105 protein-coding genes, 4 pseudogenes and 1 riboswitch (1 of these 110 cut by a window edge) are annotated in these 113,350 nt (G+C 71.4%); of the genes and pseudogenes, 36 read left to right on the top strand and 73 right to left on the bottom strand.

Annotation, left to right across the window (positions count from 1 at the left end):
- The 6 genes from trpC to hisI form a co-directional block, all read right to left on the bottom strand.
- Nucleotides 1–495, bottom strand: the 5' portion of a protein-coding gene (gene trpC, locus AB0J04_RS03730) for an indole-3-glycerol phosphate synthase TrpC (RefSeq protein ID WP_363166741.1). 315 nt of this gene lie to the left of the window's left edge; 495 of the gene's 810 nt are visible here — the first part of the coding sequence; the start codon lies at nt 493–495; the stop codon falls past the left edge of the window.
- A 145-nt stretch (nt 496–640) separates the two neighbouring features.
- A complete protein-coding gene (locus AB0J04_RS03725; RefSeq protein ID WP_363166740.1) occupies nt 641–1,075 on the bottom strand; it encodes a DUF2752 domain-containing protein in 435 nt (144 codons plus the stop codon).
- 80 nt (nt 1,076–1,155) lie between these two features.
- Nucleotides 1,156–1,425: an HGxxPAAW family protein gene (locus AB0J04_RS03720; protein ID WP_363166739.1), complete on the bottom strand. Its 270-nt coding sequence runs from the start codon at nt 1,423–1,425 to the stop codon at nt 1,156–1,158.
- A 205-nt stretch (nt 1,426–1,630) separates the two neighbouring features.
- On the bottom strand, nt 1,631–2,269 hold the full coding sequence (locus tag AB0J04_RS03715) for a TIGR02234 family membrane protein (RefSeq protein WP_363166738.1): 639 nt from the start codon (nt 2,267–2,269) through the stop codon (nt 1,631–1,633).
- 78 nt (nt 2,270–2,347) lie between these two features.
- Nucleotides 2,348–3,826, bottom strand: a complete 1,479-nt coding sequence (locus AB0J04_RS03710) for an anthranilate synthase component I (protein ID WP_363166737.1) — start codon at nt 3,824–3,826, stop codon at nt 2,348–2,350.
- 11 nt (nt 3,827–3,837) lie between these two features.
- On the bottom strand, nt 3,838–4,233 hold the full coding sequence (hisI, locus tag AB0J04_RS03705; RefSeq protein ID WP_363166736.1) for a phosphoribosyl-AMP cyclohydrolase: 396 nt from the start codon (nt 4,231–4,233) through the stop codon (nt 3,838–3,840).
- A gap of 83 nt (nt 4,234–4,316) precedes the next feature.
- Here hisI and AB0J04_RS03700 point away from each other — a divergent pair, with 83 nt between their 5' ends.
- Nucleotides 4,317–4,952 carry a TIGR03085 family metal-binding protein gene (locus tag AB0J04_RS03700; protein WP_363166735.1) on the top strand — a complete coding sequence of 212 codons (636 nt, stop codon included), beginning with the start codon at nt 4,317–4,319 and terminating at the stop codon, nt 4,950–4,952.
- Between the two features lie 29 nt (nt 4,953–4,981).
- Here the strand turns inward: AB0J04_RS03700 and AB0J04_RS03695 are convergent, their stop codons facing one another.
- The 10 genes from AB0J04_RS03695 to hisD form a co-directional block, all read right to left on the bottom strand.
- Nucleotides 4,982–5,350, bottom strand: coding sequence for a hypothetical protein (locus AB0J04_RS03695; RefSeq protein WP_363166734.1), 369 nt, complete (start codon nt 5,348–5,350; stop codon nt 4,982–4,984).
- 2 nt (nt 5,351–5,352) lie between these two features.
- Nucleotides 5,353–5,571, bottom strand: a complete 219-nt coding sequence (locus AB0J04_RS03690; protein ID WP_030186025.1) for a hypothetical protein — start codon at nt 5,569–5,571, stop codon at nt 5,353–5,355.
- A gap of 67 nt (nt 5,572–5,638) precedes the next feature.
- Nucleotides 5,639–6,394, bottom strand: a complete 756-nt coding sequence (hisF, locus tag AB0J04_RS03685) for an imidazole glycerol phosphate synthase subunit HisF (RefSeq protein ID WP_363166733.1) — start codon at nt 6,392–6,394, stop codon at nt 5,639–5,641.
- Nucleotides 6,391–6,789 carry a RidA family protein gene (locus AB0J04_RS03680; RefSeq protein WP_363166732.1) on the bottom strand — a complete coding sequence of 133 codons (399 nt, stop codon included), beginning with the start codon at nt 6,787–6,789 and terminating at the stop codon, nt 6,391–6,393. Before AB0J04_RS03680 ends, hisF begins: the two co-directional genes overlap by 4 nt.
- Nucleotides 6,786–7,511, bottom strand: a complete 726-nt coding sequence (priA, locus tag AB0J04_RS03675) for a bifunctional 1-(5-phosphoribosyl)-5-((5-phosphoribosylamino)methylideneamino)imidazole-4-carboxamide isomerase/phosphoribosylanthranilate isomerase PriA (protein WP_363166731.1) — start codon at nt 7,509–7,511, stop codon at nt 6,786–6,788. Before priA ends, AB0J04_RS03680 begins: the two co-directional genes overlap by 4 nt.
- Nucleotides 7,508–8,167, bottom strand: a complete 660-nt coding sequence (gene hisH / locus AB0J04_RS03670; protein ID WP_363166730.1) for an imidazole glycerol phosphate synthase subunit HisH — start codon at nt 8,165–8,167, stop codon at nt 7,508–7,510. The genes priA and hisH overlap by 4 nt, the downstream gene beginning before the upstream one ends.
- Nucleotides 8,158–8,322, bottom strand: coding sequence for a hypothetical protein (locus AB0J04_RS03665; protein ID WP_329216336.1), 165 nt, complete (start codon nt 8,320–8,322; stop codon nt 8,158–8,160). Before AB0J04_RS03665 ends, hisH begins: the two co-directional genes overlap by 10 nt.
- Before the next feature lie 3 nt (nt 8,323–8,325).
- A complete protein-coding gene (gene hisB, locus AB0J04_RS03660) occupies nt 8,326–8,919 on the bottom strand; it encodes an imidazoleglycerol-phosphate dehydratase HisB (protein WP_363166729.1) in 594 nt (197 codons plus the stop codon).
- Nucleotides 8,916–10,025, bottom strand: a complete 1,110-nt coding sequence (locus AB0J04_RS03655) for a histidinol-phosphate transaminase (protein ID WP_363166728.1) — start codon at nt 10,023–10,025, stop codon at nt 8,916–8,918. The genes hisB and AB0J04_RS03655 overlap by 4 nt, the downstream gene beginning before the upstream one ends.
- Nucleotides 10,022–11,347, bottom strand: coding sequence for a histidinol dehydrogenase (gene hisD / locus AB0J04_RS03650; RefSeq protein ID WP_363166727.1), 1,326 nt, complete (start codon nt 11,345–11,347; stop codon nt 10,022–10,024). Before hisD ends, AB0J04_RS03655 begins: the two co-directional genes overlap by 4 nt.
- Before the next feature lie 167 nt (nt 11,348–11,514).
- Between hisD and AB0J04_RS03645 the strand changes: the two genes are divergently transcribed.
- The 4 genes from AB0J04_RS03645 to ybaK all read left to right on the top strand — a co-directional run bounded on the left by AB0J04_RS03645 (nt 11,515) and on the right by ybaK (nt 15,582).
- Nucleotides 11,515–13,110, top strand: a complete 1,596-nt coding sequence (locus AB0J04_RS03645; RefSeq protein ID WP_363166726.1) for an oxidoreductase — start codon at nt 11,515–11,517, stop codon at nt 13,108–13,110.
- 171 nt (nt 13,111–13,281) lie between these two features.
- Nucleotides 13,282–14,316 carry a hypothetical protein gene (locus AB0J04_RS03640; protein WP_363166725.1) on the top strand — a complete coding sequence of 345 codons (1,035 nt, stop codon included), beginning with the start codon at nt 13,282–13,284 and terminating at the stop codon, nt 14,314–14,316.
- 11 nt (nt 14,317–14,327) lie between these two features.
- On the top strand, nt 14,328–15,068 hold the full coding sequence (locus AB0J04_RS03635; RefSeq protein WP_363166724.1) for an LON peptidase substrate-binding domain-containing protein: 741 nt from the start codon (nt 14,328–14,330) through the stop codon (nt 15,066–15,068).
- A gap of 16 nt (nt 15,069–15,084) precedes the next feature.
- On the top strand, nt 15,085–15,582 hold the full coding sequence (gene ybaK / locus AB0J04_RS03630; RefSeq protein WP_363166723.1) for a Cys-tRNA(Pro) deacylase: 498 nt from the start codon (nt 15,085–15,087) through the stop codon (nt 15,580–15,582).
- 25 nt (nt 15,583–15,607) lie between these two features.
- Here the strand turns inward: ybaK and AB0J04_RS03625 are convergent, their stop codons facing one another.
- The 4 genes from AB0J04_RS03625 to AB0J04_RS03610 form a co-directional block, all read right to left on the bottom strand.
- Nucleotides 15,608–16,309 carry a DUF2567 domain-containing protein gene (locus AB0J04_RS03625; RefSeq protein WP_363166722.1) on the bottom strand — a complete coding sequence of 234 codons (702 nt, stop codon included), beginning with the start codon at nt 16,307–16,309 and terminating at the stop codon, nt 15,608–15,610.
- 34 nt (nt 16,310–16,343) lie between these two features.
- Entirely contained in the window at nt 16,344–17,168 is an 825-nt protein-coding gene (locus AB0J04_RS03620; protein ID WP_363166721.1) for an ABC transporter permease, read from the bottom strand.
- A 115-nt stretch (nt 17,169–17,283) separates the two neighbouring features.
- The gene (locus AB0J04_RS03615; RefSeq protein ID WP_363166720.1) at nt 17,284–18,258 is read right to left on the bottom strand and encodes an ABC transporter ATP-binding protein; all 975 of its coding nucleotides are present in this window, start codon (nt 18,256–18,258) and stop codon (nt 17,284–17,286) included.
- Between the two features lie 107 nt (nt 18,259–18,365).
- Nucleotides 18,366–19,583: an NYN domain-containing protein gene (locus AB0J04_RS03610; protein WP_363166719.1), complete on the bottom strand. Its 1,218-nt coding sequence runs from the start codon at nt 19,581–19,583 to the stop codon at nt 18,366–18,368.
- A gap of 224 nt (nt 19,584–19,807) precedes the next feature.
- On the opposite strand from AB0J04_RS03610, the gene AB0J04_RS03605 reads away from it, so the two are divergent.
- Entirely contained in the window at nt 19,808–19,972 is a 165-nt protein-coding gene (locus AB0J04_RS03605) for a hypothetical protein (RefSeq protein ID WP_363166718.1), read from the top strand.
- 91 nt (nt 19,973–20,063) lie between these two features.
- Here AB0J04_RS03605 and dnaE read toward each other — a convergent pair whose 3' ends face one another.
- Complete coding sequence (dnaE, locus tag AB0J04_RS03600; protein ID WP_363166717.1) at nt 20,064–23,600, bottom strand: DNA polymerase III subunit alpha; 3,537 nt, start codon at nt 23,598–23,600, stop codon at nt 20,064–20,066.
- Between the two features lie 257 nt (nt 23,601–23,857).
- Here dnaE and AB0J04_RS03595 point away from each other — a divergent pair, with 257 nt between their 5' ends.
- From AB0J04_RS03595 to AB0J04_RS03580, 4 genes are all read left to right on the top strand, one after another.
- Nucleotides 23,858–25,183 (top strand): DUF2252 domain-containing protein, encoded by a 1,326-nt coding sequence (locus AB0J04_RS03595; protein WP_363166716.1) that lies wholly within the window; start codon nt 23,858–23,860, stop codon nt 25,181–25,183.
- Nucleotides 25,184–25,320: 137 nt separating this feature from the next.
- Nucleotides 25,321–26,013, top strand: coding sequence for a hypothetical protein (locus AB0J04_RS03590; protein ID WP_363166715.1), 693 nt, complete (start codon nt 25,321–25,323; stop codon nt 26,011–26,013).
- 79 nt (nt 26,014–26,092) lie between these two features.
- Nucleotides 26,093–26,905, top strand: a complete 813-nt coding sequence (locus AB0J04_RS03585; protein WP_363166714.1) for a DsbA family protein — start codon at nt 26,093–26,095, stop codon at nt 26,903–26,905.
- A gap of 101 nt (nt 26,906–27,006) precedes the next feature.
- Nucleotides 27,007–28,686, top strand: a complete 1,680-nt coding sequence (locus tag AB0J04_RS03580; protein WP_363166713.1) for an alkaline phosphatase D family protein — start codon at nt 27,007–27,009, stop codon at nt 28,684–28,686.
- A 7-nt stretch (nt 28,687–28,693) separates the two neighbouring features.
- On the opposite strand, the gene AB0J04_RS03575 is transcribed toward AB0J04_RS03580, so the two are convergent.
- The gene (locus AB0J04_RS03575) at nt 28,694–29,263 is read right to left on the bottom strand and encodes a dienelactone hydrolase family protein (RefSeq protein ID WP_363166712.1); all 570 of its coding nucleotides are present in this window, start codon (nt 29,261–29,263) and stop codon (nt 28,694–28,696) included.
- 98 nt (nt 29,264–29,361) lie between these two features.
- Between AB0J04_RS03575 and AB0J04_RS03570 the strand changes: the two genes are divergently transcribed.
- Nucleotides 29,362–30,495 carry a mechanosensitive ion channel domain-containing protein gene (locus AB0J04_RS03570; RefSeq protein WP_363166711.1) on the top strand — a complete coding sequence of 378 codons (1,134 nt, stop codon included), beginning with the start codon at nt 29,362–29,364 and terminating at the stop codon, nt 30,493–30,495.
- Nucleotides 30,496–30,498: 3 nt separating this feature from the next.
- Here the strand turns inward: AB0J04_RS03570 and AB0J04_RS03565 are convergent.
- The 6 genes and pseudogenes from AB0J04_RS03565 to AB0J04_RS03540 form a co-directional block, all read right to left on the bottom strand.
- Nucleotides 30,499–31,240, bottom strand: a pseudogene (locus AB0J04_RS03565) (SDR family oxidoreductase).
- A 71-nt stretch (nt 31,241–31,311) separates the two neighbouring features.
- Nucleotides 31,312–32,898, bottom strand: coding sequence for a Na+/H+ antiporter (locus tag AB0J04_RS03560; protein ID WP_363166710.1), 1,587 nt, complete (start codon nt 32,896–32,898; stop codon nt 31,312–31,314).
- 231 nt (nt 32,899–33,129) lie between these two features.
- Nucleotides 33,130–33,612, bottom strand: a complete 483-nt coding sequence (locus tag AB0J04_RS03555; protein WP_363166709.1) for a GNAT family N-acetyltransferase — start codon at nt 33,610–33,612, stop codon at nt 33,130–33,132.
- The gene (locus AB0J04_RS03550; protein WP_363166708.1) at nt 33,609–34,553 is read right to left on the bottom strand and encodes an RluA family pseudouridine synthase; all 945 of its coding nucleotides are present in this window, start codon (nt 34,551–34,553) and stop codon (nt 33,609–33,611) included. Before AB0J04_RS03550 ends, AB0J04_RS03555 begins: the two co-directional genes overlap by 4 nt.
- A 61-nt stretch (nt 34,554–34,614) precedes the next feature.
- Entirely contained in the window at nt 34,615–35,211 is a 597-nt protein-coding gene (gene lspA / locus AB0J04_RS03545) for a signal peptidase II (protein ID WP_363166707.1), read from the bottom strand.
- Between the two features lie 67 nt (nt 35,212–35,278).
- Complete coding sequence (locus tag AB0J04_RS03540) at nt 35,279–36,037, bottom strand: TraR/DksA family transcriptional regulator (RefSeq protein ID WP_363166706.1); 759 nt, start codon at nt 36,035–36,037, stop codon at nt 35,279–35,281.
- Nucleotides 36,038–36,641: 604 nt separating this feature from the next.
- On the opposite strand from AB0J04_RS03540, the gene ileS reads away from it, so the two are divergent.
- Nucleotides 36,642–39,779 carry an isoleucine--tRNA ligase gene (gene ileS / locus AB0J04_RS03535; RefSeq protein ID WP_363166705.1) on the top strand — a complete coding sequence of 1,046 codons (3,138 nt, stop codon included), beginning with the start codon at nt 36,642–36,644 and terminating at the stop codon, nt 39,777–39,779.
- Nucleotides 39,780–39,966: 187 nt separating this feature from the next.
- Here ileS and AB0J04_RS03530 read toward each other — a convergent pair whose 3' ends face one another.
- From AB0J04_RS03530 to rsmH, 16 genes are all read right to left on the bottom strand, one after another.
- A complete protein-coding gene (locus tag AB0J04_RS03530; RefSeq protein WP_363166704.1) occupies nt 39,967–41,271 on the bottom strand; it encodes a DivIVA domain-containing protein in 1,305 nt (434 codons plus the stop codon).
- A gap of 52 nt (nt 41,272–41,323) precedes the next feature.
- Nucleotides 41,324–41,608 carry a YggT family protein gene (locus tag AB0J04_RS03525; protein ID WP_037668845.1) on the bottom strand — a complete coding sequence of 95 codons (285 nt, stop codon included), beginning with the start codon at nt 41,606–41,608 and terminating at the stop codon, nt 41,324–41,326.
- A 61-nt stretch (nt 41,609–41,669) separates the two neighbouring features.
- Nucleotides 41,670–42,311 (bottom strand): cell division protein SepF, encoded by a 642-nt coding sequence (sepF, locus tag AB0J04_RS03520; protein ID WP_363166703.1) that lies wholly within the window; start codon nt 42,309–42,311, stop codon nt 41,670–41,672.
- 127 nt (nt 42,312–42,438) lie between these two features.
- Nucleotides 42,439–43,158, bottom strand: coding sequence for a YggS family pyridoxal phosphate-dependent enzyme (locus AB0J04_RS03515; protein WP_363166702.1), 720 nt, complete (start codon nt 43,156–43,158; stop codon nt 42,439–42,441).
- Nucleotides 43,159–43,164: 6 nt separating this feature from the next.
- Nucleotides 43,165–43,893 (bottom strand): peptidoglycan editing factor PgeF, encoded by a 729-nt coding sequence (pgeF, locus tag AB0J04_RS03510; RefSeq protein ID WP_363166701.1) that lies wholly within the window; start codon nt 43,891–43,893, stop codon nt 43,165–43,167.
- On the bottom strand, nt 43,890–45,086 hold the full coding sequence (gene ftsZ, locus AB0J04_RS03505; RefSeq protein WP_363166700.1) for a cell division protein FtsZ: 1,197 nt from the start codon (nt 45,084–45,086) through the stop codon (nt 43,890–43,892). Before ftsZ ends, pgeF begins: the two co-directional genes overlap by 4 nt.
- Nucleotides 45,087–45,364: 278 nt before the next feature.
- Nucleotides 45,365–46,168 carry an FtsQ-type POTRA domain-containing protein gene (locus tag AB0J04_RS03500; RefSeq protein ID WP_363166699.1) on the bottom strand — a complete coding sequence of 268 codons (804 nt, stop codon included), beginning with the start codon at nt 46,166–46,168 and terminating at the stop codon, nt 45,365–45,367.
- A gap of 27 nt (nt 46,169–46,195) precedes the next feature.
- Nucleotides 46,196–47,293 (bottom strand): undecaprenyldiphospho-muramoylpentapeptide beta-N-acetylglucosaminyltransferase, encoded by a 1,098-nt coding sequence (gene murG, locus AB0J04_RS03495; RefSeq protein WP_363166698.1) that lies wholly within the window; start codon nt 47,291–47,293, stop codon nt 46,196–46,198.
- 6 nt (nt 47,294–47,299) lie between these two features.
- Complete coding sequence (ftsW, locus tag AB0J04_RS03490; protein ID WP_363166697.1) at nt 47,300–48,664, bottom strand: putative lipid II flippase FtsW; 1,365 nt, start codon at nt 48,662–48,664, stop codon at nt 47,300–47,302.
- A gap of 93 nt (nt 48,665–48,757) precedes the next feature.
- Complete coding sequence (gene murD / locus AB0J04_RS03485; RefSeq protein WP_363166696.1) at nt 48,758–50,176, bottom strand: UDP-N-acetylmuramoyl-L-alanine--D-glutamate ligase; 1,419 nt, start codon at nt 50,174–50,176, stop codon at nt 48,758–48,760.
- On the bottom strand, nt 50,158–51,231 hold the full coding sequence (gene mraY, locus AB0J04_RS03480) for a phospho-N-acetylmuramoyl-pentapeptide-transferase (RefSeq protein ID WP_363166695.1): 1,074 nt from the start codon (nt 51,229–51,231) through the stop codon (nt 50,158–50,160). The genes murD and mraY overlap by 19 nt, the downstream gene beginning before the upstream one ends.
- Nucleotides 51,228–52,643 (bottom strand): UDP-N-acetylmuramoyl-tripeptide--D-alanyl-D-alanine ligase, encoded by a 1,416-nt coding sequence (gene murF / locus AB0J04_RS03475; protein ID WP_363166694.1) that lies wholly within the window; start codon nt 52,641–52,643, stop codon nt 51,228–51,230. The genes mraY and murF overlap by 4 nt, the downstream gene beginning before the upstream one ends.
- Before the next feature lie 4 nt (nt 52,644–52,647).
- Nucleotides 52,648–54,171: a UDP-N-acetylmuramoyl-L-alanyl-D-glutamate--2,6-diaminopimelate ligase gene (locus AB0J04_RS03470; protein ID WP_363166693.1), complete on the bottom strand. Its 1,524-nt coding sequence runs from the start codon at nt 54,169–54,171 to the stop codon at nt 52,648–52,650.
- 266 nt (nt 54,172–54,437) lie between these two features.
- Complete coding sequence (locus AB0J04_RS03465; RefSeq protein WP_363166692.1) at nt 54,438–56,405, bottom strand: penicillin-binding protein 2; 1,968 nt, start codon at nt 56,403–56,405, stop codon at nt 54,438–54,440.
- A 5-nt stretch (nt 56,406–56,410) separates the two neighbouring features.
- Nucleotides 56,411–57,010, bottom strand: coding sequence for a septum formation initiator family protein (locus AB0J04_RS03460; RefSeq protein ID WP_363166691.1), 600 nt, complete (start codon nt 57,008–57,010; stop codon nt 56,411–56,413).
- 44 nt (nt 57,011–57,054) lie between these two features.
- On the bottom strand, nt 57,055–58,011 hold the full coding sequence (gene rsmH / locus AB0J04_RS03455; RefSeq protein ID WP_363166690.1) for a 16S rRNA (cytosine(1402)-N(4))-methyltransferase RsmH: 957 nt from the start codon (nt 58,009–58,011) through the stop codon (nt 57,055–57,057).
- A gap of 324 nt (nt 58,012–58,335) precedes the next feature.
- Here rsmH and AB0J04_RS03450 point away from each other — a divergent pair, with 324 nt between their 5' ends.
- The 4 genes from AB0J04_RS03450 to AB0J04_RS03435 all read left to right on the top strand — a co-directional run bounded on the left by AB0J04_RS03450 (nt 58,336) and on the right by AB0J04_RS03435 (nt 64,052).
- Nucleotides 58,336–58,881: a carbonic anhydrase gene (locus AB0J04_RS03450; protein ID WP_363166689.1), complete on the top strand. Its 546-nt coding sequence runs from the start codon at nt 58,336–58,338 to the stop codon at nt 58,879–58,881.
- Nucleotides 58,882–59,164: 283 nt separating this feature from the next.
- On the top strand, nt 59,165–60,199 hold the full coding sequence (locus tag AB0J04_RS03445; RefSeq protein WP_363166688.1) for a MoxR family ATPase: 1,035 nt from the start codon (nt 59,165–59,167) through the stop codon (nt 60,197–60,199).
- A complete protein-coding gene (locus AB0J04_RS03440) occupies nt 60,199–61,581 on the top strand; it encodes a DUF58 domain-containing protein (protein WP_363166687.1) in 1,383 nt (460 codons plus the stop codon). The genes AB0J04_RS03445 and AB0J04_RS03440 overlap by 1 nt, the downstream gene beginning before the upstream one ends.
- Entirely contained in the window at nt 61,578–64,052 is a 2,475-nt protein-coding gene (locus tag AB0J04_RS03435; RefSeq protein ID WP_363166686.1) for a DUF3488 and transglutaminase-like domain-containing protein, read from the top strand. The genes AB0J04_RS03440 and AB0J04_RS03435 overlap by 4 nt, the downstream gene beginning before the upstream one ends.
- A 211-nt stretch (nt 64,053–64,263) precedes the next feature.
- Here the strand turns inward: AB0J04_RS03435 and AB0J04_RS03430 are convergent, their stop codons facing one another.
- The 3 genes from AB0J04_RS03430 to AB0J04_RS03420 all read right to left on the bottom strand — a co-directional run bounded on the left by AB0J04_RS03430 (nt 64,264) and on the right by AB0J04_RS03420 (nt 66,508).
- Nucleotides 64,264–64,674, bottom strand: coding sequence for a DUF3040 domain-containing protein (locus AB0J04_RS03430; RefSeq protein ID WP_363166685.1), 411 nt, complete (start codon nt 64,672–64,674; stop codon nt 64,264–64,266).
- Nucleotides 64,675–64,949: 275 nt separating this feature from the next.
- Nucleotides 64,950–65,720, bottom strand: a complete 771-nt coding sequence (locus AB0J04_RS03425) for a methyltransferase (protein WP_363166684.1) — start codon at nt 65,718–65,720, stop codon at nt 64,950–64,952.
- 224 nt (nt 65,721–65,944) lie between these two features.
- Entirely contained in the window at nt 65,945–66,508 is a 564-nt protein-coding gene (locus AB0J04_RS03420; protein WP_363166683.1) for an SAV_6107 family HEPN domain-containing protein, read from the bottom strand.
- A gap of 175 nt (nt 66,509–66,683) precedes the next feature.
- Here AB0J04_RS03420 and AB0J04_RS03415 point away from each other — a divergent pair, with 175 nt between their 5' ends.
- The 5 genes and pseudogenes from AB0J04_RS03415 to AB0J04_RS03395 all read left to right on the top strand — a co-directional run bounded on the left by AB0J04_RS03415 (nt 66,684) and on the right by AB0J04_RS03395 (nt 72,754).
- Nucleotides 66,684–67,457, top strand: a complete 774-nt coding sequence (locus AB0J04_RS03415) for an ATP-binding cassette domain-containing protein (RefSeq protein ID WP_363166682.1) — start codon at nt 66,684–66,686, stop codon at nt 67,455–67,457.
- Nucleotides 67,429–69,513 carry a YhgE/Pip domain-containing protein gene (locus AB0J04_RS03410; RefSeq protein WP_363166681.1) on the top strand — a complete coding sequence of 695 codons (2,085 nt, stop codon included), beginning with the start codon at nt 67,429–67,431 and terminating at the stop codon, nt 69,511–69,513. Before AB0J04_RS03415 ends, AB0J04_RS03410 begins: the two co-directional genes overlap by 29 nt.
- 44 nt (nt 69,514–69,557) lie before the next feature.
- A complete protein-coding gene (locus AB0J04_RS03405; protein WP_363166680.1) occupies nt 69,558–70,184 on the top strand; it encodes a TetR/AcrR family transcriptional regulator in 627 nt (208 codons plus the stop codon).
- Between the two features lie 468 nt (nt 70,185–70,652).
- A pseudogene (locus AB0J04_RS03400) lies at nt 70,653–71,201 on the top strand (DUF4126 domain-containing protein).
- A gap of 38 nt (nt 71,202–71,239) precedes the next feature.
- The gene (locus tag AB0J04_RS03395; protein WP_363166679.1) at nt 71,240–72,754 is read left to right on the top strand and encodes an NAD(P)/FAD-dependent oxidoreductase; all 1,515 of its coding nucleotides are present in this window, start codon (nt 71,240–71,242) and stop codon (nt 72,752–72,754) included.
- 47 nt (nt 72,755–72,801) lie between these two features.
- Here the strand turns inward: AB0J04_RS03395 and AB0J04_RS03390 are convergent, their stop codons facing one another.
- From AB0J04_RS03390 to AB0J04_RS03365, 6 genes are all read right to left on the bottom strand, one after another.
- The gene (locus tag AB0J04_RS03390) at nt 72,802–73,857 is read right to left on the bottom strand and encodes a hypothetical protein (protein ID WP_363166678.1); all 1,056 of its coding nucleotides are present in this window, start codon (nt 73,855–73,857) and stop codon (nt 72,802–72,804) included.
- 56 nt (nt 73,858–73,913) lie between these two features.
- Nucleotides 73,914–74,837, bottom strand: a complete 924-nt coding sequence (gene metF / locus AB0J04_RS03385) for a methylenetetrahydrofolate reductase [NAD(P)H] (protein WP_363166677.1) — start codon at nt 74,835–74,837, stop codon at nt 73,914–73,916.
- 147 nt (nt 74,838–74,984) lie between these two features.
- A complete protein-coding gene (gene thiE, locus AB0J04_RS03380) occupies nt 74,985–75,632 on the bottom strand; it encodes a thiamine phosphate synthase (RefSeq protein ID WP_363166676.1) in 648 nt (215 codons plus the stop codon).
- A gap of 99 nt (nt 75,633–75,731) precedes the next feature.
- A complete protein-coding gene (locus AB0J04_RS03375) occupies nt 75,732–76,097 on the bottom strand; it encodes an Rv2175c family DNA-binding protein (protein WP_363166675.1) in 366 nt (121 codons plus the stop codon).
- Between the two features lie 84 nt (nt 76,098–76,181).
- Nucleotides 76,182–77,384 (bottom strand): FAD-dependent oxidoreductase, encoded by a 1,203-nt coding sequence (locus tag AB0J04_RS03370; protein ID WP_363166778.1) that lies wholly within the window; start codon nt 77,382–77,384, stop codon nt 76,182–76,184.
- 115 nt (nt 77,385–77,499) lie between these two features.
- Entirely contained in the window at nt 77,500–77,850 is a 351-nt protein-coding gene (locus AB0J04_RS03365) for a hypothetical protein (protein WP_363166674.1), read from the bottom strand.
- A 52-nt stretch (nt 77,851–77,902) separates the two neighbouring features.
- Nucleotides 77,903–78,014, top strand: a riboswitch (TPP riboswitch).
- Between AB0J04_RS03365 and thiO the strand changes: the two genes are divergently transcribed.
- From thiO to AB0J04_RS03340, 5 genes are all read left to right on the top strand, one after another.
- Entirely contained in the window at nt 78,012–79,187 is a 1,176-nt protein-coding gene (gene thiO, locus AB0J04_RS03360) for a glycine oxidase ThiO (RefSeq protein ID WP_363166673.1), read from the top strand. It overlaps the preceding riboswitch by 3 nt.
- Nucleotides 79,184–79,384, top strand: a complete 201-nt coding sequence (thiS, locus tag AB0J04_RS03355; protein ID WP_363166672.1) for a sulfur carrier protein ThiS — start codon at nt 79,184–79,186, stop codon at nt 79,382–79,384. The genes thiO and thiS overlap by 4 nt, the downstream gene beginning before the upstream one ends.
- Nucleotides 79,385–79,387: 3 nt before the next feature.
- Nucleotides 79,388–80,182, top strand: a complete 795-nt coding sequence (locus tag AB0J04_RS03350; protein ID WP_363166671.1) for a thiazole synthase — start codon at nt 79,388–79,390, stop codon at nt 80,180–80,182.
- 229 nt (nt 80,183–80,411) lie between these two features.
- Nucleotides 80,412–82,364 (top strand): Stk1 family PASTA domain-containing Ser/Thr kinase, encoded by a 1,953-nt coding sequence (gene pknB / locus AB0J04_RS03345; RefSeq protein ID WP_363166670.1) that lies wholly within the window; start codon nt 80,412–80,414, stop codon nt 82,362–82,364.
- Nucleotides 82,365–82,398: 34 nt separating this feature from the next.
- Nucleotides 82,399–83,277, top strand: coding sequence for a deoxyribonuclease IV (locus AB0J04_RS03340; RefSeq protein WP_363166669.1), 879 nt, complete (start codon nt 82,399–82,401; stop codon nt 83,275–83,277).
- Between the two features lie 56 nt (nt 83,278–83,333).
- Here AB0J04_RS03340 and AB0J04_RS03335 read toward each other — a convergent pair whose 3' ends face one another.
- Entirely contained in the window at nt 83,334–83,966 is a 633-nt protein-coding gene (locus AB0J04_RS03335; RefSeq protein WP_363166668.1) for a sulfite oxidase-like oxidoreductase, read from the bottom strand.
- Between the two features lie 200 nt (nt 83,967–84,166).
- Here AB0J04_RS03335 and bfr point away from each other — a divergent pair, with 200 nt between their 5' ends.
- Nucleotides 84,167–84,646, top strand: coding sequence for a bacterioferritin (bfr, locus tag AB0J04_RS03330; protein ID WP_363166667.1), 480 nt, complete (start codon nt 84,167–84,169; stop codon nt 84,644–84,646).
- Between the two features lie 44 nt (nt 84,647–84,690).
- Here bfr and AB0J04_RS03325 read toward each other — a convergent pair whose 3' ends face one another.
- Together AB0J04_RS03325 and AB0J04_RS03320 are read right to left on the bottom strand one after the other, a co-directional pair.
- Nucleotides 84,691–84,915 carry a (2Fe-2S)-binding protein gene (locus AB0J04_RS03325; protein WP_363166666.1) on the bottom strand — a complete coding sequence of 75 codons (225 nt, stop codon included), beginning with the start codon at nt 84,913–84,915 and terminating at the stop codon, nt 84,691–84,693.
- A gap of 133 nt (nt 84,916–85,048) precedes the next feature.
- Nucleotides 85,049–86,401 carry a class II 3-deoxy-7-phosphoheptulonate synthase gene (locus tag AB0J04_RS03320; RefSeq protein ID WP_363166665.1) on the bottom strand — a complete coding sequence of 451 codons (1,353 nt, stop codon included), beginning with the start codon at nt 86,399–86,401 and terminating at the stop codon, nt 85,049–85,051.
- Between the two features lie 119 nt (nt 86,402–86,520).
- On the opposite strand from AB0J04_RS03320, the gene AB0J04_RS03315 reads away from it, so the two are divergent.
- On the top strand, nt 86,521–86,577 hold the full coding sequence (locus AB0J04_RS03315; RefSeq protein WP_078912442.1) for a trp operon leader peptide: 57 nt from the start codon (nt 86,521–86,523) through the stop codon (nt 86,575–86,577).
- Nucleotides 86,578–86,680: 103 nt separating this feature from the next.
- Nucleotides 86,681–88,555 carry an anthranilate synthase family protein gene (locus AB0J04_RS03310; RefSeq protein ID WP_363166664.1) on the top strand — a complete coding sequence of 625 codons (1,875 nt, stop codon included), beginning with the start codon at nt 86,681–86,683 and terminating at the stop codon, nt 88,553–88,555.
- 3 nt (nt 88,556–88,558) lie between these two features.
- Here the strand turns inward: AB0J04_RS03310 and AB0J04_RS03305 are convergent.
- From AB0J04_RS03305 to AB0J04_RS03290, 4 genes and pseudogenes are all read right to left on the bottom strand, one after another.
- Nucleotides 88,559–89,619, bottom strand: a pseudogene (locus tag AB0J04_RS03305) (6-phosphofructokinase).
- Between the two features lie 53 nt (nt 89,620–89,672).
- Nucleotides 89,673–90,386: a response regulator transcription factor gene (locus AB0J04_RS03300; RefSeq protein ID WP_363166663.1), complete on the bottom strand. Its 714-nt coding sequence runs from the start codon at nt 90,384–90,386 to the stop codon at nt 89,673–89,675.
- Nucleotides 90,383–91,627, bottom strand: coding sequence for a DUF5931 domain-containing protein (locus AB0J04_RS03295; protein WP_363166662.1), 1,245 nt, complete (start codon nt 91,625–91,627; stop codon nt 90,383–90,385). The genes AB0J04_RS03300 and AB0J04_RS03295 overlap by 4 nt, the downstream gene beginning before the upstream one ends.
- A gap of 47 nt (nt 91,628–91,674) precedes the next feature.
- Nucleotides 91,675–92,439, bottom strand: a complete 765-nt coding sequence (locus AB0J04_RS03290) for a lysophospholipid acyltransferase family protein (RefSeq protein ID WP_363166661.1) — start codon at nt 92,437–92,439, stop codon at nt 91,675–91,677.
- A 160-nt stretch (nt 92,440–92,599) separates the two neighbouring features.
- On the opposite strand from AB0J04_RS03290, the gene AB0J04_RS03285 reads away from it, so the two are divergent.
- Together AB0J04_RS03285 and AB0J04_RS03280 are read left to right on the top strand one after the other, a co-directional pair.
- A complete protein-coding gene (locus AB0J04_RS03285; protein WP_363166660.1) occupies nt 92,600–93,379 on the top strand; it encodes an alpha/beta fold hydrolase in 780 nt (259 codons plus the stop codon).
- Entirely contained in the window at nt 93,372–94,067 is a 696-nt protein-coding gene (locus AB0J04_RS03280; protein ID WP_363166659.1) for a hypothetical protein, read from the top strand. Before AB0J04_RS03285 ends, AB0J04_RS03280 begins: the two co-directional genes overlap by 8 nt.
- An 8-nt stretch (nt 94,068–94,075) precedes the next feature.
- On the opposite strand, the gene AB0J04_RS03275 is transcribed toward AB0J04_RS03280, so the two are convergent.
- From AB0J04_RS03275 to AB0J04_RS03250, 6 genes are all read right to left on the bottom strand, one after another.
- Nucleotides 94,076–94,831, bottom strand: coding sequence for an endonuclease/exonuclease/phosphatase family protein (locus tag AB0J04_RS03275; RefSeq protein ID WP_363166658.1), 756 nt, complete (start codon nt 94,829–94,831; stop codon nt 94,076–94,078).
- Nucleotides 94,832–94,899: 68 nt separating this feature from the next.
- Complete coding sequence (locus AB0J04_RS03270; protein WP_363166657.1) at nt 94,900–95,853, bottom strand: ROK family glucokinase; 954 nt, start codon at nt 95,851–95,853, stop codon at nt 94,900–94,902.
- A 67-nt stretch (nt 95,854–95,920) separates the two neighbouring features.
- Complete coding sequence (locus tag AB0J04_RS03265) at nt 95,921–96,448, bottom strand: DUF5304 domain-containing protein (protein ID WP_363166656.1); 528 nt, start codon at nt 96,446–96,448, stop codon at nt 95,921–95,923.
- A 107-nt stretch (nt 96,449–96,555) separates the two neighbouring features.
- The gene (locus AB0J04_RS03260; RefSeq protein ID WP_363166655.1) at nt 96,556–97,719 is read right to left on the bottom strand and encodes an ArsA-related P-loop ATPase; all 1,164 of its coding nucleotides are present in this window, start codon (nt 97,717–97,719) and stop codon (nt 96,556–96,558) included.
- A 533-nt stretch (nt 97,720–98,252) separates the two neighbouring features.
- Nucleotides 98,253–98,717 carry an SRPBCC family protein gene (locus tag AB0J04_RS03255; protein ID WP_363166654.1) on the bottom strand — a complete coding sequence of 155 codons (465 nt, stop codon included), beginning with the start codon at nt 98,715–98,717 and terminating at the stop codon, nt 98,253–98,255.
- Nucleotides 98,718–98,876: 159 nt separating this feature from the next.
- Nucleotides 98,877–99,632, bottom strand: coding sequence for a metallophosphoesterase (locus AB0J04_RS03250; protein ID WP_363166777.1), 756 nt, complete (start codon nt 99,630–99,632; stop codon nt 98,877–98,879).
- 339 nt (nt 99,633–99,971) lie between these two features.
- Between AB0J04_RS03250 and AB0J04_RS03245 the strand changes: the two genes are divergently transcribed.
- On the top strand, nt 99,972–101,768 hold the full coding sequence (locus AB0J04_RS03245; RefSeq protein ID WP_363166653.1) for an AMP-dependent synthetase/ligase: 1,797 nt from the start codon (nt 99,972–99,974) through the stop codon (nt 101,766–101,768).
- A 49-nt stretch (nt 101,769–101,817) separates the two neighbouring features.
- On the opposite strand, the gene AB0J04_RS03240 is transcribed toward AB0J04_RS03245, so the two are convergent.
- Both AB0J04_RS03240 and AB0J04_RS03235 read right to left on the bottom strand, forming a co-directional pair.
- A complete protein-coding gene (locus AB0J04_RS03240; RefSeq protein ID WP_363166776.1) occupies nt 101,818–103,404 on the bottom strand; it encodes a GMC oxidoreductase in 1,587 nt (528 codons plus the stop codon).
- Nucleotides 103,405–103,508: 104 nt separating this feature from the next.
- On the bottom strand, nt 103,509–104,651 hold the full coding sequence (locus AB0J04_RS03235) for a glycosyltransferase family 4 protein (RefSeq protein WP_363166652.1): 1,143 nt from the start codon (nt 104,649–104,651) through the stop codon (nt 103,509–103,511).
- A 122-nt stretch (nt 104,652–104,773) separates the two neighbouring features.
- Here AB0J04_RS03235 and AB0J04_RS03230 point away from each other — a divergent pair, with 122 nt between their 5' ends.
- Complete coding sequence (locus AB0J04_RS03230; protein ID WP_363166651.1) at nt 104,774–106,042, top strand: glycosyltransferase 87 family protein; 1,269 nt, start codon at nt 104,774–104,776, stop codon at nt 106,040–106,042.
- 59 nt (nt 106,043–106,101) lie between these two features.
- Nucleotides 106,102–106,414 (top strand): annotated as a pseudogene (locus AB0J04_RS03225) (PadR family transcriptional regulator); the annotation flags it as partial.
- A 21-nt stretch (nt 106,415–106,435) separates the two neighbouring features.
- On the opposite strand, the gene AB0J04_RS03220 reads toward AB0J04_RS03225, so the two are convergent.
- The 5 genes from AB0J04_RS03220 to AB0J04_RS03200 form a co-directional block, all read right to left on the bottom strand.
- Nucleotides 106,436–107,674 carry a hypothetical protein gene (locus AB0J04_RS03220; protein ID WP_363166650.1) on the bottom strand — a complete coding sequence of 413 codons (1,239 nt, stop codon included), beginning with the start codon at nt 107,672–107,674 and terminating at the stop codon, nt 106,436–106,438.
- A gap of 43 nt (nt 107,675–107,717) precedes the next feature.
- A complete protein-coding gene (locus AB0J04_RS03215) occupies nt 107,718–108,740 on the bottom strand; it encodes an NlpC/P60 family protein (RefSeq protein WP_363166649.1) in 1,023 nt (340 codons plus the stop codon).
- 431 nt (nt 108,741–109,171) lie between these two features.
- Nucleotides 109,172–110,212, bottom strand: a complete 1,041-nt coding sequence (locus AB0J04_RS03210; protein WP_363166648.1) for an NlpC/P60 family protein — start codon at nt 110,210–110,212, stop codon at nt 109,172–109,174.
- A 211-nt stretch (nt 110,213–110,423) separates the two neighbouring features.
- On the bottom strand, nt 110,424–111,767 hold the full coding sequence (locus tag AB0J04_RS03205; RefSeq protein WP_363166647.1) for an NYN domain-containing protein: 1,344 nt from the start codon (nt 111,765–111,767) through the stop codon (nt 110,424–110,426).
- Between the two features lie 36 nt (nt 111,768–111,803).
- Complete coding sequence (locus AB0J04_RS03200) at nt 111,804–112,043, bottom strand: hypothetical protein (protein WP_363166646.1); 240 nt, start codon at nt 112,041–112,043, stop codon at nt 111,804–111,806.
- 183 nt (nt 112,044–112,226) lie between these two features.
- On the opposite strand from AB0J04_RS03200, the gene AB0J04_RS03195 reads away from it, so the two are divergent.
- On the top strand, nt 112,227–112,961 hold the full coding sequence (locus tag AB0J04_RS03195; RefSeq protein WP_363166645.1) for a rhomboid family intramembrane serine protease: 735 nt from the start codon (nt 112,227–112,229) through the stop codon (nt 112,959–112,961).
- The gene (locus AB0J04_RS03190) at nt 112,958–113,236 is read left to right on the top strand and encodes an Lrp/AsnC ligand binding domain-containing protein (protein ID WP_351912423.1); all 279 of its coding nucleotides are present in this window, start codon (nt 112,958–112,960) and stop codon (nt 113,234–113,236) included. Before AB0J04_RS03195 ends, AB0J04_RS03190 begins: the two co-directional genes overlap by 4 nt.
- Nucleotides 113,237–113,350 lie beyond the last annotated feature (114 nt).

Raw genomic sequence — 113,350 nt, 5'->3', positions numbered from 1 at the left:
CTCGACGAGCGGGGTCAGGCCGATGGAGACGGCACGCTCGATCAGCGACTCCAGGGCCGACTGCTCGAGGGCGGCGACGATCAGCAGCGCGAGGTCGGCGCCGTACGCGCGGGCCTCCCACAGCTGGTACGAGGTGACGATGAAGTCCTTGCGCAGGACCGGGATGTCCACCCGCGCGCGGACGGCCTCCAGGTCGGCCAGCGAGCCGCCGAAGCGGCGCTGTTCGGTGAGGACGGAGATGACGGCCGCGCCGCCCGCCTCGTAGTCGGCGGCAAGGCCCGCCGGGTCGGCGATCGCGGCCAGCGCGCCCTTGGACGGGCTGGAGCGCTTGACCTCGCAGATGACCTTGACGCCGTCGCCCCGGAGTGCGGCTACCCCGTCCTTGGCCGCGGGGGCCTTCGCCGCACGCTCCTTGAGCTCGTCGAGGCTGACGCGCGCCTGCCGCTCCGCGAGGTCGGCACGGACTCCGTCGATGATCTCGTCGAGCACACTCACGCGAGCGGCCCCCTTCCAGCTGAGAGACGGGTGGCAGTTCCAGCGACCAGCGAAAAAAGGTGGTCACTGCGATGGTATCCGGAGGAAGGCGAAGGCCTCACATCCGGTTGACGGCGGTCCCAGTACCTGGACCACCGCCTGTTGATCAAGGGTGTAGCCAGCCACCGACCGGCAGGTTCCGGACAACCGTGAAGACCAGCAGCAACGCGCCCGCCGCCCAGAGCTGCACCGACGTGAGGTCGACGCGCACCGGCCGTCCACGGGCCACGCGGACCACCCAGACGGTCCACAGGGCCGCGAAGCCCAGATAGGCCAGGACGGCGAGGGCGTTGTCCTGGAGGGCGGCCTGGAAGTCGCCGTGCACGACGGCGTGCGCGCTGCGCAGGCCGCCGCACCCGGGGCAGTACAGGCCCGTGTAGCGCAGCAGGGGGCAGGCGGGGTAGTGGCCGGGCTCGTTGGGGTCGACGGCCCCGACATAGGCGAAGGCCCCGGCGACGGCCGCGAGGATCCCGGCGGGCACGGCCAGTCGTCTAGCGGTCGTGGACGTCACCCTCTGGCTGTCGGCGTTCACGCCTCGCATTGTGCCCCGCCGGTGCGCACGCGCGCGCGTGAGGGGCGGCCGGTTGCGCACCGGCCGCCCCTCACGAAGTCGCGGGAGACTCAGCCCTCGACGCTGGCCGGCTCACGGGTCGCGGTCGCGGCCGGGGTGGCCGCGACCCGGTGCACCGGGTGCGCGGTCCGCGACTGGCCGAGGCCCGCCGCGCGCATCGCCATGCCGACGACACCGGCGAGAGCCACGATCGCCATGCCGGCCCAGAAGCCGAGCGGCTCGGCCATCACCATGAACGTGCCCGCGACGGTGAAACCGATGATGGCGATGGTGACACCGGTCCAGGCGGCCGGGGTGTGTCCGTGGCTGCTGCCCGCCATGTCTTGCTCCTCAGTGCTGTCTCTGTGTCCGTCCGAGCCGGACGTTCGTCTTCCCATTGTCCCGTACGCGCACGCGTACGGGACGCGGGGGTGGTCATCGATCACGTCTGATTCACCACATCGAGACCGACGCCGGAGAAGTACGGAGCGATACGGAGAGGTGCGGAGAGGTACGGAGCCGGTCGAGGGAGGCCGGGAGAGGTGATCAGGCCGGATCCATGCCCGTCGGGTCCTCACCGCGGTCCAGGGCCTTCCACATGTCCTCGGGACGGTCGGGGTCGACGGGCCGGGCCGCGCGCCGGGGGCGCGGGGTCCCGTCGCGTTCGTAGCGGCCGGACATGGCGGGCCACAGTCGGCCGTAGCGCAGGGCGAGCAGGCCGGCCAGGAGGATCAGCGCGCCGCCCACGGCCGCGGCGTAGGGCCAGGCGGTGTGGCTGAACGAGGCGACGGTGGCCGTGGTGTCGCCGGAGGCCTTGGCGGCCTGTTCGTCGAGTGCGGAGCCGTCGGTGGCGCCGAGCAGCGCGGCGGTCATGATCCCGGCGCCGGCGAGCGCGAGCAGGGCGGAGACCGCGAAGCGTCCGGCCCGGCGGACGGCGAAGACGGCGACGAGCGCGGCGAGGCCCACTATGGCGAGCGCCGCGGGCAGGCCCGTGACGTCGCTGCCCTTGGCGGTGAGCGGGAAGGCGCCGCCGGCGACCGTCGCCGTGCCCTCCGACCAGCGCTGCCGGGTGGACAGCAGGGCCACGGCCGCGCCCAGCGCACCGCACAGCAGGGCTACGGCGAGGCTCAGGCGGCCCGACCGGGCGGAGGCGGCTTCGGAACGGGGGTGCGGAACAGCAGTCACGTACCCACTATCGCCTGAACCCCGGGCGAACCGTCACCCGGGGTTCACGTGATGCACGCCCCACTGTCGGGACGGCGGCTATCCGGCGAGCCGGTTGGCGGTGTGGACCGCGCGCAGTACGGCCGCCGCCTTGTTGCGGCACTCCTGGTCCTCGGCGACCGGGTCGGAGTCGGCGACGATGCCCGCGCCGGCCTGGACGTAGGCGGTTCCGTCGCGCAGCAGGGCCGTGCGGATGGCGATGGCGGTGTCGGAGTCGCCCGCGAAGTCCAGATAGCCCACGCAGCCGCCGTACAGGCCGCGTCGGGAGGGCTCCAGTTCGTCGATGATCTGCATCGCGCGCGGCTTGGGGGCGCCGGAGAGGGTGCCGGCGGGGAAGCAGGCGGTGAGGACGTCGAACGCGGTGCGGCCGGTGGCGACCTTGCCGGTGACCGTGGAGACGATGTGCATCACGTGCGAGTACCGCTCGACGGACATGAAGTCGACGACCTCGACCGTGCCCGGCTCGCAGACCCGGCCCAGGTCGTTGCGGCCCAGGTCGACGAGCATGAGGTGCTCGGCGCGTTCCTTGGGGTCGGCGAGCAGTTCGTCGGCGAGGGCCTGGTCCTCCTGCGGGGTGGCCCCGCGGTGCCGGGTGCCGGCGATGGGGTGGACCATGGCATGGCCGTCCTCGACCTTGACCAGGGCCTCGGGGGAGGAGCCGACGACGTCGAAGCCGTCGAAGCGGAACAGGTACATGTACGGGGAGGGGTTGGTGGCGCGCAGCACCCGGTACACGTCCAGCGCGCTCGCCGTGCACTTCGTCTCGAAGCGCTGTGAGGGGACAACCTGGAAGGCCTCGCCCGCGCGGATGCGCTCCTTGACGTCCTCGACGGCCCGCTGGAAGTCGGGGCCGCCCCACCGGGCGGTGTACTCGGGCAGTTCGGAGGGCGGCAGGACGGCGGGCGGCTGGGCGACCGGGCGGGCGAGGTCGGCCTCCATGGCGTCGAGCCGGGCCGTCGCGTCCGCGTACGACTCGTCCACGCCCGTGTCGAGGTCGTTGTGGTTGATCGCGTTGGCGATCAGCAGGACGGAGCCCTCCCAGTGGTCCATGACGGCGAGATCGCTGGTCAGGAGCATGGTCAGCTCGGGGAGCCGCAGGTCGTCGCGCTCGCCGGGGCCGATCTTCTCCAGGCGGCGGACGATGTCGTAGCCGAGGTAGCCGACCATGCCGCCGGTGAAGGGCGGCATGCCCTCCTGGTGGGGGGTGTGCAGGGCCTCGATGGTGGCGCGCAGCGCGGCGAGCGGGTCTCCCTCGACGGGGACGCCGACGGGCGGGGTGCCGAGCCAGTGGGCCTGTCCGTCGAGCGCGGTGAGCGTGGCGGAGCTGCGGACGCCCACGAAGGAGTACCGGGACCAGGAGCGGCCGTTCTCCGCGGACTCCAGCAGGAAGGTGCCGGTGCGCTCGGCGGCGAGCTTGCGGTAGAGCGCGACCGGGGTGTCGCCGTCGGCGAGGAGCTTGCGGGTGACCGGGATGACCCGGCGGTCGGTGGCCAGCTTGCGGAACGTCTCGAGGTCCATGGCGGCTGACCTTACTGATCCGAGGCGGGGGTACCGGAACCGACGCCGTCCTTCAGGAGCACATCGGCGTCGAAGCAGGTGCGTGCGCCGGTGTGGCAGGCGGCGCCGACCTGGTCGACCTTGACGAGCACGGTGTCGGCGTCGCAGTCGAGGGCGACCGACTTGACCCACTGGAAGTGGCCGGAGGTGTCGCCCTTGACCCAGTACTCCCGGCGGCTGCGCGACCAGTAGGTACAGCGGCCGGTGGTGAGCGTGCGGTGCAGCGCCTCGTCGTCCATCCAGCCGAGCATGAGCACCTCACCGGTGTCGTACTGCTGGGCGATGGCGGGGACGAGCCCGTCGGCGCTGCGCTTGAGGCGCGCGGCGATCTCGGGGTCGAGGGGGCTGGGCGGGGGCGTGCTGGTCATGCCTGCCATTGTGCCGCGCGCCACTGACAGTGACCGTGGGGTGTCCACTGTGCGGACCCGTTACGCAGTCGTAGGCTGACTCCATGTCGACTTTCGCCAAACGTGAACGGCTCCTGCTCGCCGACCTCTTGGAGACCGCGGGTCCCGAGGCGCCGACCCTCTGCGAGGGCTGGCAGACCCGGGACCTTGCGGCGCACGTGGTGGTGCGCGAGCGCCGGCCGGACGCCGCCGGGGGGATCCTGATCAAACAGCTCGCGTCCCGCCTGGACAAGGTGATGGAAGAGTTCGCCGCCAAGCCGTACGAGGAACTCCTCCAGCTGATCCGCACGGGCCCGCCGCGCTTCTCCCCCTTCCAGCTCAAGCAGCTGGACGAGGCGTCGAACACGATCGAGTTCTACGTCCACACCGAGGACGTCCGCCGCGCCCGGCCCGACTGGACTGCGCGCGAGCTCGACCCGGTGTTCCAGGACGCGCTGTGGTCCCGCCTGGAGCGCACCGCGCGCCTGATGGGCCGCGGGACCCCGACGGGCCTGGTGCTGCGCCGCGCGGACGGCCGTACGGCGGTCGCCAACCGGGGCACGCCGGTGGTGACGGCGACCGGGGAGCCGTCGGAGCTGCTGCTGTTCCTGTACGGCCGCCAGAGCGCAGCAAAGGTGGAGCTGGACGGCGAGAAGGACGCGATCGCCAAGCTGTCCGGCGGCAAACAGCTCGGGATCTGAGCGGTGCCGGAGGAGGCGCAGCCGCCGGATCAGGCTGCCCACTCGCGTAGGAGGCGGGCTGTCTCGGTGAGATCGGCTTCGTCGGCCCGGATGTCGGCGACGAGTTTCGCCCAGTCCCCTGGTGGTCGCTCGACCGGCGTCCCGGATGCCTCCATGTAAGCGCGGATACAGCCGATGCCGATCGACGCGTTGAAGTCCGTGAACGGCCTGAGTCTCAGAGCTGTGTGCAGGAAGGTCGCCGCGCGCGTCGCAACTTCCTCGTAATAGGGCTCGCCCGCGATGCGCTCGTACTTGTGGCGCTCCGCCATGCAGTGCAGTGCACCCCAGTCACGGATCGGGGTGTTTTCCGGCGAGACCTCGATCTGAACATTAAGGATCCAGCCCGCGTCTACGTACATGGTTACCGCAGCCCCGCCGGGAACCGTTCCTCGAAGTCCGCCATGATCTCTCGGGCGTATTTCGAAGCCCCCTCGACGAACCGCTGCTTCTGCCGCCGGCGCACGACGTCCTCGGTCAGTATGTCGTGCGCCAGCCGCTTGATCGCGACGCCCTGCTCCTTCGCCTCCGCGCGCAGCTCGGCCAGCTCTTCCTCGGTGAACTCGATCGTGATTCCAGGCATACGAGCAGCCTAGACACACCGGAACCTTGATCACTACTGCATTCACTACCGAGGATGACGACTCGAACTACCGCACGGGATGCCCAGCCCCCCGCAGCGCGTCCTTCACCTGGCCGATCCGCAGATCGCCGAAGTGGAACACCGACGCCGCCAGTACCGCGTCCGCGCCCGCCTCGACGGCCGGCGCGAAGTCGGCGAGCTTGCCGGCGCCGCCGGAGGCGATCACCGGGACCGTCACATACCCCCGGACCGCGGCGATCATCTCCAGGTCGTAGCCGTCCTTCGTGCCGTCCGCGTCCATCGAGTTGAGCAGGATCTCGCCCGCGCCCAGCTCGGCCGCCCGGTGCGCCCACTCGACGGCGTCGATGCCGGTGCCCTTGCGGCCGCCGTGCGTCGTCACCTCGAAGCTCCCCGACGGGGTCCGCCGGGCGTCCACCGACAGCACCAGGACCTGGCTGCCGAACCGCTCGGCGATCTCCTTGATCAGCTCGGGGCGGGCGATCGCCGCGGTGTTCACGCCCACCTTGTCGGCACCCGCCCGCAGCAGCTTGTCGACGTCCTCGGGAGCGCGCACCCCGCCGCCGACGGTCAGCGGGATGAAGACCTGCTCGGCGGTGCGGCGCACCACGTCGTAGGTGGTCTCGCGGTTGCCCGACGAGGCGGTGATGTCCAGGAACGTCAACTCGTCGGCGCCCTCGGCGTCGTACACCTTGGCCATCTCGACGGGGTCGCCCGCGTCGCGCAGGTTCTGGAAGTTGACGCCCTTGACGACCCGGCCGTTGTCCACGTCCAGGCAGGGGATGACTCGTACGGCGAGGCTCATGGCGCGGACTCCCCTCGGAACGCCTCGACCTCGACCTCGACGACCAGACTCGGGTCCACGAGGCCGGAGACGATGACCATGGACGCGGCGGGCCGGACGGCGTCGAACAGCTCCTTGTGGGCGCGTCCGACCTCCTCCACGTCCCGCGCGTGGGTGAGGTACATGCGGGTGCGCACGACGTCGTCGCTGCCGAGGCCCAGCTGCCCCAGCGCCGCGAAGGCGACGTTGAAGGCGTTGACCGTCTGCTCGTAGGGGCCGCCGCCGGCGATCTGGCCGTCCACGATCGAGGTGCAGCCGGAGACCAGGACCAGGCCGTTCGGCAGCTCCACCGCGCGGGAGTAGCCGAAGGCCTCCTCCCAGGGCGCGCCGGTGGTGACGCGTCGCAGCTCGCTCACTTGGCTACCGCCTCCAGGGCCTCTTCCAGGGTGAACGCCTTGGCGTAGAGCGCCTTGCCGACGATGGAGCCCTCGACGCCGAGGGGGACCAGCTCCGCGATGGCCCGGAGGTCGTCGAGGGACGACACGCCGCCCGACGCCACGACCGGCCGGTCCGTCGCCGCGCACACGTTGCGCAGCAGCTCCAGGTTCGGACCCTGGAGCGTGCCGTCCTTGGCGATGTCGGTGACGACGTACCGTGCGCAGCCCTCGCCGTTGAGCCGCTCGAGCGTCTCGTAGAGGTCGCCGCCGTCGCGGGTCCAGCCGCGGCCGCGCAGGGTCGTGCCCCGGACGTCCAGGCCCACCGCGATCTTGTCGCCGTGCTCGGCGATGACCTTGGCGACCCAGTCGGGCGTCTCCAGGGCGGCCGTGCCCAGGTTCACGCGCGTGCAGCCGGTGGCGAGTGCGGCGGCCAGGGTGTCGTCGTCTCGGATGCCGCCGGACAGCTCCACCTTGATGTCCATCGCCTTCGCGACCTCGGCGATCAGGGCACGGTTGTCGCCGGTGCCGAAAGCGGCGTCCAGGTCGACCAGGTGCAGCCACTCGGCGCCGGAGCGCTGCCAGGCGAGGGCGGCCTCGAGCGGGGAGCCGTAGGAGGTCTCGGTCCCGGACTCGCCGTGCACGAGCCGGACGGCCTGACCGTCGCGGACGTCGACGGCGGGGAGGAGTTCGAGCTTGCTCACAGTGTTCCGATCCAGTTGGTGAGGAGCTGGGCTCCGGCGTCGCCGGACTTCTCGGGGTGGAACTGCGTGGCCCACAGGGCGCCGTTCTCCACGGCGGCCACGAACGGCTTGCCGTGCGTCGACCAGGTCACCTTGGGGGCGCGGATGGCCGCGTTGTGCACTTCCAGGGACCAGTCGTGGACGGCGTAGGAGTGCACGAAGTAGAAGCGCGCGTCCGCGTCGAGCCCGGCGAAGAGCTCGGAGCCGTCCGGCGCGTGCACGGTGTTCCAGCCCATGTGGGGCACGATGTCGGCCTGGAGCGGGCCGACCGTGCCGGGCCATTCGTCCAGGCCCGCGGTCTCGACGCCGTGCTCGATGCCGCGCTCGAACAGGATCTGCATGCCGACGCAGATGCCCATCACCGGGCGGCCGCCGGACAGCCGGCGATCGATGATCCAGTCGCCGCGGGCCTGCCTGAGGCCCTTCATGCAGGCGGCGAAGGCTCCGACGCCCGGCACCAGCAGCCCGTCGGCGTTCATGGCCGTGTCGAAGTCACGCGTGATCTCGACGTCGGCCCCCGCGCGCGCGAGGGCGCGCTCGGCGGAGCGGACGTTGCCGAAGCCGTAGTCGAAGACCACGACCTTCTTGGACGCGGTGCTTCCTGCGCTCAATTCCACACCTCCAGCCGCACGACGCCGGCGACGAGACACATCGTGGCGCCGATCGAGAGCAGCACGATCAGGCTCTTCGGCATCTGCTGCTTGACGAAGGAGTAGATGCCGCCGGCGAGGAAGAGGCCGACGACGATCAGGATGGTCGACAGTCCGGTCATGGCTTAGAGGGCGCCCTTCGTGGAGGGAAGAATGCCGGCCGCGCGCGGGTCGCGCTCGGAGGCGTAGCGCAGGGCCCGGGCCAGCGCCTTGAACTGGCACTCCACGATGTGGTGCGCGTTGCGCCCGTAGGGCACGTGCACGTGCAGCGCGATCTGCGCCTGGGCGACGAACGACTCCAGGATGTGCCGGGTCATCGTGGTGTCGTACTCGCCGATCATCGGCGCCATCTTCTCGGGCTCGGTGTGCACGAGGTACGGGCGGCCGGAGAGGTCGACGGTGACCTGGGCGAGGGACTCGTCCAGCGGGACCGTGCAGTTGCCGAAGCGGTAGATGCCCACCTTGTCGCCGAGTGCCTGCTTGAAGGCGGCGCCCAGCGCGAGGGCGGTGTCCTCGATGGTGTGGTGGGAGTCGATGTGCAGATCGCCGTCGGTCTTGACGGTCAGGTCGAACAGGCCGTGCCGGCCGAGCTGGTCGAGCATGTGGTCGTAGAAGCCGACGCCGGTCGACACATCGACCTTGCCGGTGCCGTCGAGGTTGATCTCGACGAGGACCGACGTCTCCTTCGTGGTGCGCTCTATGCGTCCTACGCGGCTCATGCGCTCTGCTCCTTCTTGACTTCACGGACCGCGTCGAGGAACGCGTCGTTCTCTTCGGGGGTTCCTGCGGTGACCCGCAGCCAGCCGGGCACGCCGTTGTCCCGGACCAGGACGCCCCGGTCGAGGATCTGCTGCCAGACCGCGTGGGCGTCTTCGAACCGCCCGAACTGCACGAAGTTGGCGTCGGACGCGGTGACCGCGTAGCCGATCGCGAGCAGCTCGCCCACCAGCCGGTCCCGCTCCGACTTCAGCTGCTCGACGTACTTCAGCAGCGTCTCGGTGTACTCCAGCGCGGCCAGGGCGGTCGCCTGGGTGACGGCCGAGAGGTGGTACGGCAGCCGGACGAGCTGGACGGCGTCCACCACCGCCGGGTGCGCGGCGAGGTAGCCGAGGCGCAGTCCCGCCGCGCCGAAGGCCTTCGACATCGTGCGCGAGACGACGAGATTCGGCCGACCTTCGAGCAGCGGCAGCAGTGAGTCGCCGTGGCTGAACTCGATGTACGCCTCGTCGACCACCACCATCGACGGCTTCGCGGCCTGCGCGGCCTCGTACAGCGCGAGGACCGTCTCGGCCGGGACCGCGGTGCCGGTGGGGTTGTTGGGGGTGGTGATGAAGACGACGTCCGGACGGTGCTCGGCGATCGCCTGCTCGGCGGCCGCGAGGTCGATGGTGAAGTCCTCGCGCCGGGGACCCGAGATCCAGCCGGTTCCGGTGCCGCGCGAGATGAGCCCGTGCATCGAGTACGACGGCTCGAAGCCGATCGCGCTGCGGCCCGGTCCGCCGAAGGTCTGCAGCAGCTGCTGGAGGACCTCGTTGGAGCCGTTGGCGGCCCAGACGTTGGCCAGGCCGACCTCGTACCCGGAGGTGTCCGTCAGGTACTGCGCGAGCCGGGTGCGCAGCTCCACGGCGTCCCGGTCCGGGTAGCGGTTGAGGTCGCGGGCGGCCTCGCGCACCCGCTCGGCGATGCGCTCGACCAGCGCCTCGGGGAGCGGGTAGGGGTTCTCGTTCGTGTTCAGCCGTACCGGCACGTCCAGCTGGGGCGCGCCGTAGGGGGACTTGCCGCGCAGTTCGTCCCGTACGGGGAGGTCGTCGATTCCGAAGTTCACTTGCTCGCCGGTACCTTCCACTCGAACCGGGCCTTGATCGCCGCGCCGTGCGCGGGCAGGTCCTCCGCCTCCGCCAGCGTCACCACGTGGTGCGCGACCTCGGCCAGCGCGTCCCGCGTGTAGTCGACGATGTGGATGCCCCGCAGGAAGGACTGGACGGACAGCCCGGAGGAGTGGCAGGCGCAGCCGCCGGTGGGGAGCACGTGGTTGGACCCGGCCGCGTAGTCGCCCAGGGAGACCGGCGCCCAGGGCCCGATGAAGATCGCGCCCGCGTTCTTCACCCGGTCGGCCACGGCGGCGGCGTCGGCCGTCTGGATCTCCAGGTGCTCGGCGCCGTACGCGTCGACGACCTTGAGGCCCTCCTCGACGCCGTCGACCAGGACGATCGCGGACTGCCGGCCGGCCAGCGCCGGGACGATCCGGTCCTCGATGTGCTTGGTGGCCGCGACCTGCGGCTGAAGCTCCTTCTCGACCGCGTCCGCCAGTTCCACGGAGTCGGTGACCAGGACGGCGGCGGCCAGCGGGTCGTGCTCGGCCTGGCTGATCAGGTCGGCGGCCACGTGCACCGGGTCGGCCGTGTCGTCGGCGAGGACCGCGATCTCGGTCGGGCCCGCCTCGGCGTCGATGCCGATCTTGCCGGTGAAGTAGCGCTTGGCGGCGGCGACCCAGATGTTGCCCGGCCCGGTGACCATGTCGGCGGGCGCGCAGGACTCGGTGCCGTAGGCGAACATCGCGACGGCGGTCGCGCCGCCGGCCGCGTAGACCTCGTCGACGCCGAGCAACGCGCAGGCGGCGAGGATCGTCGGGTGCGGAAGGCCGTCGAACTCGGCCTGCGCCGGGGAGGCGAGCGCGACGGACGCGACGCCGGCCTCCTGCGCCGGGACGACGTTCATGATCACGGAGGACGGGTAGACCGACCGGCCGCCGGGCGCGTACAGCCCGACCCGCTCGACCGGCACCCACTTCTCGGTCACCGACCCGCCGGGCACGACCTGTGTCGTGTGCGTCGTACGGCGCTGCTCGCGGTGGACGATCCGGGTGCGGCGGATGGACTCCTCCAGGGCCGCGCGCACGGCCGGGTCGAGCTGCTCCAGTGCTTCGGCGATCGCCCGCGCCGGGACCCGTACGGATTCCAGCCGCACCCCGTCGAACCTCTCGGCGAAGTCGATCAGCGCCGCGTCGCCCCGGTGATGCACGGCCTCACAGATCGGACGCACCTTCTCCAGGGCGGCCGAGACGTCGAAGTCGGCTCGGGGCAGCAGGTCGCGCAGTGCGGGGCCCTCGGGGAGGGCGTCGCCGCGCAGATCGATTCGGGAGATCACGCGGTCAATTCTCTCAGACCGGAATCGGGCGTCGTCCGCGCGTATCAATGGCTGATACAGAACGTGGCCGGAACCCGGAAGACGACCTTCGCCTCTAGCGTTCGGGGGGCGCGCAGCGGGCATGAACAGCTGTGCGAAACCGGTGAGTAACGAAGAGGGTGAACGGCGTGGCGGAGGGGGCGGGCATCCCTACGGGAGACGGCGCGGGAGACCTGCCGGACGACCTGACCGCCGCCGAGGCCGGCATGTGGCAGGCCTTCCGCAACGGCAGCGTGTACGACCTGAGCAGCGGGGACACGGTCGTCGACGATCCGCACGGCGGCCATCCATGGGGCGACGCACGGACCGTGCGGGCCCGGATCGTGGCCTGGCTGCTGCTGGCCGGACCGCCCGCGCTGGCCGGCCGGGTGGCGTCCCTCAAGCTGTCCGGCGTGCAGATCAGCGGCACCCTGGACCTCGCGGGCGGCGCGGTGGTGCCGTACGTGGAGCTGAAGCGCTGCCGGTTCGAGCGCGAGGTGCTGCTGCCGGAGGCGCGGTTCACCACCCTGCGGATGGTGGACTGCTCGGTGCCGCGTCTGGAGGCGGCCCGGGTGCACACCGAGGGCGATCTGCACCTCCCGCGCTGCCGCTTCCACAACGGCGTCCGGCTCACCGACGCGCACATCGGCACGGACCTGCTGCTCAACCAGGCGATCGTCTACCGCGACCGCACCGGCCGCTCGATCGCCGCCGACGGCCTGACGGTCGGCCAGGACCTCCAGGCCGAGCTGCTCGAATCGCACGGCGAGCTGAGTCTGCGCAGCGCCAAGATCGGCGTGTCGCTGAGCCTGCGCGGGGCACGGCTGGCCAACCCGTACACGCGGCTCGCGCTGAACGCCCCGCAGCTGACCGTGGAGCGCTCGCTGTATCTGACCCCGGCGGGCGTCGGCGGCCAGGCGCTGAGCGGCACGACGCCCGCGCGCGGGACGCGCATCCAGCGCTTCGAGTGCCGGGGCGGGATACGCCTGGACGACGGCCGGTTCGGGGACGCCGTGGACCTGGAGCGGGCCCGGTTCACCTTCACCGACGACCAGGAGCTGTCGCTGCGCCGGGTGCAGACGCCCGAGCTGCGCTTCCTCGGGGAGCCGCCGAGACGCGGCAAGGTCGTGCTGTCCGGGGCCCGGGTGATCAACCTGGTGGACCGGGCGAGCGCCTGGCCGGGCCCCGGCAATCTCCACATGGGCGGCTTCGCGTACGAGAACCTGGTGCCGCAGGGCCCGTTCCCGCTGGCCGAGCGGCTGCGCTGGGTGGCCGCGGCGACCGCCGAGTACGCCCCCGAGCCGTACGAGCGCCTGGCGACCGTGCTGCGGGCCGGCGGGGAGGACGAGGACGCCCGCGAGGTGCTGCTGGCCAAGCAGCGCCGCCGCCGCGAGACGCTGCCGCCGGCCGCGAAGCTCCTCGGGTACCTACAGGACTGGACGGTCGCGTACGGCTACCGGCCGGGCCGGGCGGCGGTGTGGATGGCGGTGCTGTGGGCGGCGAGCTCGCTGGCCTTCGCGCACGCCGCGCATCCGCCGGTCGACGGCGCCGGCTCCGGACACCCGCCCTGGAACCCGGCGCTCTTCACCCTCGACCTGCTGCTGCCGGTCATCGATCTGGGGCAGGTCGGCCAGTGGCAGCTGCACGGCGGCTGGCAGTGGCTGTCCACGGCGCTGATCCTGCTCGGCTGGATCCTGGCGACGACGGTGGCGGCGGGGGCGACGCGGCTGCTGCGCCGGGGCTGAGGGCAGCTCCGACACACACGCGATGCGCACACCATCAGCACACTCCCACCGCACCGACAGCCTTTGAGTAGCCCCCTTTTACCGTCCCTTGACCCGGGGTCGTACAACTTTCCGCAGGTTGCGTGAAGGCTCTGGCGCAATCTGAAGCTGCGGCTTTTCAATGGCGACACCATGGCTCTGCTGCCCCCGTTCATCCGCGCCCCCCGGGCCTCCCGGGCGGCACGGAACGCCGCGCCCCACAGCACCGCCGCCGGGCTCCCCGCCGACGACGAAGTGCTCCTCGACGTGCCCGACGAACGTCTCGGTCCCGCGCTGGTCGCCGCCGGCCTCGGCGCCTACGCGCCCGCCGCCGAGCTGATGGCCCACACCCGCGAACAAGCCCAGTGGGAGTACCGCGACCGGTACGCGACCCGCCTGGCGTCCTTCGCGCTCTCCCGTTCGGAGTGGTTCGAGGAGTGGCGTGCCGCCGCCCCGCGCGACCCCGACGTGCTGCTCGTCTCCGCCCAGCTCGCGGTGGACCGCGCCTGGCAGTCCCCGGCCCGGGCCGAGCTGCTGCGCGAGGTGAGCCCGCTGATCACGGCCGCCGCGCAGAGCGACGTCCGCGACCCCGTGCCGTGGCGCATCGCCCTGGACCACGCGCGCGGCGCCGGGGCCGGGCACAAGTACTTCGGCGAGCTGTGGGCGGCCGCGGTCCGCCGCGCCCCGCACCACTACGGCTGCCATGTGGCCGCCAAGCGCTATCTGGCCGCGTCCTGGCACGGCTCCCACCGCGAGTGCTTCGACTTCGCCGACCGGGCCGCGCAGGACGCGCCCGCCGGTTCCCTCGTCCAGGCGCTCCCGGCCCGGGCCGCCTTCGCGTACCTGACCGACGGCTGCGGCCCCGACGTGCCGCGCGAGCGGCTGGACGCGGCCGCCGACCGCGCCGTCGCGCTCTCCGCGCGCTTCCCCGGCCTCGACCCCTGGACGGCCGAGATCCGCAACCTGCTCACCTACGTCCTGGTCCGCCTGGACCGCCGCGACGAGGCCCTCGCACAGCTCCGCCTGATCGGCCCGTACGCCACGTCGTTCCCCTGGGGACGGCTCTCGGACGACCCGCTCGGCCACTTCCTGGCGGTACGCGAGGAAGTCCGCTCGGGACCTTCGGGGCAGCCGCTGTGGCATCCGGGGAATGGGCACGGCGGACGAGCCCGTCCGCTGGACCATTAGGCTTCTGCGTCGTGACCACCGTCCGCCTGCCGCTCTTCCCCCTGAACTCGGTGTTGTTCCCGGGACTCGTGCTCCCGCTCAACGTCTTCGAGGAGCGCTATCGCGCCATGATGCGCGACCTGTTGAAGACCCCCGAGGACGAATCGCGCCGGTTCGCCGTCGTCGCCATCCGCGACGGCCACGAGGTGGCGCCCAGCGCACAGGGCCTGCCCGACCAGAGGGCCGTGCCCGAGCGCGGCCCCGCGGCCGGCTTCGGCGACGACCCCGTCAAGGCGTTCCACGGCGTCGGCTGTGTGGCCGACGCGGCGACGATCCGCGAGCGCGCCGACGGCACCTTCGAGGTGCTGGCGACGGGCACGACCCGCGTGAAGCTGCTGTCGGTGGACGCCTCGGGCCCCTTCCTGACGGCCGAGCTCCAGGAGCTGCCAGAGGACCCGGGCGACGAGGCGGGCGCCCTCGCGGAGGGCGTGCTGCGGGCCTTCCGCCAGTACCAGAAGCGCCTGGCGGGCGCCCGCGAACGCTCCCTGGCCACCGGCGCGGAGCTGCCGGACGACCCGTCGGTGGTGTCGTACCTGGTGGCGGCCGCGATGATGCTGGACACCCCCACCAAACAGCGCTTCCTCCAGGCCCCCGACACGGCCTCCCGCCTGCGGGACGAACTGACGCTCCTGCGCGCGGAGACGGCGATCATCCGCAACCTGCCCTCGCTGCCCGCGGCAGACCTGACCCGCGGCCCGACGAGTCTCAACTGAAGGTCGAGCATCGAGCATGGCGAAGAAGCAACGGCAGCAGTCCGGGGGCACGCCCGCGACGGTGGCCCTGACGGCGGCGGGCGTGGACTTCACGGTCCACGCCTACGACCACGACCCCGGCCACCCGTCCTACGGCGAGGAGGCGGCCGAGGCGATGGGCGTCTCCCCCGACCGCGTCTTCAAGACCCTGGTCGCGGACGTGGACGGCGCCCTGACGGTCGCGGTGGTCCCGGTGGCCGGCTCCCTGGACCTCAAGGCCCTGGCCTCGGCGATCGGCGGCAAGCGGGCGTCGATGGCCGACCCGACCCTGGCCGAACGCACCACGGGCTACGTCCGGGGCGGCATCTCCCCACTGGGCCAGCGCAAGAGACTCCCCACGGTGCTGGACGCCTCGGCGACGACCCACGCCACGATCTGCGTCTCGGCGGGCAGAAGAGGCCTGGAGGTGGAACTCTCCCCGACGGCCCTGGCCACCCTGACGGCAGCGGTGTTGTCGCCGATCGCCCGCGGGTGAGTTCTCGCCGTCCGAAAGGGGCGTCTCACCCCATGGGCGCGCCGTACCCGTCCTTGGGCACAGCCCCCTGCACCGCATACGGATCGGGATCCCGCGGCCCGAACAACGACGTAAGCCCCAGATGCACCGCCAGCGCCGCCAGCGACCACGCGAGCAGCGCCCCCTTCGCCCCCAGCTTCAACGGCGCCGAGAACGTGACCCCCTTGCCCGCGGACTGCGCATGCGCGATCACATCGGACTCAGGGCCCAGCCACAACCCCAGCCGCCACGCCAGCAGCGAGCCGAGGAACCCGCCGAGCGCCAGCGCGACCACCGCCGGCACTCCCCCGCGCCGCCGCCACGCGAACACCGCCACCGCGCTCACGGCACCGCACGCGAGGGCCAACAGCGTGAACGTCCCGTCCACCCCGATCGCCTGCTCCCCCTCGGTGTCCTTGAAGTAGACGACCCAGTTGCCGTCCACCAGATCACCGACGAGCGGGACCTTCGGCGCCAGCCACACCCACAGCAGCCCGAGCGCCACCCCGACGAGCGCGACGGCCACCGTGATCACGGCGGCTTCCCGCAGTTCGGTCTTCATCCCGGGCCCGTCCTGTCCGTACGAGACGTCGTGGGGCGCGGCGGCCACCCCCGCGTACCCCCCGGAGGACGGCGCCATCGACGGCGGCCAGGCCCCGTGCGGAGACGGTTCGTGCGGCGGCGGGGGCGGAGTCAGCGGTGCGGTCACCCTGACATCGTGCCAGGCCCGGCTGCGCGGCGCGTCACCGGACGGCGGCCCGGCGATACGCCCAGGTGGCGACGGCCAGCGACACCACGCCGACACCCGCGCAGACGGCGAGGTCGCCCAGCACGAACGCCCAGTCGGGACTGGCCCGGAAGGTCCGCGCGAACGCCTCGACCCCGTACGTGGACGGCAGCAGATCGCGGGCGAAGCGCACCGCCTCCGGCATCCGGTCCGGCGGCAGCACGCCCAGCAGCAGCGCGGCGGACATGCCGAGCTGCCCCAGCACGGTGGCCAGCTCCGGCCGCGGCGCGAGCAGCCCGAAGGCCGCGCCGAGCCCGGACAGCGCGGCGCCCGCCAGCGGGATGACAAGGGCCAGCACCCACAGATGCGTCAGCGGCAGCCCGAACAGCACGCACCCGAACACCGCGGTCACCAGGGTCCCCGGCACGGTGAAGGACGCGTACGCCCCCGCCGCCCCCAGCACCACGGCCGCGGGCGGCACGGGCAGCGTCGCGTAGTGATCGAGCCCCCCGCTGGCCCGCAGCTGCCCGAAGTACTGGGCCAGCAGGTTCAGCGCGACGAAGGCGACGACCAGCACGGCGGACCCGGCCACCACGGCCTCCGCCTCGCGCCCGCCGTCCACCACGCCCCGCATCATGATCAGGATGCCGACCGACTGGAAGGTCGCCACGAACAGCAGCGGGATGCGGGCCACCCGCGCGCGGGACAGCTGCGCCCGGTACACGGCCACCAGCGACGGCCACAGCCGGGCGCGCGGCGCCAGCTCGGCGGCGGCGCCGCAGACCGGCTCCGTCACGGCCCGGGCGCTCCCCGGCAGAACCTCGGCGGGTACGACACTCACGTGGCGCTGCTCCTCTTCCCTACGGTTCTCATACCGTCCCATACGGCCCCGGCGGCCCGCCCACTCAGCTCGGCGCCTCCCGGTCTCGCCGCCCGTGCCCCGTGCGTCGACCCGATCATGCCCGTACCAGCCCCTGTCGTGCCGCCCCGCCCAGCGCCAGGTAGACGTCCTCCAGGCTCGGGGTGGCCAGGGTGAAGTCGTCCAGGGCGGCGAAGGCGGCGCCGCCGGTCACGGTGGCGACGATCGCGCGGGCCTCGTCGGGGGCCAGCCGCAGCGTCCAGCGGCGACCGGACTCCACGGCCCGCTCGCGCAGCACGGCGACCTCGGGCACGTCCAGCGGCGGCCGCTCGCGCCACACCAGCTCGACCCGCACCTCGCCGGCGACCTGCTCCTTGAGCCCGGTGGGGGTGTCGCAGGCGATGACCCGGCCCTGTTCGAGGACGGCGACCCGGTCGAGGACGGTCTCCGCCTCGATGACGTTGTGGGTGACGAGCAGCACAGTCGTGCCGCGTTCGGCCCGCCGCCGGTCCACGGCGGCCCACACGGCCCGCCGCGCCACCGGGTCCATGCCGGTGGTCGGCTCGTCCAGCACCAGCAGGGGCCGCTCGCCGACCAGCACGGCGGCGAAGCAGGCCAGCCGCCGCTGACCGCCGGACAGCTTGCGCAGCGCCCGTCCGGCGAGGGGGGTGAGGCCCAGCTCGTCGAGGACGTCGTCCCGCTCGCGGCGCGCCGCGCGGACGTCGAGGCCGCGCAGCCGGCCGGTGGTCTCGGCGGCGAGAGAGACGGTGAGTTCGTCGAGGGCGGTGGACTCCTGCCCCAGGTAGGCGAGGATGCGCGCGGCCCGCTCGGGGTGGCGCACGATGTCGTGCCCGAGGATCTCCACGCTGCCCGCGTCGGGCCGCATCAGGCCGGTCATCTGGCGGACGAGGGTGGTCTTGCCCGCGCCGTTCGGCCCGAGCAGGCCGAAGATCTCACCGCCCCGGATGTCCAGCCGTACGTCGTCGGTGGCCCGGACCGCGGGGGTCGCGGGGGTGCCGCGCCGACCCCGGACCGCCGGATACGACTTGGTCAGCCCGCGTACGGCACACACGACCTCGTCCCTGTGCCGCATTGCCGGTGCCACGCGCGTACTCACAAAGGACGAGACTACGGGGTCGGGGACCCCGCTCGGCGTCGGGGGCGTCCCCGACGGCCGGTTCAGTCCGCGGCCGGAGCGTGCTCGGCGGCCGTCCGCACATCGATCTCGCGCCAGAAACCCGCCCGGATGGCGTAGCGGTCGTGCTCGTCGATCTGGTCGTCCTTGTGCGCGAGCAGTCCGAAGCGGGCCGCGTATCTGAGCAGCTCGCCGTCGATGCGGTGCGGGATCCGCGGGTACATGCCGGACAGCTTCTGCAGATGGCCCTGGTCGCCGAGGCGCCCCATCCACCGACGCGCGAAGACCTGCCCCACCTCGTAGGGGTCCCCGCCGACGGTGGTGATGTCCTCCTCGCGGTCGGCCCATCGCTGCTCGGCCGTGGTGACCTGGGCGAGCGTCGGCATCGAGGCGACCTCGGAGGGTTCCGGGGCGCCCCCGGGGCGGTCGACCCAGCCCTTGTCGGAGGACCAGCGCAGGGTGGCGGTGGCGGGGTGCTGGACGGCCTGGGCGCCGGGCGCGCGCAGCGCGGCCAGGTCCTTGGGGGTCGGTACGCCCTTGGGGGCGGGGACGCGCTCCTGCGCGCCGTTCTGCGAGGCGGCGGCGGAGGCGTGCTCGGCCTCCTCGGCGGTCCGCTCGGCGGCGGGCGCGAGGCCGGAGTCGGGCAGCGGCGCGGAGAGGATCGCGGCGATCTCGGGTCGGGGCACGGGCGGCGGCGCGCAGATCCCGCCGAGGTCCTTCGCGCGTACGGCCTTGGTGATCCAGGTGCGGTCCAGGACCCGTCGTTCGTCGGCCTCGGCGACGAGATCCTCGGACTGGTTGTAGTCGCCGTCGGCGGCCTGGACGGCCCACAGGTGGACGGCGACACCGTGCTCCTTGGCGGCCATCATGCCGGGCAGCAGATCACCGTCGCCGGTGACGAGGACGACGTCGGAGCAGGCGCGGTTGCGGGCCAGCTCGGTCAGCTCGGCGTGCATCGCGGCGTCGACGCCCTTCTGCGCCCAGCGGCCGTCACTGCGGGTCAGGGCGCCCAGCCGGACCGTCACCCGGGGCATCACGCGCAGCCGGCGGTGCTCGGGCTGGGGGACGCGGTCCGGGGCGCCGTCGAACCAGTAGATGCGCAGCAGCGGCCGCTCGGTCTCGGACTCGGCCTGTTCGCGCAGGCCCTGGACGAGAGCGGCGTGATCGACGGTGATCCGGGATCGCGAGGGCTCTCCGGCGAGGAGACTGGCGGCGGCCCCCAGCAGATACCCGGCGTCCACCAGGACGATGCAGCGGTCCACACGACTCACCCTCTTTCCGGGAGGTTTGCTTCGGGCTTCCTTCGAGTCTGCCCGACCACGCGGAGGTTAACGGCCCGAACTCGATCTTCGGCGTGGCGTTTCGGGAGCTAACGCTCCGACAACCCCTGTTACAGACGGTAATTATCCGAAATGCGCTGTACGTCAGCCTATGTGAATCTGGTCGCGGAGCTGGCCCCTCGATCCCCCACAGGAGGCAGATCACCATGGCCAAGAACAAGAAGCAGGAACGTAAACAGCCGCAGTCGGAGCGTGGCCAGCAGGCGGCGCAGCAGTCGTCGATGCAGGAGCAGGCCGAACAGCGCATCTCCCAGGTGACGCCCGCCGATGTCGCCCGCAAGGGCCGGCAGAAGCGCTTCGGCCACAACTGACGTCCGTACTGCGGGCTGTTGCAGCCCAGGCACACCGAGGGGCGCATCCGACACCGGATGCGCCCCTCCTGGTTCACGGGTCCGTGCGGCCTCAGCCCGCCAGGCAGGACGGGCCGAGCAGCACCTTCAGATCGCCGAACAGAGCGGGATCGGGCTTGACCCGGTGCCGGTCCAGCCGCAGGACGGTCGTCTTCGTCGGGCCCTGGAGCCTGATCCGGACCTCGCTGTCACCCCTGTGGTGGGTGAGGATCTCCCCGAGGCGGTTGATCATCGGCGGGGTGACCCGGGTGGCCGGGATGGTGAGGATCACGGGCGCGTTGGTGCCCGCGTTCGACAGGTCCGGGACCTGGAGCTCCATCGCGACCAGCCGCGGCACGTCCTCGCGCTTGTCGAGGCGGCCCTTGACGAAGACCACGGCGTCCTCGACGAGTTGGGTCGAGACGAGCTGGTAGGTCGCCGGGAAGAACATGCACTCCAGGGAGCCGGCGAGGTCCTCGACGGTGGCGATCGCCCAGGCGTTGCCCTGCTTGGTCATCTTGCGCTGGAGACCGGAGATGATGCCGCCGATCGTCACCACCGCGCCGTCCGCGTGCTCGCCTCCCGTGAGCTGGGCGATGCCCGCGTCGGCCTTGTCGGACAGCACGTGCTCCAGGCCGAACAGCGGGTGGTCGGAGACGTAGAGGCCGAGCATCTCCCGCTCCTGGGCGAGCAGATACGTCTTCTCCCACTCGTCGGTGGTGAACTCGACGTCGAGTCCGAAGCCGGGCTCGCTGCTGTCCTCCTCGCCGCCGCCGAAGAGGTCGAACTGGCCCTCGGCCTCCTTGCGCTTGACCGCGACCACGTTGTCGATCATCGGCTCGAACTGCGCGGTGAGGCCCTTGCGGGTGTGCCCCAGGGTGTCGAACGCGCCCGCCTTGATCAGCGACTCCGTGGTGCGCTTGTTGCACGCGACCGCCTCGACCTTGTCGAGGTAGTCGGGGAACGAGCCGTACTTGCCCTTGGCCTTGCGGCTCCTGATGATCGACTCCACCACGTTCGTACCGACGTTGCGGACCGCTTCGAGGCCGAAGAGGATCACGTCGTCGCCCTGCGCGGCGAAGTTGTGCACCGACTCGTTGACGTTCGGCGGGAGCACCTTGATGCCCATGCGCCGGCACTCGTTGAGGTAGACGGCCGACTTGTCCTTGTCGTCCTTGACCGAGGTGAGCAGCCCGGCCATGTACTCGGCGGGGTGGTTCGCCTTCAGGTAGGCGGTCCAGTACGAGACCAGGCCGTAGGCGGCGGAGTGCGCCTTGTTGAAGGCGTAGCCGGCGAACGGGACCAGCACGTCCCACAGGGCCTGGATGGCCTCGTCGCTGTAGCCGTTCTTCTTCGCGCCGGCCTGGAAGATGGTGAAGTTCTTCGCCAGCTCGTCGGGCTTCTTCTTGCCCATCACGCGGCGCAGGATGTCGGCCTCGCCGAGCGAGTACCCGGCGATGATCTGGGCGGCCTTCTGCACCTGCTCCTGGTAGACGATCAGGCCGTAGGTGACGGCCAGGACCTCTTCCAGGGGCGCCTCCAGCTCCTTGTGGATCGGGGTGATCTCCTGGAGCTTGTTCTTGCGCAGGGCGTAGTTGGTGTGCGAGTCCATGCCCATCGGGCCCGGACGGTAGAGCGCGGAGACGGCGGAGATGTCCTCGAAGTTGTCGGGCTTCATCAGGCGCAGCAGCGAGCGCATGGGGCCGCCGTCGAACTGGAAGACGCCGAGGGTCTCACCGCGCTGGAGCAGTTCGAAGGTCGTCGGGTCGTCCAGCGGCAGGGCCAGCAGGTCGAGGTCGATGCCCTTGTTGGACTTCACCATCTTGACGGCGTCGTCCATGATCGTCAGGTTGCGCAGGCCGAGGAAGTCCATCTTCAGCAGGCCGAGCGACTCGCACTGCGGGTAGTCCCACTGGGTGATGGTCACGCCGTCCGTGTGCCGCACCCAGATCGGGGCGTGGTCGACGATGGGCTCGCTGGACATGATCACGCCTGCCGCGTGCACGCCCATCTGCCGGACCAGGCCCTCGACGCCCTTGGCGGTGTCGATGACCTTCTTGACGTCCGGCTCGTTCTCGTACATCGAGCGGATCTCGCCGGCCTCGCTGTAGCGCGGGTGCGAGGGGTCGGTGATGCCGTTGAGGTCGATGCCCTTGCCCAGGACGTCGGCGGGCATCGCCTTGGTGAGGCGGTCGCCCATCGCGTACGGGTAGCCCAGCACGCGCGCGGAGTCCTTGATGGCGTTCTTCGCCTTGATCTTGCCGTAGGTGCCGATCATGGCGACCTTGTCGGCGCCGTACTTCTCGGTCACGTACCGGATCACCTCGACGCGCCTGCGCTCGTCGAAGTCGATGTCGACATCGGGCATGGAGACGCGCTCGGGGTTGAGGAACCGCTCGAAGATCAGACCGTGCGGGATCGGGTCGAGGTCGGTGATGCCCATCGCGTAGGCCACGATCGAGCCGGCCGCGGAGCCTCGGCCGGGGCCGACCGCGATGCCCTGGTTCTTCGCCCACATGATGAAGTCGGCGACGACGAGGAAGTAGCCCGGGAACCCCATCTGGATGATGACGTCCATCTCGTACTCGACCTGCCTCTGGCGGTCGTCGGGGACGCCGCCGGGGAAGCGGCGGTTCATCCCGAGGCGGACCTCCTCCTTGAACCAGGTGACCTCGGTGAAGCCGTCGGGGATGTCGAACTTCGGCATGAGGTTCTTCGCCTCGAACATGCCGGAGGTGTCGATCTGCTCGGCCACCAGGAGGGTGTTGGCGCAGCCCTCCTGCCAGGCGTCCGAGGAGTCGACGGCGTACATCTCGTCCGTGGACTTCAGGTAGTAGCCGGTGCCGTCGAACCGGAAGCGGTCCGGGTCGGAGAGGTTCTTGCCGGTCTGGATGCACAGCAGCGCGTCGTGCGCGGTCGCCTCGTGCGCGTACGTGTAGTGCGAGTCGTTCGTCACCAGCGGCGGGATGCCGAGCTTCTTGCCGATCTCCAGGAGGCCGTCACGGACCCGGTGCTCGATCTCGATGCCGTGGTCCATCAGCTCCAGGAAGTAGCGGTCCTTGCCGAAGATGTCCTGGTACTCCGAGGCCGCCTTCAGCGCCTCGTCGAACTGGCCGAGGCGCAGCCGGGTCTGGAGCTCGCCGGAGGGGCAGCCGGTGGAGGCGATGAGCCCCTCGGACCACTGGGAGATGGTCTCCTTGTCCATCCGGGGCCACTTCTGGAGCCAGCCCTCGGCGTACGCGTCCGACGAGAGCCGGAAGAGGTTGTGCAGGCCCGTCGCGTTGGCCGCCCAGATCGTCTTGTGGGTGTAACCGCCGGAACCGGAGACGTCGTCGCGCTTCTGGTGCGGCTGGCCCCACTGGATCTTGCGCTTGTTGCGCCGCGACTCGGGGGCGACGTACGCCTCGATGCCGATGATCGGGGTGACTCCGGCCTTCTTCGCGGTGTGGAAGAAGTCGTACGCCCCGTGCAGGTTGCCGTGGTCGGACATGGCGATATGGGTCATGCCCATCTCGTTGCACGCGTCGAACATGTCCTTCAGCCGCGCGGCACCGTCCAGCAGCGAGTACTGGGTGTGGACGTGCAGGTGCGTGAACGGCGGTTTTGACACGGCGTGGCCTCCAAAATTCAAGCACTGCGGCGCGAAGCGCCTCGTTGAGGGGTGGTGGTCGGGAGACGGGTGGGCACTGGGCGACGGGCTGGCGGACAGTCCGGGGGTCAGCGTCGAAGTCTAAGCCTCGCCACTGACACCCGGGCCGCTTCACCACGTACCTTCACCGGAGGGAAACGGGCACTCCCGCGTACCTTCGACCGTTGGAGACGGCAGAGACGCTGTCGTACATGCACTGCACCAGGAGGCACCCAGCGATGTCGGTTCCGCAGCCAGGCGACGAGCACCGCGGCGAGGAGATCCTCGCCGTCTTCGACACCGCGTTCGGCGAGCTCCTGGCCGCCGACCCGGCCGCGTTCCGCGTGAAGTTCCGGAAGATGGCGGCCTCGGCGTTCGCGTTCTACCGGGGCACCGCGGGCCTCTTCTACCACGACCTGGACGCGGAGAAGCGGGGCGGCCCGTTCCTGGACGAGCGCACCTCGCGCGTGTGGATCCACGGCGACCTGCACGCGGAGAACTTCGGCACGTACATGGACGCCACGGGGCGGCTGATCTTCAACGTCAACGACTTCGACGAGGCCTACGTCGGCCCCTTCACCTGGGACCTCAAGCGCTTCTCCGCGTCCATCGCCCTCATCGGGTACGCGAAGGCCCTCAGCGACGAGCAGATCAGCGAGCTGGTGGAGGTCTACGCGGGCGCGTACCGCGAGCGCATCCACGCGCTGGCCACGGGCGCCAAGAGCGACGAGGTGCCGCCGTTCACCCTGGACACCGCCCAGGGCCCGTTGCTCGACGCGCTGCGCGACGCCCGCTCGCTGACCCGCTTCGGACTGCTGGACTCGATGACCGAGATCCGCGACTTCGAGCGCCGCTTCGCGGCGGGCGGCGGCTCCATCGAGCTGGACGCGGCCACCCGCTACAAGGTCCTCGCCGCCTTCGACGGCTATCTGGAGACGCTGCCGGAGACCTCGCTGGCCCGCCCCGACTCCTACCGCGTGAAGGACGTCGTCGGCCGTCGCGGCATCGGCATCGGCTCGGCCGGGCTGCCGTCGTACAACATCCTCCTGGAGGGCCACAGCGACGCCCTGGAGAACGACGTCGTGATCTACATCAAGCAGGCCCAGACCCCGGCCGTCTCCCGGCACATCACCGACCCGGCGATCCGCGGCTACTTCCGGCACGAGGGCCACCGCACGGTGATCTCCCAGCGCGCCCTCCAGGCCCACGCCGACCCGTGGCTGGGCTGGACCGAGCTGAACGGCGCGGGGCAGCTCGTCGCCGAGGTCTCGCCGTACGCGGTCGACCTGGACTGGAGCGACATCGACGACCCCGACGAGATCGCGGGCGTCGTCGCCGACCTGGGCCGGTCCACGGCCACGATGCACGCGGCGGCGGACGACACCTCCGGCGAGTCCCTGGTCCCGTTCTCCACCGAGCGGGCCATCGACGCGGCGATCGCGGCCGACGAGGAGGGCTTCGCACCCCTCCTGGTCGACTTCGCGCACTCCTACGGCGCCCGCGCGCGCGGCGACCACCAGATCTTCCTCGACCTCTTCCGCAACGGCCGGATCCCCGGCCTCTGAGCACAGGCATCCGGCAGCAGGCCTTCGAGATCAGGCCTCCGGCAGCAGGCCTTCGACAACAGGTCTCTAACAGTCGGCGTTCTCACAGGCACCCTTTAGGGGTCTCCTACAGGAGCGCGTGACACACTTCCTCCGCTATGGACATATCCGGGACCCGCCTCAGAGCCGCGCGCGCGGCGCTGTTCACGGCACTCGTCGTGACGCTCAGCACCGCGTCGCACGTGCTGCTGTCGCGGGCCCCGCTGCCGCTCAACACGGTGGCCGCCGTCGCGGCCGCCGTCTTCGCCCTCGCGTACGCCCTCGCGGGCCGCGAGCGCGGCTTCGGGCGGATCGCCGCCCTGCTGATCCCGCTGGAGCTGGCGGCCGACACCGTCTTCACCACCGGTCAGCACGTCTGCTACGGCCGCGCGGGCGGACCGGTCGCCGGCCCGCTGGCCTCGGTCGGCTGGGACGTGCTGTGCGGCGACGGCACGCCCGTCGGCACCCCGCTCGCCCAGGTCACCGGCACCGACACCGACCAGCTCGGCGGGGTCCTCGCGCACGCCGACCCGGCGACCGCGTGGCTGCTGCTCGGCGCGCACATCGGCGTCGGTCTGATCGCCGCCGCCTGGCTGCGCCGGGGCGAGCGAGCGCTGGCCCAGCTGCTGCGCGCGGCGACCGCGACGACCTTCCGGCCGCTGCTGCTGGCCGTCGCCGCGGTGACCGTCGCACGCGCCCCGGCCGCCCGCCGCCTGCCGCGCACCGTGCGCCGTACGACCACCGTCCGCGAGCGGATCCTCGTGCACTCCCTGGGACGGCGTGGACCGCCGTGCACGGTCGCCACGGCCTGAGCACGCGGCACCCCACAGATCAGTCCCACACGAACTTCCGCGTACCCCGTGTACGCGTCCCCCTTTGGAGAACACCGACATGAGCAAGCGGAACAGCGCGGCAGCGAAGACGGCGGCCCGGGAGCGGCTGCGCGTCGAGCGTGAGCGCGAGGCCAAGCGGGCCAAGGTCAGGCGGCAGGTCATCGTCGCCTGCTCGGCGGTCGGCGTGCTGGCCGTGGCCGGCGGCATAGGTTACGCCGTCGTCCAGGCCAACCAGCCCGACTACTGGGACAAGGCCGCGGACGCCAAGCTGGTCGCGCCGGCCAACACCAGCGGCAAGAACGGCACGACCGTCACCATGGGCAAGGCGAGCGCCAAGAAGACCCTCGTGATGTACGAGGACCCGCGCTGCCCGATCTGCGCCCAGTTCGAGCAGACCGTCGGCGCGACGGTGAAGAGCGACTACGACGCCGGCAAGTTCAAGATCCAGTTCGTCGGCGCCACCTTCCTGGACCGCAGCCTGACCGGCGAGGGCTCCAAGAACGCGCTCAGCGCCCTGGGCGCCGCGCTCAACGTCAGCCCCGAGGCGTTCCTCGAGTACAAGACCGCGCTGTACTCGGCGAAGTACCACCCCGAGGAGACCGACGACAAGTTCAAGGACGACTCCTACCTGATCAAGGTGGCGGACACGGTCGCGGCGCTCAAGGGCAACGCGAAGTTCCAGAGCGCCGTGAAGGACGGCACCTACGACAAGTGGGCGCTGGAGATGTCCAAGACGTTCGACAAGAGCGGCGTCTCGGGCACCCCGACCCTGAAGATGGACGGCAAGACGCTGACCGACTCCGGCGGCAAGAACGCCCCGATGACGGTCGCCGACTTCACCACGGCCATCGACGCGGCCCTCAAGGCGTAGCGGTGTAGTTCCGCGCGCGTCTGAGACGCGCAGCCGAAGAGCGGGCGAACATTTCACGTTCGCCCGCCCTTTTGCCGTACTGGTCAGTAATCTCATCGCCCGTGACCAGTCGACACAGATCCTCCGAGAGCGCCGACACACCGTCAGAGCGCCCCAACTCCCTGTCGCCGCGCCGCCGCACGGTCGTCAAGGCGGCCGCGGCCACCGCCGTGCTGGCGGGCCCGCTCGTCGCCGCGCTGCCGGCCCGCGCCGCCGACGCCCCCGCCTTCCTGCACGGCCTCGCCTCCGGCGACCCGCTGCCCGACGGGGTCCTGCTGTGGACCCGGGTGACGCCCACCGCCGAGGCGACGCCCGGCTCCGGGCTGGGCCCGGACACCGAGGTGAGCTGGGTCGTCGCCCGGGACAAAGCGCTGACGAACGTCGTCGCCAAGGGCTCCCTCACCGCCACCGCCGCCACCGACCACACCGTCAAGGCCGACATCCGGGGCCTTGCTCCCGCCACCGACTACTTCTTCCGCTTCTCGGCCGGCGGCACCGACTCCCCGGTGGCGCGCACCCGCACCGCGCCGGCGGCGGACGCGGCCGTCAGCGGTCTGCGGTTCGGCGTGGTCTCCTGCGCCAACTGGGAGGCCGGCTACTTCTCCTCGTACCGCCACCTCGCGGCCCGCGGCGACCTGGACGCCTGGCTGCACCTCGGCGACTACATATACGAGTACGGCACCGGCGAGTACGGCGCCCGTGGGACCGTCGTGCGGCAGACCGCGCCCGCGCACGAGATCCTCACGCTCGCCGACTACCGCACCCGGCACGGCAAGTACAAGACGGACCCGGACCTCCAGGCCCTGCACGCCAAGGCGCCGGTCGTCGCGATCTGGGACGACCACGAGTTCGCCAACGACACCTGGTCGGGCGGCGCGGAGAACCACACCGAGGGCGCCGAGGGCGCCTGGTCGGGCCGTCAGGCGGCCGCCAAGCAGGCCTACTTCGAGTGGATGCCGGTCCGCCCCGCGATCGCCGGCACCACCTACCGCCGGCTGCGCTTCGGCAAGCTCGCCGACCTGTCCCTGCTGGACCTGCGCTCGTTCCGCTCGCAGCAGGTCGCCGTCGGCAACGGCACCGTCGACGACCCGGACCGGACGATCACCGGGCGCGCCCAACTGGACTGGCTGAAGGCCGGGCTGAAGGCCTCCGACACGACCTGGCGGCTGGTCGGCAACTCGGTCATGATCTCCCCGTTCGCGATCGGCTCGCTCTCGGCGGACCTGTTCAAGCCGCTCGCCAAGCTGCTCGGCCTGCCGCAGGAGGGCATCGCCCTCAACACCGACCAGTGGGACGGCTACACCGACGACCGCCGTGAGCTTCTCGCCCATCTGCGCTCCAACGCCATCGGCAACACCGTCTTCCTGACCGGTGACATCCACATGGCGTGGGCCAACGACGTGCCGGTCGACGCGGGCACCTACCCCCTGTCGGCCTCGGCCGCCACGGAGTTCGTGGTCACCTCGGTGACCTCCGACAACCTGGACGACATCGTGAAGGTCCCCGAGGGCACCCTCACCGCGATCGCCTCCCCGATCATCCGGGCCGCCAACCGACACGTCCACTTCGTCGACACCGACCGCCACGGCTACGGCGTCCTGGACATCACCGCCGAGCGCGCGCAGATGGACTACTACGTCCTGTCCGACCGCACCAGCGCCACCGCGACCTCCGCCTGGTCCCGTTCGTACCGCACGCGCAGCGGCACGCAGAAGGTGGAGCGCACCTACACCCCGGTGTAGACGCCGGTCACAGGGTTTCGAGGAAGCCGAGCGCCACCCGCCAGGTGGCCTCGGCGGCCTCCTCGTCGTAGTCCGGCAGGCCAGGGTCGGTGTACAGGTGCCCGGCGCCCGCGTAACGGTAGATCTCCACGTCGGCGCCCGCTCTGCCCATCTGGAGATACCAGGCGCTCAGCCAGTCGTCGGTCTCGAACGGGTCCGGCTCGGCCACGTGCAGCTGCACCGGCAGGCCGTCCACCGAGACGTTCGGCGCGAGGTCCGAGGTGCCGTGCAGGAGCAGCAGTCCGCGCGCCTTGGCGTCGCCGAGGGCGAGGGTCTGCGCGATCGACGCGCCCAGCGAGAACCCGGCGTACACCAGCCCGCGCTCCGAGTAGGGCGCGGCGGCCAGGACGGCTCTCTTCAGCAGTTCGTCCTTGCCGGTCTTCTCGTTGTGCGCCATGCCCTCCTCGACCGTGTCGAACGTGTGCCCCTCGAAGAGGTCCGGGGTCCACACCTCGTGGCCGGCGGCGCGCAGCCGGTCCGCCGCCGCGCGCACCGCGGGCCGCAGGCCGTAGGTCGAGTGAAAGAGCATGATGTTCATGCGCCCATGGTGCCAGCCGGCACCGACAACCCCGTGCGCACGGTTCTGCACGGAAGTCACATGTTCAAGGCCCCTCCTGCCCGGTTACGTTCGAGGGCATGGAGAACCTGCTCCGCCCTGTGATCGTGGTCGGCGGCTCGGTCGTACTGACGCTGCTCATCGGCTGGGCCACCGACCTGTTGCTGCGCAAGGCCGACGCCCGGCACGGCGAGGCGTCCCTGTGGGGCCTGCTGCGCCGTGCCCGGATCCCCTACCAGCTGGTGCTGTGCGCGGCGCTGCTGAGAGGCTCGTACGACCACGCCCAACTGCTCGAGGACCACCAGGTCGGCGTCGGCCGGGTGCTCACCCTGGTGCTGATCGGGTCGGCGGCCTGGATGGCGATCGGGATCGCCGGGGCGGTCGTGGAGACGTCGTACTCGCGCTACGCGCGCGCCCAGAGCGATCCGGCCCGGGTGCGGCGGGTGCGGACCCAGGTGTCGTTGATCATGCGGGTGGTGTCGGCCGTCGTCGGCGTGGTGGCGGTGGCCGCGATGCTGCTGACCTTCCCGGCGATGCGGGCGGCGGGCGCCTCGCTGCTGGCCTCGGCCGGGATCCTCGGCATCGTCGCCGGTGTGGCCGCCCAGTCGACGCTGGCCAATCTCTTCGCCGGCCTGCAGATCGCCTTCGGCGACATGGTGCGCATCGGCGACACGGTCGTGGTGGACGGCGAGTGGGGCACCGTCGAGGAGATCACGCTGACCTTCCTGACCGTGCGGACCTGGGACGAGCGCCGGATCACCATGCCGGTGTCGTACTTCACCTCGAAGCCGTTCGAGAACTGGTCGCGCGGCACCCCGCAGATGACCGGCATCGTCTACTGGCACGTCGACCACGCGGCGCCGGTGGACGCGATGCGCGAGAAGCTGCGCGACATCCTGCGCGAGTGCCCGGCCTGGGACGGTCGCGCCTGCGGCCTGGACGTCACGGACACCACCCCGAACACCATGGAGGTGCGGGCGCTGGTCACGGCGAAGGACGCGGACGACATCTGGAAGGTGCGGGTCACGGTCCGCGAGCAGATGATCCGCTGGCTGTCGAAGGAGCACCCGTACGCGCTCCCGAGGGTCAACACGGCGGACGCTGCCCTGCCCCCGGGCCGCGTTCCCGGCCAGGCCCAGCCCCCCTCCTCGTCGTCCGCCTCGCCCGACGGCGCGCCGCGCCGCGCCCACGAACCGCCGCGGACGGGCCGCTGAGCGTCAGTTGCCCCGCTCCGCGCCCCCGTCGACCTGGACCACCTGTGAGGTGACCTGCCCGGCACCCGGGGAGGCCAGCCGGTGCAGGGTGGCGGCGATGTCCCCGGGGGGTCCCGGCCCGCCCGGTGAAGGTCTCGCCGACGAGCCGCTCGCGCCGCGCGGGCTCGATGGCCGCCCCGAAGAATCCGGTGTCCTCGACATACCCGGGGGCGACGACGTTCGCGGTGACGCCCCGCGGCCCCAGCTCCCGGGCGAGATCACGGGCGTAGGGATGCAGCGCGGCCTTGGCGCCGCCGTACGCCCCGCTGCCGGACCCCCGGTAGGCGGCGATGGAGCCGACGAACAGGATCCGGCCGCCGGGCGAGGCGAGCCGGTCCTTCAGGGCCTCGGTGAGCAGGGCCGCGGAGAGGGTGTTGTTGCGGAAGTTGACGGTCCGGTGGTGCGCGACCCGGTCGAGCGGATCGTCGCTGTCGCTCGGGGGCTCCAGGTGCCCCGCGCCCCCGGCACTGTGGACCAGCACGTCGACGGTGCCGAGCTCCTCCCCGACGAACCGGGCGACCCCCCGCACCTCCTCCGGCTCGCCCAGGTCGGCGGCGTAGGTCAGCGCCCCGTCCACCCCGGCCTTCTCCGACACGTCCGCCCGCCGGCCGAGGAGCAGCACCCGGTCCCCGTCCGCCGCGAAGGCGTGCGCCGCGGCCGGCCCGATTCCCGTACCGCCACCGCTGATCACCACGTTGCGTGTCATGCCCCGAACGCAACCAGACGTTTCGGCGGAGATCACCGCGGTTTACGAAACCGCCATGAACACCGGGGGGATCACCGCAGGCTGCGCACGTCCAGATGGCGCAGCACCCGGTCCACGATCTCCGGATCGGCGCCCTGCTCGCTGCGCGCCGCGACCACCTCGTGCCGGGCCGCGCTGAGCATCTCCGCCTGGATCCGGCGCACCCTCCTCAGCCTGCGCACGCGGTGCTCGTGACCCTCCAGCCGCTCGTCCTCCGCGACGTCCGGACTGATCCGCAGCCCGATGTCGAAGGCCCGTCGCAGCATCTGCTCGGAGAGCTCCTCCGGCAGGTCCTCCTCGGCCTCGATCTCCCGCAGCCGCCGCTTCGCCGCCTTCGCCGCCCGTACCGCCAGTTCCTTCTCGAACGCCTTCTCCCGGCCGGTGTCCGACTGCACGCCGAGCCGCTTCACCAGCCACGGCAGGGTCAGTCCCTGGAGGACCAGCGTCGCCATGATCACGCCGAACGCGATGAAGATGATCTCGTTCCGGTCGGGGAAGGCCGTCCCCTCGTCGGTCTTCAGGGGAACGGCCAGCGCCAGCGCCACCGAGGCCACCCCGCGCATCCCCGCCCACCACATGACGACGGTCTCCCGCCAGTTCGTCGGGATGTCCTCGAGGTGGTCCTGCCTGGCATGCAGCCGCTGGGTCAGCCAGGTGGCCGGCAGCAGCCACAACAGCCGTACGACGACGACCACGGCCACGATCACGCCGGCCCACCCGAGCATCTCCTGCCACCGCCCGGACGCCGTCCGGATCGCGATGTGCAGCTCCAGGCCGATCAGCCCGAACGCGACGCCTGTGACGAGCGTGTCGATGATGTCCCAGAAGGTGTGACCGGCCAGCCGGGTCAGCACGTCGTCGGGGTCGGTGGCGTACTCGGCGAGGAACAGCGCGGTGGTCAGGACGGCCAGCACGCCCGACCCGTGGAACTCCTCCGCCAGCACGTAGGAGGCGTACGGCACCAGGAGGGTCAGGCCGATCTGCAGCGTCGTGTCGCCGAGGACGTCCAGCAGCTTGTTCGCGCCCCAGCCGAGCACCACGCCCACCGCCAGCGCCACCACGGCGGACAGCACCAGGTCGAGACCGGCCCGCCAGGGCGAGAACGTCCCGCTCACGGCCGCGGCGATCGCGACGTGGTAGAGCACGATGGCGGTCACATCGTTGAAGAGCCCCTCGCCCTCCAGGATGGACACCAGCCGTCGGGGCAGCCCCAGCTGTCCGGCCACGGCGGTGGCGGCCACCGGGTCGGGCGGCGCCACGAGCGCCCCCAGCGCGACGGCCGCGGCGATCGGCAGCCCCGGCACGATCGCATGGGCCACGGCGGCCACGCAGACCGTCGTGACGAACACCAGCGCCACGGCGAGCAGGAAGATCGGCCGCACGTTCGCCGCGAACTGCCGCCAGGACGTCCGCCGTACCGCCGCGTACAGCAGCGGCGGCAACAGGAGGGGCAGGATCAGATCCGGCGGGATCTCCACGTTGGGCACGAAGTCGAGCACCGCGAGGACGATCCCGAGCAGCGTCATGAGCACCGGCGCGGGCAGCCCCAGCCGGTCCCCGACCGGGACGCTCACCACGGCCCCGAGCAACAGGACGAACAACAGGGCCAACTGATCCACGGTCAGCGCTCCGATCTAGACGATCAAAGACATCCAGACCTCCAGCGTCGCACGCGGCGCAGTGGGCTAGTGCCGCGGCAGGCAACGTTTGCCCGTCAAGGAGCGGCGTCCGGTGCGTGCTCTCGGCGTGCCGGCCGGAAGTCCTCGTACTGGACGTACTTGGGCTTTCGGCCGGTGCGGCGAGAGTGCGTGCCGGGCGTCGCGACGGGGCGAACGTCGCCTGCCGCGGCACTAGAGAGAACGCCGCATGGACCTGTGCGCAATACCCGCGTCCGGGAACTCCGGCCCGTACGCCGCGTACCCGAGCCGCTCGTAGAAGCCCAGCGCGTGCGTCTGCGCATGCAGATCCACCGCGGCGAGCCCACGCGCGCGTGCCGCCTCCTCGATCGCCCGCACCAGCGCCGCCCCGACGCCCAGTCCGCGCGCCTCGCGCGTCACCGCGAGCCGGCCCAGGGAGCCCACCGAGAGGTCGCCGTCGGTCCTGGCCGCGGCAGCCTCGCCGAACAGCAGCCGTCCGGTGCCGAGTGGTACGCCGTCCTCCCCGACCGCCAGCACGTGCACCGCGCCGGCGTCGAGCGCGTCGTACTCCAGGTCCTCGGGCACGCCCTGCTCGCCGACGAAGACCTCCTTGCGCACCGCGAAGCAGGCCTCCCGGTCGGCGAGGTCGTCGGCGACGCGCACCGTGTACGCGCGCGTACCGCTCGGCCCGGTCATCCGTAGGTCTCCTCGCGGACCTGGTCCAGGGCCTGCTGGAGGTCCTCGGGGTACTCGCTGGCGAACTCCGCCCACTGCCCGTCCCCGGGGTGCTCGAAGCCCAGCCGCACGGCGTGCAGCCACTGCCGGGTCAGCCGCAGCCGCTTGGCGAGCGTCGGGTCGGCGCCGTACGTGAGGTCGCCGACGCAGGGGTGGCGGTGGGCGGCCATGTGGACGCGGATCTGGTGGGTGCGGCCCGTCTCCAGCTTCACGTCCAGCAGGGAGGCCGCGCGGAAGGCCTCGATGAGGTCGTAGTGCGTGACCGACGGCTTGCCCTCGGCCGTGACCGCCCACTTGTAGTCGTGCTGGGGGTGCCGGCCGATGGGCGCGTCGATGGTGCCGCTGGTCGGGTCGGGGTGGCCCTGGACGAGCGTGTGGTAGCGCTTGTCGACCGTGCGCTCCTTGAACTGGCGCTTCAGCGACGTGTACGCCCGCTCCGACTTGGCGACGACCATCAGGCCGGACGTGCCCACGTCGAGCCGGTGCACGATGCCCTGGCGCTCGGCCGCGCCGGACGTCGAGATGCGGTAGCCGGCCGCGGCCAGTCCGCCGATGACGGTCGGCCCGCTCCAGCCGGGCGACGGGTGCGCGGCCACGCCGACCGGCTTGACGATCACGACGATGTCGTCGTCGTCGTGCACGATCTCCATGCCCTCGACCGGTTCGGCGACGATCTGCACGGGCGCCGGGGCCTGCGGCATCTCGACCTCCAGCCAGGCCCCGCCGCTCACCCGCTCGGACTTACCGACCACCGAGCCGTCGACCGAGACCTTCCCCGCCGCGGCGAGCTCCGCGGCCTTGGTGCGGGAGAAGCCGAACATGCGGGAGATGGCGGCGTCTACGCGCTCGCCCTCCAGGCCGTCCGGCACGGGCAGGGTACGGATCTCGGGAATCGTGCTCACCCGTCGAGTATGCCGGACGGCTGCGACCCACCCGGCCACCCGTCCGCCCGGCCACCGGCGCTCAGTCCTTGTGGACGGTCCCGTCCGGATCCAGCCCCTTGAAGGACAGCAGCACGATCAGGATGCCGCCGCACACGATCGCCGAGTCCGCGAGGTTGAAGACCGCGAAGTGCTTCGGCGCGATGAAGTCCACGACCGCGCCCTCGAAGACGCCCGGCGCACGGAAGATCCGGTCGGTGAGATTGCCCAGAGCGCCGCCCAGCAGCAGCCCCAGCGCGATCGCCCAGGGCAGGCTGTAGAGCTTGCGGGCCAGCCGGGCGATCACCACGATCACCGCCGAGGCGATCACCGTGAAGATGATGGTGAAGGCCTCCCCGAAGCCGAAGGCCGCGCCCGCGTTGCGGATGGCCTCGAACCTCAGCCAGTCCCCGATGATCTCGATCGGCGCGTGGTGCTCCAGCTTGGCGACCACGATCATCTTGCTGACCAGGTCGAGCACATACGCGAACGCGGCCACGGTGAACAACACGGCGATACGGCGCTTGCCCTTGGGCCGTGCCCCGCTGCTCTCCTGCCCGCCCGCGCCGGACGACTCCTCCGGCTCGGAACCCGCTTCTGGGGTGTCCGGCGTACCGATGACGCGCTCCGCCTCTGCCACGTGAGTCCCTCAACCTAGGTACCTGACTGAGGACGAGGGTACGGCACACCCCCCGGCCACCAGGAGATCAGTACCGGCGCTCCTGCTTCTGCTTGCACTCGACGCACAGCGTGGCCCGCGGGAAGGCCTGCATCCGGGCCTTGCCGATGGCGTTGCCACAGTTCTCGCACAGCCCGTAGGTGCCGGAGTCCAGCCGCTCCAGGGCGTGCTCGGTCTGGATCAGCATCTCGCGCGCGTTGGCGGCCAGCGCCAGTTCGTGCTCCCGCGTGATGTTCTTGGTGCCGGTGTCGGCCTGGTCGTCCCCGGCGCCGTCCCCCGAGTCCCGCATCAGGCCGACCAGAGCCGTCTCGGACGAGGCCAGCTCCGCCCGCAGTCGCTCCATCTCGGAGCTCAGCTGCGTACGGGCCTCCTCGACCTCCTCCTGTGTCCACGGCTCCTCGCCGGGGCGCACCGCGAGCTCGCCCGGCTCCGCCGCGGCGAGGCGTGCCTTGGGGACGGCGCTCTTCGCCGCCGTGGCCGTACCCGGAGTCTTCTTCGCAACCACTGTCGTGGCTCCCGTCTGCTCCGCGGCCGAGGCCGCGCCCACCTTCTTGGCCGTGTTCTTCCTGCCCGCACCCGTCGCGGCCACGCCCTTGACACCGGCGCCCTTCGCGGCCGCCGCCTTCCGGCCGGTGACCTTCACGGCCGCCGCCTTCTTCCCGGTCGCCTTCTTCGCAGCCGTCTCCTTGGCGACCGTCTTCCCGGCGACCGCTTTCTCCTCGCTCGCCTTCTTCGCAGCGGTCTTCTTCACCGCAGCCTTCTTCACAGCGGTCTTCTTCGCCACCATGGCCGCGGCCCCTTCACATATTGTGATCTTGCACGCGAATCGTGCTGGGACGGTAAATCGACTTGAGGCCCGCGGCAACGGGGCACACCGCCCGATTCGCCCGCCTCGCGCACGCGACGCGGCGAGCCTCCATCCGTTGTGCCCAGCTCCCCGCCGGGTAATCCGCCGAGCCGGACGTCCCGGAATACAAACACACATACCTCCGCATCCAACCACCATTCGGGGCATCCCGACCCTTGCCGCCACCCCCGCCCGGGGGCCAGGGCAAACCGGTCGGCCTCCGTCGTCGTGGAGCCGTACACTGGGCGCAGCGAAAAGCATGGATGGGGACGAGTAGCGGCGCACGCAGCCCAGAGCGACCCGGGGACGGTGGAAGCCCGGGGGCCCGCACGACGCGAAGATCACCCCGGAGCCGCCGGAAGAAGACCCGCCGAGGGTTGGTAGAACCGGCATCGCGACCCCAATGAGGGGGCTCACCGGCGCGCAGGGCGCACCGGAGGGCCAAGGAGGGTGGTACCGCGGGAGCGCGCCGCAGAAGGCGTAGACAGGCAACAAGGCTCTCGTCCCTCCGACGGAAGGCAGTACGTCCGCCGGAGGAAGATCGATGACGCAGTACCGCCAGGTGCCCGCCCAGGTCGACCTGCCCGCCCTCGAGCACGCGGTGCTCGACTTCTGGCGCGAGCAGAAGATCTTTGCCAAGAGCCTGGAGCAGTCCGAGGGCCGCCCCGAATGGGTGTTCTACGAGGGTCCGCCCACCGCCAACGGCATGCCGGGCGCCCACCACATCGAGGCGCGCGTCTTCAAGGACGTCTTCCCCCGCTTCCGCACCATGCGCGGCTACCACGTGGCCCGCAAGGCCGGCTGGGACTGCCACGGCCTCCCGGTGGAGCTGGCCGTGGAGAAGGAGCTCGGCTTCTCCGGCAAGCAGGACATCGAGGCGTACGGCATCGCCGAGTTCAACGCCAGGTGCCGGGAGTCCGTGACCCGGCACACCGACGCCTTCACCGACCTGACGACCCGCATGGGCTACTGGGTCGACCTCGACGACGCGTACCGGACCATGGACCCGGAGTACGTCGAGTCCGTCTGGTGGTCGCTCAAGGAGATCTTCGACAAGGGCCTGCTGGTCCAGGACCACCGCGTCGCCCCCTGGTGCCCCCGCTGCGGCACCGGCCTCTCCGACCACGAGCTGGCGCAAGGGTACGAGACGGTCGTCGACCCCTCCGTGTACGTCCGTTTCCCGCTCACCTCCGGTCCGCTCGCCGGCGAAGCCGCCCTCGTGGTCTGGACGACGACCCCCTGGACACTGGTCTCCAACACGGCCGTGGCCGCGCACCCCGAGGTCACCTACGTCGTGGTGACCGACGGCGAGGAGAAGCTCGTCGTGGCCGAGCCGCTGGTCTCCAAGGCGCTCGGTGAGGGCTGGGAGACCACCGGTCAGAGCTTCACCGGCGCCGAAATGGAGCGTTGGTCCTATCAACGTCCGTTCGAGCTGGTGGAGTTCCCGGCGGAGGCCCACTACGTGGTCAACGCCGAATACGTGACGACCGAGGACGGCACGGGTCTGGTCCACCAGTCCCCCGCGTTCGGCGAGGACGACCTCAAGGTCTGCCGCTCCTACGGTCTGCCGGTCGTGAACCCGGTCCGCCCCGACGGCACCTTCGAGGAGTCCGTCCCCATGGTCGGCGGCGTCTTCTTCAAGAAGGCGGACGAGCAGCTCACCGAGGACCTCCAGCAGCGCGGCCTCCTGTTCAAGCACATCCCCTACGAGCACAGCTACCCGCACTGCTGGCGCTGCCACACCGCGCTGCTCTACTACGCGCAGCCGTCCTGGTACATCCGCACGACGGCCGTCAAGGACCGCCTCCTCCAGGAGAACGAGAAGACCAACTGGTTCCCGGACACGGTCAAGCACGGCCGCTTCGGCGACTGGCTGAACAACAACATCGACTGGGCGCTGTCCCGCAGCCGCTACTGGGGCACCCCGCTGCCGATCTGGCGCTGCGAGGACGACCACCTCACGGTCGTCGGCTCCCGCGCCGAGCTCACCGCGCTGACCGGCGAGGACCAGTCCGAACTGGACCCGCACCGGCCGTACGTCGACGCCGTCGCCTTCGGCTGCCCGCAGGATGCCTGCGCGAAGACGGCCACGCGCGTGCCGGAGGTCATCGACGCCTGGTACGACTCGGGTTCGATGCCGTTCGCGCAGTGGGGCTACCCGTACAAGAACAAGGACCTGTTCGAGTCCCGCTACCCGGCGCAGTTCATCTCCGAGGCCATCGACCAGACCCGCGGCTGGTTCTACACGCTGATGGCCGTCGGCACCCTGGTCTTCGACAAGTCGTCGTACGAGAACGTCGTCTGTCTCGGTCACATCCTCGCCGAGGACGGCCGCAAGATGTCCAAGCACCTGGGCAACACCCTGGATCCGATCCCGCTGATGGACCGGCACGGCGCCGACGCCGTCCGCTGGTTCATGGCGGCCGGCGGCTCCCCGTGGGCGGCCCGCAGGGTGGGCCACGGCACCATCCAGGAGGTCGTCCGCAAGACGCTCCTCACGTACTGGAACACGGTCGCCTTCCAGGCGCTGTACGCCCGCACGTCCGACTGGGCGCCGAGCGAGGCCGACCCGGCCCCGGCCGACCGCCCCGTCCTGGACCGCTGGCTGCTCTCCGAACTCCACGCGCTCACCGACCAGGTGACGCAGGCTCTGGAGGCCTACGACACCCAGCGCGCCGGCAAGCTGCTCTCGGCGTTCGTCGACGACCTGTCCAACTGGTACGTCCGCCGCTCCCGGCGCCGCTTCTGGCAGGGCGACAAGGCCGCGCTGCGCACTCTGCACGAGGTCGTCGAGACGGTCACCAAGCTGATGGCCCCGCTGACCCCGTTCATCACCGAGCGGGTCTGGCAGGACCTCGTCGTGCCGGTCACCCCGGGCGCCCCGGACTCCGTCCACCTGGCCGCCTGGCCGGAGGCGGACCTGTCCGCGATCGACCCGGAGCTGTCGCGCCAGATGGTCCTGGTCCGCCGTCTGGTGGAGCTGGGCCGCGCCACGCGCGCGGAGTCGGGCGTCAAGACCCGCCAGCCGCTGCGCCGCGCCCTGATCGCCGCCACGGGCTTCGACACCCTCGACCGCGAACTGCACGCGCAGATCACGGAGGAGCTCAACGTCGAGTCCCTGGCGTCGCTCTCCGAGGTGGGCGGCAGCCTGGTCGACACGACCGCCAAGGCCAACTTCCGCGCCCTGGGCAAGCGGTTCGGCAAGCGCGTCCAGGACGTCGCCAAGGCCGTCGCGAACGCCGACGCGGCCGCGCTGTCCCTCGCCCTGCGCGAGGGCACGGCGTCGGTGGAGATCGACGGCGAGACGATCGCCCTCGCCCCCGACGAGGTGATCATCACGGAGACCCCGCGCGAGGGCTGGTCGGTCGCCTCCGACTCCGGCGCCACGGTCGCGCTGGACCTGGAGATCACCGAGGAGCTGCGTCGCGCGGGCCTGGCCCGTGACGCGATCCGGCTGATCCAGGAGGCCCGCAAGAACAGCGGCCTCGACGTCGCCGACCGCATCGCGCTCCGCTGGACCGCGACCGACCCGGGAGCCGTCGACGCCCTGTCCGGCCACGCCGGCCTCATCGCCGACGAGGTCCTCGCCACGGACTTCGCCCAGGGCGAGGCGGACGACACGTACGGCGCCCCGTTCACGGACGAGGGCCTGACGCTGACGTTCCGCCTGCGCAAGGCGTAAGCACCACGAGGGCCCGGCTCCCCCCAAGGGGAGTCGGGCCCTCCGCTGTGCCGCCTGCTCCCCCACTGGACACCGCCGTCACCACTGTCAACATCGTCAACACGCGTAAAAAGGGCGGGACCCCGGATTTTCGATCCGGGGTCCCGCCCTTTGAACGCTGCCGACGCCTAAGGCGTACTAGTGGCCGTCAGTTGTCGTCCTCGTCGATGAGGAAACCGCGCATCGGCGAGGGGGCCTGGCCCATCGGCGACGGGCCCTGCGGCCGCACCGGAGCCATCGGCTGGGTCATCGCCGGGGACATCTGCTGCTGCTGACCGCCGTAGGACGGAGCGGCCGGGCTCGGAGCGCCCATGCCCGGGTTGCCGCCGTAGGACGGGGCGCTCGCGCCTGCCGGAGCCATGGAAGGCGCCGGGGACGGCGGCAGAGAGGCCGTGGCCGGAGTGCGCGGCGGAGCGAGCGAGTCGTCGGCCTGGGTCTCCAGCTGACGCAGCTGGGACTCGAGGTAGGACTTCAGACGCGTCCGGTACTCGCGCTCGAAGCCACGCAGGTCCTCGACCTTGCGCTCCAGCGTCGCGCGAGCGGACTCCAGGGAGCCCATGGCCACGCGGTGCTTCTCCTGCGCGTCCCGCTCCAGGGCGTCGGCCTTGGCACGGGCGTCACGCTCGAGACCCTCGGCACGCGAACGCGCCTCGCCGACGATCTTGTTGGCCTCGGAACGGGCCTCGGCGATCGCCTGGTCGGCGGTCTGCTGGGCCAGCGAGAGGACACGAGCGGCGCTGTCGCCACCGGGACCCTGACCGGGGCCGCCCATCGGACCGCCCATCGGGCCACCCATCTGCTGCTGCATGGGCGGGCCGCCCATCGGACCCTGACCCATGGGGCCCTGACCCATGGGGCCCTGACCCATCTGTCCCTGGCCCATCTGTCCCTGGCCCATCGGACCCTGACCCATCTGGCCCTGGCCCATCTGGCCCTGCGGACCGCCCTGACCACCGCCGGGACCGGCGGGCAGCTGCGGCGCACCGCTCGGCAGCTGGGGCGGGCCACCCATGGGGCCACCCATCTGCTGCTGCGGCGGGCCCGATATGCCAGCGGGCACCGGAGCGCCGGGACCGCGCATACCCTGCGGAGGCATGCCCTGGGGAGGCATCCCCTGCTGCGGCATCCCCTGCTGGGGCATTCCGCCCTGCTGCATCCCGCCTTGCTGCATGCCACCCTGTTGCATGCCGCCTTGCTGCATCCCGCCCTGCTGCGGCATGCCACCCTGCTGCTGGTCCTGCTCCGGCGGCTTGCGCATGTTCTGCTGGTTCTGGGCAGCAGCGCGCGTGGCAGCGGCCAGTTTGGCGCGCAGATCCTCGTTCTCGCGGAGCAGGCGGGTCAGTTCGGCTTCGACCTCGTCGAGGAAGGCATCGACCTCGTCCTCGTCATAGCCTTCTCGGAGGCGGACGGTCGTGAACTGCTTGTTCCGCACGTCCTCGGGGGTCAACGGCATCTCTTCACCTCAACGTAGTCGTCGGCATCGGCAAGACGGTAGTTCACATCGCTCACAGCCGGCTCACGATCGAGATCAGGATGTAGACGATGATCATCAGTACGAAGAAGGACAGGTCGAGCGCCACGCCCCCGAGACGCAACGGCGGGATTACCCGCCGCAGAAGCTTGAGCGGTGGATCGGTGACAGTGTAGGTGGCCTCCAGAACGACCACCATCGCCTTGCCGGGCTGCCATGAGCGGGCGAACTGGAAGACGTAGTCCATGACCAACCGGAAGATGAGCACGATGAGGAAGACCATCAGCGCGATGTAGATGACATCAAGGACCACGCTCATGTTCGGTGTTTCCCTCTCCCCTGTTCCGTGCTGCTCTGTACTGCTTTTCCGGTCTTGCGTCTCAGCTCTGGTTGAAGAACCCGCCCTCTGCGATGCGGGCCTTGTCCTCCGCCGTGACATCGACGTTAGCAGGCGACAACAGGAACACCTTCTGCGTCACCCGCTCGATGCTGCCGTGAAGACCAAACACCAAACCGGCCGCAAAGTCGACAAGTCGCTTCGCGTCTGTGTCATCCATCTCAGTCAGATTCATGATCACCGGGGTGCCCTCGCGGAAGTGTTCCCCGATGGTACGGGCCTCGTTGTAGGTCCGGGGGTGAAGTGTGGTGATCCGGTACGGCTCTCGTTCCGACACGACCTTGGGCATGATCACCGGTGCGTTCTTCTCCAGGGACTGACGTTCTTGTGTGATGGATGCCACGGGCGCGATGCGCGCCGGACGTCCGGATTCCGCGACCGGCGAAGCGGATCGGGCCACCGGCTCACGCGGAGCGGGCGGCTGTACGATTCGCACCTCTTCGCCCCTTTGGGACTGGTGTGCACCGTGGGACTGGTGCACCGGCTCGTGACGCCGGTGGTCCCGCTCGGGCTCAGGGTCGAGCTCGGGTTCGAAGTCGTCGTCGGGGTCGAAGCCCCGGCCGTCGTACCCATCGTCCTCCACGAGGCCGAGGTAGACCGCCATCTTGCGCATCGCGCCGGCCATGCTCTGAGTCCTCCGCTCTGTGGTGGATCGACTTTCGACTGCCAAGTCCCGCGATCCACGTGGCCCTTGTGTCGCCTCTCGGCGGTAATGACCATATTTTCTGCTGTGGTCCGACTTCCTGGCGACGTTACCCGAGCCTGGGGCGGACGCCGAGTACCGCGGTGCCGACGCGTACATGTGTCGCTCCGGCCGCCACGGCCTCCTCGAGGTCCGCACTCATCCCTGCCGACACCATGTTCGCAGCCGGACGGACTCTGCGCAGGTCGGTCGACAAATCCATCAACCGCCCGAATGCTGCCCGTTGCCGTCCGGCGTACTCCCCGGTCAGAGGTGCGACGGTCATCAGTCCGTCAAGCCGCAACCCCGGGGAGCCGGCGACGAGCTCCGCCAACTCCTCGATGCCGCCCGGGGCCACGCCGCCCCGCTCCCCGCGCTCGCTCAGCCCGGCGTCGAGGGCCACCTGGATCAGGCAGCCCAGCTCACGGCCGGCCCGCACGGCCTCCTTCGACAGGGCCGTCACCAGCCTCGCGCGGTCGACCGACTGCACGATGTCCGCGTAACCGACCACGGAGCGCACCTTGTTGGTCTGCAGCTGGCCGACGAAGTGCCACCGCAGCGACAGGTCGGAGCAGTCGGCCGCCTTCGGGGCCGCGTCCTGGTCCTTGTTCTCGGCGACGTCGCGCACGCCGAGCTCGGCGAGGATCCGCACATCGCTCGCCGGGTAGGTCTTGGTGACCACGATCAGGGTCACCTCCTCCCGCTTGCGACCGGCGGCCGCGCACGCGGCGGCGATGCGCTCCTCCGCCTTCGCCAGGTTTCCGGCGAGTTCGTCCCTACGGTCCGTCATGCCCCATCAGTCCAGCCAGACATATCCCGCGAGTCGCCCCGTGGAGCGGTCGCGGCGATACGAGAAGTGATCCTTCGACTCCCGAGTGCACACCGGCGACCGCTCCCGGTCGCGCACCCCGAGCCGGTCGAGCTGCGCGTGCACCCCGGCGGCCACGTCCACCGCGGGCGTGCCCCAGCTCGTCTCGGCGTGCGCCGCCGGCTCGACGGCGGCCACCTCGGCGCGCATCTCCTCCGGCACCTCGTAGCACCGGCCGCACACGGCGGGTCCGGTGCGGGCGACGATCCGGGCGGGGTCGGCGCCGAGCGACTCCATCGCGTCGACGGCGGCGGGCACGATCCCCTTGACCATGCCGGGCCGTCCCGCGTGAGCGGCGGCGACGACACCGGCGACGGGGTCGGCGAGCAGCACCGGCACGCAGTCCGCCGTCAACACGGCGAGGGCGAGTCCACGGGTCGCGGTCACCAGGCCGTCGACCGGCGGGGTGAGCCGGGTGGTCCAGGGGCCCTCGACCTCGGCCACGTCGTCGCCGTGCACCTGGTTCATCCAGACGACCCGGCCCGGATCCAGCCCCAGCGACTTGGCGGCCAGCTCACGGTTGACGCGTACGGCGTCGGGGTCGTCGCCGACCGCGCCGCCGAGGTTGAGCTCCTCATACGGAGCGGCGCTCACCCCGCCCCACCGGTCGGTGAAGGCGAAGTGCGCGCCGCTCACGCTCTCGCGCTGTCCTATCACTTCAGGAAGTCCGGCACGTCCAGCTCCTCGGCCGCGCTGTCCGAGTAGGACCGCGACGGCGGCACCGGCGGGGAGACCGGGAGGTCGGCCACCGGCTCGGGGGCCGGCTCCGGCTCCTCCTTCGGCGTGACGCTGCCGAGCGAGCCGAAGGACGGACGGTTGTCGGACTGCCGTACCGGAGTGGGCTCGTCGCGGCGGGCCGAGGCCGAGGACGAGCCGATGACGGTCTCCCGGCGGGCCGGAGGCTGCCCGCCGTCGAAGCCGGCCGCGATGACGGTGACCCGGACCTCGTCCCCGAGCGCGTCGTCGATGACCGCGCCGAAGATGATGTTGGCCTCGGGGTGGGCGGCCTCGCTGACCAGCTGGGCGGCCTCGTTGATCTCGAACAGGCCGAGGTCGGAGCCGCCGGAGATGGAGAGCAGGACGCCCCGGGCGCCGTCGATGGAGGCCTCCAGGAGCGGCGAGGAGATCGCCATCTCGGCGGCGGCCACCGCGCGGTCGTCGCCGCGGGCCGAGCCGATGCCCATGAGGGCCGAACCGGCCTCGGACATGACCGACTTGACGTCGGCGAAGTCGAGGTTGATCAGACCGGGGGTGGTGATCAGGTCGGTGATGCCCTGGACGCCGGAGAGCAGGACCTGGTCGGCCGACTTGAAGGCGTCGAGGACCGAGACCTGGCGGTCCGAGATGGACAGCAGCCGGTCGTTGGGGATGACGATGAGGGTGTCGACCTCTTCGCGGAGTTCGGCGATGCCGTCCTCGGCCTGGTTGGCGCGGCGCCGCCCTTCGAAGGTGAACGGGCGGGTGACCACGCCGATGGTGAGGGCGCCGAGGTTGCGGGCGATGTTGGCCACGACGGGCGCGCCGCCGGTGCCGGTGCCGCCCCCCTCGCCGGCCGTCACGAAGACCATGTCGGCCCCCTTGAGGACCTCCTCGATCTCCTCGCGGTGGTCCTCGGCGGCCTTGCGGCCGACGGCCGGGTTGGCGCCGGCGCCGAGTCCGCGGGTCAGTTCGCGGCCGACGTCGAGCTTGACGTCGGCGTCGCTCATCAACAGCGCCTGCGCGTCGGTGTTGATGGCGATGAACTCGACGCCCTTGAGACCGACCTCGATCATCCGGTTGATGGCATTGACACCACCGCCGCCGACACCGATGACTTTGATGACTGCGAGGTAGTTCTGCGGTGCTGCCACGTCGAAGGCCTCTCGCCTCGAGTTACGTGTCGTCGCCTCACATGGTGATGCGATCCGACGACTGATGCCGAATGGGACGGTCCGTTTCGCCGACCCGAACCCTAACGCTGAAGTTTAGGGTTACCAGTGTGTCTGTTCCTTGAAGTCTTCTGAACAGGACACTAAGTCGACAAGTGGCGCCCGTTCAACGAACACGCCGAACCTCCCGTTTTTCTTTTCACCCTATGTGATCAGCCGTGTCGCTGCCCAACCAGGGTGCTGGCCTGCGCGGATGTGCGTCAACTCCCTGATGACGCAGGGGCGGTGGGAGCACTGACATCGAAGTGCCGCGCGTCCGGGGCGGCTTTCATGAGAGCGGTGAGTGCACGCCCCTTCGCGGCGCCCCGCTCGGCGCTCCCCCACGCCACCGTGCGACCGCCGGTCAACTCCAGCGAGATGTCGTCGTAGGAAACGACCTTGACGAGGCGGGTGTCGCGGGCGACGGCGGCCGGGAGGGAGCCGGCCGCCTCGACCGCCTCCCGCACCAGCCGGCCCTCGCCGAAGCGGCGCAGGCTCGCGGCGGCGGAACGCGAGGACGAAACGGCCATTTCCAGAAGAGGAACGCCTTTCGGAGCCTCGGAAACCGTGGCGAAACGGACGCCGTCGTCGTCCACTTCCATGAACTTCGACCCCTTTTGGACCAGCAGAACCGGAGTCCGCTCGGTCACTTTCAGGCCGATTCCATGAGGCCAGGAACGGACCACGTCAACGGAGTCGATTCGGGGCAATTCCGTACGCAATCGCGCCTCGATCGCATCCGTGTCGACGGAAATCATCGGCGATCCGACCGGTACGGCGGCGGCTTCGCGCACCTGCTGCGGCGTCAGCACGCTCGTGCCGGAGACGGCGACGCGCTGAACCCGCAGCCACTGCGAGCCGTACAACACCCAGACGCCGCCCGCCCCGAGGAGCACGACGACCAACGCAAGAATGATGATCGTACGAAGCCTGCGCGGCCCCAGCCGTCCCAACCGCCGGACGAGGGGCGGGCCGGAGGACTCCTGCTGACGTGCACCGCGCTCGGCGGTGGCGGATCCGGCCACGCTCCCCTGTCCTTTCGTCAAACGTGCCTATCGGCGTGCACGGGAGGCGGCGATCGCCTCGTACACCATGCCGACGAGCAGGTCGTCGGCGTCACGCCGGCCGAACTCGCTGGCGGCGCGGGACATCTCGTACAGCCGGTGCGGGTCGGCGAGCACGGGCAGGACGGTCTCCCGGACCCACTCGGGGGTCAGTTCCGCGTCGTCGACCAGCAGTCCGCCGCCCGCCTTGACCACCGGCTGGGCGTTCAGCCGCTGTTCGCCGTTGCCGATGGGCAACGGGACGTAGGCGGCCGGGAGCCCGACGGCGGAGAGTTCGGCGACGGTCATCGCGCCCGCGCGGCAGAGCATCATGTCGGCGGCGGCGTACGCGAGGTCCATCCGGTCCACGTACGGTACCGGGATGTAGGGGGGCATCCCCGGCATCTGCTGCACGTGCGGCATTTCATTCTTCGGGCCGACCGCGTGCAGGATCTGGATGCCGGCCTGCTGGAGCCAGGGCGCGACCTGCTGGACGACCTCGTTGAGGCGACGCGCGCCCTGCGAGCCGCCGGAGACCAGCAGCGTGGGCAGGTTCGGGTCGAGCCCGAACATCGCACGGGCCTCGGGGCGCGCGGCCGCGCGGTCCAGGGTGGCGATGGAGCGGCGCAGCGGGATGCCGATGTAGCGGGCGTCCCGCAGCTTGCTGTCGGGCGTGGAGACGGCGACCCGGGCCGCGTAGCGCGAGCCGATCTTGTTGGCCAGCCCGGGGCGGGCGTTGGCCTCGTGGACCACGATCGGCACGCCGAGGCGCTTGGCGGCGAGGTAGCCGGGCAGGGCCACGTAACCGCCGAAGCCGACGACGCAGTCCGCCTTGGTGCGCTCCAGGATCTGCTCGGCGGCCTTGATCGTGCCGCGCAGTCGGCCCGGGACGGTGATCAGCTCGGGGGTGGGCTTGCGCGGCAGCGGCACGGCGGGGATCAGCGCGAGCTCGTAGCCCCGCTGCGGAACGAGCGTGGTCTCCAGGCCGCGCTCCGTGCCCAGGGCCGTGATCCCCACAGTGGGGTCCTGCCTGCGCAGGGCGTCCGCGAGGGCGAGCGCGGGCTCGATGTGGCCGGCGGTCCCCCCACCAGCGAGTACGACATGCACCGAAATTCACCGCTCTCCGGACGGGCGCGCCGCCGAGGCACGCCGTCGCATCGTGTTCCATCTCCGGGCGCTCCGAACGAACGCAGAGCTCCCGGTCCCCCGCTTTCTACCAAAACGGGGGTGGCGCATCGCAAGCGCCGCCCGCGCAGCGGGCTCGTCGCGTGCGAAGGCGATCAGCAGCCCGATGGCGAACATGGTCGGCAGCAGGGCGGAGCCCCCGTAGGAGAACAGCGGGAGGGGCACGCCGGCGATCGGCAGCAGGCCGAGCACCGCACCGATGTTGATCACCGCCTGAGCGGTGATCCACGTGGTCACGCCTCCCGCGGCATACCTCACGAAGGGGTCCTCCGTGCGTCCGGCCACGCGGATACCCGCATAGCCTAGAGCCGCGAACAGGGCGAGCACCGACAGCGTCCCCGCGAGACCCAGTTCCTCACCGGTGACGGCGAAGATGAAGTCGGTGTGCGCTTCGGGGAGTTGCCCCCATTTCTCCACACTCGCCCCGAGCCCCGAGCCGAAGATCCCGCCGGAGGCCAGGGCGTAGATCCCGTGCACGGCCTGCCAGCAGGCGTCGCCCGGACCGGGGTCGGTCGCGCCGATGCACTGCAGCCGGGCCATGCGGTTCGGGCTGGTCTTGATGAGGATCACGCCGATCGTGGCGGCGACCGCGAGCACCCCGGCGAACAGCCTGGTCGGCGCGCCCGCCAGCCAGAGCAGGCCGAACAGGATCGCCGTCAGGATGATCGCCGTGCCCATGTCGCCGCCGAGCATGATCAGCCCGAGCAGCAGGAAGGCGACCGGCACCAGCGGCACCAGCATGTGCTTCCACTGGGTCAGCAGCTTCTTGTCCTGCTTGCGGGCGAGCAGGTCGGCGCCCCACAGCACCAGCGCGAGCTTGCCGAACTCGCTGGGCTGGATCTGGAAGGAGCCGCCGAGCGAGATCCAGTTCTGGTTGCCGTTGACCGACATCCCTATCCCGGGCACCTGCACCAGCGCCATCATGAAGACGGCGCCGGCCAGGATCGGGTAGGCGAGCGCGCGATGCAGCTTCACCGGCATCCGGGACGCGACGAGCAGCAGCACGCCCCCGATGGAGGCGGCCAGGAACTGCTTGCGGAAGAAGAAGGAGCCCGGCAGCGACATCTGGAGCGCGGTGATCTGGGACGCCGAGTAGACCATCACGAGGCCCAGCACGGTGATCAGCAGGCTGCCGCCGAAGATCAGGTAGTAGGCGGTCAGCGGCCGGTCCCAGGCCTTGCGGGCCCGCGTGTACAGGCGTCGCAGCGGGTTGTCGCGGCGCGGCCGGGAGGTGGCGGAGGGTCTCCGGACGGTCCGCTGGACGGGCGGACGCCCGGTGCGGCTACCGGGCATCCGGTGCTCCGCTGCACGCGGCTCGTCCGCTGCATGTCGGCCCTGACGGTCCCACGCGTCCCTCCCAAGGTCGCCCGGCAGGCGGCGGCCGGGTCAGGCGCCGAGTTCGCGAGCCGCAGAGGCGAACGCGTCACCGCGCTGGTTGTAATTGGCGAACATGTCCATGGACGCACAGGCCGGGGCCAGCAGCACCGTGTCGCCTTCGACGGCGAGGCGCCGAGCCTCCTGGACAGCCGCGAGCATCGCCCCAGTGTCGGTCCGGTCGAGGTCGACGACGGGTACTTCCGGGGCGTGTCGCGCCAGGGCTTCTCGGATCAGGGCGCGATCGGCGCCGATGAGCACGACCCCGCGAAGTCGCTTCGCCGACTGGGCGACCAGTTCGTCGAAGGTCGCGCCCTTGGCCAGGCCGCCCGCGATCCAGACGATCGACTCGTAGGCCGCCAACGAGGCTTGTGCCGCATGCGTGTTGGTCGCCTTGGAGTCGTCGATGTACGCGACGCCGTCCACGTCCGTCACATGGGCGATGCGGTGGGCGTCCGGGGTGAAGGCCCGCAGGCCGTCCCGGACGGCCTTGGCGGGCACCCCGAAGGCGCGGGCGAGGGCCGCCGCGGCAAGGGCGTTGGCGATGTTGTGCGGGGCGGGCGGGTCGACGTCGGAGACCGCGGCGAGTTCCTGGGCGTTCTTCTGCCGGTTCTCGACGAAGGCGCGGTCGACCAGGATGCCGTCGACGACGCCGAGTTGGGAGGGCGCGGGCGCGCCGAGGGTGAAGCCGACGGCCCGGCAGCCCTCCTCGACGTCCGCCTCGCGCACCAGGTCCTCGGTGGCCTTGTCGGCCACGTTGTAGACGCAGGCGACCCGGTTGCCCTCGTAGACGCGCCCCTTGTCCTTGGCGTACGCCTCCATGGAGCCGTGCCAGTCGAGGTGGTCGGGGGCGAGGTTGAGGACGGCGGCCGAGTGGGCGCGCAGGGAGGGCGCCCAGTGCAGCTGGTAGCTGGAGAGCTCCACGGCGAGGACGTCGTACCGCTCCTCGCCGAGCACCGCGTCCAGGAGCGAGACGCCGATGTTGCCGACGGCGGCCGTGCGCAGGCCGGCCGCCTTCAGGATCGACGTCAGCATCTGGGTGGTGGTCGTCTTGCCGTTGGTGCCGGTGACGCAGAGCCAGGGAGCCGCGTCGGGTCCCCTGAGCCGCCAGGCGAGTTCGACGTCGCCCCAGACCGGCACGCCGGCTGCGCGGGCCGCTGTGAAGAGCGGCTTGTCGGGCTGCCAGCCGGGGGCGGTGACGATGAGTTCGGTGCCTTCGGGCAGGGTCGCCCCGTCGCCGAGGCGCACGGTGACGCCCAGTGCCTCGAGCTCGGCGGCCTGTTCACGCGCGCGTGCGTCGTCGCCGTCGTTGACGACCGTGACCTTCGCGCCGAGCCCGTGCAGCACCTTGGCCGCCGGGACGCCGGAGACGCCGAGCCCGGCGACGGTGACGTTCTTCCCCTGCCAGTCGGTCACTTTTCTGCTGCCCATCCCGCGTAGAAGAGACCCAGTCCGACGATCACACAGATCCCCTGGATGATCCAGAAGCGGACCACGACAAGGACTTCGGACCAGCCCTTGAGTTCGAAGTGATGCTGGAGTGGCGCCATCCGGAAGACCCGCTTGCCGGTGAGCTTGAAGGAGCCGACCTGGATGACCACCGACATGGTGATGAGGACGAACAGTCCGCCGAGGAGCGCGATGAGCAGCTCGGTGCGGGAGCAGATCGCGAGGCCCGCGAGCACACCGCCGAGCGCCAGCGAACCGGTGTCGCCCATGAAGATCTTGGCCGGCGACGTGTTCCACCACAGGAAGCCGAGGCAGGCACCCATCAGCGCGGAGGCGATGACCGCGAGGTCCAGCGGATCGCGCACCTCGTAACAGGCGCTCGGGTTGGTCAGCGTCTCGCCGTTGGCGCAGGACTCCTGGAACTGCCAGACGCCGATGAACGTGTACGCGCCGAAGACGAGGACGGAGGCGCCGGTGGCGAGGCCGTCCAGACCGTCCGTCAGGTTCACGCCGTTGGACATCGCGAGGATCATGAACAGCGCCCAGACCACGAACAGCACCGGTCCGATCGTCCAGCCGAAGTCCGTGATGAACGACAGCTTGGTGGAGGCCGGGGTGTTGCCGCGCGAGTCGGAGAACTGCAGCGAGAGCACCGCGAAGGTGATGCCGACGATCAGCTGGCCGGCCATCTTCGCCTTGGCCCGCAGACCCAGCGAACGCCGCTTGACGATCTTGATGTAGTCGTCGAGGAAACCGACCAGGCCCATGCCGCACATCAGGCCCAGCACCAGCAGACCGGTGTAGGTCGGCGGCTTGCCCGTGATGACCTTGGACAGGAAGTACGCGGCGATCGTCGCGAAGATGAAGGCGATGCCGCCCATCGTCGGCGTACCGCGCTTGCTGGCGTGCTCGCGCGGGCCGTCGTCGCGGATGTACTGGCCGTAGCCCTTGCGGGCCAGCAGCTTGATCAGCAGCGGAGTGCCGACCAGCGTCAGGAAGAGACCGATCACACCCGCGAACAGGATCTGATTCATCATCGGGCGGCGACCTCACCCTCGGCCCCGGTCGCGAGCAGCGCCTGCGCGACGCTCTCGAGACCGACCGAACGGGACGCCTTCACGAGTACGACGTCCCCCGGGCGCAACTCGCTGCGCAACAGGTCGACAGCCGCCTGTGCGTCGGACACGTGCACCGACTCCTCACCCCACGAACCCTCGTTATATGCGCCCAGTTGCAGCCAGGCGGCTTCCCTGCCCCCGACCGCGACGAGCTTGCCGACATTGAGCCGGACGGCGAGCCGTCCGACCGCGTCGTGCTCGGCGAGCGCCTCGTCCCCGAGCTCGGCCATCTTGCCGAGCACCGCCCAGGTCCGCCGCCCCTTGCCCATGGCCGCAAGCGCGCGCAAAGCGGCTCGCATGGACTCGGGGTTCGCGTTGTAGGCGTCGTTGACGATCGTCACGCCGTCCGGGCGCTCGGTGACCTCCATCCGCCAGCGGGAGAGGGAGCCCGCCTCGGAGAGTGCGGTGGCGATCTCTTCCACGGACATGCCCAGCTCATGGGCGACGGCGGCCGCGGCGAGCGCGTTCGACACGTGGTGCTCACCGTACAGGCGCATGGTCACGTCGCTGCACCCGGAGGGTGTGTGAAGGCTGAAGGCGGGCTGTCCGCTGTCCGTGAGTCGCACGTTCTCGGCGCGTACGTCCGCTTCGCCGGACTCTCCGAAAAAAACCACCTTCGCCTTGGTACGGGAGGCCATGGCCCGGACCAACGGGTCGTCGGCGTTGAGGATCGCCGTGCCGCCCTCTGCGGCCGGGGGCAGGCTCTCGACGAGCTCGCCCTTTGCCTGTGCGATCTGTTCGCGGCCGCCGAACTCGCCGATGTGGGCGGTGCCGACGTTCAGCACGAGGCCGATCCTCGGAGGCGTCAGATCGGCGAGGTAGCGGATGTGGCCGATGCCGCGGGCGCCCATCTCCAGCACGAGGAACTTCGTCTCCTCGGTTGCGGACAGGGCCGTCAGCGGCAGGCCGATCTCGTTGTTGAGCGAACCGGGCGTGAAGACGGTCGGCGCCTTGCGCCTCAGCACCTGCGCGACGAGGTCCTTGGTGCTGGTCTTGCCGGCCGAGCCGGTGAGCGCGACGAGCGTCGCGCCGAGCTTGTGCACGACGTGCCGGGCGAGGGCGCCGAGCGCCGTCTGGACGTCGTCCACGACGATCGCGGGGACGCCGACCGGGCGCGAGGCCAGTACGGCCGCCGCACCCGCCTCGACGACCGCGGCCGCGTAGTCGTGGCCGTCCACCCGTTCGCCCACGAAGGCTACGAAGAGGCTGCCGGGCTCCACCTCGCGGGAGTCCCGGACGACCGGTCCGGTGACCTCCACGGACGTATCCGGTATGTCGTGCGTCTGCCCGCCGACGACTGTTGCGATCTCGGCGAGGGAGAGGGCGATCACAAGTTCATCCCTGGGTCTGCTGGATAGCTTCGCGAAGCACCTGGCGGTCGTCGAACGGACGGACGACGCCGGCGATGTCCTGGCCCTGCTCATGGCCCTTGCCCGCGACCAGCACGGTGTCCCCGGCGTGCGCGCGGGCGACGACCGCGGCGATCGCGGCGGCCCGGTCCTCGAACAGGAGGACCTCGCCGCGCTCGTGCGCGGGCACGGACGCCGCGCCCTCGAGCATGGTCGCGAGGATCGCGAGGGGGTCCTCGGAGCGGGGGTTGTCGGAGGTCAGCACGGCGATGTCGGCGAGCCGGGCCGCCGCGGCGCCCATCGGGGCGCGCTTGGTGCGGTCCCGGTCGCCGCCGCAGCCGAGGACGACGTGCAGCCGGCCCTTGGTGACCTTGCGCAGTGCCCTGAGAACCGACTCGACGGCGTCCGTCTTGTGGGCGTAGTCGACGACCGCGAGGTAGGGCTGCCCGGCGTCCACCCGCTCCAGTCGGCCCGGCACGCCGGGCACGGCGGCGACGCCGTCGGCGGCGGTCTGCGCGTCGATGCCGGCGGCGGCCAGGGAGACGATCGCGGCGAGGGTGTTCGCCACGTTGAAGGAGCCCGGCAGCGGCGCCTTGGCGGCGATCCGCACGCCGTCCGGGCCCACGACGGCGAACGTCGAGTCCATGGGGCCGATCTCGACGTCGACGGCGCGCCAGTCGGCGTCCGGGTGGCCCTCGGCGGAGAAGGTGACGACGGGGACCGTGGCCTCGCCCGCGAGCCTGCGACCGTACTCGTCGTCGAGGTTGACCACGGCGAGTTTGCTGCGTTGCGGTGTGAACAGCTGTGCCTTGGCCCGGAAGTAGTCCTCCATGTCGGAGTGGAACTCCATGTGCTCCGGGCTGAGGTTGTTGAACACCGCGATGTCGAAGACGCAGCCGTCGACCCGGCCGAGGACCAGGGCGTGGCTGGAGACCTCCATGGCGACCGCCTCGACGCCACGCTCGCGCATGACGGCGAACAGGGCCTGGAGGTCGGTGGCCTCGGGGGTGGTGCGCTCGGACTTGATGCGCGTCTCGCCGATGCGCGTCTCGACGGTGCCGATGAGCCCGGTGGACCTGACCGACTTCAGCCCGCCCTCCACGAGGTACGCGGTGGTGGTCTTGCCGGAGGTGCCGGTGATGCCGATCTGGAGCAGTTCGCGGCCGGGGTGGCCGTAGATCGTGGCCGCCAGCTCGCCCATCTGCCCGCGCGGGTCGTCGGCCACCAGGACCGGCAGGCCGGTCGCGGCGGCGCGCTCGGCGCCGGTGGGGTCGGTCAGGACCGCGACCGCGCCGAGGCCGGCGGCCTGCGCGACGAAGTCGGCGCCGTGCAGACGCGCGCCCGGGAGGGCGGCGTACAGGTCGCCGGGGCGGACCGCGCGCGAGTCGTGGGTGATGCCCGTGACCTCGACGGCGGCGCTCTCCGGCTGCGCGACGCCCAGCTGATCGGCGAGCTCCGCGAGGGGTGTGGCGGAGACCTGGGCCGGTCGCGGCGGTCCCGGATAGGTCACGGAAGCGCCCTTCTGGGTGGTTTGGGACTGATCAGCGTGTGGCACGGCGGTGAGCGTACCGGGCGCACCCGCCCGCGGGCCAAGCGAGGGCGGCGGCGGGGGCACCGGCGGCGACGCGGGGGGCGACGCGGGCGGTGCGTGGTTCCCGGGGTCGGGAGTGATCATGGTCACGGGCTTGGTTCCTGGCTTGTTCGGCGCTGAACAGTGGCGGACGGGGGTCGTGGGCGGACAGGGCGGACAGCGGTGGGACGGTCGGGGCAGGGCGGTCAGGGCGAGAAGGTGACCGGGAGGTTCGCCGCCTTCGCGCCGGTCGGCGGGACCTGGAGGGTCTTGAGGGCGAACTCCATGACCTGTTTGAAGACGGGACCGCAGATCTGGCCGCCGAAGTAGCTGCCCTGGGTGGCGTTCTGGATGGCGCAGTACACGGTGACCCGGGGGTTGTCGGCGGGCGCGAACCCGGCGAACGACGAGGTGTAGCCCTTGTAGGTGCCGGTGGCCGGATCCACGCGGTTGGCGGTGCCCGTCTTGCCCGCGACGCGGTAGCCGGGGATGCGCGCCTTGCCGCCCGTGCCCTCCTGGTCGTCCACCACCGACTCCAGCATCTGGGCGAGGGTCTTCGCCGTCTTCTGGCTGACGACCCGGGTCTTCGTGGGCGCCTCGGCGGGGGTGAACCGGCCGTCCGGTCCCTTGGTGCCGCGCACCAGGGTGGGCTCCACGCGGACCCCGCCGTTGGCGATCGTCGAGTACACGGAGGCCGCCTGGAGCGCGTTGAGGGACATGCCCTGGCCGAAGGGGATCGTGTACTGCTGCGAGGTCGACCACTTGTCGGGCGCGGCAAGGATGCCCTTGGTCTCGCCGGGGAAGCCGAGCCCGGTATGACTGCCGATGCCGAACCTGCGCAGGTAGGAGTAGAGGACCTGGTTGGCCTGGGACTGCGTCTTGCCGAGCTGGCCGGTGGCCAGAATGGTGCCGATGTTGCTGGACTTGGCGAGCACGCCGTTGAGCGTGAGATACCAGGTGGCGTGGTCGATGTCGTCCTGGAAGAGACGGTCGCCGCGGTGCAGCCGGTTGGGCACGGTGACGTGCGTCAGCGGGGTGGCGGCGTTCTCCTCCAGGACGGCGGCCATCGACATGACCTTGGCGGTGGAGCCGGGCTCGTAGGCGTCCTGGACGGACGGGTTGCCCAGGTCCGCCGAGTTGGCCTGGGAGAGGTCGTTGGGGTCGAAGCCGGGCGAGTTGGCCATGCCGAGGATCTCGCCGGTCTGCGTGTCCTGGACGATGACGTAGCCGCGGTCCGCCTTCGACTCCTTCACCTGCTCGGTGATGGCGTTCTGCGCGGCCCACTGGATGTCGCGGTCGATCGTCAGCTCGACGTCGGAGCCGGGCACCGCGGGGGTCTCGGTGGAGCCCGCGGTGGGCACCTGACGGCCGCCGGACTGGGCGTAGCGGATCTTGCCGTCCTTGCCGGACAAGGTCGCGTTCAGCTGCTGCTCGATGCCGCCGCCGCCCTTGCCGTCGGCGTTGACCCAGCCCAGTATCCCGGCGGCGAGCTCGCCGTTGGGGTACACGCGCTTGCTGCTGGGCACCGCGAAGAGGCCGGCGAGGACGTTGACCGTGCCGCGGTCCGTCTCCGCCTTGTCGGAGAGCGCGGACCTCAGGTCCCTGATCTGCTTCCAGACCTGCGGGGTCTGCCGCCCGGCCAGCTTGACGTAGCGCAGGCCCTCGTCCTTGGGCCGCAGCTTCGTGACGAGCGCGGACTGTTCCTGGCCGAGGATCGGCGCGAGGAGGGCGGCCGCCCGCTCGGGCCCGTCGTCGATCTTCAGCTGCGCGCGGGTGAACATCGTCGGGTCTGCGGTGATGTCGTAGGCGTCCTCGCTGGTCGCGAAGGCCACGCCGGTGCGGTCGGTGATCTCGCCGCGCTCGGCGGCCAGCACCTGGCCGACGTACCGGTTCTGCTCGGCCTTGGCCGTGTAGGCGCTCGCGTCGACGGCCTGCACCTGGAGGAGGCGGACGACGAAGGCGAGGAGCACCAGCGTCAGCGCCAGGCCGACCATGCGCAGCCGGGGCCGGGGGCTGCCGAGCCGGATCACGCGCGAGGCGGCGGCGCGGGGGGCGGGCGCCGACGGGCGGCGGGCCGGGCGGGCGCCGGGCCCCGGGCGTCGCTGCGCGGACGCGGGGCGGGAGGGCCGGGCGGGGCCGGGCACGCGCCGTCGCGGCTGTTCCCTGTCGGACAATTCCGTCACCTGCCGGGGGTCTCGGGGGCGGCTGCGGTCGGGGCGAGGGCGGCCGGATCCGGTACGGGAGAGTCGCTCGGCAGCGGATCGGCGCCGGGTACGGGTGAGTCGTCAGATGCGGGTGAGGCGTCAGGTACCGGTGAGTCGCTCGGCTCGGGCGTCGTCGAGGACTCGATCGTCTGGGAGAACAGGACGGCCTCGGGCGGCCGTACGACGACGGGAGCGTCCTCGACGGACTGCTGGGCGGCGGGCGACGGGACGCCCTTCACGGTGCCGTCGGGGTTCAGGAAGGCCGGGTCCCCGCCCGGGACCATGCCCAGTTCGCGCGCGCGGCGCTGGAGGGCGTCGGGGGCAGAGTAGGAGTCGATGTCCCGCTGGAGCGCCTGCTCCTCGTCGGTGAGGCTCTTGGTGTCCTTCTGGAGGTCGTCCATCTTGAACGAGCCCTCGCTGAGCGCGGAGTTCAGCACCAGCAGTCCGATGAGACCGCCGCCGAGGAGGAGGACCACCAGGAGGACGAACGGCGTGCGGGCCGCCTGCCGTGGGCCGGCCGGGAAGAGCCGCGCGAGCCGGGCGGCCCTCCCCTTCAGTTCGGGTTTCCTGGCCACACGCCCTCCCCCAGGTGGAATTCCGGACCCTCGGCTCACGCCCGTCATTCGATGGACTCCCTGATTCGCTCGGCCCCGCGCAGCCGCGCCGGGGCGGCCCGCCGGTTCTCGGCGACCTCTTCCTCGGTGGGAAGTTCGGCACCACGGGTGAGCAGCTTGAGCCGCGGCTGGTAACGCTCGGGGACGACCGGCAGCCCGGGCGGCGCGGTGTTGGCGGCGCCGGCCGCGAACACCTGCTTGACCAGCCGGTCTTCGAGCGAGTGGTACGACAGGACGGCGATCCGCCCGCCGACGGCGATCGACTGCACGGCGGCCGGGATCGCCCGCTCCAGGACGGAGAGTTCGCCGTTGACCTCGATGCGCAGCGCCTGGAAGGTGCGCTTGGCGGGGTTGCCGCCGGTGCGCTTGGCGGCCTGCGGAAGCGCGTTGCGGATCAGCTCGACGAGCCGCGCGCTGTTGGTGAACGGCTCCTGGCCGCGCTCGCGCACGATCGCGGAGACGATCCGCTTGGCCTGCTTCTCCTCGCCGTACGCCCGCAGGATCCGGACGAGTTCACCGGGCGGGTAGGTGTTGAGGACCTCGGCGGCGCTGACGCCGGTCGTCTGGTCCATGCGCATGTCGAGCGGGGCGTCCTGGGCGTAGGCGAAGCCGCGGTCGGCCTCGTCGAGTTGCATGGAGGAGACGCCGAGGTCGAACAGGACGCCCTGCACGCGCGCGATGCCGAGCCGGTCCAGTACCTCGGGGAGCTCGTCGTAGACGGCGTGCACGAGGGTGGCGCGCTCGCCGAAGGGGGCGAGCCGCTCGCCGGACAGGCGCAGGGCCTCCTTGTCCCGGTCGAGGGCGACGAGCCGGGCCTCGGGGAACTGCGTCAGCAGGGCCTCGCTGTGCCCGCCGAGACCGAGCGTGCAGTCGACGACCACCGCTGCGGGGTCCTGGAGCGCGGGGGCCAACAGGTCCAGGCACCGCTGGAGCATCACCGGGACGTGTCGACTCTGGCTCAAGGGGCCCTCTCAGCTGCGGCGGGTGGTACGCACCGCCGGGTCCCCGCCCCTTGTGAAGGGAAGGCCTGCCGGCGCCGCGGGGAGATCTCCGGCAACCGGGCCGGGGTCTCACGGGGTTCAGTCCAGCAGGGAGATCGTCGCCTCCCGCTTCGCGTCACTTTAGTCCACGCTGTCTCGCGGTCAATCAACCGGCCTGCGCGGCGCGGCCCGCCGCGGGCGCCCCTCCCGCACCCTTGTGGCTTACCTCACAAACGGGACGTGATGGCGCTCTTTTTCCCTTCTCACACCAGGACCGGAACGGCTGTGACCAGTACCGTCATGGATATGACGACTTCCGCATCCGTACCCACCGAGTCCGAGGGCGCCATACACGGCGGCACTGTGACCGACCGCCTGGTGGAGGCGAACGCGCGGTATGCCGCCGCCTTCTCCGACCCCGGCATGGACGCCCGCCCCGTCCTGCACGTCGCGGTCGTGGCCTGCATGGACGCCCGGCTCGACCTCCACGCGGCGCTCGGCCTGGAGCTCGGCGACTGTCACACGATCCGTAACGCGGGCGGTGTGGTCACCGACGACGTGATCCGCTCGCTCACCATCAGCCAGCACAAGCTGGGCACGCGCAGCATCGTCCTCATCCACCACACCGGCTGCGGTCTGGAGGCGATCACCGAGGAGTTCCGCACCGAGCTGGAGATGGAGGTCGGCCAGCGCCCGGCCTGGGCGGTGGAGGCCTTCCGGGACGTCGACCAGGACGTCCGCCAGTCGATGCAGCGGGTGCGCACCTCGCCGTTCCTGGTGCACACCGACAATGTTCGCGGCTTCGTCTTCGACGTGAAGACGGGCCTGCTCCGCGAGATCGATCCCGCGTAGTCGCGCCCGTCATCGCTCCCGAGACCCCGCGTAACCACGCGCGGGCACTGTCGTTCACTGTCGTTTCGCTGTTGATTTCCGTCTCCCGGATACCCAAATGCCTATAACACCGACATATCGCGGACAGTTGTCCACAGGCGAGTGACACGAATCGGTAACGGCAGCAAGAATGCGAGTGTGACGCCGCGCTGAGCAGTTCGCGAGTGGCGTCCGTGATTCGGGGTGGGCCGGTTTGCCGCACAGTGCAACGGCCCGGAGAAAGTTTTGGGCCGAGGAGGGCCGGGTGACGACCTATGACGAGCGAGCGAGCCTCACAGATCTGACCGCCACTGTGGAGCGTGTCCGCAGTTCGGTGGAGGGAGTGATCGAGGGCAAGCCCGAGGTCGTACGGCTTTCGCTGACCGTGCTCCTCGCCGAGGGGCATCTGCTGATCGAGGACGTGCCGGGCGTCGGCAAGACGATGCTCGCCAAGGCGCTGGCGAAGTCCATCGACTGCACGGTGCGCCGGATCCAGTTCACGCCCGACCTGCTGCCCTCGGACATCACCGGGGTGTCCATCTGGGACCAGCAGCGCCGGGAGTTCGAGTTCAAGCCGGGCGCGATCTTCTCGCAGATCGTGATCGGCGACGAGATCAACCGCGCCTCGCCGAAGACGCAGTCGGCGCTTCTGGAGTCGCTGGAGGAGGGCCAGGTCACCATCGACGGGCAGACCTACGAGCTGCCCAGCCCGTTCATGGTGGTGGCCACCCAGAACCCGGTCGAGATGGAGGGCACCTACCCGCTGCCCGAGGCCCAGCGCGACCGCTTCATGGCCCGCGTCTCCATCGGCTACCCGAGCCCCGAGGCCGAGCTCCAGATGCTCGACGTCCACGGCGGGGTCAGCCCCCTGGACGACCTCCAGCCGGTCGCGCACGCGCACGAGATCGTGAAGCTGATCGACGCGGTCCGCGGGGTCCACGTCGCCGACGCCGTGCGCCGCTACGCGGTCGACCTGGTCTCCGCCACGCGCAACCACCCCGATCTCAGACTCGGCGCCTCTCCGCGCGCGACGCTGCATCTGGTGCGCGCGGCGAAAGCGACGGCGGCCCTCAGCGGCCGGGACTACGCGCTGCCGGACGACGTCCAGAACCTCGCCGTGGCCGTCCTGGCCCACCGGCTGCTGCCCACCGCGCAGGCCCAGCTCAACCGGCGCACGGCGGAGCAGGTCGTCGAGGAGATCATCCAGCGCACCCCGGTGCCCTCCTCCCCCCAGCAGCACGGGTACGGGCTGGGCCACAGCGCGCAGGCGTACGGCCAGCAGCAGTCGCGGAGGCTGTGATGACGACCGGGACGGCCGGGCAGCCGTCCACCGGCCGGGGCGAGCAGGGCGAGAAGGGCGGCGCGCGCACGGCCCTGGCCGGTCTGACCACCCGCGGCCGCTCCTTCCTGGCCGCCGGCATCGCGGCCGCCATCTGCGCCTATGTGCTCGGCCAGCCCGACCTGCTGCGGGTCGGGCTGCTGCTGGCCGCCCTGCCGCTGATCTGCGCGGCCGTCGTCTACCGCACCCGCTACCGGGTCGCCGGCAGCCGCCGGCTCGCCCCCGCGCGCGTGCCCGCCGGCAGCGAGGCCCGCGTCCATCTGCGGATGGACAACGTCTCCCGGCTGCCCACCGGCCTGCTGATGCTCCAGGACAAGGTGCCCTATGTCCTCGGCCCGCGGCCCCGCTTCGTCCTGGACCGGGTCGAGGCGGGCGGCCGCCGCGAGGTGTCCTACCGGGTCCGCTCCGACCTGCGCGGCCGCTACCCGCTGGGCCCGCTCCAGCTGCGCCTGAGCGACCCCTTCGGCATGTGCGAGCTCACCAGGGCCTTCTCCACCTACGACACGCTGACGGTCATACCGCGCGTGGAGCCGCTGCCCCCGGTCCGCCTCACCGGCGAGGCCAAGGGCTACGGCGACGGACGGCAGCGCTCGCTCGCACTGGCCGGCGAGGACGACGTGATACCGCGCGGCTACCGCTACGGCGACGACCTGCGCCGCGTGCACTGGCGTCTCACCGCCCGCTACGGCGAGCTGATGGTGCGCCGCGAGGAGCAGCCCCAGCGCTCCCGGTGCACGGTCCTCCTGGACACCCGGGGCCTGGCCTACGAGGGCGCGGGCCCGGACGCCGCCTTCGAGTGGGCGGTCTCGGGCGCCGCGTCCGTGCTGGTGCACATGCTGGAGCGGGGCTTCTCCGTACGGCTGCTGACGGACACCGGCGACTCGGTGCCGGGCGAGGGCTCCGACGGGTTCGCCGGGCCGAGCCAGGAGTCGGCGGACGCGGCCGGGCTGATGATGGACACCCTCGCGGTGGTCGACCACTCCGACGGCACGGGCCTGTCCCGGTCCTACGACGTGCTGCGCGGCGGCAACGAGGGACTCCTGGTGGCCTTCCTCGGCGATCTCGACGAGGAACAGGCGGCGGTGGCCGCGAAGATGCGCCAGCGCAGCGGGGGCGCGGTCGCCTTCCTGCTGGACGGCGCCGGCTGGGCGCGTGAACCGAACGGCGTGCCCGATCCGATGAACAGGCAGGAGGAGCGGCTGCGGATGCTGCGCGAGGCGGGCTGGACGGCCGTGAGCGTGCCGCGGGGCGCTTCGCTGAACGAGCTGTGGCGCCAGGCGGACCGCGACGGGGCGGGCCTGGTGACCGCGGGCGGGGCGAGCGGCGGGGAGGGGAGATCATGAGCGGGCGAGCTCGACTGACGCTGTGCTCCGCGGCGGCCACGCTGATGGCGTCATGCGCCATGCTGCCCCTGGTGGAACCGGCGACCTGGCTGCTCCAGGCGGCGTTCCTGCTGACCATCCAGTCCGGGGTGGGCGTGGCGGCCCGGCGGGTGCCGTTGGCCCGGCCGCTGACCGCGGTCGTCCAGGCCCTGGTCACACTGGTGCTGCTGACCCTGGTCTTCGCCCGGGAGCACGCCTTCGCCGGCGTCGTCCCCGGCCCGGAGGCCTTCCGTTACCTCGGCGACCTGCTCCAGACCGGCGCCGACGACGTGGGGCGGTACGCGATCCCGGCCCCGCTGTCCGACGGCATCCGGCTGATGGTGATCGGCGGGGTGCTGGTCATCGGTCTGGCCGTGGACACCCTGGCGGTCACGTTCCGCAACGCCGCGCCGGCCGGCCTGCCGCTGCTGGCGCTGTACTCGGTCGCCGCGGGCCTGTCGGACGGGGCGGCCGACTGGCTGTGGTTCCTGGTCGCCGCCGCCGGCTATCTGCTGCTGCTGCTCGCCGAGGGCCGGGAGCGGCTCTCCCAGTGGGGCCGGGTCTTCGGCGGGGCCCCGCGCGGCCCGGGCGAGCAGCCCGGTCCGGTGGCCCCGGTACGCACCGGCCGGCGCATCGGCGTGGCCGCGCTGGGCGTCGCCCTCGTGGTGCCGCTCCTGCCGCTGCCGGCGATACAGGGCGGCTTGCTGGACGGGGCGGGCGCAGGCGTGGGCGCGGGCAACGGCAGCGGGGGCACGATCTCCGCGGTGAACCCGCTGGTGTCGCTGCGCGACAGCCTGAACGTGGACGAGGACCGCACGGTCCTCACCCTGCGCACCAACACCACCAACATCTCCGACATGTACCTGCGCATCGTGTCGCTGGACGATTTCGACGGCACCACCTGGAAGCCGTCCAAACGCCACATCATCGCCGTGCCGGACGACTTCCCCTCGCCCACGGGGCTCGGCGGCGACGTGAAGCGCACGGAGATCACGACCCGGATCGCGGCCGCCGATGGCTACTCCCAGGACTGGCTGCCGATGCCGTACCCGCCCAGCGGTGTGCAGATCAAAGGCAACTGGCGGTACGAACCGGTCGGCATGACCCTCGTCGGCGACCACGGCCAGAACACCAGCGGCAAGACGTACCAGGTGACCAGCCTCGACGTGCAGCCGACGGCGGAGCAGCTGGCCTCGGCGCCCAAGCCCCCCGGCTCGATCAAGCGTGACTTCACCAAGGTCCCGGACTCCCTGCCGGCGACGGTGGCGCAGCAGGCTCTGGCGATCACCAAGGGCGCCACGAGCGACTACGAGAAGGCGGTCAAACTCCAGGACTACTTCGCGGTGACCGGGGGCTTCGAGTACGACACCGAGGTCGAGGTCGGCAGCGGACCCAACGCGATCGCCCGCTTCCTGCGGGACAAGCAGGGCTTCTGCGTGCACTTCTCGTTCGCGATGGCAGCGATGGCCCGCACGCTGGGCATACCGGCGCGGGTCGCCGTGGGCTTCGCGCCGGGTTCCCCACAGGCGGACGGCTCGGTGGCGGTCGGTCTGAAGGACGCGCACGCCTGGCCCGAGCTGTACTTCGAGGGCGTCGGCTGGACCCGCTTCGAGCCGACCCCGACCCGTGGCACGACGCCCACGTACACGCTCCCGGAGACCTCGGGCGGCACTCAGCCCGAACTGCCGCAGCCCACGCGCTCGGCGGACGCCGCGCCGTCGACCGAGCCCTCGGCGAGCACCAGCTGCTCGGTGGACGACAAGAAGCTCGAGGGCTGCGCGGGCGCGCTGCCGCTGGACCCGACGGAGCAGGACGGCGGCGGCGCTCCCTGGTACCAGCTCGCCGGCTGGGCGCTGCTGGGCTTCGCCGCACTCGCCCTGCCCCTGCTGCCGATGCTGTGGCGGCTGAGACGGCGTTCGGTTCGACTGGCCTCCGCCCAGCACTCCGCGGCCGGGGCGGCCGGGGCGCCCCCGGGCCGGCCGGCGGACGGCTCCGGTCCGGCGGTGGTGCTGGACGTGCCGCCGCAGGAAGCCTCTACGGCGGCCGTGGGACACGTCCTGGCGGTGTGGCGCGAGCTGACCGACACGGCGTGGGACTACGGCATCGAGCCGGACGAGGCGCTGACCCCGCGGCGGGCGGCGGCACGGATCGTCCGGATCGGCGAGCTGGACGACACGGTGGCCCGTTCGGTGCACCGGGTCGCCGGGGCCGTGGAACAGGTGCTGTACGCACCGGAGCCGAGGGCCGAGACCGGGCTGGCCGACGAGGTCCGCGCGGTGCGGACGGCCCTGCGGGAGAGGGTCGGCTGGCGCACGCGCGTGCGGGCCGTCGTGGCGCCGCGTTCGGCCGTCCGCGCGGTCTGGGACCTCACCGACCGCTGGACGGCCCTCAAGGCGTCCTGGGCGGCCCGTCTGACCACCCTGATACGCCGACCGTCCGGCCAGAGCGGCTGAACAGAACGGCTGAGACAGAACGGCTGAGGAGGAGCAGCCGACGCGGAACGGCCGGCGCGGAACGGCCGGACAGCGTCGGCTGCGACACCTGAGCGACAACGCCTGAGCAGCAGCCGTCCAGGCAGCAGACATTCAGGCGACGAAACGCCTGAGGGGGCGACCACCCGGCCGGGTGGTCGCCCCCTCAGGCGTTGTTCGTGTGTGGGCGGAGTCAGTGGCCGCCCTGTTCGTCACGGCGGCGCTGCCAGCGCTGTTCGATCCGGTCCATCATCGAGCGCTTCTGCCGGGTCTGACCGCGGGCGGGCGCTGTGCCTGGGGCTCCGGCTCCCGCCGCGGGTTGCTCACCCGGCTTGGGAGCCTTGCGCCAGCCGGTCACCGCGAGCACCGCGCAGCCCAGCATGACGAGGAAGCCCACCACGCTCAGCCAGACCTGTTTGGCGACCATACCGGCCATGAGGAGCGCGATTCCCACGAGGAAGCCAGCGACCGCCTGGTAGACCCGCCGCCGGGTGTACGTACGCAGCCCGCTTCCCTCGAGCGCCGACGCGAACTTGGGATCTTCGGCGTACAGCGCTCGCTCCATCTGCTCGAGCATGCGCTGCTCGTGCTCCGAGAGCGGCACGGAGTCCTCCTCATCGTGCAGTCGCCGGGGCGACCCGGGGGGTCCCTTCAGGATAGGCAGGGAATCGCCCCCGTGAAACCCGCCCCTCTACGCCAATTGGCCAACCGGAGCCCGTCATGGACGTCCCGGCTGCTGAGGTTTCCATTCCCCGGCAGCCGACCCGTCATGCCGGGCGGTCTCCCTCGATCATACGGCGCGCTGCGCTCGAACGGGGGGCCTGTGGCGTACTCCATCCACAGCCAAGGCCCTGATCAGCGGTGCGCCCCGGGAGGCGCTCAGCTCCCGTCGCTCCCCTGCGTCTCCCCGAGCACATGAAGCTGGGTGGCGACGGAGTGGAAGGCGGGGAGTTCGGCGGCGGCCTCCTCCAGCTTGAGCAGGGCCTCCAGGGCGCCGGGCTCGGTGTCCACGAGGACGCCGGGGACGAGGTCGGCGAAGACCCGCACCCCGTGCACGGCGCCGACCCTGAGGCCCGCGCCCTCGACCAGGGCGGTGAGTTGCTCGGCGGTGAAGCGGCGGGGCACAGGGTCACCGGCGCCCCAGCGCCCGTCCGGGCCGGTGAGGGCCTGTCGGGCCTCCTTGAAGTGGCCGGCGAGAGCGCGGGCGAGGACGGCTCCGCCGAGGCCGGCGGCGAGAAGGCTGAGGACGCCTTCGGAGCGCAGCGCGGCCACCGCGTTGCGGACGCCCTCGGCCGGGTCGTCGACGTACTCCAGGACGCCGTGGCACAGGACGGCGTCGTAGCCGCCGCGCTCGACTACGTCGAAGAGGCCGTGGGCGTCGCCCTGGACGCCCTTCACCCGGTCGGCGACGCCGGCTTCGGCGGTGCGGCGCTCCAGGGCGAACAGCGCGTTGGGGCTGGGGTCGACGACGGTGACCCGGTGCCCGAGCAGAGCGACGGGCACGGCGAAGTTGCCGCTGCCGCCTCCGGTGTCGAGGACGTCCAGCGACTCACGGCCGGTCGCCTTGCCCCGGCGTTCGAGGGCGTCCTGGAGGACCTCCCAGACCACGGCGGTACGGAGAGAGGCGCGGGGGCGCATCGGGTCCGACACGGCAGTTGACTCCTCGGCGCGGCACCGCCCCTCGCGGGGCGGAGCGAACGGGCTGCCTTCCCGGCCGCGACCGGCCCGGCCGGGAAGGCTGCGGGCAGGCAGGTGGAGGGAAGGCTTCAGGCGACTTCCACCCTATTGCCTCCGACGCCTTACCCGATCCCGGCGGTGTACCGGGTCGCCCCGGCACCCCGCCGTGGCGCGACGACGGGCGCCGACCACGCCCGTCACCCCGTGTCCGGCAGGTCGCGGTCCGGGTGGGAGCCGTCCGGGGTGTCCGCGTCCTGGCGGGGCTGGGGCAGGACCGGCTGGAGTACCAGCATGCGTTCGACGAGGCGGAGGAACATCGCCACGTCGCGGATCAGGTCGTCGGCGTCCCGGCGGGTGGCCGCGCCCTGGATGCCCGCCTCGGCGCGGGCGCGGCGGCGGGCTCCGGAGGCGAACAGCGCGCTCCACTCGGTGAGTTCGGGCGCTATCTCGGGGAGCACTTCCCAGGCGCTCCGGATGCGGGCCCGCCGGCGGGGCGCGGGATCCGGACGCCCCCGGGCGGCGAGCACGGCCGCGGCGGTGCGCAGGGCCGCGAGGTGGGCCGTGGCGTAGCGCTCGTTGGGGGTTTCGAGGACGGCCGCCTCGTCCAGCCCGGCGCGGGCCTGGGCGAGCAGATCGAGGGCGGCGGGCGGGGCCGCGGTGCGACGGAGCACGGGGTGCACGTCGCTCGCCGGGCCGGTCAGTGAGGGGGCAGGGCCGGTGGCGCGGCGCCGGTTTGCGGCGGCTGCGTGGTAGGTGGCCATGACGAACCTCCTGTCGTCTGTGTGACGGCATGCCCCGATACGGGGATGCCGTATGTGCCCATCGTGCGGTATGCCACTGACAATCCGTTCTGACCTGGACTTTTGCTTCGATCGAAGGTTCGGGCTAGTTTTTGCACTGACCAGTCAGTTCAGAAATTCCAACTCAGGGGGACCTGTGGACGGAGTCGGTGTCACCGCCGACGGCTTCGGGCTCCGAGGCCCTCGCGGATGGGCGTTCCGGGGCATCGGCGTCGACGCGGAGCCGGGCTCGCTGATCGCGGTCGAGGGGCCCTCCGGCTCCGGCCGGACGAGCCTGCTGCTCGCGCTCACCGGACGGATGAAGGCGACCGAGGGGACGGCGACCGTGGGCGGGGCACGGCTGCCCAGGCAGCTGGCGGCCGTGCGTCGCGTCGGCGCGCTCGCGCACGTCGCCGGGGTGACCGACCTCGACCCGGCCCTGACCGTCGGCGAGCACCTGCGTGAACGGGCGCTGCTGCAACGGCGGTTCGGCGGCTCCGTGCGCGAGTCGCTGCGCCCGCGCGCGGAGCGGACCGCCGAGACGAAGCTGCGGATCGACACCGCGCTCACCGCCGCCGGACTGGACCCCGAGGCCCTGCCCAAGGGCTCGCGGACCGCCGTCCGCGACCTGGAGCGCCTCGAGGCCCTGCGGCTGTCCGTGGCGCTGGCGCTGGTCGGGCGGCCCGGGCTGCTCGGCGTCGACGACGTCGACCTGAAGCTGGCGGACGCCGAACGGGCGGAGGTCTGGGCGCTGCTGGGGTCCCTCGCCGAGGCGGGGACGACGGTCCTCGCGGTGTGCGCCGAGGCCCCCGAGAACACGGTCACGGTCGCCCTCTCGACGCGCGCGGACGCCGTTGCCGACGAACCGAAAACCGGTGCCGAGCACGAAGAGGAGACGGCGCATGCGCTCGCCGAGACTGGCCGCGCTTGAGCTGCGGCGCTTCGGCCGGGGCAAGCTCCCCCGGGCCGCCCTCGTCGCACTCCTGCTGCTGCCCCTGCTGTACGGCGCGCTGTACCTGTGGTCCTTCTGGGACCCGTACGGCAGGCTCGACCGCATCCCCGTGGCGCTGGTGAACGACGACCGAGGGGCCACCGCCGACGGGCAGAGGATCACCGCCGGGGACGAGATCACGAAGGGCCTGCGCGACAGCGAGGTCTTCGACTGGCACGAGGTGAGCGCCGCCGAGGCACGCGCGGGCGTGGAGGACGGCAGGTACTACCTGTCGCTCACCATGCCGGCCGACTTCAGCACGCGGATCGCCTCCAGCGCGGGCGACTCCCCCGAGACGAGCGCCCTTCAGGTGCGCACGAACGACGCGAACAACTACATCGTCGGGCAGATCTCGCGGACGGTCTTCAGCGAGGTGCGCACGGCCGCGTCCACGAAGGCCTCGCGGTCCTTCCTGGACAAGATCTTCGTCTCGTTCTCCGACATCCACGGCGCGACGGCGAAGGCCGCCGACGGGGCCGACGACCTCGAGGACGGCGTCGGGAAGGCCGAGAAGGGCTCCAAGGACCTCGCCGACGGGCTGACCGACGCCAAGGACGGCAGCGGCAAGCTGGCGAAGGGCCTGGAGAAGCTCGACACGGGCGCCGACAGCCTTCAGGACGGCTCGCAGAGCGTCGCGGACGGCACGCAGGCGCTCGCCGACAAGGTCAACGGGTTCTCCACCGCGGTGGGACCCTTCCTGAAGGACAACGAGAAGAGCATCGGGGACACCGCCCAACTGGTCGCCGACTCCGCCAAGGTGATCCGCGACAACCTCGCGACCCTGGTGAAGGCGGCGCCGACCGCCGCCGAGGGCGCCCATACGGCTTCGGACACCCTCGCCGCCGTGCACGAGGCGCGCTGCGAGACACAGGTGCTGCCCGACCCCGCGTGCGCCGACCTGGAGAAGGCCAAGGACGCGGCCGCCGACGTGGCGAAGGTCGCCGACGACGTCAACACGCTGATCGCCGACCAGGACGGCGACCTGACGACGCTCAGCACGGACCTCGCCGCCCTCCAGACGCAGGCGCAGTCGCTCGCCGACAGCGCCCCGCATCTCTCCGAGGACCTCGCCGACGCCGTGACCAAGGTCAACGCGCTGAACACGGGCGCAGGGAAGGTCGCCAAGGGCGCCAAGAAGCTCAACACCGGGCTCGGCACGGCCAAGACGGGTTCCGTCGACCTCGACGAGGGCGTGGGCAAGCTGGAGACGGGCGCCGCGGACCTCAACGGCGGCATGTTCAAGCTCTCCGACGGCTCCGGCGAGCTCGCCGACGGTCTGCACGACGGCGTCGAACAGATCCCCGACTACGACGAGCAGCAGCGCGACGCGCGCACCGCGGTCATGGCCGACCCCGTGCAGCTCGCCTCCCAGAACCTGCACAGGGCGCCCAACTACGGCACCGGTTTCGCCCCGTACTTCATCCCGCTGTCGCTGTGGGTGGGCGCGATGGTGGCGTACATGCTGATCGCGCCGATGAACCGGCGCGCGCTCGCCGCGGGCGGCTCGGCCTGGCGGATCGCGCTGGCGGGCTGGCTGCCGGTGGTCGCGATCGGGGTGCTCCAGACGACGGCTCTGATGGCCGTGCTGCACTGGGCGATCGGCCTGCAGCCGGCGCGGGCGGCCGGCACGGTGGGCTTCCTGTTCCTGGTGACGGCGTGCTTCGCGGCCCTCGTGCAGTGGCTCAACGCGCGCTTCGGGGCGGCCGGGAGGATCCTCGTCCTCGCGCTGCTGATGCTCCAGTTGACGTCCGCGGGCGGCACCTATCCCGTGCAGACCAGCCCGGACTTCTTCAACGCGATCCACCCCTACCTGCCGATGAGCTACGTCGTCGAGGCGCTCCGGAGGCTCATCACGGGCGGCGGGCCGGAACCGGTGTGGCACGCGTGCGTGGTGCTCGTCGCGTTCACCGCGGGCGCCCTCGCGCTGACCGCCCTGTCGGCGCGCCGCCGCCAGGTGTGGACACTGGACCGGCTGCACCCGGAACTGAGCCTGTGAGGATCCGGCGCCCAGGGGTCCGGGTTCCTGTGACAATCAGGACCATGGAAAGCAGCACCACCCCGGGCGGCCGCACCCGCCGCGAGGCCACCCGGCAGAAGCTCTACGAAGCCGCCGTCACTCTCATCGCCGAACAGGGCTTCTCCGCGACCACGGTGGACGAGATCGCCGAACGGGCCGGCGTGGCGAAGGGCACGGTCTACTACAACTTCGCGAGCAAGTCGGTCCTCTTCGAGGAGTTGCTGAGGCACGGCGTGGGCCTCCTCACCGCCTCGCTGCGGGAGGCGGCCGAGCGCACGGCGCAGGAGGGCGGCGACAAGGTCGACGCGCTGGACGCGATGATCCGCGCGGGCCTCGTCTTCATCGACCGCTACCCGTCCTTCACCCAGCTCTACGTGGCCGAGCTGTGGCGCACCAACCGGGCCTGGCAGTCCACGCTCATGGTGGTCCGTCAGCAGGCGGTGGCCGTCGTCGAGACGGTGCTGCGCGAGGGCGTCGAGAACGGCGAGTTCAGCGAGGAGATCGACGTGCCGCTGACGGCGGCCGCGCTGGTCGGCATGGTCCTGGTGGCCGCCCTGGACTGGCAGGCCTTCCAGCCGGAACGGTCCCTGGACGACGTCCACTCGGCGCTGTCGCGGCTGTTGCAGGGGCGGGTGAGCGGTCGCCGCTAGGAAGGTCGCCGGCAGGAGGTCGCCGTCAGGGGGCACCGCCGGCGAGGCTCCACGCGCGTGTGCACGAAAGCGCCGGTCCGTGGTGGCCACGTCCCCCGTGGGCCGCCTCGAACCGGCGCTTCCTCGTGCTCCCCGGTTCCCCCTGTCTCCCCCGTTCCCCCCTCGTTCCCCCGTTCGGTCGTTCCCCCGAGGTACCCCCCGTGCCTCGCTCCCGCCGAACTGGTCGGCGGAAGGAGCGGATCGAGGGCCGCTCCGTTCCGGCGCCCCGTGTCGCCGGTGCCGGAGCCGCGCCTCTTTCCGTGCCTCCACTCTCCCGTTCGCGCAGGTCGTCCCCCATCCGCGCGCGTACTCAACTCACCCCCTAGGTACGTGTACTCAGGGCTGCGCACTCATCCTCAGGACGCTGCGCGGTCGACTGGTTACGATCGCGTCCGTGTCCGCAGTCCCCCTTGGCCGGGGGCCTGGGGGATGTCCCCCAGAAGACACAGCGCCAGCGGCTGGGCCGGCGGCATCAACGCCTACGCGGTGGTACTGCTGCTCGGCCTCTTCGGCGCGGCCGGCCTGAGCGACGACGTCCCGGAGACGTTGCAGCGTCCCGAGGTGCTCGCCGTGGCGGACTTCCTGTTCTTGTGCGAGGCGGTGGCCGACAAGATCCCGTACGTGGACTCGGCGTGGGACTCGGTTCACATGGTGATCCGGCCACTGGCCGGCGTCTGGGTGGGCCGCTGCTCGCCGGGCGAGCGGCTCGCTCTCCGACATGGCGGTCAACACCTCGCCCGAGCCGTTCAGCAACGTGATCGTGAGCCTCACGGAGGATCTCGCGGTCGCCGGCATCGTGACAGTCGCGCGATATTCCACCCGGGGGCGGCGGCGATCATCGCGGCCGTCCTGCTGCCGGCCGGGCTGACGGTCCTGTTCTTCCTCGTCTCACGGATCCGCCGGTTCCTGCGGCGCAGGGCACAGCGACGCGAGGAAAGGCGCGTGGCCCGGCACCCCTGGCCGCCCTCGCCGGGCTGACGGCGTGACTGTCAGCGGCGGCCGATAAAGTCGCGGGCATGGCAGGGATTGCGGTGATCGGCGCCGGGATGGGCGCGCTGGCGGCGGCCGCCCGGCTGGCCGTGGCGGGCCACCGGGTGACGGTGTACGAGCGGACGGAAGACTACGGCGGGGCGGTGCGCCGCTTCGAGCGGGAGGGGTTCGGTTTCGACACCGGCCCCGGGCTGCTTCCCCTCCCCGCCGTCTACCGTGACCTGTTCGTCAAGACGGGCAAGGAGCCGCTGGAGGCCTGTGTCGAGCTGGTCCAGGTCGACCCGTCCGCACGGCACCTGTTCGCGGACGGCACCGAGGCGCCCCTGCCGAACGCCTCGCGCGCGGGAGTGGTCTCGGCGCTGGACGAAGCGCTCGGGGCGCAGGCCGGACAGCGTTGGGGCGACTTCCTGGTCCGGGCCCGCGAGGCCTGGGACCGCACGCGCCGTCCGCTGCTGGAGGAGCCGCTGTGGCCGAACTGGTCGGTGCTGGCCGACCGCGAGCCCTACCCGGCGGTCCCCCACAAGCGCCTGCTGCGCACCCGCCGGGCGGGCACCCTCGCCGAGGTCGGCGCCTGGGAGCTGCGCGATCCCCGGCTCGCCGCGCTGCTGGAGGGCCACGCGCTCGCGTACGGCCTCGATCCCCGGGTCACCCCGGCGAGCGCGGCCGTCCTGCCGTACCTGGAGCACGCGTTCGGCACCTGGTACGTGCGGGGCGGGATGCGGGAGCTGGCCCGCGCGGTGTACGAGCGGTGTCTGGCCCGGCGGGTCGAGTTCGTCTTCGGGGCAGAGGTCACGCGGGTCCTGGAGAAGAACGGCCGGGCGGCGGGCGTGGAACTGGCTGGGGGCACGGTGGCGGACGCGGACTTCGTCGTCGCCCCGGGCAACGTCGCCGGTGATCCCGCCGGCGTCGCCGGTCAGCCCGGGAGCATCGCCGGTCTTCCCGGCCGCGGTGCGGGCGAGATCGGGCCCCAGCAGGGCCTGCCGAGTCGACTGACCGTGCTGCTGGCGCTGCGCGGCGCCCGGCCGGAGGGCACCGCGCACCGCACGGTGGTGCACACGGCGGACCGCGAGGCCGAGTTGGAGAGCCTCTTCGGTACGACGCCGTCCGTGCCCGCCCGGCCGACGGTCACGGTCCTACGGCCCGGCGACGCGCGGCTGGTGCCGGACGGCGACCACGAGTCGGTCACGCTGAGTGCCGTGGTCCCCTCCGGTGCGCGGATCCGCGACGAGCACCTGGAGGCGCTGGTCGCCGGCGCCGAGCGGGCCGTCCCCGGTCTGCGGGACCGCGTCCTGTGGCGCGAGGTGCGCACTCCCGCCGATGTCGCGCGGGAGACGGGCGCGGCCGGCGGGGCCGTCCCCGCGCCCGCGCTGGCTGCGGCCGGGGGGCGGCTGCTGCACCCCGCCAACTCCACGGGTATGCAGGGCCTGTTCACCGTCGGCGGCTGGTCGCATCCGGGTGGCGGACTCCCCCACGCGGGCATGTCGGGCGCGCTGGTGTCCGGCCTGATCGTGGAGGGCCCGGAGTTCCGGGGCTCACAGTGAGACCCGGTGAGTGAGCCGCTGCGCGGGCTCCCGGGACAACGCGGCCGTCAGAACCGATACTGCTGCTCGTCGTAGCCGTTGCCCTGGCCTTGGCCGTGCCCGGGCTGCTGTCCGTCGCCCTGGTACGGATACTGCTGCTCGGGCGGCAGTTCGCCGCCGAGCGGGTCGTCGGTGTTGCGCTGCTGCGGGACCCAGACGCCGCCGGCCGGGGTCTCCCCGTAGCCGCCGTTGCCGTACTGGTCCTGGCCGTAGCCCTGCTGCCCGTACTGCTGCTGGCCGTAGTCGGCGTCGTAGGAGCCGCCGCCGTAGGTCTGGGTGCCGATGTACGGGTCGGAGTAGGCGGCGTACTGCTGCTCGCCCGTGGCGTCGTAGCCGTACTGCTGCTGGTGGTACCCGGAGTAGGTGTTGTCGTACCCGTAGTTCTGGTCCGCGCCCTGGGCGGCCGTCGCGTACTGGTCCTGGGGCTGACCCTGCTGCTGGCCCTGGCCGGTCGCGGCCGCGTACGCGGCGTCGCTGTACACGCCGTAGGAGCCGGTGTCGTCGGGCAGCGGCTGCGGCTCGTAGACGGAGGCGCTCTCGGCGGCCATGGGGTCGACACCCCGGGCCGCGGGCGTGAAGACGTCGTCGCGGTCGTAGTCGTCGTCGCCGTAGGCGTTCTTGTCCTGGCCGAACGCCGCGCTGTCTGCTCCGTAGGGCATGCCCGCGTCGAATCCGGCTGCCTCGGCGTTCTGGAGGTCGGAGGCCTCGAGGGTCGGGTCCTGGCGCTCGGCCTTGCCGCGGCGGCGCCTGGGGATGAAGCCGCGGGCGCCTTCCGTGTCCGCGTCCTCGTCCCTGTCACCGTCCGCATCCGCGCGCCGGAAGGCCCAGCCTTCGGCGAAGCCGCGGCGGAACGACAGCGTGACGTAGGTCTGGCCGACCGCGAAGGCGATCGCGCCCAGCTCGATGACGACGACCGACGGGATCAGGACACCGAGGACGACGCCGAGGAAGCCGACGAAGGCCAGCAGTCGCCAGCGCAGTCGCGCCTTGTACTGCAGCAGCACCTCACCCAACAACCACAGCGCGACGATGCCGAACGCGATGTAGAGGACCGTCCAGCCCATGTACGCCCCTCTCCCAGTGGCCGCTACGCAGTGTGTCGTATGTGGGTGCGACCGGTCTAGGCCTGCGGCGGGTGGTGCAGACCCAGGTTCTCGTAGATTTCCAGCGTCGCCGTGGAGTTGTTGAGCGTGATGAAGTGCAGTCCGGGCACTCCCTCGGCCAGCAGCCGTGCGCAGAACTCCGTGGCGAAGTCGATGCCAATGGAGCGTACAGCGGCCGGATCGTCTTTGGCTGTGAGGATCCGCTCTTTCAGAGCGGCCGGGAAGTGGGCGTTGCTGAGCCTGGGCAGGCTTTCCAGCATCTTCACGCTCGTGACCGGCAGGACCTCGGGGATGACCGGAGTCACACAACCGGCCGCCTCGACCCGGTCGCGCAGCCGCAGATAGGACTCGGGCTCGAAGAACATCTGCGTGATGGCGTAGTCGGCGCCGGCCCGGCACTTGTCGACGAAGTGCGTGACGTCCGCGTCCCAGTCCTCGGAGCGCGGGTGCATCTCGGGGAAGGCGGCGACGCCCACGCAGAAGTCGCCCGACTCCTTGATGAGCCGGACGAGTTCGGCCGCGTACGTCAGGCCCCGCGGGTGCGGCACCCATGCGCCCATGGGGTCGCCGGGCGGGTCGCCGCGCACGGCGAGCATGTTGCGGATCCCGGCGTCGGCGTACTGGCCGATGATGTTGCGGAGTTCGGCGATGGAATGGTCCACGGCGGTGAGGTGCGCGACCGGCGTCAGGGTGGTGTCGACGACGATCTGCTGGGTCTCCTTGACCGTGGTCGCGCGGGTGGAGCCGCCGGCGCCGTACGTCACCGACACGAAGTCGGGTGCGACCGCCTCGACCCTGCGCAGCGCGTTCCACAGGCTCCGCTCACCCTTGGGCGTCTTCGGCGCGTAGAACTCGAACGAGTACGTCTTCTTGCCGGTCGCCAGGATGTCGCGCACGGTGCGCGCGCGGTCCGTCCTGGTGGATGCGGTTCCTAGGGCCATACCCGCAGGTTAGCCAGGGGCTGGCGGTCCCCCAACCGAATGCGGGAAATTTGCCCGAATTGTCGACTTGTTGTCCACCCCTTGGACGCCGGACCGAGCCCGGCCGAACCGGTGTGGCCCGATGCAGCCCGGTCGAGCGCGGCCGGGCTACGCCGCGCGCAGCCGCTTCGCGAACTCCGCCGCCGCTGCGCCGGGGTCGTCCGCCTCGGTGACCGCCCGGACGACGACGACCCGGCGGGCGCCCGCCGCCAGCGCCTCGTCGAGGTTGCCGAGGTCGATGCCGCCGATCGCGAACCAGGGGCGGTCCGCGCCGAGGGCGGCCGTGTGCCGGACCAGGCCGAGGCCGGGGGCGGGCCGGCCGGGCTTGGTGGGAGTGGGCCAGCAGGGGCCGGTGCAGAAGTAGTCCACGCCCTCCTGGACCGCGGCGGCCTCCGCCTCCGCCTCGGTGTGCGTGGAGCGGCCTATGAGGACGTCGGCGCCGAGGATCGCGCGGGCCGCGGAAACCGGCAGGTCGCCCTGGCCCAGATGGAGGACGTCGGCCCCGACGGCATGGGCGACGTCCGCGCGGTCGTTGACCGCGAGCAGCTTGCCGTGCCGGGCGCAGGCGTCGGCGAACACCCTGAGGTGCTCCAGTTCCTCGGCCGCCTCCATGCCCTTGTCCCGCAACTGGACGATGTCGACGCCGCCCGCGAGGACCGCGTCCAGGAACTCCGGCAGGTCGCCCTGGCGGGTGCGGGCGTCCGTGCAGAGGTACAGCCGGGCGTCGGCCAGCCGGGCGCGAGCGGTGACGGGCATACGAAGGTCCCCCCAGGGTGGTGGTGTACGAGGGCCGGCGGCCCCCGTACACCGGGTCGTTCGGTTCGATCCGCAGGTCGGACGCCAGGCGTCGCCAGGTCAGACGGCGAGCGCCTGGGCGCGGCGCTTCACCTCCGTGCCGCGATTCTCACTCAGGGCCTGCGCCGGGGTGCCTGGGAGGGTCGGGTCGGGGGTGAAGAGCCACTCCAGCATCTCTTCGTCCGTGAAGCCGTCGTCCCGCAGCAGGGTCAGGGTCCCGGACAGGCCCTTGACCACCTTGTCCTCGTCGATGAAGGCGGCGGGGACGTGCAGTGCGCGGTTCTCGCCACGGCGTACGGCGATGAGCTGGCCGTCCCTGACCAGCTGCCGGACGCGCGTCACCTCGACATCGAGCATTTCTGCGATGTCGGGCAGGGTGAGCCAGGCGGGGACGAGAACATCGGTCTTTGCGTCAATCTCGGTCACGGGAACAAGCCTGCCATCTGCCGCTGACAGTCGGAAGTCGGGCCGGTCCGACCAGGGCGTTCCGGCCGGGGCGGACCGGTGTGTTCAGGCCGGGGCCGTCGCCGTCTTCAGGGGCCTCGCCGGGTCCGCGAGCAGCAGCGGGTCCATGCGCGCGCCCGCCTCGATCAGCCGTCTGCCCTGGGCGAGGTCGCGCGGACGCCCCACGGCCAGCAGGGCGACCAGACGGCCCTCCCGCAGCCAGCAGACCGTCCAGGCCGGTCCGGACGGGTCGCCGCGCCACACCGCGCGGTCGGCCTCGGCATGGTGCCCGGCGTACTGGACGAAGCGGCCGAACTGCTCGGACCAGAAGTACGGGACGGGGTCGTAGACGGCCTGGGGCTCGCCGGTGCTCGCGCCGACGATGTTCGCCGCGACCGTGCGCGGCCCCTGGAGAGCGTTGTCCCAATGGTGGACGAGAAGCCGCTCGCCGTACCTTCCCGAAGGGAAGGAGGCGCAGTCGCCGACCGCGTACACGTCCGGCACGGAGGTGCGCAGACGGGCGTCGGCCACGACCTCGCGGTGCGCGCCCAGCTCGACGCCGGAGCCGGTCAGCCAGGCGGTGGCCGGGCGGGCGCCGATGCCGACCACGACGGCGCCGGCGGGCAGTCGCGAGCCGTCGTCGAGGACGACCGCGCCGGGTTCGACGCGCTCCACGCGCGTGTGGGTGCGCAGCACGGCGCCGCTGTCGGCGTACCAGGCGGCCATCGGGGCGGCGACCTCGGCGGGCAGGGCCCCGGCCAGCGGTCGGTCGGCGGCCTCGACGACGGTGACCGCGCAGCCGGCCTCGCGCGCGGCCGTGGCGAACTCCGCGCCGATCCAGCCGGCGCCGACGACCACGACGTCGTGCTGTCGGGCGAGCACGGGCCGTAGCCGTTCGGCGTCGTCCAGGGTGCGCAGCAGATGCACGCCGCGCACGCCCTCGGCGCCGGGCAGTCGGAGGGGTTCGGCGCCGGTGGCGAGCACGAGGACGTCGTACGGGACCGGGCCGCGCTCGGTGTCCAGCTCGTGGTCGGCGGGGCGCAGGCCCAGGACCTCGCGGCCGAGCTCCAGCTCGATGCCGAGGCCCTCGAAGTCGACGTCGAAGGCGGAGCCCTCGGACGTGCCGAGCAGGACGGCCTTGGACAGCGGGGGCCGGTCGTAGGGCTGGTGGGGTTCCGCGCCGATGAGCGTCACCGTGCCGTCGAAGCCCTGGTCGCGCAGGGCGACCGCGGTCTGCACGCCGGCCATGCCCGCGCCGACAACGACCACGCGCCGCGCCGCGGGCCTGCCTTCCTGCGTCTGCGTCTGCGTCTGCGTCTGCGTCTGCGTCTCGCTCACCCGATCACCATAGTCGGATCACCCTAGTCAGCTGACGCCTCGTCAGTCAGCCGTCGTGCGCTGTGACCTGCTCCACGACGCTCGTGCCGCTGCCGTCCTGCGACTCCCACTCCCAGGTCTCGTCGAGGCGCACCCGGCCGTCGGGCAGCTCCACGACGGCCGACACGCAGTGCCCCGAGGACGTCGTCCCGTCGTACTTGAGCTGTACGTAGCGGAAGTCGAGCCGGTCTCCCTCCCGGGTACCCACCAGGCGCCCCCGTACGACGTCGCCGCCCGCGTATTCGGCCCATACCGCGCCGTCCCGCTCGTGGTACGTGAAACGGGTACGGGTGCCGACCTGCCCGGGGGCCTGGTCGGCGACCGGGGCGAGGACCAGGCCGTCGAGTGACCGCGCCATGGGCGGAGGCTCCCTTACTGAGGTGTGCGGGGTCGGGCTAGGGTGGCCAACGTAGAGCACTCGCGGGAGCCCGGACGCACCGGGCTGAGAGGGAGGCTGGCGGCCTCCGACCGTACGAACCTGATCCGGGTCATGCCGGCGAAGGGAGGGGCTGGACGCCCATGTCGTCTCCACTGTCACCGTCGTCTCCACGTACGTCGGACGTCCTCGTCATCGGGGGCGGGGTCATCGGGCTGGTCACGGCCTGGCGGGCCGCGCAGCGCGGCTTCGCCACGGCGGTGGTGGACCCGGAGCCGGGCGGCGGGGCCGCCCGGGTGGCCGCCGGGATGCTGGCCGCCGTCACCGAGCTGCACCACGGCGAGCAGACCCTGCTCGGCCTCAACCTGGCCTCGGCCCGCCGGTATCCGGACTTCGTGACCGAGCTGACCGAGCTGACCGGACACGGCCTCGGCTACCGGCGCTGCGGCACGCTCGCGGTCGCGCTGGACGCCGACGACCGCGCCCACCTGCGCGAACTGCACGCCCTTCAACGGCAGTCGGGGCTGGAGTCGGAGTGGCTGTCCGGGCGGGAGTGCCGGCGCCTGGAACCGATGCTCGCGCCGGGGGTGCGCGGCGGGCTGCGGGTGGACGGCGATCACCAGATCGATCCGCGACGGCTGGCCGGGGCACTGCTGGCCGCGTGCGAGCGGGCGGGCGTGGTCTTCCACCGCGCCTGGGCCGAGCGGCTGTCCGTCGCGGGCGGACGGGCCGCGGGCGTCGTCACCCGGGACGGTACGACGCTGGAGGCGGGGCAGGTGGTGCTCGCCGGCGGCAGCCTGAGCGGGCGGCTCTCGGGGGTTCCGGAGGACGTCCTGCCCCCCGTACGGCCCGTGAAGGGTCAGGTGCTGCGGCTGACCGTGCCGCGGCCGTACGCGCCGTTCCTGAGCCGGACGGTGCGGGCCGTGGTGCGCGGCAGCCAGGTCTACCTGGTGCCGCGGGAGAACGGCGAGCTGGTCGTGGGCGCGACCAGCGAGGAGCTGGGCTGGGACACGACGGTGACGGCGGGGGGCGTGTACGAGCTGCTGCGCGACGCCCATGAGCTGGTCCCTGGGATCACCGAGCTGCCGCTCACGGAGACCCGCGCGGGGCTGCGGCCCGGGTCGCCGGACAACGCGCCGCTGCTCGGGCCGACGGAGCTTGACGGGCTGCTGCTGGCCACCGGGCACTACCGCAACGGCGTGCTGCTGACGCCGGTGACCGGTGACGCGATGGCGCATGCCCTGGCCACCGGGGAGCTGCCGGACGAGGCCCGTCCCTTCACGCCCGGGCGTTTCGCCCTCCAGGAGCAGCCCGCATGAACATCTCGGTCAACGGAGAGCGCCGGGAGGTCGCGCCCGGCACGGCTCTCGACAGCGTCGTCCGCACGCTGACCCCGGCCCCCTCCGGAGTGGCCGCCGCCCTGAACGAAACCGTCGTCCCGCGCGCGCAGTGGCCGTCGACGTCCCTCTCCGAGGGGGACCGCGTCGAGGTCCTCACCGCCGTCCAAGGAGGCTGACCCATGGCCGACGATCCCTTCGTCCTCGGAGGTACGTCCTTCTCGTCCCGGCTGATCATGGGCACGGGGGGCGCGCCCAGCCTGGAGGTGCTGGAGCGGGCGCTGGTGGCGTCCGGGACCGAGCTGACGACGGTCGCGATGCGCCGGGTCGATCCTTCGGTGCACGGGTCCGTGCTGTCGGTGCTGGAGCGGCTGGGCATCCGGGTGCTGCCGAACACGGCGGGGTGTTTCACCGCCGGGGAGGCCGTGCTGACGGCTCGGCTGGCGCGGGAGGCGCTGGGGACGTCCCTGGTCAAGCTGGAGGTCATCGCCGACGAACGGACGCTGCTGCCGGATCCGATCGAGTTGCTGGACGCGGCGGAGACGCTGGTGGACGACGGGTTCACCGTGTTGCCGTACACGAACGACGATCCGGTGCTGGCCAGGAAGCTGGAGGACGTGGGGTGCGCCGCGGTGATGCCGCTGGGGTCGCCGATCGGCTCCGGCCTGGGCATCCGCAACCCGCACAACTTCCAGCTGATCGTCGAGCACGCGCGCGTGCCGGTGATTCTCGACGCGGGGGCCGGTACGGCGTCGGATGTGGCGCTGGCGATGGAGTTGGGGTGTGCGGGGGTGATGCTGGCGTCGGCGGTGACGCGGTCGCCGGACCCCGAGCGGATGGCGTCCGCCATGCGGGCCGGGGTCGAGGCGGGGAGGTTGGCCCGCCTCGCCGGGCGGATCCCCCGCCGCTACTTCGCGCAGGCGTCCTCTCCTGCGGCGGGCCTCGCGGCGCTGGACCCCGAGCGACCCGCGTTCTGACCGCCGGTCCAGCCCCGAAAAAGCGTCTCCCACCCACGCACCACCCGTTTCCTCTCGGCCGATCCGGTCGGCCGAGAAGTGGGCGTCGCTCGTGAGGGCTCAGCCCCGTCGGCAGCCGACCCGCCATGTGCCCGCCCGCCCATGACTCGCGTCACAGCTCGGCTGCAGTCGGGGGTCGATCGTGGTGGAGGTGGGGGTCGTGTCAGTGGCTGCTCGTAGACTCGCCTGCGTGGACACGACCCTTCAGGACCCTCTGGTCGGGCAGGTGCTCGACGGCCGGTACCGCGTCGAGGCGCGGATCGCGGTCGGCGGGATGGCCACGGTCTACCGGGCCGTGGACACCCGCCTCGACCGCGTGCTCGCGCTCAAGGTGATGCACCCGGCGCTCGCCGCCGACGGGGCGTTCGTCGATCGGTTCATCCGGGAGGCGAAGTCCGTCGCCCGCCTCGCACATCCGAACGTCGTCCAGGTGTTCGATCAGGGCGCCGACGCGTCGTACGTGTATCTCGCCATGGAGTACATCGCCGGATGCACCCTGCGTGACGTGCTGCGCGAGCGCGGGGCGCTGCAGCCGCGGGCCGCGCTGGACATCCTGGAGCCGGTGCTCGCCGCGCTGGGGGCCGCGCACCGCGCCGGGTTCGTGCACCGGGACATGAAGCCCGAGAACGTGTTGATAGGGGATGACGGGCGGGTCAAGGTCGCCGACTTCGGGCTCGTGCGGTCCGTGGACACCGTGACCAGCACCACCGGGGCCGTGCTCGGCACCGTCGCCTATCTCGCTCCCGAGCAGATCGAGCAGCCCGGAGCCGCCGATCCCCGGGTGGACGTGTACGCGTGCGGGGTCGTGCTCTACGAGATGCTCACCGGCGAGAAGCCGCACGACGGCGACTCCCCCGCGATCGTGCTCTACAAGCACCTCCACGAGGACGTCCCGCCGCCGTCGGCCGCCGTCCCCGGTCTGCCGTTCGAGCTGGACGAACTGGTCGCCACCGCGACGGCCCGCACGCCCGGAGTCCGGCCGCACGACGCCGTCGCGCTGCTCGGGCAGGTGCGGGAGGCGCGCGCCCCGCTCAGCGAGGCGCAGTTGGACGCGCTGCCGCCGCAGGCCGTCTCCGCCGGGCACGACATCGCCGAGGACCGCACCAGCGTCATCCCGCGCTCGCTGACCGTGCCCCGCCCGCTGCCCGTCAACGAGGACGACCCCCTCGACCCGGCGCACGGCGACGGCTCGGTCGACCGGACCTCCCGGTTCCAGAGCCCGCCGCCCCTGCCGCCGCGGCGGCGTTCGGTGCGGCCGCCCCGGCGTGGGGTGCTCGCGCTGGTCACCGTCGTCCTGCTGGTGTTCGGTGTGGGCGCGGGCGTCTGGTACATCAACTCCGGCCAGTTCACCAAGGTCCCCGCGGTGCTGACGCAGAAGGAGGCGGAGGCCAGGAAGCGGCTGGAGGCGGCCGGACTCGAGGTCGGCAAGGTCCAGCACGAGTACAGCGACACCGCGAAGCGCGGCACGGTCATGGAGACGGACCCCGAGCCGGGCGCGAAGATCCGCAAGAACGACTCGGTGACGCTCACCGTCTCCGACGGCCCCGAGATCGTGAAGGTGCCGGATGTGAAGGGCTCCCGGCTGGACAAGGCCGAGGCGCTGCTGAAGACGGACGGCCTGGAGCCGGGGCTGGTCACCAAGGCGTTCAGCGAGGACGTCATCAAGGGCTTCGTGATCAGCACGGACCCGGAGGCGGGCTCGCAGCGGCGCGCGGGCACGGCGGTCGCGATCGTCGTCAGCAAGGGCAGCCCGGTCGACGTCCCGGACGTCACCGGGGAGACTCTGGCCGACGCCAGGGCCGAGCTGCAGGAGGCCGGCCTGAAGGTGAAGGTCGCCGCCGCGGCGGTCAACTCCGAGTTCGACAAGGGGCAGGTCGCGGCGCAGACCCCGGGGGCCGACAGCCAGGCCGCCGACGGCGACACGGTGACGCTGACGCTGTCCAAGGGGCCGGTGCTGGTCGAGGTCCCGGACGTGGTCGGTGCGAGCGTCGACGACGCCACCTCGCTCCTGGAGCAGTCCGGGTTCAAGGTCAAGGAGGACCGCGGGCTGCTCGGGCTCTTCGGCGACAGCGTCAAGAAGCAGTCCGTGGAGGCCGGCGAGATGGCGCCCAAGGGGTCGACGATCACCATCACCATCCGGTGACCGGCGGGGCGGCAGGGCATGACACCCTGACCGGGTGAGTCCTCGATCCCCCTTCCCCTCCCGCAACCCCGTCGGCGGTCATGTCCCCGTGGCCGGCGGTCTGCACGACGTGGGCATGCCGTACGCGCACGATCTCAGGGCCGAGACGGTCCAGGTGTTCGTCGCCAACCCGCGCGGCTGGGCGACGCCCGTCGGGAACCCGCGACAGGACGAGGCGTTCCGCGAGGCGTGCGCGGCTCAGGCGGTCCCGGCGTATGTGCATGCGCCCTACCTGATCAACTTCGGCTCGCACACCGAGGCGACGGCCGAGAAGTCGGCGGAGTCGATGCGGCACTCGCTGCGCCGCGGGCGGGAGATCGGCGCGCTGGGCGTGGTCGTCCACACCGGGAGCGCGACGGGCGGGCGGGACCGGTCGGTGGCGCTGAAGCAGGTGCGCGAGTACCTGTTGCCGCTGCTGGACGAGCTGACCCACGACGACGACCCGTTCCTGCTGCTGGAGTCGACGGCCGGCCAGGGCGCCTCGCTCTGCTCCCGGACCTGGGACTTCGGACCGTACTTCGAGGCGCTGGACGCCCATCCCAAACTCGGCGTCTGCCTCGACACCTGTCACATCTTCGCGGCCGGACACGACCTGACCGGCCCGACCGGGATGCACCAGACCCTCGATCTGCTGGTGGACACGGTCGGCGAGGGCCGGCTGAAACTGATCCACGCCAACGACTCCAAGGACGTGGTCGGCGCCCACAAGGACCGGCACGAGAACATCGGCGCCGGCCACATCGGCGAGGACCCGTTCCGGGCGCTGATGACCCACCCCGCGACCGAGGGCGTACCGCTGATCATCGAGACGCCCGGCGGCAAGGAGGGACACGCGGCGGACGTGGAGCGGCTGAAGAAGCTCCGCGACGGCTGACCGGCTGACGGCTGACGGCTGACGGCTGACGCCGAGACCTGGCGGCCGTGCGTCGGTCAGAGCTCGGGGCCGTCGCCCGGTCCCTCCTGGTAGGAGTACCGCTGTTCCTTCCAGGGGTCGCCGATGTTGTGATAGCCGCGCTCCTCCCAGAAGCCGCGGCGGTCGGCGGTCATGTACTCGATGCCGCGCACCCACTTGGGGCCCTTCCAGGCATAGAGGTGCGGGACGACCAGGCGGAGCGGAAAGCCGTGTTCGGCCGTGAGCAGCTCGCCGTCCTTGTGGGTGGCGAAAATCGTGCGCTCGGCGGCGAAGTCGGCGAGGCGCAGGTTGGAGCTGAAGCCGTACTCGGCCCACACCATCACATGGGTGACGTGCGGCGCGGGCGGCGCGATCTCCAGGATCGTCCGGGCCGGGATGCCGCCCCACTCGGCGCCGAGCATGCTGAACTTCGTCACGCAGTGCAGATCGACCATGACGGAGGCGTACGGAAGCGCCGTGAACTCCTCGTGGTTCCAGGAGCTCTTCTCACCGTCGGCGGTGGCGCCGAAGACCCTGAAGTCCCAGCGCTCAGGCCGGAACTTGGGCACCGGACCGTAGTGGGTGACGGGCCAGCCGCGCTGTAGTCGCTGCCCCGGCGGAAGCTCTGTCACCGCTTCTTCCCCAGATTCACGCTCCACCGGCTGACCCATGACTCCATCCTGACAGACCTGCGACAGTGCACATGACCAGCCATGACCGCCCATATCCAGAATCGGGCAACTACTACTAAGCATGCACTAACTTACTAAGTACGCACTTACTGGACGATCTTCGGCACCGGTGAAATCATGCGGCGGAACCCTCCCCGAATTCCCCACTCCGAATTCCCCATGCGGAAGGAGCCTCTGCGATGCAGGGCGACCCCGAGGTCATCGAGTTCCTCAACGAGCAGCTCACCGGTGAGCTGACCGCGATCAACCAGTACTTCCTCCACGCCAAGATGCAGGAGAACTTCGGCTGGACGAAGCTCGCGAAGTACACCCGGCACGAGTCGTTCGACGAGATGAAGCACGCCGAGGTGCTCACCGACCGCATTCTGTTCCTGGAGGGGCTGCCGAACTACCAGCGGCTGTTCCATGTGCGCATCGGCCAGACGGTCAAGGAGATGTTCGAGGCCGACCGGAAAATCGAGGTCGAGGCGATCGACCGTCTGAAGCGCGGCATCAAGGTGATGCGCGAAAAGGGCGATGTGACGTCCGCGAACATCTTCGAGTCGATCCTCGAGGACGAGGAGCATCACATCGACTACCTGGACACACAGCTGGAGCTGGTGGAGAAGCTCGGCGAGGCGCTGTACATCGCCCAGCTGATCGAGCAGCCGGAGAGCTGAGCCCCGGGCGGCCGCAGGCTGGGCCGTACAGGTCCTAGGCGGTCCTAGGCGGCTTCCTCCAGCTCGGTGAGGACCGGCCGACCCTGGTCGGCCAGCTCACGGCGCGGGCATGCGCCCCGGCCGAGGATGGCCTGAATGCGACGTACGCACGAGCCGCAGTCCGTTCCGGCCTTGCAGGCCGAGGCGATCTGGCGGGGCGTGCAGGCTCCGTCGTCCACATGCTTCTGGACCTGCGCTTCAGTCACTCCGAAGCAGCTGCAGACGTACACGCGGACTCACCTCCCGCCGAGATCGATAAGGCTAACCTAACCTTACCCGGAGCCCGGCGAGCGTAAAAGTGCGGTGGGGCGCGGATCGTATGTGATCCGCGCCCCACCGCACAGGTACGTAAGAGGCCAGGAGCTACTGGTCCCTGTACATCTCGGCCACGAGGAACGCCAGGTCCAGGGACTGGCTGCGGTTCAGCCGCGGGTCGCAGGCGGTCTCGTAGCGCTGGTGGAGGTCGTCGACGAAGATCTCGTCGCCGCCGCCGACGCACTCGGTGACGTCGTCGCCGGTCAGCTCGACGTGGATGCCGCCCGGGTGGGTGCCGAGGCCCTTGTGGACCTCGAAGAAGCCCTTGACCTCGTCGAGCACGTCGTCGAACCGGCGGGTCTTGTGACCCGAGGCCGCCTCGTAGGTGTTGCCGTGCATCGGGTCGGTGATCCAGGCGACGGTCGCACCCGAGGCGCTGACCTTCTCGACCAGCTCGGGCAGCTTGTCGCGGACCTTGTCGGCGCCCATACGGACGATGAAGGTCAGCCGGCCGGGCTCACGGTCGGGGTCGAGACGCTCGATGTACTGCAGCGCCTCCTCGGCCGTGGTCGTCGGGCCGAGCTTGATGCCGATCGGATTGCGGATCTTCGAGGCGAACTCGATGTGCGCGTGGTCCAGCTGCCGGGTGCGCTCGCCGATCCACACCATGTGCGCGGAGACGTCGTACAGCCGGCCGGTGCGGGAGTCGACGCGGGTGAGCGCCGACTCGTAGTCGAGCAGCAGCGCCTCGTGCGAGGAGTAGAACTCGACCGTCTTGAACTCCTCCGGGTCGGCCCCGCAGGCGTGCATGAAGTTCAGTGCCTGGTCGATCTCACGCGCGAGCTGCTCGTAGCGCTGCCCGGACGGGGACGACTTCACGAAGTCCTGGTTCCAGGCGTGCACCTGGCGCAGGTCGGCGTAACCGCCGGTGGTGAAGGCGCGCACCAGGTTGAGCGTGGAGGCGGACGCGTTGTACATCCGCTTCAGCCGCTCGGGGTCCGGGATACGGGCCGCCTCGTTGAAGTCGAAGCCGTTGACCGAGTCGCCCCGGTACGTCGGCAGCGTCACGCCGTCCCGGGTCTCGGTGCCCTTGGAGCGCGGCTTGGAGTACTGGCCGGCGATCCGGCCGACCTTGACGACCGGCACGGAGGCCGCGTACGTCAGCACCGCGCCCATCTGGAGCAGCGTCTTCAGCTTGTTGCGGATGTGGTCGGCGGACACCGCGTCGAAGGCCTCGGCGCAGTCGCCGCCCTGGAGGAGGAACGCCTCTCCCTTGGCGACGGCCGCCATCCGGGCGCGCAGCTGGTCGCACTCGCCCGCGAAGACGAGCGGCGGATACGACTCGAGGTCCGCGATCACTGCGCGCAGAGCCTCGGTGTCGGGGTACTCGGGCTGCTGCGCCGCGGGCAGGTCTCGCCAGGTGTTGCCAGCGCTCGCGCTGGTCTTAGCGTTCACGGTCACGCCCTCAACATTACGGGGTCGTGTCGAGTCGTTTTCGCACCGGCTCGACAGGTGAGACGGAGTGCCGCTCAGGTGCGCACGCGATCGCGGGAGATCACCTGTGGGGTAGGGTGCGTCGCATGTTCGCGCTTTCGACCCAGAACTGGTGGTGGACCGCTCATCCGGCGGCCCACTGACTGCGCGTACGCAAGACTTCGCGAAGGCCGCCCGAGGGGCGGCCTTCGGTGTTTCCGGGGCCGTTCCCTCTCCGTCGACGAGATCGAGAAGGAACCGAACCCGATGAACCTGCCGGACCTGCTGCACGACCCCCGCCCCTTCGCCCTGCTCCGCCGCCGCACCCCCGGCCACGACGAGCAGAGCGTCGAACTGCTCCTCGGCCCGGTCGCCTCCTACGACCGCCTCGCCGACCTCCCCGACGAGGGCCTCGCGCTCGTCCCGTTCCGCCAGATCCGCGAGCGCGGCTTCGACGTCCGCGACGACGGGACGCCGCTCTCGGTGCTGACGCCCGAGGAGACGTACGAGATCCCGCTGGCCGAAGCGCTGGCCCAGCTCCCCTCCCACGACGTCCAGGTCCGTTCCGGCGCCTTCGACGTCGACGACGAGGAGTACGGCGAGATCGTCGGGCGGGTGCTGCGGGACGAGATCGGGCGGGGCGAGGGCGCCAACTTCGTGATCCGGCGGACGTACGAGGGGGAGATCCCGGGGTTCTCGCGGGGGGACGCCCTCGCGCTCTTCCGGCGGCTCCTCGAAGGCGAGCGCGGCGCCTACTGGACGTTCGTCGTGCACACCGGGGACCGGACGCTGGTCGGGGCCAGCCCCGAGGTGCATGTGCGGATGTCCGGCGGCACGGTCGTCATGAACCCGATCAGCGGGACCTACCGCTATCCGGCCGAGGGCCCGACCCCGGAGCACCTGCTGGACTTCCTCGCCGACGGCAAGGAGATCGAGGAGCTGTCGATGGTCGTCGACGAGGAGCTCAAGATGATGTGCACCGTCGGCGACATGGGCGGGGTGGTGATCGGCCCCCGGCTGAAGGAGATGGCGCATCTCGCGCACACGGAGTACGAGCTGCGCGGCAGGTCCTCGCTGGATGTGCGGGAGGTCCTGAAGGAGACCATGTTCGCGGCGACCGTCACCGGCTCGCCCGTGCAGAACGCCTGCCGGGTCATCGAGCGGTACGAGCCCCTCGGGCGGGACGGTGTCGGACGCGGTTACTACGCGGGCGCGCTGGCGTTGCTCGGCCGGGACTCCGGAGGCGCCCAGACCCTCGACTCCCCCATCCTCATCCGCACCGCCGACATCGACGCGGCCGGGCGGCTGCGGGTGCCGGTCGGAGCCACGCTCGTCCGCGGTTCGGATCCGGCGGGCGAGGTCGCGGAGACGCACGCGAAGGCGGCGGGTGTGCTGGCCGCCCTGGGCGTACGGCCGTCCCGCCCGCGCGCGGAGCACACGCGCGTGCGTCTCGCCGACGACCCACGCGTGCGTGCCGCCCTCGACGGGCGGCGCGCCTCGCTCGCACCGTTCTGGCTGCGGATGCAGGAGCGGACGGAGGAACTGTCCGGGCACGCGCTCGTCGTCGACGGCGAGGACACCTTCACGGCGATGCTCGGGCACATGCTGCGGTCGAGTGGCCTGGAGGTGAGCGTCCGGCGGTACGACGAGCCCGGGCTGCGGGCGGCGGTGCTCGGGCACGAGGGGCCGGTCGTGCTGGGGCCCGGTCCCGGTGACCCGTCCGACCTGGCCGATCCGAAGATGCGGTTCCTGCGGGAGCTGACCGCCCGGGTGCTGCGGGAGCACCGGCACGGCATCCTCGGCGTCTGCCTCGGGCACGAGCTGATCGCGGCGGAGCTGGGGCTGGACATCGTCCGCAAGGAGGTGCCGTATCAGGGGGCGCAGACGACCGTGGACCTGTTCGGGCGGGCGGAGACCGTCGGGTTCTACAACAGCTTCGTGGCGCGGTGCGACGACGAGGCGGCGCGGGAACTGGCCGCGCACGGGGTGGAGGTGAGCCGGGCCGCGAACGGGGAGCTGCACGCCCTGCGCGGGCCCGGGTTCGAGGGTGTGCAGTTCCATCCGGAGTCGGTGCTGACGCTGAACGGGGCGGCGATCGTGCGGGAGTCGGTGGGCCGGGTACGGCACACGAGCACCTTGTAGCCGTCAGCCGAAGAACACCCCGACCTCCGCGTACAGCGTCGGGTCCACCGTCTTCAGCCGTGCCGTCGCCTCGGCGATCGGTACGCGGACGATGTCCGTGCCGCGCAGGGCGACCATCTTGCCGAAGTCGCCCTCGTGGACGGCGTCGACGGCGTGCAGGCCGATGGGGGTGCCCCCACGCCCTTCAGGCAGTGGGGGAGGGTGGCGAGCCATCGGTCGAAGGCGCTCGGGGTGCCGCCACGCTGGACGTGGCCGAGAACCGTCGTACGGGCCTCCTGTCCGGTCCGTCGCTCGATCTCCTTGGCGAGCCACTCGCCGACGCCGGACAGCCGGACGTGTCCGAAGGGGTCCAGCGACCCGTCCTTCAGCACCACGTCGCCGTCCTTGGGCATCGCGCCCTCGGCGACGACCACGATCGGCGCGTACGAGGACCGGAAGCCGGAGGTCACCCAGCCGCACACCTGCTCGACGTCGAAGCGCTGCTCGGGGATGAGGATGACGTTGGCGCCGCCCGCCAGGCCCGAGTGGAGGGCGATCCAGCCGGCGTGCCGGCCCATCACCTCGACGACCAGGACCCGCATATGGGACTCGGCGGTGGTGTGCAGCCGGTCGATGGCCTCGGTCGCGATGCCGACGGCGGTGTCGAAGCCGAAGGTGTAGTCGGTGGCGGACAGGTCGTTGTCGATGGTCTTCGGGACGCCGACGCAGGGCACCGCGTACTCGTCCCAGAGCCGGGCGGCGACGCCGAGAGTGTCCTCGCCGCAGATGGTGACGAGCGCCTCGATCCGCTGCTCGGCGAGGGTCTCCTCGATACGGCGGATGCCGTCCTCCTCCTTGAGGGGGTTGGTCCGCGAGGAGCCGAGGATCGTGCCGCCGCGGGGCAGGATGCCGCGCACGGCGGGGATGTCGAGACGGACCGACCTCTTGTGGAGGAGCCCCCGCCAGCCGTCCCGGAAGCCGACGAACTCATGGCCGTACTCCTGGACGCCCTTGCGGACGACCGCCCGGATGACGGCGTTGAGGCCGGGGCAGTCCCCGCCTCCGGTCAGTACTCCTACGCGCATGGAAGTGTCCCCTCGCCGCGGTTGTCCGACGAAGAGTCAGTTTTGCGCGCCCTTCACTCGTCGTCGAGGCCGCGCTCTATCGCGTACCGGACGAGCTCCACCCGGTTGTGCAACTGAAGTTTGCCGAGGGTGTTCTGGACGTGGTTCTGGACCGTGCGGTGGGAGATGACGAGGCGTTCGGCGATCTGCTTGTAGCTCAGGCCCTTGGCGACCAGGCGCAGCACCTCGGTCTCCCGGTCGGTCAGCCGCGGCGCGTTCGGCTCGTCGCCGCCGGCGGCGGGGCCGGGGTCGGAGGCCAGCCGACGGTACTCGCCCAGCACCAGCCCGGCCAGGCCCGGGGTGAACACCGGGTCGCCGACGGCCGTGCGGCGCACCGCGTCCAGCAGTTCCTCGGTGGACGCCGACTTCAGCAGGTAGCCGGTCGCGCCGGACTTCACCGCCTCCAGCACATCGGCGTGCTCGCCGCTCGCCGACAGCACGAGGACCCGCAGCGCCGGGTTCGCGGCGACGACCTCCTTGCACACCTGCACGCCCGGCTTGGCGGGCAGGTTCAGGTCCAGCACCAGCACGTCGGGCGTGGTGGCCTTGGCGCGGCGCACGGCCTGCTCGCCGTCGCCGGCGGTGGCGACGACGTCGAAGCCGGACTCCGCGAGATCCCGGGCGACCGCCTCGCGCCACATGGGGTGGTCGTCGACCACCATGACCTTGATCGGTCCCTGTTCCCGGTTCGGTTCCCGGTTCGGTTCCCGGTTCGGTTCCTGGCTCATCGCCGTCCCGCCTTCCCCCGCTTCACGTTCTTCTCCTTCGGCGCCTTCGGCACCGTCAGTTCGACCTCCGTGCCCTGCCCCGGGGTCGAGATCAGCTCGGCGCTCCCGCCGAGATCGCGCAGCCGGCCGCGGATCGACTGGGCGACCCCGAGCCGCCCCTCGCCCTCGGCCTGCGCGAGCCGCCCTTCCGGGATGCCGGGACCGTCGTCCCGCACGGTGACGATCACCGTGTCGGGCTCGTCCTCGACCAGGATCCAGGCCCGGGCGTCCTCCCCCGCGTGTCTGCGGACGTTGTCCAGGGCGGCCCCGACCGCCGAGGCCAGCTCCCGCGCGGCGGGCCCGGGCAGCAGGACCGGGGCGCCGGGGTCGGCGAGGTTGACGCGGGCGGCGGCGAAGGGGGCGAGCAGCGCGCGCAGATCGAGCGGACCGCTCTCCTGTGACGGCTGCGGCTCTTCGTCCACCGCGTAGACGACGGCGCCGTCGGCCGCGTCCTGCGACACCCGGGAGATCGGCACAAGGCCGCCGGAGACCAGTGTGCGCAGCGCGACCTCCTGCTCGCCCGCCATCCGGCCCAGCTCGGCCGCCTCGCCGCCGATCACCGCGCCGCGCCGTTGCACCATGGCCAGCACCTGGAGCACGCTGTCGTGGATGTCACGGGCGAGCCGCTCCCGTTCCCGGGTCGCCGCCTCGATCTCCAGGGCGCGGGCGAGCGTGCGCTCGGAGGCGCGGGCGACCTCGACGACATAGCCGATGGCGATGGAGGCCACCCAGACGAGGATCACGTTGTGGACGGTGTCGCGGGCCGGGGTGCCACGCTCGACCAGGTTGGTCACGGCGACCGCGGAGGAGGCGAAGGCCGCCCAGCGCCAGCCGCCCTTGATGGCGAACGCCAGGACGGAGCCGGCCGTCCATATCGACGGCAGCGTCGGACCGCCCGACTGGATGCGTTCTTGGGTGTCGGCGACGGTCGTGAGCATGATGCCGGTGAGCGCGACGGTGAGGTCCGCGGCGAGGAAGCGCTTGGTGCAACTGGCCGCGTTCGCGACCTTGGGCAGGGTGGCGACCGTCCACACGAACAGGACGCAGTAGTAGGCGACGGCGACCCAGGGGCGCTCGAACCCGTCGTAGGCGGTGGCGAAGAACCCCACCGCGTAGAGCATGGTGAGCACCCGGTAGCCGGCGAGCGCACGCCACAGCGGCAGCTCGACCGACATGGTCATGACTCTCTCGCGTCTGGCCATCTGGACCCCGTCCCCCGTCTCCCCCGAGCCCGCCCCCGGACTGCCGACTACTTCTCTTGCCCTCTGTCTTTGTTGGCCTGGTCCTTCTCGGCCTGAGCGAGGGCCGCCTTCGCGGCCTTCTCCGCTTCCTTGTCGGCCTTCGCCGCCTCCGCGATCTGCCGCTTGGCGGCGGTCGCGTATATGTCGACGTACTCCTGACCGGACAGCTTCATGATCTCGTACATGACCTCGTCGGTCAGCGCGCGCAGTACGAAGCGGTCGTGGTCCATGCCCTGGTAGCGGCTGAAGTCCAGCGGTCTGCCGATCCGGATGCCGGGCCGCATGACCTTGGGGAGGACCTTCCCCGGCGGCTGGATCTTCTCGGTGTCGATCATGGCGACCGGGATCACGGGCGCGCCGGTGGCTAGCGCCACGCGCGCGAGGCCGCCCGGCTTGCCGCGGTAGAGCCGGCCGTCGGGCGAGCGCGTGCCCTCCGGGTAGATGCCGAACAGCTCGCCGTTCTCCAACACCTCGACGCCGCTCCTGATGGCGGCCTCGCCGGCGCCGCGGCCGCCGGAACGATCCACCGGGAGCTGGCCGACGCCCCGGAAGAACGCGGCCGTCAGCCGGCCCTTCACACCGGGCGTGGTGAAGTACTCGGCTTTCGCGATGAAGGTGACCTTGCGGTCGAGGACCGCTGGCAGGAAGAACGAGTCGGAGAAGGACAGGTGGTTGCTCGCCAGGATCGCGGGGCCCTCGGCGGGAATGTTCTCGAGGCCTTCCACCCAGGGCCTGAAGGTGACCTTCAGCGGTCCCCCGATAGCGACCTTCATCGCGCCGTACAACAAGCGAGTGCCTCCTGTTTGTGTCGTTCAGACCTTAACCCGCCCGTGGCGGCAAAGGCTCCGACGACCCTGGTCGGTGTCAGTGGGGTCGCGTACGGTGAAGCAGACGTCCCTCCCATGAAGAACAGACGAAGACAGGAGACCGAAGGTGCCGGTCCTTCCTGGAGCCGAGCCGTACCGCCATGAGGGCGGGGAGGTCGGGGTGCTCCTCTGTCATGGCTTCACCGGTTCCCCGCAGTCGCTGCGCCCGTGGGCGCGGTACCTGGCCGAACAGGGCCTGACGGTCTCCCTGCCGCTGCTGCCCGGCCACGGCACACGCTGGGAGGACATGGCGCTCACCGGCTGGCCGGACTGGTACGCGGAGGTGGACCGCGAGCTGCGCGCCCTGCGCCGGCGGTGCGCGAAGGTGTTCGTGGTGGGTCTGTCCATGGGCGGCGCGCTGGCCCTGCGGCTGGCCGCGAAGCACGGGGCGGGGGTGGAGGGCGTGGTCGTCGTCAACCCGGCGAACAAGGTGCACGGTCTGTCCGCGTACGCCCTTCCGGTGGCCCGCCATGTCGTCCGCACGACGAAGGGCATCTCGAGCGACATCGCCAGGCAGGGCGTTCTGGAGAAGGGGTACGACCGCGTGCCCCTGCACTCGGCGCACTCCCTGCGGACCTTCCTCCGGCTGGTCGACGGCGAGCTGCCGCAGGTCACCCAGCCGCTGCTGCTTCTGCACAGCGTGCAGGACCACGTGGTGCCGCCGGCCGACTCGGCCCGGATCCTCGGCCGGGTGTCGTCCACGGACGTGACCGAGATCCTGCTGGAACAGAGCTACCACGTGGCAACGTTGGACCACGATGCGGACCGGATCTTCGAGGAGAGCTACGCGTTCATCGCCCGGATCGCGCCCAGTGTCGGCAAGGAAGGGACGGCCGTAGGTGGCTGAGCACGACTCCGACCGCGAGGACCGGGAGAACCGGGACGAGCGGGACGGACGGGACGGGCTGGACGCCCGTCAGGGCGGCGGGCCGGAAGAGCAGAGCGTGCCCTTCGACGAGGCCGCCGCGTGGGCGGCGATCGTCGCGGGGTACGGCGAGGAACCGGTGGACCCGCCGGGGGCCAAGCCGTTCAAGTCGGTCGAGGATCTCGCGCTGCTCGAGGCCGAGGCGAACGACGACGGGTCCGGGCCGGAGGCACTGAAGGACCCCGGGACGGAATCCGGGAAGGAACCGGGGCCGGAATCGGGCAAAGAGCCCACGCCTGACCCGGCCGAGGAGCAGAAACCGGCCAAGCCGCTCGGGAGTTCGATCGCCTTCGCACCCGGCGTCGGGCCCCGTGACTACAGCGTGCCCGAGCCGGCGGAGGAGGACTTCGACGAGGACGACGAGGGGCATTTCGTCCCGCCGGAGCCGCCGCCGCTGCCCGCCGCCGACACCACGGCCAAGTTCGCCTGGCTCGGGGTGATCGGCGGGCCGCTCCTGCTGCTGCTCGCGGTGCTGCTGGGCTGGGAGATGACGTGGTGGCTGACGACCGTCGGCATCGGCGGCTTCCTCGGCGGCTTCGCCACGCTGGTGATGCGGATGAAGACGGACGACGAGGACGACCAGGATCCGGGGCGCGGCGCGGTCGTCTGAGCGGTGGTCTAACCGACGGGAATTCTGAGGGCGGCCAGGACCGGAAGGTGGTCCGTGGCCGCCCTCAGGTCGTCCTCGGTGATACCGGGGAGTCCGGTGGGCACCCCGCAGCCCAGTACCTCCACGCCCTTGGTGGCGAAGATCGCGTCGATACGGCGGTCGGGGCCGGTTGCGGGGAAGGTGTGCTCGGCGCCCCAGGGCGCGGCGGTGCGGCAGTCCCTCAGGACGGTGGTCAGACGGCCGAAGGTGCGTCCGTCGGGGCGCTCGTTGAGGTCACCGCCCGCGACCGCGTGTTCCACGCCCATCGCCGCGAGCCGGTCGAGAAGCGTCCCGCCCTGCTCGTAGCGCTCCCCCCGCTCCAGACTCAGATGGCAGCTGAGGACGCCGAGGCGGGCGCCCGCGAACCGGACGACCGCGGTGGCGAAGCCGCGGCGATGGCGCCCGGGGGTGAGGGGCAGCAGGACGTCCTCGGCGTGCTCGACGGTGGCGCGGAGGTTGCAGAGGATCGCGGGGCCCGCTGCCGTGCCGCCGCCGGTCAGGATCACCAGGTCGGTGGCCGCGGCCAAGCGGGCGAGTTTCTTGCGCCACCGGAAGAAGATCGGGGCTTCCTGGATCAGCACCAGGTCGGGGGCGCAGGCGGAGATGACGCGGGCGAGGGCGGCGGTGTCGTCCCGCATGGAGCGGATGTTGTAGGCGAGAACCCGAACGACGGCTGAACCGTCCGGCTCCGTAGCCGAGTTGGGAAGCACCAGGGTGGTCTCCATGACGATCAACATACGACGATGCCCGCCGTCCCGGGACCGGACACGGCGGGCACTGCCCCTGGGGACGCCTACATGATCGGGGCGGGCTCTCTCGCCAGGTCCGCCGCTCCGACCAGGCCTGCCTTGTTGCCGAGTTGGGCCGCGATCACCTCGGCGACCGGGCGCCAGTTGCCGCCGACCAGCCAGCGCTTGTAGGACTTGCGGATCGGGTCCAGGACCAGTTCGCCCTCGTCGGAGAGGCCGCCGCCGACGATGAAGGCGGAGGGGTCGAAGAGGGAGGCGAGGTCGGCGAGGCCCGCGCCGGCCCAGCGGGCGAGCTCGCGGTAGGAGTCGACGGCGACCGGATCGCCCTGCCGGGCGGCCATGGAGATGTGCTTGCCCTCGATGCCGTCGGGCGTGCCGTCACCCAGGCCGAGCAGGATGTCGGCGTTCTCCGGGGTGGCGTTGGCGCGCTGCTTGGCGTAGCGCACCAGGGCGCGGCCGGAGGCGTACTGCTCCCAGCAGCCCTGTGAGCCGCAGCCGCACAGCAGGCCGTCCGGCACCATGCGGATGTGGCCGAACTCGGCGGCGACGCCGAAGTGGCCGCGGCGCAGCTTGTTGCCGATGATGATGCCGCCGCCGAGGCCGGTGCCGAGGGTGATGCAGATGACGTTGCGGTGGCCCTTGCCGGCGCCGAACCTGTACTCGCCCCACGCCGCGGCGTTGGCGTCGTTCTCCACGACGACGGGGAGACCCACGCGGGCCTCGACCTTCTCCTTCAGCGGCTCGTTGCGCCAGTCGATGTTGGGCGCGAAGTAGACCTCCGAGCGCTGGCGGTTGACGTAGCCGGCGGCTCCGATGCCCACGCCGACGATCTCATGCCCGGCGCGCGCGCCCTCCACGGCGGAGGCGATGGCGTCCACGATGCCCTCGGGCGTGCCCGGGGTCGGCACCTTGTGGGTCGAGAGGATGTTGCCTTCCTCGTCGACCACGCCGGCCGCGATCTTCGTGCCGCCGATGTCGACGCCGATGGTGAGTCCCATGAATCCCTCAGTTTCGGTCGAGCCCCGCTACGGCCAACCGTACCCGAGGCCCTGCCGTGGAAGGGCTTCAGTCCAAGTCGATGCGCTGGCCGGGGCCGGTGTCGTCGCCGCCGTCACGGCCGTCGCGGGGGGTGTCCCGGGGGTCGCTCGCTCCGGTCGTCCAGCGTCGTTCCTGGGTCTGGACCGCCGAGCGGTAGGCGGCGAGGAGTTCGGTGCCGGCTGCCGCGAGGTGGTCGAAGACGTCGGGGTTGCGCTCGATGACGGGCTCCACGACGGCCTTGGCCTGCTGGACGACCTGGCGGACCACCTGCTCGGCGGCGGGTCCGGCGACCGCGCCGAGCAGCGGGGACTGCATCGACGACAGCTTGTCGCCGACGGCGTCGACCAGCTTGCGCAGTTCCTCGGCGGCCGAGCCCTGGGGCCGGCCGGACTCGGCGCGGCGGCGGGCCTTCTCCGCCGCCAGGTCCTCGGCGGTGGCGGTGGCCCAGGCGTCGGCGTCGCTCACCCGGGGCTGTTCGTCGAACGGCCGCTCGTCGAAGCCCGCTGTCCCGGCGGGCTCCCCGGCGGCGTCGGGCGTGGGGCGCTCTTCGCTCATGACGGACTCCTGACGACTCCTGGTGGACGACACCTGACGGACGGCATCTGGCCGACGACCCGATGACGGCTCGTCTCTACGACGTTACCCGAACGGCGGTATATGCCTCATGTCGTCCGCGGCCACAGCCCGGGGTCGGGGGCGAACCGCACGCACAGCTCGCCGTCGCGCAGGGCGGCGCCCTCGACGGTGCAGCGGCGCAGGACGGAAGGCAGCGGGACGATGCGGCGGAACGGCCCGGCGGTCACGACGAGTTCGTCGCCGCGCCGGATGAGGTCGAGCTCGTCGCGTATGGCGCCGGGCAGCGGAAGGTGCCAGACGAGGACGCCGTCCTGGGCAAGCCGGTCGGTGACGGGCCACTCGACCGGGGAGGCCGCCGGGTTGACGGCGGGCACGGTGAGTGCCGCGAGGTCGTCCGCGCCCCGGGGGTCGTGGCCGAGGTGCGCGAGGCGGTGGGCGTCGCCCCACTCCCCCAGGGTCTTGTGCTGCTGGGCGACGAGTCCGGTGAACAGGCCGGTGTCCGCGGCCTCCTCGGGCAGGACGCGGTTGGCGACGAGCGACTCGACGGGCAGGGCGCGCAGAGCCAGGCCGAGACGGGCGTCGCGGACGGCGTCGGCGCCGGCCGGTCCGGGCTCGGCGACCAGGCGGACGGCGGTGCCGCGGTCGGCGAGGACGGCCTCGACGGCGGCCAGCTCGGTGTCCCAGCGGGCCGTCGTCTCGTACAGCCACTCGGCGGGCATCGGCACGCCGGCGAGCCGGCCGAGCATGGGGCGCAGGGCGCGGGCCGCCTGGCGTTCCGGCGGGAGGAGTCGCCGCAGGTAGCGGCGCAGTTCCTCGGGGAGGGCCAGCAGGGCGAGGGCCTGCGGGGCGGGCGGCAGGTCGACGACGAGGAGGTCGTGGGCCTCGGCGAGGGCGGCGTCCCGCAGGGCGCGCAGCAGGGTCAGCTCCTCGGCGCCGGGCAGCGGGGTGACCTCCTCCGGGTCCAGCCGGGAGGCGCCAAGCAGGTCGAGGACGGTGGTGGCTCGGTCCTGGAAGCCGGTGAGGTCGTCCCGGAAGCCGGCGGCGGCGTCGGGCCGCCATGCGGTGAGACGCGGGGTGACCTTGACGGGGCGCGCCCCGGTCGGCGTCCCGAGCGCCGCGCCGAGGGTGTCGGTGCGGTCGGCGCTGAGGACGAGAGTGCGGGCGCCTCCGGCGGCGGCCTGGTGTGCGGTGGCGGCCGCGACTGTCGTACGGCCACTGCCGCCGGGGCCGATGATCAGGAGGGTACGCATGAGGCTGAACGGTAACCGAGCCCCAACCCCCCACCCGACCTACCACTCCCCGCCCCCGACCCACTACTCCCGGTTCCCGGCCCGCCACTCCCGGCCCCCGGCCCACCATTCCCCGGCCGACTGCGCCCAGTTCCCGGACCTACCACTCCCGGACCCCAGCCCGCCACTCCCCGGCCGACCGCGCCCGGTTCCCGGACCTACCACTCCCCGGTCCCCGGCCTGCCGCTCCCGGGCCGGGTTCCGCCGCCCCCGCTCGGGACTCTTCCCTCGGCCGTCGGACCGCCTCTTGCGATCCGCGGGGGGGTCCCGGTCCCGGGGCGGCCTCTCCCGGTTCCCGGGCGGATTTCCGCTGGTCCCCGGGGCTCTTCCGCGACCCGCGGTCGGTCTCTCGCGGCCCCAGACGGGGCTGCTTCCGGTTCCCGGCCGCTTCCCCCCGGCGCCCAGGCCGGCTTTCTCTGGTCCCGGGGCTCTTCCTCAGAGCCCCGGGCTGCCTCGCGCGGCCTCCCGAGGGGGGTGCTTCCCAGGGTCGTGAACTACTTTTCGGTTGCTTCGGGGGCCGGGTCGCCGGATTCGACTCGCTTCTTCAGGCCCGCGAGCGCGCGGTCGATGATGACCTTCTCGGCCTTGCGCTTGATCATGCCCAGCATGGGGATCTTGACGTCCACCGTCAGCTGGTACGTGACCTCGGTCGCGCCGCCGCCGGCAGGCTTGAGGAGGTAGGAGCCGTCGAGCTGGCGGAGCATCTGGGACTTCACCAGCGTCCAGGACACCTCGTGCTCGCCGGCCCAGGTGTAGCCCAGGACCTGGTCGTCCTTGATCGCGCCGGCGTCCATGACCAGGCGGACCTGCTCGGCGCGGCCCTGGTCGTCCTTCTTCAGGACCTCCGCCTGCTTCACCTCTCCGGTCCAGTCCGGGTAGCGGGCGAAGTCGGCGATCACCGCCATGACATCGGCCGGTGCCGCCTCGATCGTGATGCTCGAGCTGGTGTGTTCCGCCATCGCCGTGGCTCCTCCGGATGCGGGCCGGTCAGGGTAGAGAGAGGACACCGTGTGCCGGCCGTGGGCGCACGTGTGTGCAGCGTGAAGGCTACCGCGCGCCCGGCCGGCCGCCTTCACCAGGCGTCAGGTCACCGCCAGGTCAGCTCGGGTCGGGTCGGGTCACCACTCCAGGGCCCACGGCTTCCCGCTGCCCGCGAAGTGCCCCACGTTCACGCATTCGGTCGCCCCGATCCGCATCCGGCGCGCGAGCGGCTGGTGGACGTGGCCGAACAGCGAGTAGCGGGGGCGGGTGCGGCGGATCGCGTCCAGCAGGGCCCGGCTGCCCCGCTCGAAGCGGCGGGCCACGGTGTCGTAGACGAGTTCCGGGACCTCCGGCGGAATGTGCGTGCACAGCACGTCCACCTCGCCGACGGCCTCGATCTTCGCCGCGTACTCCTCGTCGCTGATCTCGTACGGCGTGCGCATGGGCGTGCGCAGCCCGCCGCCGACGAAGCCGAAGACGCGGCCGCCGATCTCCACCCGCTCCCCGTCGAGGACGGTCGTGCCCGGCCCGGCGAACTCGGACCACAGCTGGGGCATGTCGACGTTGCCGTAGGTGGCGTAGGTCGGGGTGGGGAACGCCGGGAACAGCTCGGCGTACTGTTTGCGGACCGCCTGCTCGATCAGCTGGGCCCGGTCGCCGCCGATGCCGCCCCACAGGCGGCCGCCCAGCTCACGGGCCTCCTCGAAGCGGCGGGCGGTGCGCAGTTCGACGAGGCGGTCGGCGTTCTCCACGCCGAAGAGGTCGGGGAAGATCCCGCGGGAGTGGTCGGCGTAGTCCAGGAACAGCACCAGGTCGCCCAGACAGATCAGCGCGTCCGCGCCTTCCCCGGCCCGGGCCAGGTCACGCGCGTTGCCGTGCACGTCGCTGACCACATGGATACGTGTCCGGCGGTTTCCGGACGGTGTGGATGCCATGTCGATCAAGGGTAGGCGTGTGCGGCATACGTGAACAGTGGCGACCGGGATACCGGTTACTGGCCAGTCAGTAAAGCTGTGGACTACTGTCAGCCGAGAAACACCAATCTGTGTGACGCAGCGAACATCTCGTCGGACCCCCCTGTCGAAGGGGCCATACCGGCGGGTAACGTCCAGGCAGTCCAGTCGTGCTCAGGATTTCAACCATCGAGATGTCTGAGCCCATGCCCGACCCTTGGACCGCACCGTCGCATCACACAACGTCGTGGCGCCGGCGCCCTATGAGGAGCAGCAGTCTTGCGCGAGTTCAGCCTTCCGGCTTTGTACGAGGTCCCTGCGGACGGCAATCTGACCGACATCGTCCGCAGAAACGCCGCGCAGCATCCCGACGTCGCCGTCATCGCCCGCAAGGTCGGCGGTGTCTGGCAGGACGTGACGGCCACGGTCTTCCTGGCCGAGGTGCACGCCGCGGCCAAGGGCCTCATCGCCTCCGGCGTCCAGCCCGGCGACCGGGTCGGCCTGATGTCGCGCACCCGCTACGAGTGGACGCTGCTCGACTTCGCGATCTGGTGCGCGGGCGCGGTCACCGTGCCGGTGTACGACACCAGTTCCCCGGAGCAGGTCCAGTGGATCCTCGCCGACTCGGGCGCGACCGCCCTCGTCGTCGAGCTCGACACCCATGCGGCGACCGTGGAGTCGGTGCGCGAGTCGCTGCCGGCGCTGAAGCACGTCTGGCAGATCGAGGCCGGCGGCGTCGAGGAGCTGCGGCGGCTCGGCAAGGACGTCTCCGACGAGGCGGTCGAGGAGCGCGGCTCGCTGGCGAAGGCCGACGACCCGGCGACGATCGTCTACACGTCGGGCACGACCGGCCGCCCGAAGGGCTGTGTGCTGACCCACCGCAGCTTCTTCGCCGAGTGCGGCAACGTCGTGGAGCGCCTGCGGCCGCTGTTCCGCACGGGCGAGTGCAGTGTGCTGCTCTTCCTGCCGCTCGCGCACGTGTTCGGCCGGCTGGTGCAGATCGCCCCGATGATGGCGCCGATCAAGCTGGGTACCGTCCCGGACATCAAGAACCTCACGGACGAGCTGGCGTCCTTCCGGCCGACGCTGATCCTGGGCGTGCCGCGGGTCTTCGAGAAGGTCTACAACTCGGCGCGCGCGAAGGCGCAGGCCGACGGCAAGGGCGCGATCTTCGACAAGGCCGCGGACACCGCGATCGCGTACAGCAAGGCGCTGGAGCTGCCGACGGGCCCGCCGCTCGCGCTGCGGATCAAGCACAAGGTGTTCGACAAGCTGGTCTACAGCAAGCTGCGCGCGGTCCTCGGCGGCAAGGGCGAGTACGCGATCTCCGGCGGCGCGCCGCTGGGCGAGCGGCTCGGTCACTTCTTCCGCGGCATCGGGTTCACGGTCCTGGAGGGCTACGGCCTGACGGAGTCCTGCGCGGCCACCGCCTTCAACCCCTGGGACCGGCAGAAGATCGGCACGGTCGGTCAGCCGCTGCCGGGCTCGGTCGTGCGCATCGCGGACGACGGGGAGGTGCTGCTGCACGGCGAGCACCTGTTCACGGGGTACTGGAACAATCCGGGCGCGACCGCCGAGGCGCTGGCCGACGGCTGGTTCCACACCGGTGACATCGGCACCCTCGACGAGGACGGCTACCTCAGGATCACCGGCCGCAAGAAGGAGATCATCGTCACGGCGGGCGGCAAGAACGTCGCGCCGGCCGTGATCGAGGACCGGATCCGGGCGCACGCGCTGGTCGCGGAGTGCATGGTGGTGGGCGACGGGCGGCCGTTCGTGGGCGCGCTGATCACCATCGACCCGGAGTTCCTGGGCCGTTGGGCGGCTGAGCACGGCAAGCCCGCGGGTTCGACCGCGGCGTCGCTGCGTGATGACGCCGACCTGCTGGCTGAGGTCCAGTCGGCGATCGACGACGGCAACGCCGCGGTCTCGAAGGCGGAATCGGTGCGGAAGTTCCGCATTCTCTCCTCCCAGTTCACGGAGGAATCGGGCCACCTCACGCCGTCGCTCAAGCTCAAGCGCAATGTGGTGGCGAAGGACTATGCGAGCGAGATCGAGGCGATCTACGCGAAGTAGCGCTCCCCTTTCGTCTCCTGACGGAGTGTCTTCGTCTCCTGACGGAGCATCATGGCGCGGTGTCCTCGGCGAGGACCCGCGCCATCGTGCGTTCGGCGAGCGCGGTGATGGTGACGAACGGGTTCACCCCGATGTTGCCGGGCACCAGTGAGCCGTCGGTGACATACAGCTTCGAATACCCCTTCACCCGCCCGTAGTCGTCGGTCGCCTTCCCCAGCACACAGCCGCCGAGCGGGTGGTAGGTGAAATCGTCGGCGAAGACCCTGCTGGGGGTGCCGAAGAGGTCGGAGCGGTAGATCGTGGAGTTCGCCGAGTTGATCCGGTCGAACAGTTTCTTCGCCATGCCCATCGAGACGGCGCTCTGCGCGGCGCTCCAGCCGAGCTTGACCCCGCCCGATGCGGCGTCGTAGGTGAACGCGGCCCGCTGCGGGTTCTTGGTGATCGCCAGATAGAGGCTGACCCAGTGCTCCAGTCCGGTCGGCAACGGCGCTATCTCGGCGAAGACGGGGTTGGCGGTGTTGGCCCAGTCGTCGATGCCCATGACGGGCATGGTCGACTGGTTGGCCCCGACCGTGTCCCACAGGTGGTTGGCCCGCCCGAGCATGACGTTCCCGTTGGGCCCCCAGCCGGTCCCGACGCTCGCGTCCAGCGCGGGCAGCGTGCCCGTGTCCCGCGCCCGCACGAGGAGTTCGCTGGTCCCGAGGCTGCCGCCGCCGAGGAACAGATAGGTGCACCCGTACTGCTTGGTCTCGACGATCTTTCCCGTGTAGTCGATGCGGTCGGCGGTCAGGAGGTACGTCCCGTCGCTCGCCCGGCTGATCCCGCGCACCTTCTCCATGGTGTGGATGGTGACGTTGCCGGTGCCCAGCGCGGACGCCAGATAGGACTTGTCGAGGCTCTTCTTGCCGTAGTTGTTGCCGTAGATGACCTCCTGTCCGAGGGCGGACTTGGTGGCGGTGCCGGCGGCCTCGCGCTGCATGTAGCCGAAGTCGTAGACGCTGGGCACGAAGGTGGTCTTCAGCCCGGTGTTGGCCGCGTGCTTCCGGGAGACCCGGCTGAACCGGTACCACTCGGTCGACTCGAACCAGGCGGGGTCGACGTTGTTGACGCCGAGCATGGCGCGGGCGCGCGGGAAGTACGTGGAGTACATCTCCGTCGTGTCCACGGTCGGGAACTGCTCGGCGAAGTAGGACTGGAGCGGGGTGACCGCCATCGAGCCGTTGACCAGGGACCCGCCGCCGACCCCCCGCCCGACGAAGACGGACATGTCGGCGAAGTGCACCCGGTCCAGGACGCCGGGGTAGAGGCTGATGTCCTTGTTGACGACGTCCAGCCACAGGAAGGTGGCCAGCGGCGCCTCGGTGCGGGTCTTGAACCACATGGAGCGCTGGTCGGGGCTTGCGGTGTTGCAGAAGACCTTGCCGTCGGCGCCGGCCGTGTTCCACAGCCGGCCCATCTCGAGGACGAGGGTGCGGATGCCGGCCTGGCCGAGGCGCAGGGCGGCGACGGCGGCGCCGTAGCCGGAGCCGACGACGATGGCGGGGGCGGATTCGACGGCTGCGGGCTCGGCCGCACGGGCCGATTCCAGGCCGACGCGGGTGAAGCCGAGGGTGGCCGCCGTCTGGAGGGCGGCCATACCAAGGATTTGACGTCTCGTCAGCTGACGCTGCATCAGTTTGGCTGTCATGTGCGCAGCATCAGCGGATTATCGCCCTCCGCCTAGAGCAAAGGGGGAAAAGTCTAGAGCAATGTTTTCAAACGCTCCGCCAGCAGATCCCACCGCCACCGCTCCTCGACCCAACCACGCCCCCGCTCCCCCATCCGACGGCGCAGCTCGGCGTCCCCCAGAAGCACGACGATGCGCTCGGCGACGTCGGCCGGCGAGCCACCCCGCACGACCCACCCCGTCTCCCCGTCGCGCACGGCGTCGGGAGCGCCTCCGGAGTCCCCGGCGACGACGGGCAGCCCGGTCGCCGACGCCTCCAGATAGACGATCCCCAGCCCCTCCACATCGAGCCCGCCCCGCCGCGTCCGGCACGGCATCGCGAAGACGTCCCCGGCGCCGTAGTGGGCGGGCAGTTCCGCCCACGGCACCGCCCCCGTGAACCGCACCGAACCGGCGACGCCCCTCTCCTGGGCGAGCCGCCGCAGCTCCTTCTCGTACGGTCCGCCTCCCACGACCAACAGCACCGCCTCCGGCTCGGCGGCCAGAATCCGGGGCATGGCCAGGATCAGCGTGTCCTGTCCCTTGCGCGGCACCAGCCGCGAGACGCACACGACCACCGGCCGGTCGGTCAGCCCGAGCCGCGCCCGCACCTCGTCGCCGCCCGAACCGGGATGGAACGTCTTCTCGTCGACGCCCGGCGGCAACTGCGCCATCCGCCCGGCGGCCTCGGCGCTCAGCGCGGTCGCGATCCGCGAGCGTGTGTACTCGCCGAGGTACGTGATGGTGTCCGTGGCCTCACCGATCCGCCCCAGCAGCTGCCGGGCGGCCGGCAACTGCGCCCACCCCGCCTCGTGCCCGTGCGTGGTGGCCACCAGCCGCTCGGCACCGGCCTTCCGCAGCGCCGGCGCCATCAGCCCGAGCGGCGCGGCCGCCCCGAACCACACCGACGTGCACCCGTGCTCCCGCAACAGCCCGACGGCCCGCCGGGTCGCCCCGGGCGTAGGCAGCAGCATCGTCGTGGCATCCCGTACGACAGTGAACGGCTGCTCGGCGTCGAAGGCGGCCGTGGCCTCGACGCCCTCCCGCCCCCGCTTCCAGGTGGACGCGTAGACGACGACCCGGTCGGGGTCGAGCCGCAGCGCCATGTTGTGCAGGAACGCCTGGATACCGCCCGGCCGGGGCGGAAAGTCGTTGGTCACAATCAGCGTCTTGTGCATCGCACCCGACCTTATCCAAACGCTGTTCACAGCCGCGCCCACCCGCGCCTCACAGCCCGCCGGGAGATCATGTGGCGCACAGGCGGACGAACAGGAACGAACAGGAACGGACGGGGTCAACGGTGGACAGCACGGACGTGAAACGCCCCCTGACGCACCTGCTGACGACCTGGGGCGTCACCCGGCTCGCCCTGCTGCTCTTCGTCTTCAAGGTGTTCCTCTTCCCCGGCCCGGACGTCACCACCGACGTCTCCGTCATCTACCAGGGCTGGTACGAGGTACTGCGCACCGGCGCCTTCCCGGCGACCGACATCACCTGGCAGTACCCGCCCGCCGCCGCCCTCGCGATCCTCTCCCCCGGGCTGCTGCCCTTCCTCGACTACGCCTCGGCCTTCTTCGTCCTGGCCTTCCTCGCCGACCTGGCCGTCCTCATGCTGCTCATGGACTCGGGCCTGCGCCCCGGCCGCTCGCCACGCGGCGCCTGGACCTGGGTGGCGGCCGTCCCCCTGCTGGGCCCCACGGTCTACGCCCGCTACGACGTGATGGTGACGGCGGTAGCGGTAGCCGCACTCATGGCCGGCGCCCGACACCCCCGAGCCATGGGAGCGCTGACGGCCCTGGCAGCCCTGCTGAAGGTCTGGCCGCTGCTCCTGCTGACGGGAGCAGCACACAAACGGGCCTGGAACACGACGGCGGTGACAGCCACCGCCCTCGCCGCCCTCTTCGCCCTCACCATGCCCGGCGCCTTCGCCTTCCTGGCCTTCCAACACGACCGGGGCACCGAGGTGGAGTCGGTGGGCGCCCTCGCCCTCCACGTGGCCCGCCAGTTCGGCTGGCAGGGCGAGGTCCTGTTCCGCTACGGCTCCCTGGAGTTCGTGGGCCCGTACGTGGACCTCGTGGGCGACATCGCCCTGGGCCTGACGGCACTGGCCTTCGGCTGGCTCCTCCTCTGGCGGCTCATGGCAAAGCGCTGCGCACCGCACACACTCGCGGAGGCGGCCTTCACAGCGGTCCTCCTGTTCACCGTCACCAGCCGGGTGATCAGCCCGCAGTACCTGGTCTGGCTGATCGGCCTGGCAGCAGTCTGCCTCTGCTTCCGAGAAACCCGCATGACCCTGCCGGCGGCCCTGGTGCTGGCGGCATCGCCCATCACGGCCCTGGAGTTCCCGATCTTCTTCGCGGACGTGGTGGCAAGCGCCCCCTTGGGCGTCACCCTCATCCTCATCCGCAACGGCCTCCTCCTCACCGCCGCCCTCACAGCAGCCACCCGCCTCTGGCGCGCAACGGTGCCCCGAACCAACGGCCCGTCCCCGACGCACCGCCCTCGACGCACCCGCGTCGGCCCGTCCACGGAAGCAGGTCGTGGCGGTGCGGCGCAGCCCGTCGCTTAGCGCGTCACAGCCAAGTCCCACCGCGGCAGCGGGCAGCCGGACGCCCGACACGCGACGGGCTCGCCTCCCTCACCGACGAGGGCCGAGCGGACCTCCTGGAACGCCTCCGCCACCCCAAAGGAGGCGGAGATCACCGACCAGGTCCGCTTCAACACGGTCCTGGCGTTCCTGCGCCACCTGCCCGACCGCCGGGAGCAGACGGCCGTCCCGCGCCGCCGCCTGGACTTCCTCGAGACGCCTGCGAGCTTCTTCTGCACCGAGGGCCGACCGGTCCGGGCGGAGGAGACGGCGGCCCTGTTCCGCCAGGGCATGCTGCGGGTGGCCCGCGCGACGGGCGAGGCGGAGCGAGCCTGGCTGCGCGAGGCCGTGGAAGCACGGCCCGGCCGAGCGGACTCAACCGAGCTGAGCCCTCAGATAGGCCCTCCAGTCAGCCGTGAACTGCTCCAGAGACGTGTCCAGCACACTCCGCAGCGCACCCTCCACCGCCCCCGGTCGCGTCCGGTGCTCCCCCACCGCCCGGTAGAAGGCGTCCAGCTTCACCTCGCCCCACCGCTCGGCGATCATCCGGCAGGCCAGCCACCCGCCCTCGTACGCCTGCGCCAGCCGGTTCGCGTCACCAGAAAAGCCGAAGTCGCCGTCGGCGGGCAACGCCTCCGGCACGTCCCCGTCCCTGACCACCTGCTGGAGCTCCGGTGCGGCCTCCGCGGGCGTGCGGCCGGTCTCGCGGTAGCCGACCCAGTCGGCGTACCCCTCGGACAGCCACAGCGGGGTGGCGCCGTTGGTGTGGGCGCGGGTGGCCACATGGGTGGTCTCGTGGGTGAGGACCACCTGCCGGCCGACCTGGCCGAGCAGGCCGTACGCGTCGGGGTTGACGACGACCCGGTCCGCGGGCGCCTTCGCCCCGCCGCCCGTCTCGCCCGTGGTGACCGCGGCGATCCCCCGGTAGGCGGAGGCGGGCGAGCCGAGCAGCCCGGCCATGCCCTCCAGCGACTTCGGCACGAGGACGACGACATGCCCGGCCCAGTCGGTGCCCCAGGCCGCCGAAACGGCCGGGACGGCGCCGTCGGCCAGCTCCGCGAAGGACCGCAGCCGTGCGTCGGACTGCCCGACCCCCAGCACCAGACTGTGCGCGCCGCGGACGACGCGCACGGTGCCCTGGTCCCACAACTGCTCGCCGACCTTGGCCGCGGGCTTCTCCGAGGTCACCGACCACCGCCCGCCCCCGTCACGCGCCAGGCGCAGGGTGCGGCCCACGGTCACCGGGGCCTTGTCGTAGCCGTCGACGCGGTAGCTGAGTTCGGCGTCGGCGGTGGCGCTGTCCCCGCTGCGGTGCAGGCCCGTCACCCGGTACGACCAGCCCGCCAGGGGCACGGCCCGTACGGCGGCGTACCCGGCGTCGGAGCCGGTGGCCGCGTAGGCGCTCGCGTCGTGGTCGAGGACGGCGGCGGCCCGCCGATCCAGAACCCGCTGCACATCGGCCCGCGCGCTGTCCGCCCCGGCCCGCCCTCCGCAGGCGACCAGCCCGACCAGCAACAGAACGACCAGCGGAACACACAGCGGAGCGAACAGCGGGCCGGGCACCGCCCAGCGCCCCGACACCCCGGACCCGCGCACCCGCCGTCGACCAGCCATCCTCCCGATCGTACGGCGGCAACCGGGTGCGGGGTGCCGTGGGTCAGGGCCTGGTGACGGACGAGACCGGCATCATCCCGACCGGGTCGTAGCGCACGGGCGCGCCCGGGTACGGGGCGTGGATGACCTGGCCGTTGCCGACGTACATGCCGACATGGCTGGCGTCGGAACGGTAGGTGACGATGTCGCCGGGCTGGGCCTGGGACAGCGGGACCCGTCGGCCGGCGTGCGCCTGGGCCTGCGAAGTGCGCGGGATGGAGACGCCGGCCTGCGCGTACGACCACTGCATGAGGCCCGAGCAGTCGAAGCCGGCGGGCCCGTTGGCGCCCCACACGTACGGCTTGCCGAGAGCGGAGCGGACGGCGGCCACGGCAGCGCCCGCGCGGCCGGAGGACGGCACGGCGCCCGCGAGGTCGGGCATCTCCTCGCGGCCGGAGCGGGAGGCCCGGTCGTAGGCGGCGCGTTCGTCGGACGGCAGGGAGTTGAGCAGTTGCCGCGCCTTGGCGAGCTTCTGCTCCACGGTCCGCTTGTGGCCGACGACGGCCTTGCGGCTCTTCTCCAGCTCGGCGAGCGTGCGGGCCGCCTCGGAGCGCTCCTGGGTGAGTTCGCGCATGGCGTCCTGGAGTTGCCTCAGTTCGCCGGCCTGATGGGCGGTGATCCGGTCGAGGACGGACGCCTTGTCGAGGTAGTCCTCCGGGTCGTCGGAGAACAGCAGCGCCAGGGAGGGGTCGAGGCCGCCGGAGCGGTACTGGGCGCCGGCCAGCGAGCCGAGCTGCTCGCGCAGGCCGTTGATGCGCTCCTGCTGCCGGGCGATGTGGTCCTGCGCGGTGCCGACCTGCTCCCGCAGCACGTCGACGTGTTCGTCGGCCTTGTTGTAGGCCTCGGTCGCCTTCTCGGCCTCCTCGTAGAGACGGTCCACCTCGGCGCGGGTGTCGTCGTGCGGTGCGGCCGTGGCCGGTACGGCGGACACGGCGCCGAGTGCGGCGGCCGCGACGGACAGCACGCTCAGGGCACTGCAGGCGCCCCGGTCGAACCCGGATCGTGCAAGTCGGCGATGGGACCCCACGGGAAGCCGCGCTCCTTCCAGTTGCCGGACGCCACCGGTCTCCCCCGGGCCGGAGGAGACGCGGCAGACATTGACGCCCTCTCCAGCCCGAGGGCAGGAGATTCTGGTCCGCACCGCTTCGCGATACCACCACGGGTTCCTGTTTCACAGGCCACCGCCGACCCATGAGGGCTGGGCTTACGTGGCCTCCGCAGGCGTGACTTTCCGCCCGTCCGGCGGTAGGTCCGACGACTTCCATCGAAGGACGCGGCGATGCTAGCCCCGTGTCAGGGAGTCGGCCAAAGACCTCGACGGGCACGCACAGTGACGCCCCGCCGCTGACGCAGGTCACCGGCGGGGCGTGGGGTCACTACTCGTTGTCGTAATTCGCCCGTTCGGGCGGCATGGTGTCCTGATCTTGGAGTTGATCGGACCCTGCTCCGGGGGTGGAGTCAGACGCGGACGCCGAACATGAACGGGCCGCCGATCGTGCTCATCGACTCGTAGCGCACGACGGTCCCGGTGCGCGGGGCGTGGATGATCTGGCCGTTGCCCGCGTACAGACCGACGTGGTGCAGGTCGTTGAAGAAGAACACCAGGTCGCCGACCTTGAGGTCGCTGGTCGAGTAGACGCGCGTGCCGTAGTTGGCCTGGGACTCGGAGGTGCGCGGGATGGAGACGCCGGCCTGCGCGTAGGCCCAGGAGGTCAGGCCCGAGCAGTCGTACGTGGCGGTGCCGGTGGCGCCGAACTCGTAGGGCTTGCCGAGCTGGCTCTGCGCGGCCTGGAAGGCGGCCATGGCCCGGCCGGAGCCGGCGGGGGCGTCGCCCAGGTCGACCCGCTCGCCGGAGTCCCGGCTGGCGCGGGCGTCGGCGGCGGAGAGGTCGGCCTTCTCCTTGGCGGTCAGCGTGTTGAGGAGCTTGCGCGCCTCGGCGAGCTTGCCCTGGACTTCCTTCTTGTTCTTGCCCAGTTCGGCACGCGTGGTGGCGAGGTCCTTGAGCTTGCCGGAGGCCTCGGTGCGCTGCTGCGCGAGCTCGCGCTGCTTCTCCTGGATCTTCTTCAGCGCCTCGATCTGCTGGGCGTTCAACTGATCGGCGGTGGACGCCTTGTCCAGGAAGTCGTCCGGGTTCGAGGAGAGGAGCAGCTGCACGGAGGAGTCGATGGACCCGGTGCGGTACTGAGCGGCGGCCGCCAGGCCTATGGAGTCGCGCAGCTCGTTGAGATCCGCCTGGCCCCGGGCCACGTTGTCCTGGATGGTGGAGATCTCCTTCTGGAGCTTCTCCTGCTTCTCCTTGGCCCCGTTGTACGTCTCGGTGGCCTTCTCCGCCTCTTCGTAGAGCTTGTCGACCTTGCTCTTGACCTCGTCCTTGGTGAGCTTCTCGCTGGGCGCCGCGTTGGCGGCCTGCGAGCTCAGTACGACGGCAGCGGCGGCTGCGGTGGTCAGCACGGTCACGCGCGCACGACTCGGCTGCTTCGGTCGACGGTGGGACGCCACGGAGACGGGCTCCTTCTTTTGAGTGATCACCCGTGTGGAGATTCGAGCCCTGACCTTAGTGACCCGGCCGTGATCAGTTCAAATCCTCGGGAGAAAAAAACCCATCACGCAACACAGTTTTTTCACACAACTCACGCGCAGCAAGGCTCGATTGACACAACGTTGCGTGATCATTCCGTCAATTCGGTCATTAAACCAGCATCTTCGACCTTCAGGACAGCCGCTTCAGAAGTACCGCGGAAGCCACCGGTCGGGCGCCCGCCTTCGCGATCCCGTCGGCCACCTCGCGGTCGGTCGAGGCGACGATGACCGGACGGCCGGGCGGTTCGGCCCGGACCAGCTGCCGGATCAGCTCGTCCGCCGTGACCCCGGGCTTGGAGAACAGCACCCGCACCCCGCGCGGCGGCGCGAGCAGCACCGGAGCGGCCAGTTCGGCCCCGTCGAAGACACAGGTGACCTCGGCGCCGGTCTGCGCGGCGAGCTGCGAGAGCTGCCCCAGCAGCCGCAGCCGCTGCTTCTCCAACGGCATCTGGGGGTAACCGGTCTTGGTGACGTTGTAGCCGTCCACGACGAGATGCGCCTGCGGCAGCGCGAGGAGCTGGTCCAGAATGGCCGGATCGTGCTCGGAGAGGGCACGCGCGGCGATGTCCTTCGGGGTCATCCGCCCGGGCTCGACCGCGTCGACGGTCTCCGCGGGGCGCACCGACACCGGCGGCAACGCCAGTTCCCGCCGCAGCCCCTGGGCCGCGTCCAGCACGGTGTCGAGCAGCAGTCGCACCCGCATGTCCTCGACGCTGCGGCCCTCGCGCGCCGCCCGCCGGGCGGCCTCCAGGGCGGCCTCCGTCTCCCCGAGCCGCGCCTTCAGCCGCCGCGACTCGCTCTCCGCGGCGGACACCTGGGCATGCCCCTCGGCACGGACGGCCTCGATCTCGCTCTGCACCTTGCGCAGCGCGGCCTCGCCCCGCTTGATGTCGCTGAGGGCCGAACGCAGCTTGCGGTTGAGGGAGTCGGCTTCCTTCTTCGCCGCGTCCAGTTCGACGCGCAGCCGCTCGGTGTCCGCGCGGGTCTGATCACGGGCCCGGTCCAGCTCCTCGCGCAGGCGCTCCAGCTCCGCCCGGCTCTCCTCGTCGGCACGCTCGGCGTCCGCCCGCTGGGCCTCCTCGCCGGCCGCGGTGACCAGCTTCACCCAGCCGGTGGGGCGCAGTACATAGGCCGCGGCCGCCACGTCGAGCGGGTCCGCGGCCGGGGTCGGCGAGCCGGAGTCGAGAGCGCCGGAGAGTTCCGGCTGGGCCTCTCTGAACTTCTCGGCGATGCGCTGCCGGAAGAGCGGATCGGTCTCCAGCGCGGCGGCCATCGCGTTGCCGGCGAACTTGGCCCGCCGGTTCGGCGCGAACCGCGCGTACTGGCGCAACTGGGCCGGCAGTTCGCCGACGGTCAGTCCCCCGAAGCCGTCGGACACGATCGTGACGACCCTGCGCCGCACGCCGTCCGGCAGCGGACGGTCGAGCATCTCGGCGGCGCCGTCGCCCGGCCCCCCGCCTGCGCTCTCCACCATCCGTCACACCCCAATACTGTGCGGGGCCGCCTCCTGTCAGGAGTCGGCGCCCGGCCGATCCACGAGTTCCACCTGGTCCACGGCGTTGCACCAGCGGCACCGCACCGTCTCGATGGTCTCACTGACCACCTCGCGCTCCTCGACCTTCGGCTCACCGGCGAGGTCGAGGTGCACGTACTCGACGACCTTCGACGAGCGCGTCACGTCGAACCGCGTGAGGTTGCCGCAGAGCGTGCAGCGCCACCGCGTCGTGGCGGTCGGCAGGGGAACCGTCATCGTGACTTTCCGCTTCCTTCTAGTGTCGTACTTCCAGTGTCGGGGTCGGGCCGGAGGCTCCCCCGCGTGTATGGCTCGTAACCCTACGGCCTGGCGCGTACTCGCCGCCCATCCGTCCACGGCGCCCACCCGGCGGCGAGGCGCTCTGGGCGAGTGCGTCCCGTTACGTCATGCTCTGTGTTCATGATCAGCAACTGGAGCGGGACGGTCGGCAGGGCGGTCCGCAACCCCTCGGCGCCGGTGACCTACGCACTGATCGCCGTGTGCTGCCTGATCTTCCTCGTCGGCCCCGCCTCGGGCTTCAATCCGGGCTACGGCACCGGCGACGAGCTGCTGGTCGCGCAGCGGGCCTACTTCCGGCGCTGGGGCGTGGTGCCCGCCGAACTGTTCGCGGGCTCCCCACGGGCCGCCCTGACCCCGGCCACGGCCCTCTTCGTGCACGGCAGCTGGGTGCATCTGCTGGGCAACATGCTCTTCCTCTACGTGTTCGGGGCGATGACCGAGGAGCGGATGGGCCGCGTCGAGTTCACGCTCTTCCACCTCGGCTGCGGCTATCTGGCCCTGCTGGGCTACGCCGCCGCCAACGCCGGGTCCGCGCAGTCCCTGGTCGGCGCCTCCGGGGCGATCTCCGCGATCCTCGGCGCGTTCCTGTACCTGTTCCCCCGGGCGCGCGTGACCAGCCTCCTGCCGTTCCTGTTCTTCCTGCCGCTGCGCTTCCCCGCCTGGGTCGTGCTGCCCTTCTGGGCGGCCCTGCAGTGGGTGGCGGCGGGCCGGGCCGCCCAGGGGCCCGGGGTGGCGTACCTGGCCCATGTGGTGGGCTTCGTCCTGGGGCTCGTCTACGCGTGGGCCCGTTTCGGACGTGGGACTAGAGTGAGGGCCGCCCCAGCAACGGCCCCCGAGGGAGAGAACCAGCCGTGATCACCGCGATCGTCCTCATCAAGACCAGCGTGGACCGGATCCCCGAGATCGCCGAGCGGATCGCCTCGCTGGACTCCGTGAGCGAGGTCTTCTCCGTCACCGGGACCTACGACCTGATCGCCATGGTCCGGGTGAAGCAGCACGAGGACCTGGCGGAGGTCATCCCCGGGAGCATCAGCAAGATCCCGGGGGTCGAGGGCACGGACACGCACGTCGCCTTCCGGACCTACTCCCAGCACGACCTCGAGGCCGCGTTCGCCATCGGCCTGGAGTAGGCCCACCCCCGGACAGGCCCTAGGTGACTGGTGTTAAGCGGGCTTCTCCGAGTTGCCGGTTCAGGGCCGAGGGCGTCACATCGCCTCTGTCCGTCTGCGGTTTGGGCCGTCGTC

The sequence above is a fragment of the Streptomyces sp. NPDC050263 genome (assembly GCF_040655955.1).
In the GTDB taxonomy this organism is placed as follows: Bacteria; Actinomycetota; Actinomycetes; order Streptomycetales; family Streptomycetaceae; genus Streptomyces.
Note: the sequence above shows the minus strand (reverse complement) of the source record. Positions and strands in the feature narration are given on the sequence as shown.

Coding starts and splice junctions, on each gene's coding strand:
- metF (WP_363166677.1), bottom strand. CDS start 74,837: ATGGCCCTAGGAACCGCATCCACCAGGACGGACCGCGCGCGCACCGTG.
- hisF (WP_363166733.1), bottom strand. CDS start 6,394: ATGAGCCTCGCCGTACGAGTCATCCCCTGCCTGGACGTGGACAACGGC.
- bfr (WP_363166667.1), top strand. CDS start 84,167: ATGCAGGGCGACCCCGAGGTCATCGAGTTCCTCAACGAGCAGCTCACC.
- AB0J04_RS03235 (WP_363166652.1), bottom strand. CDS start 104,651: ATGCACAAGACGCTGATTGTGACCAACGACTTTCCGCCCCGGCCGGGC.
- AB0J04_RS03515 (WP_363166702.1), bottom strand. CDS start 43,158: ATGACGGACCGTAGGGACGAACTCGCCGGAAACCTGGCGAAGGCGGAG.
- AB0J04_RS03710 (WP_363166737.1), bottom strand. CDS start 3,826: ATGGACCTCGAGACGTTCCGCAAGCTGGCCACCGACCGCCGGGTCATC.
- AB0J04_RS03260 (WP_363166655.1), bottom strand. CDS start 97,719: ATGCGTACCCTCCTGATCATCGGCCCCGGCGGCAGTGGCCGTACGACA.
- thiE (WP_363166676.1), bottom strand. CDS start 75,632: ATGCCCGTCACCGCTCGCGCCCGGCTGGCCGACGCCCGGCTGTACCTC.
- AB0J04_RS03720 (WP_363166739.1), bottom strand. CDS start 1,425: ATGGCGGGCAGCAGCCACGGACACACCCCGGCCGCCTGGACCGGTGTC.
- hisI (WP_363166736.1), bottom strand. CDS start 4,233: ATGACCAGCACGCCCCCGCCCAGCCCCCTCGACCCCGAGATCGCCGCG.
- hisB (WP_363166729.1), bottom strand. CDS start 8,919: ATGAGCCGCGTAGGACGCATAGAGCGCACCACGAAGGAGACGTCGGTC.
- AB0J04_RS03395 (WP_363166679.1), top strand. CDS start 71,240: ATGGCAGGGATTGCGGTGATCGGCGCCGGGATGGGCGCGCTGGCGGCG.
- AB0J04_RS03365 (WP_363166674.1), bottom strand. CDS start 77,850: ATGGCGCGGTCACTCGACGGCCTGGTCCTCGCCCCGGTCGCCGACCAG.
- AB0J04_RS03525 (WP_037668845.1), bottom strand. CDS start 41,608: ATGAGCGTGGTCCTTGATGTCATCTACATCGCGCTGATGGTCTTCCTC.
- AB0J04_RS03410 (WP_363166681.1), top strand. CDS start 67,429: ATGCGCTCGCCGAGACTGGCCGCGCTTGAGCTGCGGCGCTTCGGCCGG.
- AB0J04_RS03530 (WP_363166704.1), bottom strand. CDS start 41,271: ATGCCGTTGACCCCCGAGGACGTGCGGAACAAGCAGTTCACGACCGTC.
- murD (WP_363166696.1), bottom strand. CDS start 50,176: ATGGGCAGCAGAAAAGTGACCGACTGGCAGGGGAAGAACGTCACCGTC.
- AB0J04_RS03575 (WP_363166712.1), bottom strand. CDS start 29,263: ATGAACATCATGCTCTTTCACTCGACCTACGGCCTGCGGCCCGCGGTG.
- AB0J04_RS03290 (WP_363166661.1), bottom strand. CDS start 92,439: ATGAAGGTCGCTATCGGGGGACCGCTGAAGGTCACCTTCAGGCCCTGG.
- AB0J04_RS03690 (WP_030186025.1), bottom strand. CDS start 5,571: ATGCCTGGAATCACGATCGAGTTCACCGAGGAAGAGCTGGCCGAGCTG.
- AB0J04_RS03220 (WP_363166650.1), bottom strand. CDS start 107,674: ATGGCTGGTCGACGGCGGGTGCGCGGGTCCGGGGTGTCGGGGCGCTGG.
- AB0J04_RS03265 (WP_363166656.1), bottom strand. CDS start 96,448: ATGAGCGAAGAGCGCCCCACGCCCGACGCCGCCGGGGAGCCCGCCGGG.
- AB0J04_RS03585 (WP_363166714.1), top strand. CDS start 26,093: ATGAGCAAGCGGAACAGCGCGGCAGCGAAGACGGCGGCCCGGGAGCGG.
- mraY (WP_363166695.1), bottom strand. CDS start 51,231: ATGATGAATCAGATCCTGTTCGCGGGTGTGATCGGTCTCTTCCTGACG.
- AB0J04_RS03605 (WP_363166718.1), top strand. CDS start 19,808: ATGGCCAAGAACAAGAAGCAGGAACGTAAACAGCCGCAGTCGGAGCGT.
- AB0J04_RS03295 (WP_363166662.1), bottom strand. CDS start 91,627: ATGGCCAGACGCGAGAGAGTCATGACCATGTCGGTCGAGCTGCCGCTG.
- ftsW (WP_363166697.1), bottom strand. CDS start 48,664: ATGCCCGGTAGCCGCACCGGGCGTCCGCCCGTCCAGCGGACCGTCCGG.
- AB0J04_RS03590 (WP_363166715.1), top strand. CDS start 25,321: ATGGACATATCCGGGACCCGCCTCAGAGCCGCGCGCGCGGCGCTGTTC.
- sepF (WP_363166703.1), bottom strand. CDS start 42,311: ATGGCCGGCGCGATGCGCAAGATGGCGGTCTACCTCGGCCTCGTGGAG.
- AB0J04_RS03570 (WP_363166711.1), top strand. CDS start 29,362: ATGGAGAACCTGCTCCGCCCTGTGATCGTGGTCGGCGGCTCGGTCGTA.
- AB0J04_RS03255 (WP_363166654.1), bottom strand. CDS start 98,717: ATGGCGGAACACACCAGCTCGAGCATCACGATCGAGGCGGCACCGGCC.
- AB0J04_RS03390 (WP_363166678.1), bottom strand. CDS start 73,857: ATGGGCTGGACGGTCCTCTACATCGCGTTCGGCATCGTCGCGCTGTGG.
- AB0J04_RS03275 (WP_363166658.1), bottom strand. CDS start 94,831: ATGGAGACCACCCTGGTGCTTCCCAACTCGGCTACGGAGCCGGACGGT.
- AB0J04_RS03555 (WP_363166709.1), bottom strand. CDS start 33,612: ATGACCGGGCCGAGCGGTACGCGCGCGTACACGGTGCGCGTCGCCGAC.
- AB0J04_RS03700 (WP_363166735.1), top strand. CDS start 4,317: ATGTCGACTTTCGCCAAACGTGAACGGCTCCTGCTCGCCGACCTCTTG.
- thiO (WP_363166673.1), top strand. CDS start 78,012: ATGTCGTCTCCACTGTCACCGTCGTCTCCACGTACGTCGGACGTCCTC.
- AB0J04_RS03270 (WP_363166657.1), bottom strand. CDS start 95,853: ATGGGACTCACCATCGGCGTCGACATCGGCGGCACGAAGATCGCGGCC.
- thiS (WP_363166672.1), top strand. CDS start 79,184: ATGAACATCTCGGTCAACGGAGAGCGCCGGGAGGTCGCGCCCGGCACG.
- AB0J04_RS03540 (WP_363166706.1), bottom strand. CDS start 36,037: ATGGTGGCGAAGAAGACCGCTGTGAAGAAGGCTGCGGTGAAGAAGACC.
- AB0J04_RS03725 (WP_363166740.1), bottom strand. CDS start 1,075: ATGCGAGGCGTGAACGCCGACAGCCAGAGGGTGACGTCCACGACCGCT.
- AB0J04_RS03300 (WP_363166663.1), bottom strand. CDS start 90,386: ATGAGCCAGGAACCGAACCGGGAACCGAACCGGGAACCGAACCGGGAA.
- AB0J04_RS03405 (WP_363166680.1), top strand. CDS start 69,558: ATGGAAAGCAGCACCACCCCGGGCGGCCGCACCCGCCGCGAGGCCACC.
- AB0J04_RS03665 (WP_329216336.1), bottom strand. CDS start 8,322: ATGACCGGACTGTCGACCATCCTGATCGTCGTCGGCCTCTTCCTCGCC.
- AB0J04_RS03205 (WP_363166647.1), bottom strand. CDS start 111,767: ATGGTGGAGAGCGCAGGCGGGGGGCCGGGCGACGGCGCCGCCGAGATG.
- AB0J04_RS03440 (WP_363166687.1), top strand. CDS start 60,199: ATGACGACCGGGACGGCCGGGCAGCCGTCCACCGGCCGGGGCGAGCAG.
- AB0J04_RS03595 (WP_363166716.1), top strand. CDS start 23,858: ATGTCGGTTCCGCAGCCAGGCGACGAGCACCGCGGCGAGGAGATCCTC.
- AB0J04_RS03350 (WP_363166671.1), top strand. CDS start 79,388: ATGGCCGACGATCCCTTCGTCCTCGGAGGTACGTCCTTCTCGTCCCGG.
- ileS (WP_363166705.1), top strand. CDS start 36,642: ATGACGCAGTACCGCCAGGTGCCCGCCCAGGTCGACCTGCCCGCCCTC.
- AB0J04_RS03435 (WP_363166686.1), top strand. CDS start 61,578: ATGAGCGGGCGAGCTCGACTGACGCTGTGCTCCGCGGCGGCCACGCTG.
- AB0J04_RS03420 (WP_363166683.1), bottom strand. CDS start 66,508: ATGGCCACCTACCACGCAGCCGCCGCAAACCGGCGCCGCGCCACCGGC.
- AB0J04_RS03640 (WP_363166725.1), top strand. CDS start 13,282: ATGGCTCTGCTGCCCCCGTTCATCCGCGCCCCCCGGGCCTCCCGGGCG.
- AB0J04_RS03335 (WP_363166668.1), bottom strand. CDS start 83,966: ATGGGTCAGCCGGTGGAGCGTGAATCTGGGGAAGAAGCGGTGACAGAG.
- AB0J04_RS03240 (WP_363166776.1), bottom strand. CDS start 103,404: ATGGCCGCCCTCCAGACGGCGGCCACCCTCGGCTTCACCCGCGTCGGC.
- AB0J04_RS03695 (WP_363166734.1), bottom strand. CDS start 5,350: ATGTACGTAGACGCGGGCTGGATCCTTAATGTTCAGATCGAGGTCTCG.
- AB0J04_RS03310 (WP_363166664.1), top strand. CDS start 86,681: ATGAACCTGCCGGACCTGCTGCACGACCCCCGCCCCTTCGCCCTGCTC.
- AB0J04_RS03195 (WP_363166645.1), top strand. CDS start 112,227: ATGATCAGCAACTGGAGCGGGACGGTCGGCAGGGCGGTCCGCAACCCC.
- ybaK (WP_363166723.1), top strand. CDS start 15,085: ATGGCGAAGAAGCAACGGCAGCAGTCCGGGGGCACGCCCGCGACGGTG.
- AB0J04_RS03200 (WP_363166646.1), bottom strand. CDS start 112,043: ATGACGGTTCCCCTGCCGACCGCCACGACGCGGTGGCGCTGCACGCTC.
- AB0J04_RS03450 (WP_363166689.1), top strand. CDS start 58,336: ATGACGACTTCCGCATCCGTACCCACCGAGTCCGAGGGCGCCATACAC.